The organism is Paenibacillus sp. 1-8 (assembly GCF_056316205.1).
This window is the reverse complement of sequence record NZ_CM149995.1, coordinates 2,993,554-3,108,896: the sequence shown is the minus strand read 5'-3', so window position 1 is coordinate 3,108,896 and position 115,343 is coordinate 2,993,554. Positions and strand designations below refer to the sequence as shown.

The window sequence follows — 115,343 nt, the reverse complement described above, 5'->3', positions numbered from 1 at the left end:
AAGGCATTCGGACGACAAAGGCAGCCTATGCGATCTCGCAAAAGCTGGGCGTTCAGATGCCTATTACCGAAGTGCTGTACGGGGTACTGTTTGAAGGGCGTGATGTCCGTAAGGCCGTCGAGGCGCTCATGGGTCGCGACCCGAAAACCGAAATGGAAGTCATGCCCTTGCAAACATGGGAACAATGGCATTCGTAAGGGCTTAGCTGCACATATAAAACTTACAAAAGGCTGTCTCGCAAGTAGATTTTATCTACGGTGGAGACAGCTTTTTTCAGTTAGGCGTATGGCATGTCTTTTGTAAGCTTAATCACCTTTGGTCTCCATCATTCATACACTGAGTTGAGTAATGGCGGAGGAGGGGAGAATGTGAATAAAAACTTTCCGAAAGATGCGTTGAAGGCCATTAACAAAAAAGGTGGCAAAAACATATCTGAAAATGCGGTGAAAAAGCTGGCAGGCACCGTGAAGGCGGACACGCTTCAAAGTGAAGCGCAGTTGCGTCAACTGATAAAGCAGGTATCTGCGATGGCCAACATTCCGGTATCGGAAGATACAGTAAGGGATATTGTCGGTGCCGTCAAAAAGAGCGGAATGAATCCTTCCAATATGGAAGCGTTGATGAAGATGATGATGAAAAAATAAAAATTACAGTCGTTTACCGGCTGGTTGTATTCTCCGTGAACCGGACAGGTTCACGGTTTTTTTATTATTCCAGCAGATTCTCGGCTGTTCTCTTATGCATAAAATGTCGAACTGCCATACGTAACATGTTATAATGGTGCCCAACAGGAAACGGGATGATGGACTGAAAGGGAGGAAACAATGTGAAGGAGGCTATATCTTCGCTGCGATTGAACAAGCTGCCTCACGAGCTGACAGCTGCGCTGAGCAGCTTGGCGGACAGTTGGGCGTCTATTGCTGTTCCGTGGATGCTGGGAGGAAGCTGTTCGCTGCTTGTGCAGGAGGTTGAGCTGGATCGACTGCCCCGAGATATTGATATTTACGCAGATATTCACGCAGCGAAGCAGCTCCATGCGAAAGCACCGGGTGTATTGATCGACCGACAACAGGTAGATCGTAGTGGTTCGTACGTTTCATTGCTGAGCCATTATGAACTGGAGGGATTTCCAGTTGAGCTTGTGGGTGGTTTCGAGGTGCTGTGTGATGGAGCTTTATATCGATTGGAGGTCGAACGGTTGCTGTGGTCGGCTGGAATCCGGCTTGATCTGGGGCGCTCTTCACTGCGTCTGATGCCACTCAGTCATGAGTTGTTATTTAATCTATTACGAAATCGATCCGACCGATATGAGGCGATAGCGGACGCCATGAAGCGGGATCCGCAGCGACATATAGTGGTGCTGAATCAACTGCTGATCAGCAACATTTGGACAGATGACCAACTGGCTAAGCTGCAAGAGCTTTTGCCTTGGCCCGAGTTGCATTACAGAAGCTGAAAGGCTGTAATTGGCGGGTTTGTGGTTGCTACAAGAATGGAGGACCGTTCATGGATGTGCAGATTACGTTTAAGCCGTCCGGCAGGCGCGTACAGGTCGGTCAAGGCACGACATTGCTCCAGGCCGCACGTAAAGCGAACGTGTATATTCCAACCCGTTGTGATGGAAAAGCGGCCTGTCTCATGTGCAAGGTGAATATTTCACAGGAATGGGCTGTACACGCAGGCCAGCCAAGTGATGCAGAGCGCCGCAAGCTGGGACCTCTGCTGGATGAAGGCATCCGCTTGTCCTGTCAGGCTCGCGCCCAGAGTGATGTTGAGGTGACGATACCGGAGGATAGGCTCAAGGCGGCTGTTCGGCGACAGCTTGAGCGTCAGGCGCAGGAAGACGAACTATGGTGAAGCTTAAACCTAAAGCCTAAACTCAAAGAATAAGAAACAAAGGATGTTATCCGACGACTATGAAGCTTATATCCCCAAGTGAACCCTCAAAAAAGTGTTCTCAAAATGGGTATGAGTTGCATAGAGAGTCAGAGAAACATCCTTTTTTTATTATAAATCTAGCGTCGAAGTCATGGGGAAACCCCGCTACGCATATATTAGGTGAGTGGACCCAAACGTAAAATATCGTTTTGCAGTAATCGCTGTGACGAACTCTATTTTTTTCAAAAACCTGAACATATTTTACGGAGGGGATACATATGATGGTATCAGTCCAAATGCATGTACGAGTTTACGCCGTTTCGCCGATTCCATCAGTCTCCTGAATCTCGGCGGCGGACGACTTCCGGGCATTTTAAAGGCTGTTCTGCCGCATCTGGGATCAAGCAGTTGGTTGAACACGAAGCGGATGCTCTTTAAGCATTTTTCCTTCGGAGACTTTTGAGGAGGGGATTTCATTGGAGAAAGTGGACATTTTTAAAGACATTGCCGAACGCACCGGAGGAGATATTTATCTTGGGGTCGTCGGCGCAGTCCGAACAGGTAAATCAACGTTTATCAAGCGGTTTATGGAGACAATTGTTCTGCCGAACATTACAAGTGAGGCGGACCGTGCCCGCGCCGTAGATGAGCTGCCACAAAGTGCGGCAGGGAAAACGATCATGACGACGGAGCCTAAATTCGTACCGAATAATGCTGTCCAGATCAAAGTAACGGAAGGACTGGATGTGAATGTCCGTCTGGTCGACTGTGTAGGATACGCAGTAGAGGGTGCGAAGGGGTACGAGGATGAAAATGGCCCGCGGATGATCTCCACGCCATGGTTTGAAGAACCGATTCCGTTTCAGGAAGCGGCGGAGATTGGCACGCGCAAGGTCATTCAGGAGCATTCGACGCTCGGTGTTGTCGTCACGACAGACGGCACGATTGCGGAAATCCCGCGTAGCTCTTATGTAGAGTCGGAAGAGCGAGTCATTGAGGAGTTGAAAGAAGTAGGCAAGCCGTTTGTGCTGGTCATCAATTCCACGCATCCGCGCAGTGATGAAACACTCCAGCTTCGCAGTGAGCTGGCTGCCAAGTACGATATACCAGTCATGACACTCAGCGCGGCGACTATGACGGAAGATGATGTTACAGGCGTACTTCGTGAAGTATTGTATGAATTTCCGGTGCATGAGGTGAATGTGAACCTGCCGAGCTGGGTCATGGTTCTGAACGAAGAGCACTGGCTGCGTAGCAATTATGAAAATTCCGTTCGCGATACGGTTAAAGATATTCGACGCCTGCGTGATGTAGATCGAGTGGTTGGCCAGTTTATGGAATATGAATTCATCGACAGGGCCGGATTGAGCGGGATGAATATGGGGCAGGGTGTAGCTGAAATTGATCTGTATGCTCCCGATGAGCTGTATGACCAGATTTTGGTCGAAGTCGTCGGGGTAGAGATTCGCGGCAAGGATCATTTGCTGCAAATGATGCAGGATTTTGCCCATGCCAAACGGGAGTACGACCGCTTTGCCGAGGCGCTGGAAATGGTCAAGACAACGGGATATGGCATTGCCGCGCCGTCGTTGTCCGAGATGGCACTAGACGATCCGCAGTTGATTCGTCAGGGTACAAGGTTTGGTGTGCGGCTCAAGGCAACAGCACCTTCCATACACATGATCCGTGTCGATGTGGAATCGGAATTTGCTCCGATTATCGGAACAGAGAAGCAAAGTGAGGAGCTTATGCGCTATCTGATGCAGGATTTTGAAAATGACCCGATCAAAATTTGGGAGTCGGACATTTTCGGACGCTCGCTGCATTCCATTGTGCGTGAAGGCATTCAGGGCAAGATTGCAATGATGCCGGACAACGCACGCTACAAACTTCAGGAAACGCTGGGCCGCATTATTAACGAAGGCTCAGGTGGTCTGATTGCCATCATCCTTTAAGCGAAAGTAAATGAAAATCGTGTAAGAAACAATAACGCAGAGAGCTATCCGCTCTTTGCGTTATTTTGATATGCAATTGTTGCATTTTGTCATATGAGATCGGAAAATATTTTTATATTCATAAAACCTATTTACATACTTGGTTTAACGCGATATATTAAGTATCAAATTTGAATCATTTTGTTGAATGAACGAGGGGGAAACGAAACATGAATACCCAAAAAAACAAGAAGCTAGGACTAGGATCTATGATGCTGCTGGTGCTGGTTTTGCTGGTCACTGCATGTGGTGCGCCGAAAACAGAGAGCGGTGCTCAAGGGACAAGCAGTACAGGATCGAACACAACAGATGCCAAAACAGACAGCTTAAATTTAAAAGGCAAACGGGTTGCATTAATTATGGAGTTTAACACAGGCACGTTCTCTCAGCAGTATGTTCAGGGCGTGGAAGAGGAAGTTAAGAAATTTGGAGGCACGTTGACCAAGTTTGTAGCAGACAACGACAAGGCAAAAATGGCCTCCCTGCTTGATAGCGCGATTAACCAGCAGTTTGATGTCATATTGACGGATCATGGTGATGCGTTACTGGAAACAGGGTTGAAAAAAGCGGTTTCCCGCAATATCCCGGTTATCGTCTTCGATGCTGCGGTCAACGTTCCAGGGGCTGTCGTGCTTTCACAGGACGACCAAAGCATGGCCGAGCTGACGCTGGAGCAAATGAAAAAGGATATCGGTGGCAAAGGTAACATTGTAAAAGTGTGGGTTGCCGGATTTGCACCGATGGAGCGCCGTCAAGTTGCTTACGATAAGTTTTTGAAAGCCAACCCGGACATTAAAGAAATTGCAACTTTTGGCTCAGCTCAGAATCCAGCTTTGGACACCCAAGCCAAAATGGAGGCTGTGTTGAAACAATATCCTAAGGGTGAAATTACAGCGGTCTGGACTGCTTGGGATGAATTTGCTAAAGGGGCAGCACGCGCCATCCAGCAAGCTGGACGCACGGAAATTAAAGTCTACGGCATTGATATGAGTGACGAGGATCTGCAAATGATTCAGGACCCGAAAAATCCTTGGGTAGCTTCGGCGGCTGTAGATCCGACAGATATCGGACGTGTACAAGTGCGCTATGCATATCAGAAGCTGCACGGGGACAACCCGGAGGAGCAAGTGGTATTGAAGGCGGTATATGTGCAGCGCGAAGCATTGCCGGATAAGCAAATTTCCACATCCGAGCTGTCTCAATATGTAAAGGGATGGGGCCAAAGCGAGCAAGGCTACAAGGATTGGATGAAAGAATATGAAACGGCCAAATAAATTTTAGGATAAAGCACAAGGCGCGCTTCGGCGCGCTTTTATCATAAGCAGGCGTGAGGGAGGTACCATGAGTTCACAAGTGTATACACTGGAAATGAAGAAAATCAGCAAACAGTTTGCTGGTGTGGATGCGCTACGGTCCGTGGATTTTACGGTGCATGGCGGCGAAATTCACGCTCTGCTGGGCGCAAACGGAGCAGGTAAAAGTACACTAATGAAAATTTTATCCGGCGCGTATCGTTCCGATCAGGGGAGCATTGTTGCAGGAGGCAAGGAACTGAGCATTGGTTCGCCGTGGGAGGCGAAGAGAGCGGGAATTCACTGTGTCTATCAGGAAATTGATTCAGCGCTTGTGCCGCAGCTGAGCGTTGCGGAGAACATTGTCCTGGATGATTTGTCTGCACCTGAAGGACGCTGGTGGGTTGCGCCGGGTTCCATGCGCAAACGTGCGCGCGAGGCGTTGGAACGGCTGGAGGCCGATATTGACGTAAGGCAATACGTATCTGAGTTGACGTTGGCGGAAAAGCAGCTTGTGCTTATTGCACGTATTTTGACACAGCAAGCGAATACGATCATCTTCGATGAGCCTACAGCGCCACTCAGTGAAGAAGAAACGCGGCGTTTATTCCGTACGATTCATACGCTCAAGGCAGAGGGCATTGCATGTATTCTTATCACCCACCGATTGCCAGAGGTCATTGAACACAGCAACCGTGTTACGGTGATGCGTGATGGAGAGCGAGTGTTCACCGGTACATCCTCCGATTTGAATGTAGGCGACATCGTTACGCATATGCTTGGTAAAACATTTGAGGAGGAATTTCCGAAAACGGATGCTTCTATCGGTGAAACGGTGCTGGAAGCCATAGGGCTTTACAAGGGATTACGAGTTCACGGTGTCGATTTGGAGGTCAGACGCGGGGAAATCTTGTCTATCGTAGGTTTGGTCGGTGCGGGTAAAACGGAGCTCTCCCGGCTTCTTACAGGCGCGGATAAGCCCGATAAGGGGAAACTGGTCTTCAAAGGTCGTTCCATTCGTCTGAGAGAGCCTGCGGACGCGATCGTTCAGGGGATTGTGTCCATACCTGAGGAACGGCGCAAGCAAGGTGTATTCATCGAAGAGACGGTAGAACGAAACCTTAGTCTTCCGCTATTGGGCAAGTTGAGTGTACTTGGTTTTATCAGTCGTCGCAAAGAACGTACGAACGGTAGCGAAGTCGTTGCTTCCCTTGGCATTAAGACGCCATCTCTGCGCCAGAACGTTAAATATTTGAGTGGCGGGAATCAGCAAAAGGTTGCGATAGGTAAATGGCTGCATTCCGGGGCAGAAGTGCTTGTTTTTGACGAGCCGACCAAGGGTGTGGATATCGGGGCGAAGAGTGATATTTTCCGTATCATTGGTGAATTGGCTGCTCAGGGAAAAGCGGTCATCTATTTAACCTGTGAATTTGCTGAGGGTATCGGCATTGGTGATCGAATTGCAGTGATGTATGACGGGAAAATAATAAAGGAATTTGCGCGGGGCGAAGTGGAGCAGGAACAGCTTCTGTTGTATGCCAGCGGCGGTGAAGAGGTGCATTCATGAAAGAAAAATGGTTAAACGTCTCCTTTCGTTATGGGGCTGTAGTCGTAATTATGGGTGTGTTGGCGTTTTTTTCAGCCACATTGCCCTATTTCTGGACGTATGATAATTTGATGGACATTCTTGGCTCTATTGCGATTGTGACTTTTGTCGCAATTGGTGTGACATTGTCTCTCATCGTGGACGGTTTTGATCTTTCGGTCGGTGCTACGGTGTCTCTAACGACCGTCGTTTCGGCTTCGCTGATGGTCTGGTATGAGCAGCCTGTTGCGGTGGTTATTATCGTATCTTTGTTGATTGGAGCGGCTGTCGGGCTTCTGAATTCGTGGCTAATCATCAAGCTTCATATTCCGGATATGCTGGCCACCCTTGCGATTATGTACATTATAGATGGCACTCATGAAACTTATGCTCAGGGTTATACCATTTATAATCATATGCAGTTTCCTGATGGTAGCAAGGCACCAGGGGAAATATCTCCTGCTTTTCTTATTCTGGGACAAGGGAAATGGCTGGGTATCCCGATTTCGGTTATTTTTCTGCTGTTAGCGGTAGCGGCGGTGCATATTTTCTTAACCTACACGAAGCATGGGCGTCAAATGTATGTGACTGGAGGGAATAAGGAAGCAGCAAGATTATCGGGTATACGCGTGAATAAGGTTCAAATGCTTGCTTATGTTGCTTCCGGTGTATTTGCAGCCATTGCCGGGATTTTGTATGCTTCTCGTGTAGGTTCTGGTCAAATTGGTGCTGGCTCTCCTTTGCTTATGGAGGCGGTAGCGGCGGTTTTTGTCGGTTTTTCGGTCTTTGGAGCGGGTAAACCGAATGTCATGGGTACGTTTATCGGGGCGGTTCTGATCGGGGTATTGGTGAACGGCCTGACTATGATGAATGTGCCGTATTTTACCCATAAAATCGTTAAAGGAGTTGTGCTGGTGCTCGCGCTGGCCGTCACTTTTTATGTGCTAAACCGTCGCCGTACTTGAAATTGTCTGTGGACTGTATTACTATAAACCTTGTTCCACGCAAGAAGGGTGCCATAAAACGCCAGTTTCGGCGATATTGTCTCTATATTGCGGAGGTTAGGTATATTCTATGTATATTTAACGGCGAAACGGAAACAGATGATAACATTATGGAAGGCATATGCCGCCCGGGTTATTTTATACAGGCGACTTCATATCGGTTCTACAACACCGATAACCTTAATGCTGGACTACACTTGAATTGGGAGGTGAATATTATGAATAAAACGGATTTGATCAATCAGGTTTCCGAAAGCACTGAATTGTCCAAAAAGGACGTAACTAAAGCCATTGACGCTGTATTCGAAGCGATCTCCGGAGCGCTGCAAAGCGGAGACAAGGTACAACTGGTAGGTTTCGGGAACTTTGAGGTTCGTGAACGTTCTGCACGTAAAGGACGTAACCCGCAAACAGGAGAAGAAATCGAAATTCCTGCGAGCAAAATTCCGGCATTTAAACCGGGTAAAGCGCTCAAGGACGGAATTAAATAAGATTTCTTACATATTCCCATTGCGCTGAAAAGACCGTGAATTTGATTCACGGCCTTTTCTTTTTGTCCTGCTATTCCGTAGCAGATGCAATGCGAGACGAAGAAGGGGAAGCGGTTTTGTCGTTCCGTGAGGCATAGGCGATCAGCACCAGCGGTTCACCCGTCAGCTCGGCAAATTCATGCTCCAGCTGCTGAAGCTGCTCTACTTGGGCAGGGCTCAGATTAGCGGGACGATAGTTTTTCATCAGATTCGCTCCTTTCGTTATCGGGGGCTGCACGGATAGTATGGCTCGGGACGCGGTAATTGTTGCAGTTAGTGTCCGAAGCATGTAGTTGACAAAACAAGCTCGAATCTCCATCATAAAAAGTATAGCTTCGGCTCTCAGGGGGGAAATGGATATGGAAGATAATGTGACGGGTAGCAGTGAGTACGTTGTGATTAAAGCAAAAAGCAACGGATGTCAGGTTTTTGGTCTGACAAGAGGCCAGGATACACGCCTGCATCATTCAGAAAAATTGGACAAGGGTGAGGTGCTGATCGTTCAATTTACCGATCATACCTCTGCTATTAAAATTCGCGGCAAGGCCGTTGTGATGACCAAACACGGAGTCGTGGATACGGAGGATTAAAATGCAGGCATAGCCTGCTTTTTTTTGTTGTACAATGAGAGTGAGGACCTTTACCGTAGCAAACCCATAACAGGGTAGGGGTCAGGGGAGGCTCTGATGAAACCTTGGATTGTGCTAGGTGGCTCAATTCTTATAACCACTGCTGCTGCTGTACTGCTTCCATCCTTACAGGCGTTGGATTCTGGAACCGCAGCTGTTCGTGAGACACAGGCGACGATATCGTCGCAGCAGCGGGTGCTGCTGACCGATGACAATCTGGTGGACACGCTGAAGGAGCTTCCTTTGACGACACCGATTGCCAGCGTAAGCTGGGAACGTTCAGTCCTGACTCTGGATGTAAAGCTATCCAAGGAAGAAACCGCCCCGCTTGAAATCTATCAAAATATGGCGGAGATTGCCGCATTTAGTTTTTATGGAACGACGAATGTAAGGCAATTACTACTTCGGGTAGTAACGCAGGACGAATGGTCAGGAGAACGGCATCTGCTGCTGGCATCTGACATACGCCGGAACGAGTGGACGAGTGAAGCGCTGGATCAGTTGAGAAGCCGGGAAGGTGCGGACTTGCCGGAGGAACTGAAAGTCCGCTTCCGTATTACGGTAACTCCAATGTGGCAAAGCAGGTTTAATGGTGTATATACAGATTAGGTGTTTCTGTCATTGGACCTACACTACTTTAGTCGCGAATCATTTTAAATTGTGATATAATATAAGGCATTGCAATTATTTGAGTACACCAGAAAGTCATGGCTCGGAGGCTTAGGATGAAACCGTATCGCGTACCCCAATTAGCAAGGAAATATGTGGAATACGACATGATTCAACAACATACGGAAATGCCGGCTTTTCCTGACAGCCGTACCCGCCTGTTGTTTATGTTTTTGAACCGGAATGCGCAGGAGTTACATACAAGCGAGGATGAACTATACGCGCTGGTCACCTCACTCGTGCAGATGGGGCTGGATACACATGATATGATTGATACTTTATCCGGCATACGGAGTCCGGAGGAAATGCGTTCCAGACAGCTTAAAGTGTTGGCCGGGGACTATTTTAGCAGCCGCTTTTATCAGTTGCTCGCATTGGCAGGTCGCATTACAGCCATTTCGAAGCTGAGTGATGCGGTGTGTGAAGTGAATGCCGGTAAAATGAGCCTGTATTGGGAGATGAAGCATTTTCGTCTGAATGCGGCACAGTATTTAACTCATATGGTTCGTTTTAAAAAGGAGCTTTTTCTATCCTTTACTTCACTTGTGGCAGAACAGGATCGGGAAGCTTGGGAGCAGCTTCTCAACGAATTTGCCCTCTGTGATACGCTGGCAGAGGAATGGGACAAGCGTGCAGAACCGGACAAATCCCGTTTCGGATATATGTTCTGGCATGTTTACGGTAAAGGTGACCAGCACGAACGGGAGCTGCTCTCAGAGAATAGTCCAGACGCGGATGCATGGCGCAAGCTTGTTCTGAAGTACAAGGCCGAGGACGCTGTACTGGACAAGCTCCGAACGGCTGCTACACACATCCGGCAGATCCTGTCAGATGATCAAAATACGGGGATTGAGGAATTCGAACGCATGCTGGGGCCTTTCCTGAAGCTGCTGAATAGTCCACACCCGGTTGTGAGGGAAGGTTAGGTGAACGTTATGGGATCAAGCGACACCAAGCCGAAAGAGCAATTCGTTCACGGCGTGTTTGAAAGCATCGCAGGTAAATACGACTTGATGAACGATATACTGAGCTTTCGCAGACATAAGGCTTGGCGTAAATTTACGATGAAAAAAATGAATATGCACCATGGGGATACGGCAATCGACCTATGCTGTGGTACATGTGACTGGACGCTCGCGATGGCGCGTGCAAGTGAAAGTGGTCACATCGTAGGACTGGATTTTAGCCAGAACATGCTGAATGTAGGCGAGCGCAAGATTGCATCGGAAGCCCGTGAAAAGCAAATCACGCTTGTTCAGGGTAACGCGATGGAACTCCCTTTTGAAGACAATTTTTTTGACTGCGCAACGATTGGCTTTGGTCTGCGTAATGTGCCTGATCTGCGCCGCGTTTTAGAGGAAATGCAGCGTGTCGTCAAACCGGGCGGGCAGGTCGTATGTCTGGAGTTGTCCAAGCCTACATGGCAGCCGTTCAAGGGGATTTACTATTCATACTTTAAACACATCTTGCCCATGCTCGGCAAATTGTTCGCCAAACGTTATGAGCAATACAAATGGCTCCCTGATTCGTTGGCGCTTTTTCCGGGAAGGGATGAGCTGGCTGGCATCTTCCGTGAAGTCGGACTAAAGGATGTACAGGCTCATTCTCTCACTGGAGGCATTGCGGCATTGCATATTGGAATCAAGGAGAGTCAGCATGTTTAAGAAAATTGCTATTTTTTTGGAAATGATTAAAATTGAACATACGTTATTTGCGCTCCCATTTGCATTTATGGGGGCTGTATTAGGGTCAGTTATCGTGACAGGCACGCTTCCTTCATGGTCACAGATCGGATGGATCTTGCTGGCTATGGTCGGCGCACGTAGCGCTGCTTTTGGCTTCAATCGCATGATTGACCGTGTAATTGACGGGAAAAATCCGCGTACGGCAGGGCGTGCCATCCCGGCGGGGCTGCTCAAGTCGAGCGAAGTTGTGATTTTCATCATCGTCAGTTTGGTACTGTTGTTCTGGGCATCGTTCAAGTTAAGTCCGCTGGCGTTCAAGCTGTTCCCGCTGGCCTTTTTTATGCTTATTTTTTACTCTTATACCAAGCGTTTTACTTGGCTTTGTCATATCGTACTCGGTCTGACAATCGGATTGGCGCCGTTGGGCGCGTGGGTTGCCGTGACGGGACAAATCGATTTAATCGCTATCGTATTATATCTCACGATTGCATTTTGGACGGCTGGTTTTGACATTATATATGCTTGTCAGGATATTGATTTTGATCAGAACGAGGGCGTTTATTCCATTCCTGCCCGCTTTGGTGTGTCGGGTGCCCTTAATATCGCTCGGGTATTCCATGTCATTACGGCGATCGGATTTATTGTGCTGTTCTTTATTACAGATTTAAGCTGGTGGTATCTGGCGGGCATGATTATTTCGTACATTATCTTATTCTATGAGCACTATATCGTATCTCCGAAGGACCTGAGTCGTTTGCAGACGGCGTTCTTTACGATGAACGGTGTACTAAGCATTGTCGTATTTGCTTTTACACTGATTGATTTGGTGGTGCGTCAATACTTATGAATCATAATCAGGTGAGCAACCATCAAGGCAAACGAATCGTTATTGGCATTACAGGCGCGAGCGGAAGCATTTATGGAGTACGGCTGGTAGAAACACTGCTGGATTTGCAGTACACAGTTCACCTGATTGTTTCCAACGCCGGCTGGCGGGTACTGAAAGAGGAATTAGGCTGGAACGTAACTGACCGGGAGGGGGCTCTGAATGACAAATTCGGGGGCCGTCCCGGTTCTCTTGTATACCATCCGTTCACGGATATTGGTGCTTCGATTGCGAGCGGCTCCTATCTGGTGGACGCGATGGTTATCATGCCCTGCTCGATGGGAACGTTGTCCGCAGTGGCGCACGGCTCGTCCGATAATCTCATGGCGCGAGCAGCAGACGTGATGATGAAGGAAGGCCGTCCGCTCATTCTGGTGCCTCGTGAGACGCCGCTACATGCCATTCATTTGGAAAATATGCTTAAGCTTGCAAGGCTCGGGGTCAAAATGATTCCGGCTATGCCGGCTTTTTACTTTCATCCTAAGACGCTGGATGATATCGTACTGTTCCTCGTAGGCAAAGTTTTGGACAGCTTGCGTATCGAACATCAACTGTTTACGAGATGGGGGGATTCCGATGCCGATACCGGACACCAAGACGATCACAATCGGAAAAATTAAATATACAAACGCTTGGCCCATTTTTCATTATTTTAATCCTTCACAGCTTCTCTATCCGGCGGAACTGGTTTCTAAAGTCCCGGCTGAATTGAACCGAAGTATGCTGAAAGGAGATTTGGATATCAGCGCGATGTCCTCCTTTGCTTATGCATCCGGTGCCGAGGATATGCTGCTGTTGCCGGATCTGTCTGTCAGTGCAGACGGTCCTGTGAAATCCATTTTGCTGTTTTCACGCAAGCCGCTGGATGAAATCAAAAACGGAACGATTGCGTTGACGAATACGTCTGCTACATCCGTGAATTTGTTAAAAATTTTAATGGAGAAGGCGTGGGCAGGCCAACCTTCCTATTTCGACTGCGAGCCGGATCTGGATTTGATGCTGGGGCAGGCGGATGCAGGGCTGCTAATTGGAGATCACGCGATCAAGGCATCCTGGCGGCGTGATGGCCTGTACGTTACCGATCTCGGAGAAGAGTGGAAACGCTGGACAGGGTACAGCATGACCTTTGCCGTATGGGCAGTGCGCCGTCCTTTTGCTACACAGAATCCTGATGCGGTGGCTGGAGTAGCAGATGCCTTTCGTGTCAGCAAGCAGCGCAGCCTGTCTGATCTGACGTCTGTTATTTCTGAAGCCTGCAAGGAAATTGGGGGCCTGCGGGATTATTGGGAGCGCTACTTTACTAATCTGTGTTATGATTTTGGAGAGAAGGAACAAAAGGGCTTAGAGCTTTATTTTCAGTATGCACATGAACTGGGGCTGCTTGACCGACGAGTGAAGCCGCTTCTCTGGAGTGACAATACGCTGACACGGGTGAAAGAATGAAACGATTGGATTTGTTCGGTTTATTAAAGAAGGATATGAACTTCATAGAAGAAGAGCTATACCGCAGCATCGACAGCACGGAGCCGTTGATTAATGATACGTCGCTTCATTTGCTCAAGGCGGGAGGCAAGCGTTTGCGGCCGGTCTTTGTGCTGCTGGGAGGCAAATTTGGGGAATACGATCTGGACAAGCTCAAACGCATAGCAGTACCGCTGGAACTGATTCATTCTGCTTCCCTCGTTCATGACGATGTGATTGACGATGCGGAGATGAGGCGCGGCAAGCCAACCGTGAAGTCCAAATGGGACAATCGGGTGGCCATGTACACCGGAGACTACATATATGCACGTGCGCTTTCGATAGTTGCAGGACTGCCGAATCCGGACATTCACCGGGTATTGTCCAAGGCGCTGGTGCAAATGTCCATCGGTGAAATGGAACAAATCCGCGATTTTTTTAATGTCGATCAGAGTGTACGTAATTATTTGCTTCGCATACGTCGTAAAACGGCATTGTTGATTGCGGTCAGTTGCCAGTTGGGAGCTATGGCTTCGGGTGCGCGGGAAAGAGTGAATTCCCTGTTGTATACTTATGGCTACAATGTGGGGATGGCTTTTCAAATTCAGGATGATTTGCTGGATCTGTGTGGCACGGAAAAAAAGATTGGCAAACCGCCGGGCAGTGATATGAGACAGGGAAACATTACGCTTCCGGTCATTTATGCACTTGGACAGCCTGAGCTGCGCGACGATCTATTGGCTGAAATCAGTCGTATTCAGGCCGGGGACGGGCAGGGAGATGCACGCAAAGCGGTGGATATAATTAAAAAAAGTGAAGGAATCGCTAAAGCGGAAATTCTCGCCGACCGATATATTAAAAAAGCGCTACACGCGCTGGACTTACTACCAGATGTCAAAACGAAAAAGACGCTGCGCGATATTGCTTATTTTGTGACCCGCCGCTCCTACTAAAGTTGTGTTTTGGGTTTGCTATGACAAAATACTTTAATCGTTTCCAAGCTTTCTGTTACAATACAGTTTAGTACTGTATAAATACATTAGATTGGATTGGGAGTGAGCCGATGGATCGTACGTTTTTGATGGTTAAACCGGATGGAGTACAACGTGGACTAATTGGACGTATTATTAGTCGTTTGGAGGACAAAGGCTTCAAAATGACGGCTGGCAAACTTGTGCAGGTATCTAGAGAACAGGCGGAACGGCATTATGCGGAGCATGTGGGCAAGCCTTTTTTTGAAGAGCTTGTAGGCTTTATCACTTCTGGCCCTGTATTCGCCATGGTTTGGGAAGGGGATAACATCGTTACCCTGTCTCGCCTGTTGATTGGTAAAACACAAGTGACAGAGGCTCTTCCGGGCACGATCCGGGGAGACTTTGCTGCACATACACCGTTTAACCTCATTCACGGTTCAGATTCACCGGAGAGCGCGGAACGCGAGATTGCAAATTTTTTCACGCCGGAGGAATCGGTTCGGTACGAAAAAAGTGTGGCGACCTGGGTGTAAGGATAATCTCGTATGAAGAAGGATGGTAGCATGACGGATATGGAACTGGGTCAGACGGACCCCGATTACACAGCGTTTATCCGCAAAATCAAGGACAGCACAGGTATTGATCTTGCACAATACAAGGAAGCACAGATGAAAAGGCGGTTAACGACGCTTCGCAACAAAAACGGGTTTGCCAGTTTTGTTTCTTTTTATGATGCCATGATGAAAGAAAAGCCCCTGTTCTATGAATTTCTGGATCGGATGACGATCAATGTTTCAGAGTTTTGGCGTAATCCCAATCGGTGGGAAGTGCTGCGGGATACGATTTTGCCACAGCTGCTTGCAGGCAAGCAGAAGCTCAAGCTGTGGAGTGCGGCCTGCTCGACTGGTGAGGAGCCGTACAGCTTGGCTATGGTGCTGGACGGCAAGGGAATTTTGGGGAATTGCTCCATTACGGCTTCTGACATTGATGACGGCGCACTGGCTAAGGCCAAGGAAGGCAGATATTTGGAGCGTTCGCTCAAGGATGTGCCTGAGCAGGTAGCCAGCAAGTATTTCAAGCCGGATGGTGCAATGTATCGGATTGATGATCGTTTGAAGCAGGCTGTGAAATTTCAAAAGCAAAATTTGCTGCTGGATCGGTTTGAGGACGGCTATGATCTCATTATCTGCCGTAATGTCATGATTTATTTTACGGAAGAGGCCAAGGATAAGCTGTACCAGAAGTTTGCAGCTAGTCTTCGTCCTGGCGGTGTGCTGTTTGTCGGCAGTACAGAGCAAATTTTTACTCCAAACCAATATGGTCTGGAATCGACGGAAACCTTTTTTTATCGTAAAAAAGCATAAGCCCGTACATACAGCCCATTGTTCGTAGCTCGTTGAGTTCTAACAATGGATACGTTGGCTATTGGCTTATCAGGAGCGCACGTCCTTTGGCTTTGATCAAAGGGCGTGTTTTTTGTTTATCTGCACTCTCGTGGCTTTTCTTGTCAAAGAAAGGTGCGTATACTATAATGAAGCACAGTTAAAGATTTTAGCGATGCACAGTTTAACAGTTTAAAGGGGGAACGTGTCATGAGTTTACGTTACTTAACCGCGGGGGAAACGCATGGTCCCCAGCTTACTGCGATTGTAGAGGGCATGCCGAGCAATTTAAAATTGGATTTTGAAGAATTGAATTTTCAGCTGCACCGTCGTCAGAAAGGGTATGGACGGGGTCGGCGTATGCAGATTGAAAAGGATACGGCTAACATTGCCGGAGGCGTTCGTCACGGGTATACCACAGGTGCGCCGATTGCCCTGATTGTGGAAAACAACGATTGGAAGCATTGGCAGAACATTATGAATATTGAGCCCATCGAAGGCAGTGACGAGGAAAAGCGCCGGGTTCACCGTCCGCGTCCGGGTCATGCAGATCTGAACGGCGGATTGAAATACAATCTGAAGGATCTGCGCAACGTGCTGGAACGCTCCAGTGCCCGTGAAACGGCGATTCGTGTCGCATGCGGCGGTTTGGCCCGTCAATTGCTGGCAGAGTTCGGAATCAAGGTGGCTGGGCAGGTTATCCGCATTGGAGAAATCGAGGCTCCATACCGCGAGTTGCCGATTGACGAGCTGATTGCTGTGACAGAAGCCTCTTCGGTGAGAGTGACCGATCTGGAAACGGAAAAGAAAATGGAAGCCTACATTGACCTGATCAAGCAAGAAGGCGATTCGGTTGGTGGCGTAGTGGAATGTATCGTGGAAGGTGTTCCGATCGGTCTGGGCAGTCATGTTCAGTATGATCGGAAGCTGGATGCACGCATTGCCCAAGGAGTCATGTCCATTAATGCGTTCAAAGGCGTGGAAATCGGTATCGGCTTTGAAGCTGGAGAACTGCGTGGTTCGCAGGTGCATGATGAGATTTTACATGATGATGAACGTGGATATCACCGCCGTACCAATCGTTTGGGCGGTTTCGAGGGTGGCATGACCAACGGAATGCCTGTCGTGGTTCGTGGCGTGATGAAGCCGATCCCGACGCTGTATAAGCCGCTGCAAAGCGTGGATATTGATACGAAGGAAGCGTTCACCGCTCAGGTTGAGCGTTCGGATGCATGTGCCGTACCAGCGGCAAGTGTGGTTATGGAGCATGTTGTAGCCTGGGAGATTGCCAAGGCTTTGCTTGAAAAATTCGGCGGGGATTCCATTGAAGAGATCCGTGCGAACATTGCATCCTACGAAGAACAACTGGGACGGTATTAAGATGAGTACGCTGACGGTACAACTTGGGGAACGTTCCTATCCCATTCATATCGAACGTGGACTGTTGCATCGGGCAGGAGCGTTGTTGAGCGAACGAGGAATTGCGCAAAAAAGTCCATTGTTGATTGTCTCTGATGAAAATGTAGCAGCTTTTTATTTGGCGACACTGGAGAGCAACCTTCAGGCAGCAGGGTACAAGACGGTTTCCATCGTCGTCAAGCCGGGTGAAAAGTCCAAATCGCTTACTGTGTATGAGCAGGTGATTACAGCAGCTATCGAGGGCGGTTTGGATCGCAATTCAGCCGTTATCGCACTTGGCGGTGGCGTAGTGGGTGATCTGGCCGGATTTGTGGCGGCTTCTTTTATGAGAGGTGTCAAATTCGTACAGATTCCAACTACGATTCTTGCGCATGACAGCAGCGTGGGCGGCAAGGTCGGCATCAATCATCCTTTGGCTAAAAATATGATTGGAGCCTTCCATCAGCCGGAATTGGTATTGTATGACGTGGATACGTTGTCTACATTACCTCCGCGCGAGGTATCCGCCGGGCTTGCTGAAATGATCAAGCATGGCTTGATCTGGGATGCTGATTTTGCCCACTGGTGCCGCGATCATGCGGTTGACTTGCTGGCTTTGGATGCGGCAGCTCTGGAGTACGGTCTGGAAAAGGGATGCTCCGTGAAAGCCGAAGTGGTGTCGCGCGATGAACGTGAAAACGATTTGCGTGCTATTCTAAACCTCGGTCACACCATTGGTCATGCAATAGAGGCGATTGCGGGGTATGGTGAGTTTTTACACGGGGAAGCGATTTCTATTGGTATGGTCGGCTCTGCACTTCTGGGTGTGAAGCTGGGGGCAGATCCTTCTTTGGTAACAGAAACGAGGGATATGCTGACTTCGCTTCGTCTACCGACTTCTCTTCCCGCTCATCTCGAAACGGATCGTCTGCTGGATGCGATGATGCATGACAAAAAGTTTAAGGAAGGCAGTATTACTTTTGTCGTCCCACGCAGCATCGGGCTCGTGGAGGTAGTGAAGGATATTTCCGTCTCTTACATCCGACAAGTAATTGAACAGCTAAAAGAGGAGGCGTAACGATGTACAATCGTGGAATTCGTGGGGCGACGACCGTAGCGAACAATGAAGAAAACGAAATTTTGGAAGCCACATGCCTACTGTTGGAGGAAATTGTGTCCCACAATGAAGTGCAGCCGGAGGATATTAGCAACGTATGGATTACGGTGACCCACGATCTGAATGCTACTTTCCCGGCGAAGGCGATCCGCCAGCTAGACGGCTGGGATATGGTTCCGCTTATGTGTTCGTTGGAAATTCCCGTAGAGGGCAGCTTGCCAAAATGCATCCGTTTGATGGTACAGGTGAATACCGTTAAAACACAGCGGGAAATCAAACATGTATATTTGAACGGAGCGCAGACGCTAAGACCGGATTTGGCTTCCCAAGAGAAGTAATCGCCCATTTTTAAAGTTGATGGTTGCCAAAGTAACATCGTATGAGATATAGTGTGTGTAGCAGAGTTGAGTAGAGTTAGCCAGAGACAGAGTTGAGATGAGAAGAGTGCAGTTGAGCCAATTCCATATAAAGATTACAGAGACCAGCGGTAGCGGGTAAGCCTTTGTCCACGGAGAATGTTTCTGGGGGAAGTGCTTATTTGAAGTAACCCAGGTTATACAAAGGGATGAGTCTATACTTTGTATATTTGCTGTAGTCATTTTGATATGGTAGCATTCTTATAATTTCAATAACTGACAGCCTCTACCTTCCGGGTGGAGGCTTTTTTATATTCTCTTCTTTGGGTTCTGCGCCAATTTGGAAAGGAAGTGATCTCATGTTAACGCCGCATGTGGAGCAGGTGATAACGATGGCGAATGAATTTAACCTGATTCCTGTGTACAAAAAAGTGCTGGCCGATATGGAGACGCCGATTCGGATTTTCCGTCGGTATGCTGAGCGGGATCGGGCCTTTCTGCTGGAGAGTGTAGAGGGAGGCGAGCAATGGGCGCGACATTCATTTATCGGGACCGACCCGTTCCTGATGGTTTCCGGCAAAAAAGGCCGTTTGATTCTGGAACAGCATGGTAAGCGACAAATATTAAACGACAAGCCGCTTGAAGCGCTCAAGGCGTTGCTTCGCAAGTATCGTAGCCCGAAGTTGAAAGAAATGCCTCCATTTACAGGCGGGGCCATCGGATTTTTTGGATATGATCTGCTGCAATACTATGAAAAGCTGCCAGAGCATTCAGTAGATGATTTGAATATGGATGATATTCGTTTTATGTTCTGCGATCAGGTTATTGTCTTTGATCATGTAAAACAGCAGATTTTGCTGGTCGGCAATGTTCATGTAGGCGAAGGCTTCCGCGATGAGGACATTCGCGCTGCTTATGCCGAGGTGGAACGCAAGCTGGAGGCAACGGCGCAGTACCTGCGTAAGCAGACACCGCCAGAGACATTGGGAGCAGCCTCGATTCCTGATGATGTGGAACTGGGTGAGATTCAATCGAATGTGACGAAGGAGCAGTTTATTTCAAACGTGGAGCAGGCGAAGGAATATATTCGCTCCGGTGATATTTTTCAGGTCGTGCTGTCCCAGCGCTTTCACATTGATACAGATGCCTCTCCTTTACAAGTATACCGCGTGCTGCGCACGATGAACCCGTCTCCGTATATGTATTATTTGAAAATGGATGACGAGATCATCGTGGGCACTTCGCCGGAGGCGCTCGTCAAGGTGGAAAATGGTCAGGTGGAGACCCGTCCTATTGCCGGAACGAGGCCGCGTGGCGCGACGGAAACAGAAGATATAGCGCTCGCTGAAGAGCTGCTAAAGGATGAAAAAGAACGTGCCGAGCATCTGATGCTGGTCGATTTGGGAAGAAATGATCTGGGACGTGTATCTCAGTTCGGTACGGTCAAATGCGATACGTTTATGGAAATTGAACGCTATTCCCACGTGATGCACATTGTATCCAATGTATCGGGTAAGCTGCGCGAAGATAAAGATTTCTTCGATGCGTTCCTGTCCTGCCTGCCAGCGGGGACGGTATCGGGGGCTCCAAAGCTGCGGGCGATGGAGATTATTGCCGAGCTGGAGCGGGAAGCGCGTGGTCCGTATGCAGGAGCCATCGGATATTTGGGCTTCTCGGGAAATATGGATACTTGCATTACGATTCGTACGATTGTGTTTAAAAAGAACCGGGCCTATGTTCAAGCGGGTGCAGGGATTGTGTGGGACTCGGTTCCGGAAAGCGAGTATCAGGAGACGGTGAACAAGGCCAAAGCGATGCTGAAAGCGATCCGCACGGCTGAAGCGATGTTCCCGGCGACGGTACAGCCCTACAACAGCGTCATCAACCAGGATTATTTGTACACTCCGTAACATACAAAAATCTGATTTTGAGGAGGAGACGACGATGGAACGACATGACATTATGCAAGTGGGGTTAAGCCGGGTCATTGAGGGACAGCATCTTTCACGTACGGAGGCCCGCAGCGTGATGGAGCAGATTATGATGGGGAGTGCCACGCAGGCGCAAATTGGTGGGCTGCTGACGGCTCTGCGCATCAAGGGGGAGACGGTGGATGAAATCACCGGATTTGCCGAAGCTATGCGCAGCTATGCCAGCCCGGTGCAAATCGGAGAAGGTGATACCCATTTGCTGGACACATGTGGAACCGGAGGTTCGGGTATTCACAAGTTTAATATTTCCACGATATCCGCTATTATTGCGGCTTCGGTATCTGTACGGGTAGCGAAGCATGGCAATCGCTCTGCAAGCGGACGTGCCGGGAGCGCCGATGTGCTGGAGGCCCTAGGGGTTAATATCCATTTGACGAGTGATCAGGCGCGGTCATGTCTGGATCGTATCGGCATCTGCTTTTTATTTGCGCAGTTGTACCATCCGTCTATGAAGCATGCTGCCGCTCCACGCCGGGAGCTTGGAGTACGAACGGTGTTTAACATGCTCGGGCCCTTGACGAATCCGGCAGGTGCGGATCGGCAGTTGTTGGGCATTTATGACGCGGGAAAAACGGAAGTTATCGCTGAGGTGCTGAATCGACTCGGCTCCAAGCGGGCCATGGTCGTCAGCAGTCTCGACGGATTGGATGAAATCAGCATTTCGGCACCGACACGGGTATCTGAGCTGAAGGACGGTCAGGTTCATACGTTTGAACTTAACCCGTCGGATCTGGGTTTGCAGACGCACCGTCTCGATGAAGTGCTGGGTGGAGACGCGCAGGTTAACGCCGACATTATAGGTCGGATTTTGAACGGGGAACGCGGAGCTTATCGGGATGTCGTGTTAGCGAATGCCGGCGCGTGCATCTATGTATCGGGCGCAGTAGCTACCTTGACGGACGGAGTAGCACGGGCGGCGGAAGCTATTGACTCGGGGCTGGCCCTGTCCAAGCTGGATCAATTAATACAGGCAACGGGGGAATATCAATATGTATCTTGATCGAATTGTAGTGACGAAGCGACAAGAAGTGGAGCAGCTTAAGGAGCATTTTCAAATCAGTGAAGCCGAACGATTGGTTGCCGATTTACCCGCGACAAGAGGATTCGAGGATGCTATAGCTGTGCGCCGCAACCGTCCACTTGGACTGATTGCCGAAGTGAAGAAGGCTTCCCCCTCCAAAGGGTTGATCCGCCCGGATTTTCATCCGGTGGATATTGCACGGGCATATGAGGAAGCTGGAGCTGATTGCATTTCTGTCCTGACGGATGTGACGTATTTTCAGGGAAGTCCTGAATATTTGCACCAAATTCGTGAACAGGTAAAGATTCCGTTGCTGCGCAAGGATTTTATCATTGATGAACGGCAAATTTATGAAGCTCGTCTGCTGGGAGCGGATGCGGTACTGTTGATTGCGGCTATACTGGAGCCACGTGTTTTGGGGTCATTTTTACAGATTGCCAAGAACCTGGGGCTGGACGCATTGGTAGAGGTGCATGACAGTGAGGAGCTTAAAGCTGTACTGGATCTGGGAACAGCAACCTTGATTGGCGTGAACAACCGAAATCTGCGGACATTTGAGACCCGCCTCCAGACGACAGAGGAGCTGATCGCACTGATTCCTAAAGGAGTTACGTTTATTAGCGAAAGCGGCATTGCCGGGCCCGAAGATGTAAAGTATTTACATTCGGTAGGCGCACACGGCATCCTGGTTGGAGAGCATCTGATGCGCAAGGATGATGTAGGACAGGCTGTAGCCGATTTGATGGACGGGGTTAAAGCATGAACAAAACGGGCGTAAAAATTTGTGGACTTCAAAGCGTTGAAGTGCTAAAATCTATGGTAAACTTACCGGTCGATTATATAGGTTTTGTGTTTGCCGACAGCAAGCGCCGGATTGACGGCGCACAGGCTGGAGAGCTGCTTCGCGTATTGGATGAATGGACCCCAGGCAGCAGACCGCGCAGCGTGGGCGTATTTGTGAACCCTGATGATACACTGTTAAATGATGTCATGGAGAAAGCACCATTAGATGTCATTCAACTGCACGGGCAGGAGAGTCCGCAGCGCTGCCGGGAGATCAGGGAGCATTTTGGCGTACAGGTATTCAAGGCATGGTCTGTGGATAGTAAAGGGCAGACGGTGAAGGGCGAGACAGAACGCCCGACGGACGAATTGGATGCCTATGTCGGGACGATTGACGCTTTACTGCTGGATACATATGATCCCTTGTATGGTGGCGGCTCCGGCAAAACGTTTGCGTGGGATCGGATTCCTGCTTATCAGGCTTGGACCCAACAACATGGAATTCCTATGTTTGTAGCCGGCGGGCTGACTGCCGATAATGCGGAAAAGCTGGTTACCGAGTATCATCCCGAAGGGCTGGATGTGTCCAGCGGTGTAGAGACGGATGGAGTCAAGGACATTGCAAAAATCACAGCATTCGTAGAAAGGGTGAAGCAGGCATGACACAATTACCTGATAACAACGGACGTTTTGGAACATTTGGCGGACGTTTTGTACCGGAAACGTTGATGAACGCACTGATTGAATTGGAGGAATCCTACCGGAAGTATGCGGATGATCCTGATTTTAACGCTGAGCTGAACGGACTGCTGAAGGATTATTCGGGCCGGGAAACGCCGCTCTATTATGCGGAGCGTCTGAGTCAGCATTTGGGCAAGGCTAAAATTTACTTGAAACGCGAAGATCTGAACCATACCGGAGCCCACAAAATTAATAATGCGCTGGCGCAGGGACTGCTGGCGAGGCGTATGGGCAAGCAGAAGGTCATTGCTGAAACAGGCGCAGGCCAGCATGGTGTTGCGACGGCGACTGTCGCGGCATTGCTCGGACTGGAGTGTAAGGTGTTCATGGGAGAAGAGGATACCGTACGCCAGCAGCTAAATGTATTCCGTATGCAACTATTAGGTTCAGAGGTCATTCCGGTTACATCGGGCACACGTACACTCAAGGATGCCGGGAATGAAGCTTTGCGGTATTGGGTGAGCCATGTCCATGATACGTTCTATATTTTGGGCTCGGCGGTCGGACCACATCCGTATCCAATGATGGTGCGCAACTTCCAGCGTGTCATTGGCGACGAAACCCGCCGTCAAATTCTCGAAAAAGAAGGCAGACTTCCAGATGTCGTGGTAGCGGCGATCGGTGGCGGAAGTAATGCCATCGGTATGTTCTATCCTTTTATCGAGGATCACGAGGTTGCTTTGCTTGGCGTGGAGGCGGCTGGAAAAGGCGTGGAAACGGAATTTCATGCAGCAACGATGAGCAAGGGAACGCAAGGTGTCTTCCAAGGCTCGATGAGCTATCTGCTTCAGGATGAATACGGACAGGTACAGCCTGCGCATTCCATCTCGGCGGGATTGGACTATCCCGGGGTTGGGCCGGAGCATTCGTATTTGAAGGATATTAAGCGGGCCAAGTATGTTCCAATTACCGATCAGGAAGCGCTGGATGCTCTCCAATTGTTATGCCGCACGGAAGGGATTCTTCCGGCATTGGAGTCGGCACATGCAGTAGCGCAGGTCGCTAAACTGGCACCTACCTTGACGGCGGATGATATTATTGTTATCTGTTTGTCGGGTCGCGGTGACAAAGATGTGGACTCCATTATTAAGCATTTGGGAGGAAATCCGTCATGAATTTAATTGATCAGGTGTTTGGACGCCTCAAAAATGAAGGCAAAACGGCATTAATTCCTTTCCTGACGGTAGGCGATCCGGATGTGGACACGACGGTAGAAATCATTCGACAGCTGGAGTCGGCCGGAGCCGATATATTGGAGCTGGGCGTGCCATATTCGGACCCGCTGGCTGACGGACCTGTCATTCAGCGTGCGTCTGAGCGTGCGTTGAAACGGCAAATCTCGATCCGCACATGTATGGAGACGGCTTCTTTGGCCCGGGCGGCGGGATCAAGCCTGCCTTTTATTTTGTTCACGTATTATAATCCTGTGTTGCAGATGGGCATGGATGCTTTCTTTGCAGGCTTGCAGAAGCATGGTATTAGTGGCCTGATTATTCCCGATCTTCCGCTTGAGGAAGCAGAAGAGCTGGGAGGACGGGCGGCAGAGGTTGGTGTGCATCTGATTCCGTTGGTGGCTCCAACTTCTGAACAGCGGATTGAACGAATTGTCCGTCAAGCACGCGGATTTGTGTACTGTGTATCCTCTCTTGGGGTAACAGGGGAAAGAGCTTCCTTTTTTGAGGGTATAGAGGGCTTTATCGCGCAGGTTAAACGACATACGGATATTCCGGTAGCGGTTGGGTTCGGTATCTCTACTAGGGAGCAGGTAATTCGTTTTTCGGACATTTGCGATGGAGTTGTCGTGGGAAGTGCCATTGTGCGTCAGGTGGAGGAAGCAATCCCGCTGCTGGACGATTCTGCGCGCAGAGAAGAAGGACTTTTGCAAATTCGCAATTTTGTGGCACAATTAAAGCAGTAACTGGCGTCAATATAGAAAGCAGCAAATTTAGTTTTGAATGGATTAGAGGAGGTAGGAGCATGCGACCTAAACCGCATATTGTACATTTGCCGGTATATCAGCCTGGTAAACCGATTGAAGATGTGAAGCGCGAGCTGGGACTTGATGAAGTGATTAAGCTCGCCTCGAATGAAAATCCGTACGGCAGCTCTCCCAAAGTATTGCAAGCCATTCAGGAGGAATTTGCGAACATTAGTGTATATCCTGACGGCAGCGCGGTAGCTTTAACACAGGCACTGGTTAAACATACGGGCTTGAAAGAGGATCAGTTTATTTATGGCTGTGGCTCTGACGAGATTATTGCGTTGACTACGCGTGCTTTTCTTCTTCCCGGGGAAGAAAGTATCATGGCCGATCAGACCTTCTCTGTGTACAAGAGTAATGTGGAGATTGAGGGAGCGGTTGCTGTTGAGGTGCCTTTGCGTGACGGGGTGCATGATCTGGAGGCTATGTTGTCTCAGATTAACGACCGTACGAAAATAATCTGGATCTGTAATCCGAACAACCCGACAGGCACGATTGTACCTGAAGCAGAGCTGATCGCATTTTTGGATCGAGTGCCAAAGGATGTTTTGGTCGTACTGGATGAGGCGTATTTCGAGTTTGTGACAGACAGCACGTATCCAGACGGTATTCGTTTGTTACCGGCCTATGAAAATCTGCTTGTATTACGCACCTTCTCCAAAATCTATGGCCTAGCATCGCTTCGCATCGGATACGGAATGGGGACTGCGGCAACGATCCGCATGATTAATCAGGTTCGTGAGCCGTTCAATACTTCGCGGGTAGCACAGGCTGCAGCGATTGCGGCGTTGGAAGATCAGGATTTTGTGCAGGAATGCCGTGACCGCAACGCAGAGGGCAGAGCCTATTTGCAAAATGAGTTGAAGCGCCTTGGACTGGAATCTTTTCCGGCACATGGAAACTTTATTATGCTGAATGTACGTCGCCCGTCGGGTGAGGTATTTCAGGAGTTGCTTCAAAAAGGCGTAATTATTCGCGCTGGTCATTACAAATATCCGACATACATTAGGGTGTCGGTTGGATCACAGCCGCAAAATGAGTGGTTTATCCGTGCGCTGGAACAGGTCCTGGGGGCGGAAGCGGCGAAAGCGCGTCTATAATTTCCGCAGATGGGATTTGATAATTGATGAAGATTGCCATTTTCGGCGTGGGACTGATCGGTGGGTCCCTTGCGCTTTGTTTTAAAGGGAAGCCAGGCATTACCGTTGTCGGTCATGCTCATCTTCCCAAACTGATGGAGCCGATGTTGAGCCGTGGTGTCGTGGACACCGTGACTCTTTCGGTTGAAGAGGCGGCAGAGGACGCCGATTTTATTTTTTTATGCGTACCTGTCGGCTTACTGGAGCATTACTTGGAGTTGTTAAGCAGGCTGCCGCTTAAAGAGGGTTGCATTATTACTGATGTAGGCAGCACAAAATCGTCGATTGCTAAAAAAGCGTCAGAAATCTCTTTACGTAATGCTTATTTTATCGGTGGCCATCCGATGGCCGGCTCGGAGCGTTCCGGTGTGAAGGCTGCTTCCGCATTGTTGTTTGAGAATGCCTACTATGTACTTTCCCCGGCAGAGGGTGTGCCTGAGGAAGCATACAGTTCACTGGAGCGTCTGTTGAAATATACAGGAGCTCAGGTTGTGCGTGTCCAGCCTGATATGCACGATGACATTGTCGGGGCGATCAGCCATCTTCCGCATATTATTGCAGCGGCGCTGGTGAATCAGGTGCGCAAGCACAATGACGAAAATCCGTTGTACCGTACGCTTGCTGCCGGCGGCTTCCGCGATATTACGCGAATTGCTTCCAGTGATCCGATTGTATGGCGGGATATTTTGCTGAGCAATCGTGATGTTTTGCTAGGTCTGCTGGAAGAGTGGAACGGGCAGATTGAGCGTTTTACCCATTTACTGAGAATACAAGACGGAGAGGGAATTGCTGACGAGTTTTTGATGGCGGGGCATTTCCGCAGTGAGCTACCGGAACGCCGCAAAGGTGTCATCGTCTCAACGTTTGATCTGTATATTGATGTACCGGATACCCCGGGGATTATCGGCCGAATTGCAACAGAGCTGGGGGACAACAGCATTAACCTGAGCAATATGCAAATCATCGAAAGCCGGGAGGATGTTCCCGGTATTATGCGACTTTCCTTCCGCCAGGAACGGGACTGGGAGCGCGCCAAGGCACTGCTCGATTCAATGAGCTATAAAGTGGTGGTATAAAGGGGAAAGTGTGATTGTTGGTTAAGCAGGTTGAGACGCTTCGCTACTGACCGCCTTAAATGCCCCACACTTTCTGGGAGTGAAAGTAACAGGAAAGATTTAAAACGGGCGTGAGATCCTCTTCGCCCGTTTTTTTGTTATTTTATGGCCTGAGAGCCCAGTTGAGGTGATATAACTGGGTAAGTATATTTTCTTTGTTATATAAGCTAAATTCGAAAATTTTATATAAAAAACGGAGTAGGCGGGATGGTGCTGGACACCAGTGATGGGAAGCACCATCCGACTGCGCAGTTGGCGCCTTACGAAACTTTCCAGTTCAGTTTAGTATATGAGTTCAAAAAAAAGACCACCCGGGTAAAGCCCCGGGTGGTAGCTGCTCTTATGGAGTAGCTGAGTAGGATAGGAGTGGAGAGAAACCATACTGTACTTTTATTATATGTATACGTTTTCATTTTGTCAATGTTTTTTTAAAGCGTTTTCTTTTGGGTAATTATTCTTTACCAGCGTATTCAAAAGGGATGGACTTAAAGTTATGTCACTTTAACTTGAAAAAACTTAAAATTGGTCGGAAATTCCGTATATCGGAAACAGCTGCTAGCGTTATGTAGCCTATGATGGAAATCATGGGGATTTTGGACTTTTTTACTGACGACTATTTTGTGGTACAATGGGTAAGTCCATTTTGGATGTTGAGAAATGTTGGGGATAGCACCGTTATTGTTGGCACTACATAGGGTAAGAAAAAAACAAATGTTCCATGATGCTGTTTCATCCATTTGCGCAGAGTGCGCAACTTTTTTTGGCCTGTTCGGTATATATAGACAGAATCGAATGGGAGAACAGCACATGTATGGGCGAGGAGGGTCTCACTCGGATGATGACAGATTCCCAGATGATTCAGGAAATCAAACAAGGTAATGTTGAGGTTTATTCAGAATTAATGAGGCGGCACCAACGTAAAATTTTAGCTTTTGTTTACCATATGCTGAAAAGTTCGAACCTGGAAATGATCGCTGAGGACTTATGCTCGGAGACGTTTTACAAAGCGTACCGGAGCCTGCACTCTTTTCGCGAGGTAGATGCATCGTTCTCCACATGGTTATATACGATTGCACGTAATACGGTGCTGAGCGAGCTTCGCAAGCATCGTAGCGGTCAGGTTCCATTGGAGGAGAGCGGTTATGTGCCGGTTGCTCCATTGGATGTGATTCCAGAGCAGGCCGTCCTTCGCGGCGAGAAGGTAGAGATGGTTCGTGAAGCGATCAACAGATTGCCAGAGAAGCAGCGGTCTGCGCTGATTTTGCGCGAATACGAGCAATTGGATTATCAGGAGATTGCTACGATTTTGGGGCAGACGGTCAGTGCGGTGAAATCGTTGCTTTTCCGGGCCAGAACCAGTGTGAAGACGCAGTTGGAGCCTTATTTTTTTGAGCCTCTCTATGAGGAAAACGAAGGGATGAGCAGCCAATGAAATCCAGGGACACTGAGGATTTGTTCGCTACAGGCAAAAATGTATCGAAACAAGACTCGGAGCGCAGACGAGCCAAAAGCTCGTCTGCCGGATGGGAGCATGGTTCGGAAGAAAATGAGTGGAATTTGTCAAAAGAAAGTCGATCCGCTATTCGCGATATTTCCTTTGAGATAACAGATGAGCAGGCAGAAGCTATGAATCGCAGGGTCATGGATCGAATTTATGAAGAGTCACCGTGGCTTGTTCCCGGCGAGCATCGGCGTGCGCGTGTGAACCCGGCAGCCCGTAAGTATATGTCCGTATGGATCGCCGGCTTTTTGGCGGTATTTTTGTGTAGCTTTTTGTTTTTGAACTGGAATGGAAGCTCCTCTCAAGAAAATCCTCCTCAAGCGGCACTTGTCATGGATACAGGTATTTTACCGACAGGCTTGCTGGAAACTACAAGTACATCTCCACAATATCAATACCACATTAAAGATATGAATAGTGGCATTATGGACCCGCTGGTTGCAAGCATTGTTCCTACTTACCCGCAATATTGGATGTTGTTGTCTGTGTTGGCACTTGCGCTTGCCTTATTTTCTTTGGGCTGGATTCATCGTGCGAGACGGGTTAGAAATTAGCAGCACGGCTGGGCTCCAATACGGATTCATAACAATGCCTGAATAACTAAATAGCGGAGGAAACAACACGATGCTTATTGGCTTGATCAGACATGGATTAACGGATTGGAATGCGGTGGGTAAAATCCAGGGCCACAGTGATATTCCGTTGAATGAGGAAGGGCGCCGGCAGGCACGCTTGCTGGCAGAACGATTAAAGGATGAGCCCTATCATTGGGATGGTCTTATTACAAGCAGCCTTTCCAGAGCGAAGGAGACGGGGGAGATTATTGCTTCTGTTCTTCACCTTCCTATACTTGAGCCGGATGATCGGCTGAGAGAACGCGCTTATGGTCAGGTCGAGGGCATGACGCAGGTCGAGCGTGAGAAGAAGTGGGGGAGCGACTGGCATCTGCTGGATCTGGGACAGGAGAGCGATGAAGCTCTTCAACTTCGAGGGTTGGCTTTTATGGAGGCCATTTGGTCGGAAAATCGGGACAAGAACCTGCTGGTCGTTTCTCATGGCGGTTTTTTGGCTAATTTGTATAAGGCTTTGTATCAGGAAAAGTTTACGGAACGAATTGGTAATCTGTCACTGAGTGTTCTCCAGCGTGAGGATACGGATTGGACGCCGCTGTTGTATAATTGCACCAGACATTTACAGGAAAAAAGCGATTGTAACTCAAAAGGTTGACGAAAGACCACGAATTTCTACTCAGCGTAGAAGCCGTGGTCTTTTATTTTTTAATTATAGCTTTGTAAAAAAGAGGTTTAGAGTCTGAACATTCCGTCAAAGCTGTGGGTACAACAGGTAAGAATCAATTCCGGATGACAGTCCAGTGACGAGGCGATGGAACGATGAATCTGGCGGATATGCTGACATTTGCGGATATTGTGCATTTGAACAGAATTGCGGTGTATTACGAATGTGACTGTAAGCCCAATTCCAAACATGAGCTGATCCAGGGCATTTTGACAAAGCTCGGCAGCAGCAGTTTTTTTGAGATGCAAGTCAGGGAGCTAAAGCTGTCAGAGGTAAGGTTTTTGAACACACTGCTATTCGATGACCGGCCTTATTTCAGTATGGAGGAATTGATTGCGGTTGCCAAACAATCTGCCGAGGAGGATGGGGATTCCGATGAGCGACCGCGGGACATCGTGGCCCGTTTACGCAACAGTGGCTGGCTATTCAACGGTTCGACGCATAATACGAGGTATTTGTATCAAATTCCGTTGGACATGAAGGAGCGTTTCCGTCGTGTCATGGTGCAAGACTTGCAAAACGGAATGATCCGGGTAAGTGAGCCAACGTCGTACCGGGATGAAGGACATCTTTTGGCGGAGGATTTACGACTTTTCCTTCAGTATATGGAGCAGCATGAAGTTCCGCTTAACCCCGAGGGGGCTTGGTATCGTCGCAATCAGCAGCAACTAATGGAGCATTTGCACATTGCGGAGCCACTTCTGGGTAAAGGAGGCTGGCGTTTCGGATATGGTTCCTCCTTTAAGTTTTATCCCGACCGAATGGCACTGCTGTATGATTATGCACGTCACTCCAGGTTTATTGAGGAAAAGGGGGATCGAGTTGTGCTGACGGCAAAGGGGGAGGCACACAGGGAGTACGCGATCGAGGATGAGATGATACAGCTATTCAGGTTTTGGTTAAGATTGTATAAGGGAGCCGTTCCCAATCTACTTTCTCTGGTCTACTGGATAGGAGAATGTGCCAGGCCCTGGACGTCCTCGGAGTCGCTTTTTGTACATATCGGCCCGCTGATCAGACCGTTCTACTATGATACGCCCCGTTCGGTTTTTGATCAGAGAATTATACGAATGATGCTGCACTTGGGTATGCTTCGTCTGGGTGAGCATTCGACGGGGCCATCTGTACAGATGACCGCCTGGGGCCTGAATCTGGCAGGGGAGTACCGCATTGGGAGGAACGACCCGGGTATGCGGCTCCATTGACAAGCAGCATACATGTTGATAGAATTCACCCAAAATGAGAGGGTGAAGTTGATGCTGATTCACTATAACGGGAACATGCCACAGCTCCATTCATCTGTCTATGTGGCAGAAGGAGCAAAAGTTGTCGGAAAGGTAACGATCGGCCAAGATTCCTCAGTTTGGTTCAATGCCGTACTGCGCGGGGATATGGCGCCTGTCATCATCGGTGAACGCTGCAATATCCAGGACGGAGTCGTGGGACATGTGAACACGGACCAGCCCCTGGTGCTGGCGGATGATATTTCGGTGGGACATGCTGCGATTATCCATGGCTGCATGGTAGGCAAAGGCACTTTAATCGGTATGGGGGCCATTGTACTCAACGGAGCTGAGCTTGGTGAATATGCTTTAATAGGAGCAGGGTCGGTCGTTACGGAAAATGCCAAAATACCACCCTATACTCTTTCTCTCGGTACACCTGCCAAAGTAGTGCGAGAATTGACAGACGCAGATTTGCAGCGGATGTCACGGACGGCACTCAACTATGTGGCGAAAGGAAAAGAATATAGGATCTCTTAAACTCATGTTGGAGGTGCATCCTATGGATAAAATGAAGGTTACTTATGAAGTAATGTTGGGCCTGTCTGCTGAAATGGTTTTGGACGAGGCATTACGTAAACACCGGAGTGAAAAGCTCTACAAGGATATTGATGAGGCGCTGGCCTCCGGGGATGAAGTAGCTTTTCGTCATCTTACGGATGAACTGAAAGCGATCAATTGAGCCGTTTCAGGAGATCTGATCCTGGGTAACAGACCCATTGGCAGTACAAGACCATAATCATCAAGCCTGACCGTAGCAGCGGCCAGGTTTTTTTGATACGCTTTTATATGATATAGTCTTTGTAGATGGAGCCTTTACGGGGCATCTATCGTATGAACGGAGGATGAGGACGTGTCGTTGTCTTATTTGTGGAGCCGGTCGTTCTTGACGAGCCGGCCTTTTTTGTGGCTGCTGTTCTGGTGTAACCTGGTCGGAACCGTGTATGGGTACATATGGTATGGAGGGCAATTGGAATATACGCTAAACTATTACCCGATATGGCAGATTGTATTTGTGCCTGATAGTCCGACGGCCAGCCTGTTTTTTACGATTTCTGTATTATTCCTGCTTTACCCTCCGCGCCTGAAGGGCTTGAAGGTCATTCGCCAGCTGATGGAGGCGTTAGCTGTGGTTACGAGTGTAAAATACGGCATCTGGGCCTCAGCTATTATTTTTTGGGGTGTCGCGCAGGGCGGGCATATGATATGGCAGGATTGGATGCTGGTAGCATCTCATACGGCAATGGCAGTCGAAGCCTTGCTGTTCGTTCGTTTTTTCACCTGCAAATGGGCGGGCCTGTGCGTAGCAGCTTTGTGGACACTGCTAAATGATACGGTCGATTATACATTTGGCATATATCCGTATCTTCCGAGGTCGCTAACGGATGATGTACCACAAGTGCGTACTTTTACCTATATGCTGACCCTTTTCAGTATCGCAGCTTCATGGCTTGCCATGTACGTGCGCAATCGAGTGGCATTATTTAATTGAGATGCAGCTTAAGTTTACTAAAAGTAGAATTAAAAAATCCACTTGAATTAACCAGCTAAGTCATTCCGGATGAAGTCAATGAATAAGCAGCCAAACCGGGCCTGGGAATGAAGAAACAGGAATGGAGAAATAGGGATGAATATTGTTATAAATCAAAAAGAATATATTTAAAAAAGGCATTCGTGATGATCAAAAAATAAGAAAAAACTTTAATCAATTGACAAAACAAAGTTTCGGTTTTGATTTTGAAGTTTGGTACCAATTGGGATGTTGGGGTGATCAATATATCCCCTATGTGCTTTTAGATGGGGACTGTGTTGTCGCCAATGTATCTGTAAGTCTGATGAATTTTGATTTGTTAGGTGAAAATAGAAAGTATATCCAAATCGGAACCGTAATGACGCATACTAACTATAGGAATCAAGGTTTCAGTCGTTTTTTATTAGAATGTGTGTTACAAGATTGGTATGACAATGGTGATGCTATGTATTTGTTTGCGAATGATAGTGTAAAGGAGTTTTATCCTAAATTTGGATTTGTTCCAGCGCAAGAATATCAATTTAATCGGAAGGCATCCATGAACAACCGGGACATTAAAGTCGAAAAGTTGAACATGGAAGAGATGTCGGATATAAAGCTATTGAAAAGTAAAAGCGCTGACTTAAATCCATACTCATTTTTTTCTATGAAAAGCAGTGAGTGGTTGGTTTTATTCTATGGCACCTCATTTTATAAAGATAATTTTATATATATTCCTCAATATGACACGATTGTTGTTGCGGATTTTAAAGGGGATACGATGAATTGTTACGATATTTATGGAGCGGGCGAGATCCCTATGGATATGATTCTGTCAGCAGTAATGAGACAAGATACGAAAAAGGTTGTTTTTGGTTTTACTCCAAGAGAACAGGACGGCTGCGAAATTTCACTGTTGGAACAGGAAGATACCACGCTATTTTATAAGACTAAAAATCAAAACATATGTAAACAAAATAAACTGATGTTTCCTATTTTGTCCAGGGCATAAACTGGCTTCAAACGTTTCGACCAAAAGCCGAGTTCTAGCCCCCGTAGCCTTGCCATACAGTAAGGTGAGGAGGGATGTCCCATGGATTGGAGTCAGGCGTTTCGTGGTGTCCTGCGTGTTGTTTCGGGAGTTGTGTTATCTATGGTTTTGTTGCTTTCCGTATGTTTCCCTCCGGGCATTGCGGAAGCGCGGGATCAGCCCAAGTCCACCAGTAATGCAAAGGAAATAGAGGAGCTAGATCGTGCGGCTGCGGTATTGTACCGGGATGTAATGGATGGAAATATTGAAAAAGCGCGCGCGGATGTAGCGGAGGTAAGCCGATGGTTCAGCACGGGTCAGGTACAGGCTGCACTGTCTGTGGAGGCTATTCATGCTTTGTCCGGCAGTATTCTTGAGGTACAGCAAGCTACACAATCCGTGCAAGCATCGCCGGATGAATGGGTGAAGGCCGCTGCCAATTTGCGACTTGCGGCAGATGCGATAGCGCATCCCCGCCAGCCATTATGGCAGCAGTATTACAAAATTTTAAAAGAAGATGTTAGCGGCTTAAATAGCCAGTTTGCTAAAGGAAATATGAAGGGTTTCGCCGCCGGAGCAGCAGTGCTGGAGGATCATTACGAGACGATCCGAACGGCGGCGCTGATCAGCGGCAAAACAACCGAGGTTGTTCGAACGGATTCATGGATTTCTTACGTTAAGGGATTGGGGAACCAGCAAAATGCGGATGCTTCAGCGATTAGAGGGGCACTGGATCAGGGAAACCCGACATTCAATGCCTTGTTTGGACGTGAAAAAGATGCTACCGCACTGGCTCCATTCATCCCGCATGAAAGCGAGCGCCGAGCAGAACTGGCAATCGGCTTGACGATCCTGCTGACCCTGGCTTATGTGGGTTACCGTAAGTATCGATCCGGTTTCTCTGGTTAAGGCTAAATGCTGCCACTTGCCCGGATTTCCGGGCTATTCCTCTTTGAAGCCCTCCCCGTGTACATCATGCACATCCTGAATGATGATGAACGCTCGTGGATCAACCGATTTCACTATTTGATGCAAACGCCGTATTTCCTGACGGGATACGACACAGTAAGCAACATGCTTGGTCTGCTTGGAAAATGCACCCATAGCCGGAATAATAGTAACACCGCGATCCATATCCCGTGTAATGATATCCGCAATATCCATCGTATGATCACTGATAATCATAAAGGCTCTGGCGGAGTAGGCCCCTTCCTGTATAAAATCAATGATCTTCGATGCGATAAACACAGCGACCAGCGTATACAGGATTTTTTCCTTAGGTATGTACAGCAGCGATGCACCGATGATGACGATATCGATCACCAGCAAAATCCTTCCCATACTCCAGCCAAACTTCCGGTTCAAAATACGAGCGATAATATCCGACCCGCCGGTGGTACCGCCAAACCGGAATACGATGCCTAGCCCGGCCCCGAGCGTAACCCCGGCATATAATGAAGAAAGTATAAAATCGTGCTCGGTCTGAAACGTGCCCATCCACCCGAGGTGAATCATTTTTTCAAACAACCACAGAAAAAAAGTGAGCGCCCCGATGCCAACCCCGCTATAAATAATTTGCTTGCCGCCAAGCATCTTCCATCCGATTAAAAATAGAGGAATGTTCAGGAGCAATGTGGAAAGGGATGGGGAAATCGAGAAAGCATAGTTCAGCAGCAGGGTGATACCTGTGATGCCGCCTTCCATCAGCTTGCTGGGTATAATGAAATAAAGCAGGCCGAATGCATAAATAGCAGTGCCGAGCACAATGGGTAAAATGATTTTAAGCTGTTCAATAGACCTCGATGTTTTCATATAATCCCTCACAATGGCAAATTGGGATGAACGATTGGATATTGATTTTGGAGCAGATCATAGATCCTTATGTTTAGTATACCTTTTTACGGTAGCTTTAAAAGACAGACCATTACAAGATGTGAGTAATTTCACATTAAAAAAATATTTGTTTTCAAATGTGCTTTACGATAACATATGAATAAACCTGCACATTAGAGGAGATTGTGTTTCATGGAAAAATCGCTTGATGAAATTCAACGTGAGGTAGACCAATATATTTCCCAATTCAAAGAAGGATATTTCAGCCCGCTGGCAATGCTGGCCCGGATGTCCGAGGAAGTCGGGGAGCTGGCCAGAGAAGTCAATCATTCCTTTGGCGAGAAACCGAAAAAAACGGATGAGGCCGACAATTCGATTGAGCTGGAGCTGGGAGACATTTTGTTCATCACGGTCTGCTTTGCAAACTCGCTGGGTATTAATTTGACTGATGCTCATGATAAGGTCATGCGTAAATTTAACACACGTGACGCGAATCGCTGGACCAAAAAGGACACCGATTAGGCGTTTTGTACATATGCTGTACCAAACCGGTTACCCGGAGGTGCGGTGTCATGAAGGCGGAGGAATACGTTCAGAAAGCTTATCAGTGTATTTTACAGAACGATTTTGAGCAGGCCGTGGAATGGTTCGAAAAAGCGATTTCCGCTCAGCCTGATCATGCGGAGCATTATTTCCGCTGTTCGGTCACCTATGCCCGTAGCGGGCGGATAGAGCAGGCGCTTGCTTATGCGGGCGATGCGGTTCGTCTGGCCCCGCAGCAGGATGAGTATCTGCTGCATTTGCATACGTTGGAGGCCAGACAGCAGACGGAGAAAGCCAGAAAGATGCTGGATGTCGATAAAGCTACGCCACAGGTGCGCAGAGATGCAATCCTGCTACTGGAACGGGCAATTGTCCTTGATCCGCTATGTGGTGACGCTTTTATGCTGCTCGCATTGGTTTATGCTGAAATGAATGAATATAAGCTGGCTGTGCAGGCTGCTCGTGAGGCGGCCGCTTTGTTTCCTCACAATGAACAGCTTGCCAATCTCATGAAGAAGTTATGCCAGCAAATGAATGAACAGATCTAGCACGAATTGATGCGTAAGGGGTTGTAAGATATGCCAGAGCAAATAAAAGTGGCTGTCGTTGGAGCAGCCGGGCGTATGGGCCGTGAGGTTGTCAAAATGGTTCTCCAGGATGAAGAACTCCGGCTGGTAGCCGCAGTAAACAGAACGCACGCCGGCAGTGATGCCGGCCTTCTCGTTGGACTTCCAGAAGCGGGCGTTGCTATTGTGGAGGATGTGGAGCAGGCTTTGCTGGATAGTCGTCCGGATGTGATGGTCGATTTTACAGGTCCTCGTTTTGCGTACGCACATACAGTGCTTGCCATCAAACTTGGCATTCGTCCAGTTATTGGGACAACAGGATTTACACCGGAACAGATTGACGAACTGGACAAGCAGTGCCGGGAACAGCAAATGGGCGGTCTGATTGCGCCTAACTTTTCAATAGGAGTTATTTTGATGATGCGGTTTGCAGCTCAGGCTGCTAAATACTTCCCTCATCTGGAGATTATCGAATATCATGGCGACCAGAAATTGGACGCGCCATCGGGAACGGCAATTAAGACCGCAGAACTCATCGCTGAGCAGCGACAGGAGCTGCGTCAAGGGAACCCGGAGGAGGAAGAAACGCTCGAAGGATCACGCGGCGGCTACTACCAAGGGTTCCGTATCCACAGTGTCCGTCTTCCTGGTGTATTCGCACAGCAGGAAGTTATTTTCGGAGGATTTGGACAATCCCTCAAAATTCGTCAGGACTCCTACGAACGGGCAGGCTACATGCCCGGCGTCAAAATCGGCATTCAAAAGGTAATGGAGCAAACTGGACTTGTATACGGTTTTGAGCATTACATTGATTAAGAATAACGCGAATGAATTGACGAACGGAATATAGAATGAGGCAGGGGGAATTTCGAATGTTCAAGATTGCATTTATAGCGCATGACCGCAAAAAAGATGAAATGGTTAACTTTATAACCGCGTATGAGCATGTTTTTACAGGACATCAATTGTATTCAACAGGTACAACGGGTCTGCGCATTATGGAGCAAACGAAGCTTCAAATTCACCGCTTTATGTCAGGACCGCTCGGAGGTGACCAGCAGATCGGGGCCATGGTTGCGCAAAATGATATGGATCTGATTATCTTCCTGCGTGATCCGCTAATGGCACAGCCGCATGAGCCTGATATTAGTGCACTGCTGCGTCTGTGTGACGTGCAGGGTATTCCTTTGGCGACCAATGTTGCGACTGCTGAAATATTGGTCAAGGCGCTGGATCGGGGCGATTTTGCTTGGCGTGAGCTGGTACATAAATATAAACCAGGCATTGATCAGCAGGGTGATATAAAATGACACTGGACATATTGATTTTTGGAGCTCATGCCGATGATGCTGAGATTGGGATGGGAGGCACGATTGCCAAGCATACTGCCGCTGGTTTAAAGGTGGGCGTATGTGATTTGACGCGTGCTGAAATGTCATCCAATGGTGATGTAGATACCCGCATGGCAGAAGCCGAAGATGCTTCAAAAGTGCTGGGCCTTGCTGCACGGACGAATTTGGGACTGCCTGATCGGGGTTTGTATATAACACCGGAGAATGTAGCCGCAGTGACCGCAGAAATTCGGCGTCATGCGCCGAAAGTCGTATTTGCTCCCTACTGGGAGGATCGGCACCCGGATCATGTCATGTGCAGCAAGCTGGTGGAGGAAGCGGTGTTTAACGCCAAGCTACGTCGATTTATGCCGGAACAGCCTGCGGTGCTAGTGGAGCAGTTATATTTTTATTTCATTAACGATATCGGCAGAACGGATCTGATTGTGGACATTACGGAGCATGTTGAAGCCAAGGAGCAGGCATTACTAAGCTATGCTTCCCAATTTCAGGCTGCACCGGGTAAAGACACGGTACCCACGCCATTAAACCAGGGGTATGCTGAGCGTGTAAAAGCCCGTGATTCGTTGTTGGGTCAGCGCAAGCTGATTTCGTATGCAGAGGGCTTTGCGTCCAAAACGCCTCATCTGGTTAAGCTATTCACATAAGGGATATAAAAATCCTGACACATAAACGATAAACTAAATCCGTTCGTGTAACGATTATAGATGCGTACTGTATTTGGTATGTCACCAACATTGAAAAGTCATCACCGGTAAACGGAAGGGGGCAGCTTAACTTGAATGACAAATTGAAAATCGGAATTACCTGTTATCCGTCGTTGGGCGGTTCCGGCGTAGTGGCTACAGAGCTGGGCAAGCTGCTTGCCGAAAAAGGACATGAGGTCCATTTTATCGCCAACAGCATTCCATTTAGATTAGGCGGGGAATTCCAAAAAAATATTTTTTATCATGAGGTTGAGGTTAACGACTATTACGTGTTCAGATATCCGCCTTATGATCTGTCGCTGGCGACCAAAATGGCTCAGGTCGCACAAATGAAAAATTTGGATGTACTCCATGTTCACTATGCCGTACCGCATGCGGTATGTGCTTATTTGGCCAAAGAAATGGTGGGCGACCATCTCAAAGTGGTAACCACGCTTCACGGCACGGACATTACGGTGTTGGCGCAGGATGAATCGTTGAAGGATCTAATCCGGCTGGCGATCAACAAAAGTGACGCGGTAACAGCGGTTTCGAAGGATTTGATTCGGGAGACGATAGATGTGCTCGAGATTACAAACCCTATTGATTTGACCTACAATTTTGTGGATAAACGAGTGTATTATCCGCGGGATGCAACTGCGCTGCGGAGAGATTTTGCCCAGCCTAATGAAAAGATTATGATGCACATTTCAAACTTCCGTCCGGTCAAAAGAGTGGGAGACGTGCTGGATATATTTGAAAGAGTGCAACGAAAAGTACCTGCAAAGCTGCTGCTGGTTGGGGAAGGACCAGACCTTCCAAAAATTCGCTGCAAAATCGAAAGCTTGGGCTTGCAGGATAAGGTATTCTTTTTGGGCAAGCAGGATCAGATTGCTGAAGTGATTTCCATGGCGGATGTGCTACTGCTTCCATCGGAAAAAGAAAGCTTTGGACTGGTTGCACTGGAAGCGATGGCTTGTGGAGTACCAACGGTTGGTTCCGAGGCAGGAGGAGTGCCTGAACTGGTTGTTCACGGGAGTACAGGTTATCTTGCTGAAATCGGCAATACCGAGGCGATGGCGGAATATGCGGTGCAGCTGTTATCGGACGAAGCGTTGGCAGAGCGTTTTCGTGAAGCCTGTCTGGTGCGGGCTCGTACCGTATTCTGTGATACGCTGATTACCCGTCAATATGAAGAAATATATTACCGTGTGTTGGGACGCGAGGTGCCGGATCTTAAACCGATCAGCGTTTAAGAAGGCGGACTCGCGTCCGTTTTTTTATGATAAGTCATTTGTATAATAAGTCTTTTGAAAACTTTATAAGCAAAGGGGGAAACCCTGTGAAAATAAACACTTGGCAATATGCCGACCTAGAAATGGCTATTCATGGAAAAAAAGTTATCCATACACTAACCACAGCTGGCTACGAGGCTTACTGGGTCGGCGGTTGTGTGCGGGATGAACTATTAGGACGCTCTATTCATGATATGGATATGACCACATCGGCTGAACCGGAACAGGTCATAGCACTGTTCCCCCATGTCATTCCGACTGGAATTCAGCATGGGACGGTTACGGTGATGCAGGGTGGGCATCCGTTCGAGGTGACCACTTTTCGAACAGAGAGCGGTTATACCGATCATCGCCGTCCGATAGAAGTCTCTTTCGTGAAGGATATCCGCGAAGATCTGATGCGGCGGGATTTCACGATGAACGCGATTGCAATGGATGAACATGGGAAAAGGGTGGACCCGTTCGGAGGGGAAGCCGATTTACGCGCCGCTATTGTTCGTTGTGTGGGACGAGCCGAGGAACGATTTGAGGAGGATGGGCTGCGTATGCTACGTTGCATTCGTTTTGCCTCCGTATTCCGGTTCCGTATAGCCTATAACACATGGAAAGGCATGATCCGTCGTAAAGAGGGACTTCGTTACATTGCGATGGAACGTGTGCGTGTTGAGCTGGAAAAGATGCTGGCCGGGCCGGACCCTTTGCGTGGACTGGAAATGCTGTATCGAAGCGGCTTGCTCTCGTGTACGAAGGTTCCGGTTCCCTGGGAACAATGCGAAGCACAGGCGCTCAGTGGAATGGTACAACTGCCGGAAGAACTGCGGTGGGGGTTACTGTTGCTGTCTTGCAGACTCACCTCAGAGGCAGCGGACGAGTTGTTAAGAGCATGGACTTTCTCCAACGCTGTACGCTTACGGTTGGTGCATCTGTTGGAATGGGAGCGCGAGTTAACGGACAGTGCTGTGTCGATAGCAGACAGTTCCACTTTGGTGGCGGGTGAAGGAACCAACGATGAGGCGCTACGCCGTAGCTGGATTCGACTGTTAATTAAATGGGGACGGGACACCTCGTCTGACTGGCTACAGCTTTATAAGTCATTGCCTGCTTCGTTTCGTGGATTACCCCTACGAGCAGAAGAGCATGTAGCGAAAATGGCTGAGCTGGCAGAGGCGTGGACTAAGGAAGCCGCAGTTGTTCATATCAAAGATTTAAATATTACTGGAAATGAACTGGTTCAGGCGATGAATCGACCGGGTGGTCCTTGGCTGGGTCAGACGATGGGACGACTTTTGCTGGCTACCGCCTGCGGAGATATTCCAAATGAATTAGAAGCATTGCTTCAAGAAGCGAAACGGGTGATGAGTAGTGAATAATCATGAAAGACTGTTAGGCATACTGGACGAAGATACATCAGATTATGTATCCGGAGAGGAAATCAGCCGTCGTCTTTCGGTCAGCCGTACAGCCGTATGGAAGCAGATTAACAAGCTGCGTGAGCTGGGCTACAACATTGAAGCTTCCTCGCGTAGGGGTTACCGGATTGTGTCCCGACCCGATCGGCTGGAAGTCTCCAAACTGGCATATATGCTAAATACCCAATCGTTTGGACAACGTATCGTTGTGCTGGACTCGACGGTCTCTACCCAGCAGGATGCAATGCGTCTGGCAGAAGAGGGTGCGCCGCAGGGGACGGTAGTGCTGGCGGAGGAACAGACGGCAGGCCGGGGACGCTTGGGCCGAAAGTGGTTTTCACCTCGGGGCAAAGGCATCTGGATGAGCATTGTATTGCGTCCGAACCAGCCCTTGGCCTTTACTCCGCAGTTGACGCTGCTTACAGGCGTAGCGGTATGCAGAGCCATTCGTCGGTTGACGGGTGTGGAAGCTGGCATCAAGTGGCCGAATGATCTGCTTGTTCATGGTCGCAAAGTGTGCGGTATTCTGCTGGAATCTGCAACAGAGGATCAGCGGGTCCGTTACTGTATTGCAGGTATCGGCATTGATGTTAATTTAAATACAGAGGATTACCCGGAAGAGCTATCAAGGTTGGGGACATCCCTGAAAATAGAGGCTGGTCGCGAAATCGATCGTACTGCAATGATTGCCGCCGTGCTGGAAGAGATGGAGCAGCTAGGTGCGTTATATGCGGATGAGGGCTTTCAGCCAGTCGCGATGCTGTGGGAGGCGCTATCCGTGACAATGAATCGCTTCGTGCGGGCACATACGGGACAAGGGAAAGCGGTAGAAGGTACTGCCGTCGGTTTGGACCCTTCCGGTGCGCTAGTGGTTGAAACGGAGCAGGGAGAGCGAATACAGGTCGTTTCCGGTGATGTACAATTGCAGGGGTAGCCTTAGCTAAGCATAGCGAATATAATTGTTCTTTGTTCTATGCAAAACTTCACGTGAAAAAGCTGATGTTTTTTGTTATACTGTGCAGGAGGCGGCATCGGACGGTCCGAGCTGCACTCCGGGGCATATGCTCCAACACTGCAAGCAAGTTAGACCATCATAACTTCATTTGAAGGTTACGTTGGATTCTGCTCTGAGCCGAACAGGACCGAGACAGAAGGGGCGATCTCAAAATGAGTGTCTTTTTTGGCTGTTCGGACCTTTTGATGACGCAATTGTACAGGCGTTCATAAAAGGTTATTTTTTGTGCCAAAAAAAGATGGAAGGGAGCCATTTACCATGGCAGTAAAGCAAGCACTGAACATTGTGAAAATGAAAAAAATGAAGCAGGAGGGCATTCCGCTCAGTATGCTGACCGCCTATGATTATCCATCGGCTAAAATAGCTGAGGAGGCGGGAATCGATATGATTCTGGTTGGTGATTCGCTGGGCAACGTCGTTCTCGGCTATGATTCGACCATTCCCGTAACACTGGATGATATCGTGTATCATTCCCGAGCGGTAGCGAGAGGCGCGGAGCATACATTTATTGTAGCGGACATGCCGTTTATGACATATCACGGCAGCGTATCGGAAAGCCTTCAGGGCATCCGCCGTCTGATGCAGGAAGGACATGCGCATGCTGTCAAATTGGAGGGCGGCGCAGAAATTGCCGACGTCGTAAAAGCGACTGTTCAGGCGGGTGTACCCGTGCTGGGTCATATCGGCCTTACACCGCAGTCGGTCAATCAGCTTGGCGGCTACCGCGTTCAAGGCAAGGACGAAGCGGACGCACGGCGGCTGATGGCAGATGCCAAGGCGCTGGAGCAGGCGGGTGCCTTTGGCATCGTGCTGGAGCTGGTGACCGAGGAAGTAGCAGCGGCAATTTCCAAAGAACTGTCCATTCCGACCATTGGTATTGGCGCAGGACGCGGATGTGACGGTCAGGTGCTTGTTTATCACGATCTGATTCAATATGCATCGCCTTATTACAGCAAACGTTTTGTCAAAACCTATGCCGATGTCGGCGGCTTGATCCGCAGTAGCATTGAGCAGTATGTGAGCGATGTGAAGGGGAGAGCCTTCCCGGCTGCTGAGCATGTGTTCAGCGCCGACGACAGCGTTATAGAGGCTCTCTACGGCCACAAGAAAGGTCAGGAAAAGGCGCAGGTGCAAGAACAAGAGAAACAAGAGGAACAAGCTAAGGAAAAGGTGGAATCCCGGTCATGATTATCGTAAGAGAAGTGGCTCAGCTGCGGCAGGCCATTGCTGAACGCCGACAGCTCGGTGCAGACGGAGCAAAAGTGGAACAAGGTTCCGCTGCTATACGGCCACATACAGTCGGCTTTGTGCCGACGATGGGGTATTTACATGAAGGCCATGCGAGCTTGATGCACAAGGCGCGTGTTATGGCAGATACGGTGGTACTCAGCATTTTTGTAAATCCGATTCAATTCGGGCCTAACGAAGATCTCGACAGCTACCCCCGCGATGAAGCGCGTGATTTGGAGGTGGCGCGGCGCGAAGGCGTGGATATCGTATTTTTGCCAACTGTAGCAGAAATGTATCCACAGCCAACCCGTACGAAAATACGCGTATCCGCTTTGACGGATCGGTTATGTGGTGCTTCCCGTCCAGGGCATTTTGATGGTGTGACCACCGTTGTTGCCAAGCTTTTTAATATGGTAGGGCCTGATCTGGCCTTCTTCGGCATGAAGGACGCACAGCAAGTAGCGGTGCTCCAGCAGATGGTGACCGACCTCAATATGAACGTGACCATCGTCCCTTGTCCTATCGTCAGAGAGGCCGACGGTTTGGCCCTCAGCTCGCGTAATGTGTATTTGAGCGCGGAACAGCGGGAGCAGGCGTTGGTGCTGTCAAAGTCACTGCGCAAGGTGCGTGAAGTGAGCGAAGATGATGTGCAGAACACGTTTACGATCCGTCAGTTATACCAAATGGTGGAGACTACGATTACTTCCTCACCATTAGCTGACATTGACTACATTGAAATCTTAACCTTTCCAAGTCTGGAGCCCCTTCTTCCCGAGCAGCGACTAAGTGATGTCGAAGAAGACATCATTGTAGCGCTGGCTGTAAAGTTTGGGAACACTCGACTGATTGATAATATGAGAATACAGAAGACGGAGGTGCTTTCCCATGTTTAGAACGATGATGAAATCCAAAATACACCGGGCAACGGTTACCGAAGCCAACCTTAACTATGTGGGCAGTATTACTATTGATGAGGATCTGATGGAGACTTCCGATCTACTGGAGAATGAAAAGGTTCAAATTGTGAACAATAACAATGGAGCCCGGCTGGAAACTTACGTTATCCCTGGACCGCGTGGTAGCGGCGTGATTTGTCTCAACGGCGCAGCAGCGCGTTTGGTGCAGCCTGGTGATACAGTCATTATTATTTCCTACGCTTCCATGTCGAATGAAGAGGCCAAAACATACAAACCGACCGTTGTATTCGTCGATGAACATAATAAACCCGCCCAAACGGCGAACAAGGAAGTACACGCTACGATCATGTAATGAATGGGAGTGCGGATGAAACCCGTCCTTTAAGCGAAAAATGTGAGTGTATTAATCCATCTTTCGTAAGGGCGGGATGCACATGTTCCAGCATGTATTCGCAGAAATGAACAGCATGTTAGATGATATCGTGAAGCATTACCCATCAGCCCAGGGCTCCCGCAGGCAGGAGTTGCTACAGCACTGGAGTTTGCTGCGGAGAATGAGTGACGGAATTATGGATGAATGGCTGGCTTTTGAGGAAAAAATGGTTCGCCTGCGTGCTGCAGGTTTTTCCGCGGAGTCTGGTATGTCTGACGCTGAGCTACCTGAAAAGGAGCTGCCAGCTTTTACTCGGGGTCAAGGGTATTATCGACTGCTCATGTATCCTGAGGCCATCCGCCAATTTGAACAGGTGCTACAGCATTTTCCGAACAGTTGGCAAAGCCAGATGTATATGGGGATGGCGTTTTTCCAACTGGAGGACACAGCGGAGGCTGTACGCCATTTTCAGAAGGTACTGCACCTAACAGACCAGCCCGGGCTGAAGGCGGTCATTTATAATGCGCTGGGCTGTCTTATGGCGAAGCAGGCTGATGTAGAGGAGGCGCAAAAATGTTTTGCTCTCGCGCATCAGTTCGATCCTGCTTTGCCCGAGCCGTTGCACAATATGGAAGCCTGTTTGTCCGGTGTCGGAATGCTTCGGTACGACAGCTCCATGATGACATGGCTATAGTTGTCAGACACCGAGCGAGACGATGCATACCCACCTCCCCAGGCGGCGTGTGCATCGTCTTTTTTGGCTGTCTTAATTTCCAAACAGGCGATCTTCTGCTATGCTGTTATACAGAGTTATTATTTTTGTATGTGTCAAAAGAAAGGATTAAGCCCGAATGAAATTTGCGGTATTGGATTTTGAAACGACAGGCACCCAGTCCGCGGATGACATCATTCAAGTCGGACTTGCAATTATAGATCATGATAACAGCATTTCCCGTGTTTATGGTTCTTATGTGAACCCTGGCAGATCCATTCCGCCTTTTATTACCGGGTTGACCGGGATTACAGACGATGACGTCAAGGATGCTCCTGCGCTCGAAGAGATGATGATGGAGCTTGTGCCTATGCTGGACGATGTCGTGCTGGTCGGTCATAATGTGGCGTTTGATTTTAATTTTTTGCAAAACGCTTTGGACCGGTGCGGATACTTGCCGTTTACCGGCAGAATTTTGGATACGATGGATTTTCTGAAAATCATGTTTCCATCGCTATCTTCCTATCAGTTGGGTTTTGTTTCTTCTGAATTTGGGCTGGCACATGACCGACCTCATCAAGCAGACAGCGACGCGTTGGCTACGGCTGAGGTGTTTTTAAAATGTTTGGATGAGCTTCACGCGCTGCCTTTGATTACGATACAGCGGCTCAGTGATTTGTTCGCAGAGGAAGACAGTGACCTCGGATGGTTTTTGGACGGGGTGCGTGAAGACAAAGAGCATGATCCTATTCAGGATTTGGAGGGTCATCAGTTTTTTCGTCAGCTTGCACTGAAGGTGGAGGATTGGACGGAGCTAAATGTCCCTCGCAGAGAGGACGACCCCAATCCGCTGGCAGGTATTTCCTTTGAGGAATACATGGATGATGTGCGAGACAATTTACGTTCATCCTTGAGCCAATATGAGGAGCGCGAAGCGCAGACGCAAATGATTGAGGGCGTGAATCAGGCGCTGAGTGAAGACAAGCACCTGTTGATCGAGGCGGGTACGGGGACAGGCAAGTCCCTCGGTTATTTGCTTCCTTCGCTGTATCACAGTGTGAAAAATGGACAGCGAGTTATGGTAAGTACGCATACGATCAACCTGCAGGAGCAATTACGCGAGCGTGATATTCCGATGCTGATCAAGGTGATCCCGTTCCCGTTCCGGGCTGCCATTTTTAAGGGCCGGGGACATTATTTGTGTCTGCGTAAGTTTGAACATAAAATAAACAGAAGAGACTTCGCAACGCCGAAGGAAGATTTAATTACAGCCGCCCAGATGATCGTCTGGCTGACGTTGACGGAAACCGGCGATGATGAAGAACTCAATCTGAGCAATCGTGGCGGAGATTTTTGGGAAACGGTGGGCAGTGATTCCGAGTCCTGTCTTGGTCGTTCTTGTCCATGGTTCCGCAAATGCTTTTATCATCGTGCGCGCCATGAGGCGGGAATAGCCGATGTGGTCATTACGAATCATTCCAAGCTATTCACGGACGTAAAAGCAAGTCATCAGCTATTGCCGAGCTATGAGCATCTGGTCATTGATGAAGCACATCATCTGGAGGAAGTCGCTGGTAAGCACCTGGGCATGCATATGAAATATTTCACACTCGTGCATACGCTGACCCGGTTGTTCAAGGACAGCAAGAACGGACAATTGCCTTCGCTGCGTCAGCAGTTGGCAAAGTCGGGGCATGAGAAATCGACGGAATGGGCCTCTACCATCGACCAGTTGTATCCGCTCGTGCTGGAAATCAAGGAGACTTGGGATTTGCTGAGCGACAAGCTGTTTGGCATGCTGCCGGAGCGAAGTGATGCGACACCGGGTGAAACGGGGCAATTTTCTTCCCGTCTCAAGCCATCGGCCAAGCCTGCCAAGTGGGATCAGGCGGCTGCGCTGGAAAATCAGCTTTATGTAACGATGAGCGAAATTTTGCGCAAGGGCGACAAGCTGATGCTCGATGTGAAGGAAGAACATGACGATTATGCGGCTGACAGCCTCATTACGGATATTACGGGGCTGCTCAAGGATTTGGCAGGCATTAGGGAAAGCTTGCGCTTTTTTATGCGGCTGGATGATGAAACGACCGTATACTGGCTTGAAGCGAGCGGGCAATTCCGCAGCAAGTCGCTGCAATTTTATGCGGTGCCCGTCGATGTGAGCCGTCAGCTGAAAGAAATGTTTTTTGACAAAAAAAGAAGCATTATTCTGACGTCTGCTACCTTGTCGGTGGATAAGTCGTTTCAGTACATGACCGATCAGCTCGGCTTGCAGGAGGCCGCAGATCAAGGGCGGCTGATGACTACGCAGCTCCCGTCACCCTTTAACTACAGGGATCAGGTGTTGCTAGTCATTCCAAGGGATTTCCCGAGCGTGAAGGGCAGTGTAGGAGATGAGCATTTTGTAAATATGCTCGTCAGCTCGCTAGGCGCGACTGCTCAAGCGACGCGGGGGAGAATGCTCGTTCTCTTTACTTCCTACCGCATGCTCCGGCAGGTGTATGAGCCGCTTAAGGAGGCGTTGTCTTCCAGCGACATCACCGTGCTGGGGCAGGGCGTGGACAGTGGGAGCCGCAGCAAGCTGACCCGACGTTTTCAGGAGGCCAAAGCTTCCGTGTTGCTGGGAACCAGCAGCTTCTGGGAAGGCGTCGATATTCCGGGCAAAGCGCTGACGTGTCTGGCCATCGTGCGCTTGCCGTTCCAACCGCCCAATCACCCGCTGCTGGAGGCTAAAAGTGAGTTGCTCCAGCAGCAGAAGAAAAATCCTTTTATGAAGCTGTCTGTTCCACAGGCTGTCATTCGCTTCAAACAGGGATTTGGACGTTTGGTACGTACAGCGAGCGACCACGGGGTCGTTATCGTTTACGATACGCGTGTGATCGAATCCTATTACGGGAAGCACTTTTTGTACTCGTTACCGGGACCAAAAATGGAGCATATGCCGACGGAGCAAATGGTGCCCCGCATCGCCGAATGGCTCCAATCCGCCCCGGAGACAGAGGCATAACGGACGGACATCTAAACGTGTCCGTTACAATTAGGGGGAGCAAGTATGAAATCAGAAAAAATTTCAGAGGCTGTTGTACGGAGGTTACCCGTATATTTACGTTATCTGAATGCACTGCACAAACGGGAGGTGGCTACGGTATCTTCCCAGGAGCTGGGACAAAGACTGGATCTGAATCCTGCTCAAATTCGTAAGGATCTTGCGTATTTTGGAGATTTTGGCCGTAAGGGTGTCGGCTATGATGTTACTTATCTTATCGAGAAAATACGCCATATACTGAAAATCGACCAGCAAATTAACGTGGTATTGGTCGGAGCAGGTAATCTGGGGCAAGCCCTTTCGAATTATAATGCTTATTTAAAAGACAATATGAAAATTGTAGCGGTATTTGATGCTGTTCCAGATAAAGTTGGAACCAGGATCAATACGCTGGTCGTACAGCCGATGGATGAACTGGAGGTGACAGTGAAGGAACAAAACATTCGGATCGGGATTATTACCGTACCGGATTTTGAAGCACAGCATGTGGCTGACAGGCTCATTGAGAGCGGGATTGGAGCGATTTTGAACTTTGCACCCACGACTCTCAAGACACCGGCAAACATTCGGGTACATGCCACAGATTTTACAACGGATTTGTTAAGCCTCGCTTATTATTTAGAGAACGGAAAGGAAGATACACAACATGACAGCGAATAAATGGATGATTAAAAACGGCTCCTTTGCCGTGAACAGACCGGAAGCCGGGGTAATCCACGGCTATATGATCGTGGAGGATAGCCGCATCACCTACATTGGCGAGACTTTGCCAGCGGGTGAGGAAGAGACGAACGCGATTGACGGTAACGGGCTGCTGTTTTTACCTGGCCTGATGAATACACATGGTCATGCGGGGATGTCACTGCTACGTGGGTATGGGGACGATCTGGCTCTCCAAGTATGGCTACAGGAAAAAATGTGGCCGATGGAAGCCAAGTTTACGTCTACGGATGTGTACTGGGGTACGTCCTTGTCCGTGCTGGAAATGCTGAAAGGGGGTACAACGACCTTTTTGGACATGTACGTTGATATGGACGAGGTGGCTCGTGTAGCTGAAGAGTCCGGTATCCGTGCCAGTCTGATGCGTGGAGTGATTGGACTATGTTCGGAGGAAGAGCAGCGGATTAAGCTCGCTGAGGCTGTGAACTTTGCGCGTAACTGGCATGGCAAAGCAGACGGTCGCATTACGACCATGCTGGCTCCGCATGCGCCATATACGTGCATGCCTGCGCTTATCGAAAAATTCGTACAGGCAGCGCACGATCTGGATTTACCGTTGCATACGCATATGTCCGAAACGATTGCCGAAGTAGAGAAAAACGTACGCGATTACGGCTTGCGTCCAGTTGCACATTTGGATAAGCTCGGCTTTTTCTCCCGTCCTTCACTTGTTGCCCATGGCGTTTATTTGAATGACGAAGAAATAGCTTTGCTGGCTGAACGTGGTGTAGCGGTTTCGCATAATCCGGGCAGCAACTTGAAGCTCGCAAGTGGTGTGGCAAGAGTGCCTGACCTGCTGCGTGCAGGCGTTACTGTCTCTCTCGGAACAGATGGCCCCGCCAGTAACAATAACCTGGATATGTTTGAGGAAATGCGTCTGGCTGCACTCATTCACAAGGGAGTATCTGGCGACGCAACCGCAGTTTCTGCGGGTGAGGCGTTGCGTCTGGCAACGGAGTACGGAGCGAAGTCGATTGGCTTGAAAGAGGTAGGAGTGCTGGCAGCAGGCAACAAGGCAGACTTTATCGCGCTCGATCTGAATCAGGCGCATTTCCTGCCGCGTACGGATCTTATTTCCCATGCTGTATACTCTGCAAGCGCCAAAGACGTGGCTCATGTATGGGTAGACGGTCGTCAGGTTGTGAAAAACGGTGAGTGCCTGACTATGGATGAGGAACGTATCAAGTATGAGGCTCAAGCCGCCTTTGAAGGGCTGCTGTCGCGCTAATTCAGGTGTCACATCCCCTTAGAGAGGAAGCACAGGTTTGAAAAATAAGAAAAAATGGATAGCGGTGGCCGTTCTGGCCGTCATACTGATCCTGGTCAGCATTTTCTGGTATTATTCCTATGTTACTCAAGACCAGGTGACTGAGAGAAATGCCGCTATCGTAAAGGCCAAGCAATCGGGTGGACTCGTCAGCACGACGAAGACGTGGAAGTCTGTGTGGGATCAGGTAGATTGGGTAGTTCAAGGGGAAAATGCTCAGAACGAAAATATTATGGTGTGGGTCCCTTTTCAAAAAGTGGAGGGCCAACCGAATGTACCTGTCACAGATAATAGTGGTGTTCATACCGAGCTACTGAAAAACGGAGTCGACGAGCAAAAAATGACGGCGATGATTCAGCAGCAGCTTCCGGGTGCAGATATTGTGAGTCTTCAGCCGAGTGTGTTTAACGGTCAATATGTGTGGCAGCTGTTTTATGATGACGGCAGTCATCATTACTATACCTTTTATCGCTTCTCGGATGGGGGATCGGTGGGGATAAAGTATACTTTGCCCAATTACTAGAGTGATGTGAGGAGTGGCTGATGGTGGTTTGGGAGTGTTGGAGCATTAGAGCGCTGCGTGGTCCATTTAATCTTACGATCGCTCCGCTTCTTCAGATTCAAATGGCCCACTCCGCTGGCTGACCGCCATGGAGCCACTCCAAACACCATCTTTTTATCAAATGACTGTATTCCTGAAACGAATGTGCAGTTCGGATTGAATGTGAGACTAAACAGACGCAAATACGATTATTTTCGTATTTACGTCTGTTTATTTTTTTGTTTGAGTAGTGTTTATCATAGATGTACATAAAAACGGAGTAGGCGGAATGGTGCTGGTACAAGCGGTAGTGTTCGCCTTAAAAGCTTTCCGTAGGAAAGCTCGCTTCGGAAGCATCACCTCCCCGGATTTCTACCCATGTGTGCTCATTCAAGAAATCCGGGGGCAAAAGCGATGGGAAGCACCATCCGCCTGCGCAGTGGCTCTGCATGTATCTTTCAAGCTCAACTTATATCACTTGAATTTCCCTTAAACAGGTTAAATATGAAGTCTATTACATAGATCATAATAATTTTTTCCTTAAAATGGTTTAATTATAGGTGCAGACTAACGTAACCCATAATTTTGTGGCTATGTTATCATGACTACTTGTACAAAAAGGAGATTCATGGACATGGGAAAAGTGGATGGAAAAGTTGCATTAGTAACGGGTGGAGGTCAAGGGATTGGACGGGCTATTGCTTTACGCCTGAGCCAAGACGGCTTCGCAGTGGCGGTTGTAGATTTAAATGAAGAAACGGCGCAAAGTGTTGCTGGTGAGATTACAAAGGCAGGAGGGCGCTCGCTTGCCCTTAAAGTCGATGTTTCCAACCGGGATCAGGTTTTTACCGCTGTAAAGGAAGCATCTGAGAAGCTCGGTGGCTTTGATGTCATTGTAAATAATGCGGGGATTGCTCCCGCCAAGCTATTGGAGGATGTTACGCTGGCTGATTTTGACAAGCTGTTTCATATCAATGTGACCAGTGTACTTTGGGGCATTCAGGCAGTAGCCGCCAAGTTCAAGGAACTGGGCCATGGTGGTAAAATCATCAATGCCTCTTCTCAGGCAGGCCATGTTGGTAATGCCAATTTGGGCATTTACTCCGCTACCAAATTTGCAGTTCGTGCCCTAACACAAACCGCCGCTCAGGAATATGCCCAATATGGTATTACAGCAAACGCCTACTGTCCTGGCATTGTACAAACGCCAATGTGGAGCGGCATTGATAAAGAAATTACGGCATCCAAAGGCGAAGCTACAGGCGATGCAACCAAGGAATTCGGCAGCAAAATTGCCCTTGGCCGTCTGTCTACACCAGAAGACGTATCCGCCTTCGTTTCCTTCCTGGCAGGCCCCGATTCCGATTACATGACAGGACAATCCCCTCTGATCGACGGCGGGATGATGTTCCTTTAAAGCTTTAAAGGTTGTACTATGAGGTAATAATCAATCCTCTATATACAGTGTAAGGTTAGCTTACAGTATGAGATCTAATTGCTATACGAAAATCTTTGTTTACGCCTAAAAAAACTAAATAACAAAACAAAAAAGACGTAAATACGATAAATTTCGTATTTACGTCTTTTTTCACTGCCACTCCGCGAAGCTTGGCTGAAAGCCAGCTAAGCATCTTTACCTACCCAACTTCCCTCCTAAGGCAAATTCATCTTTATGGCTGTGCAGTAGCGGAGTGGAGGATTTGAATCTGAAGAAGCGATAGCGTTCGCCTTTGCCGCCGGATTTTCCCCATAAGAATCTGATCGAAAAAAATCCGGCGGCAACAGCGATCGTAAGATCAAATCATTCATGGAGCGTCTCCCACCACCATAACCAAAGATTTTGCCCACTCACAACTCCCCCACACATTGCCTTCGATATTAGATATACGTTATGATATACTATATTTTATAAGTGATAGACAAAAATGATAGAAAAAGACTTGCGGATCACTGTAGATCATGCAGTCAGGTTTTTGTTGACATTCGTCCCGTGTTTCTTCTGGGTTTCACATTTTGAGAGGAGGATGTTATTTGAAATTGCGTGCAGTTCCTATCGTTGTTGCGGCGGTTCTGGCAGCATCGCTGTTGTTTGGAGGATGGTTCATTTACCGTCAGGTTACAATGCAAAGTCCTCTGGAAAAAATGGTATCTCAATATCCCGGCGTGACAAGCGCTCAAATAGATATTAAACCGGATCAGGTTGTATTGAATCTGGATCTCAAACCGCAGGCAGATGTGGCCGGATTGGTCAATGTAGTTAAGCAAAAAGGACAGTTCATCATCGGTAGCCGTACTATTAAGCTTGACATTGCAGATCATTCCAATCCAGCGTTGAACCAGTGGTGGTCTGAGGCGATGTTTCCGGTAGCGGAAGCGATGGAAAATAAAAAATACACCCAAATTTCATCTACTGTTGAGCAGATGAAAAAGAAAAAATCCGGTATCGAGGCCGATACCGATATGGATTCTAACAACGTCTATATCCGACTCAGTGAAGGTAAAGCGACCAAGTTTATCGTTTTGCCACGTCAATCTCAGCAAATGGGGGTATGGCCTAATGCCTAGATGGATCAAAGAAGCACTAATCGGCATTGTGCCGGTGACCATTATATTTCTTGTTTTTATCGGGGTGAATATCATTCCCCTTCTGATTGCTGGCGTGATGCTCAGCGGCTTGCTGATGCTCATGCATGCGCGTGGCGGCTTGGCAGTAGGGGCCGGGCAGGAGCGCAAGCGTAAAAAAAATGGCCCGGACAAGTTGACTTTTGAGGAAATCGGCGGGCAAGAAAGCGCGAAGCAGGAGCTGCGCGAAGCGCTGGATTTTTTGAATCGACATGATGAAATTTCCAAGTTCGGCATTCGTCCATTAAAAGGTGTTTTGCTCACAGGCCCTCCGGGAACAGGAAAAACGCTGATGGCGAAGGCAGCGGCACACTATACCAATTCCGTATTTGTTGCCGCCTCAGGTAGTGAATTTGTTGAAATGTACGTGGGTGTTGGTGCAGGTCGTGTCCGTGAGCTGTTTCGGGAGGCCCGCACTCGTGCAGCCAAGGAAAAGAAGGAAAATGCGATTGTTTTTATTGACGAGATCGACGTTATTGGCGGTAAGCGTGAGGGTGGACAGCAGCGTGAATATGATCAGACTTTGAATCAGTTGCTGACAGAAATGGATGGCATTTATTCGGCAGATACCCCGCGGATTTTGATCATTGCGGCAACAAACCGTAAAGAAATGCTGGACAGCGCCTTAACGCGTCCAGGGCGTTTTGACCGTCATATTCAAGTGGATTTGCCTGATAAGAAGGGCCGTCTTCATATTCTTAAAATTCATGCCAAAAACAAACCGATTCAGGAAGATGCGAATCTGGACAAAATCGCTGAGGAATCTTACGGGTTTTCCGGTGCACAGTTGGAGAGCGTCATGAATGAAGCGGCAATCTATGCGATGAGACAGGAACAGGAAATGATTGCGCAAAAGCATCTGTCGATGGCGATTGACAAGGTGATGATGGGTGAGAAAACGGATCGTGAATCAACGCTGGAAGAGAAAAAACGTGTAGCGATTCATGAACTGGGACATGCTATTATGGCTGAAATCGTTCGTCCGGGCAGTGTCAGCCAGGTAGCGCTCAGCCCGCGTGGGAAAGCGCTCGGCTATGTGCGGCACAATCCACAGCAAGAGCATTATTTGTATACCAAGCAGTTCCTGGAGGAGCAGATCATGATCTCGCTCGCAGGGGCTACGGCGGAAGAAATGTACTATGGCGGTCGCAGTACAGGCTCTAGTAACGATTTTGAGCAGGCGCTGAACATTGTTCATACGATGATGACTTCCGGTTTGACTTCACTCGGCATTATTAATATGGAAATGGTAACAAAAGAAGAGCTCATGCGCGAAAATGGTGAGATTATGGACGACCTGCATAGCCGTACTTTGGAGTTGCTCGAAAAGCATCGTCCAGTGTTCGACAACTCTCTTGACATCCTCATGAAGGAAGAAACCCTGTCTGGGGATCAATTTAGATGTCAATTTAGTGAAAATGCTTTATTACCAGCATAATTTTTTATGCTGGTTATTTTTTTTTACTTTTAGTCCGTGCTAAGATATTATTATCTATTGGGACATAAACATGTATTTTTCGACAAAGAAGGATACAATATATGAGAGTGACCAGGAAAGGGTGGAGTAAAGAACCATGCAATTTAAAAAAATCGGCGTCATCGGCGGCGGCACCATGGGACAGGGTATTTCTGAAATGCTCGCGTCCAAAGGAATTGATGTGCTGCTGGTAGAGCAGACACCAGAGAAACTAGACTACGCCTACAATATGATTGAAACGAGTCTGGACAAACAACTGGAAAAATGGGCGATCACACAAGCGGAGAAAAAACTGATTTTATCCCGCATCCAGAAAGTTTCCCATTTGGCTGAGCTCGGCAGCTGTGACATGGTCATTGAGACCATTACAGAAAATCTGGACGAGAAGAAAGCTGTTTTCCAAGAACTGGACTATGTGTGTCCAAACAACATTATTCTTGCAAGTAATACATCCACGCTGAGCCTGACAGAGCTTGCCAGCTCGACCAAGTATCCTGAGCGTGTTATTGGTATGCACTTTATCTATCCAGTATCCCGCATTGACCTTGTGGAAATTATTCGTGGCTTGAAAACTTCAGACGATACGTTTGAAAACACAAAAATATTTGTTGAAGAAGTAGTGGAGAAGAAAGGGGTTATGATTTATGAATCCCCAGGCTTCGTAACAAGCCGTATCATCTGCCTGCTAATCAATGAAGCAGCTCACGTTCTTCAAGAGGGTGTCGCTTCTGCTGAAGATATCGACGATGCTATGCGAATCGGCTACAGCTTCCAAAACGGTCCTTTGGAAATGGCTGACCGCTTTGGTCTGGATTCCGTTTTGGCTGCTCTGGAGCGCATGTTCCGTGAATTCGGCGAATTGAAATATCGTCCGTCCATCGTCCTGAAGAAAATGGTGCGTGCAGGTAATCTGGGCGTGAAATCGGGCGAAGGCTTCTTTAAGTACGACAAGGATGGTGACCGGGTATGAAAATTCTCGTAATTAATGCAGGGAGTTCTTCCCTGAAATACCAGCTGTATGATATGACGGACGAATCCGTTCTGGCAAAAGGATTGGTCGAGCGCATTGGTATGGATTCATCCATCTTGACGCATAAGCCAACCAACAAAGAAGAATACACTGAGGTTAGCGAAATTCTGGAGCATACTACAGCGATCCGTAAAGTGCTGAATGCACTCACAGATGCGGAACATGGTGTAATCTCCAGCACTAACGAAATTCAGGCTGTGGGACACCGCGTTGTTCATGGAGGCGAAATCTTCAAACAGTCAGCGGTTGTAACGCCTGAAGCGAAGAGTGAAATCCGCCGCTTGTTCGACCTTGCGCCATTGCATAACCCGGCTTCCATGATGGGTATTAAAGCGGCTGAATTGAATATGCCGGATGTACCGCAGGTTGTTGTATTTGATACCTCATTCCATCAAACGATGCCTGAAAAAGCTTATATGTACGCCATTCCAAGAGTGTTGTACAATAAGTACAAGGTTCGTCGCTACGGCGCACACGGTACTTCCCATGATTATGTAAGCAAAGAAGCTGCCAAATTCATAGGTCGTCCTTTGGAAGAGTTGAAAATCATCACTTGTCACATCGGTAACGGCGGTAGTGTAACAGCGGTTCAAGGCGGTTTGTCCGTAGATACTTCCATGGGTATGACTCCACTGGAAGGACTTATGATGGGGACACGCAGCGGTGATTTGGACCCGGCAATCGTGCCTTATGTGATGAACAAAGAAGAATTGACGGTCAATGAAGTCAACTCCATGCTGAACAAGCACAGTGGACTTTTGGCTATTTCCGGTATCAGCAGTGATATGCGTGAAATCACGGAAGGTATGGAAAAAGGCGAAGCTAATTCTACATTGGCATTTGAAATGTATGAATACCGTCTGCGCAAATACATTGGTTCGTATACCGCGGCAATGAACGGAGTAGACGTGATCGTATTCACGGCAGGTGTAGGCGAAAACTCCGTCGTTCTGCGTAAGAGAGTGTTGGAGCAACTGACATTCCTCGGTATCGAGCTGGATGAATCGTTGAACGCTATTCGTTCTGGCGAGCCTCGCCGGATTACAACAGCAAATTCGAAGGTTGATGTATTGATCGTTCCGACGAACGAAGAGCTGGTTATTGCCCGCGACACGTTCCGTCTGGTTCAGTAGTTCGACCCGAAGTTTAAACTTTATGCATACGGAGCTATCACTTAAATAGGTTCCGTATGCACCAAACAGCGAGAGCAAACAGCCTGACCCAGGGGGAAGGGCTGTTTGATTTTCGGTTAAGAGGAGAGACGGTCATGACGAATAAAAGTACGATTGCCCTAGTGGGCCGCCATGTAGGGGAAACGGTTACAATCGGCGCTTGGGTCAATAATAAACGATCTAGCGGTAAAATCCAGTTCCTTCAACTGCGCGATGGTACCGGATATATTCAAGGGGTTATCGTGAAAAGCGAGGTGTCCGAGGACATTTGGAATGATGCCAAATCCTTGACCCAAGAGAGCTCCCTGTATGTTACCGGAGTTGTGCGCGAAGAACCGCGTAGCCAATCCGGTTTTGAATTGACGGTAACGGGCATTGAAATCATTCATTTGACAGAAAACTACCCGATCACGCCTAAAGAACACGGTGTAGATTTCCTGATGGATCACCGTCACCTGTGGTTGCGTTCTGCTAAGCAACGCGCGGTTCTGATCGTACGGGCGGAAATTATCCGTGCCGTACAGGAATTTTTTAATGGCAATGGCTTCACAAAGGTGGACCCGCCGATTTTGACTCCTTCTTCCGCAGAAGGCACAACTGAGCTGTTCCATATCAAATATTTTGATGAGGATGCTTATTTGACACAAAGCGGACAGTTGTATATGGAAGCGGCTGCCATGGCGCTTGGCAAAGTATACTCGTTTGGTCCAACGTTCCGTGCGGAAAAGTCCAAAACACGTCGTCACCTCATTGAGTTCTGGATGATCGAGCCGGAGATGGCTTTTGTAGATCATGAGGAATCTTTGCGCGTACAGGAGCAGTTTGTGGGTCATATCGTACAATCAGTGCTGAAAAATTGTGCAAAAGAGCTTGAAACGATCGGACGCGATGTTTCGAAGCTGGAGCAAATTCAGGGAGAATTCCCGCGCATTACGTATGATGAGGCGATTGCTTTCCTTCAAGGTGAAGGATTCGATATCCCTTGGGGCGAGGACTTTGGCGCTCCGCATGAAACGGCTATTGCTGAGAGATATAACAAGCCAGTGTTCATTACACATTGGCCGACTCACATTAAGGCATTTTATATGAAGCCTGATCCAACTCGTCCAGAGGTTGTACTGTGCGCCGATATGATCGCTCCTGAAGGCTACGGCGAAATTATCGGCGGTTCCCAACGGATTGATGATCCGGCCTTGATGGAGGAGCGTTTTAACGAGCATAACCTGGCGCGTGAAGCTTATCAATGGTATATGGATCTGCGCACCTACGGCACCGTTCCGCATTCCGGCTTTGGACTGGGACTGGAGCGTACGGTAGCATGGATTTGTGGACTCGATCATGTACGTGAAACGATTCCGTTCCCACGTATGCTGTATCGTCTGTATCCGTAACCAATGACAGGATCATTCGACAAGACATCAGCGGCAGAGTGGGCGGAGGGAGTAGCCTTTGCTATGGAAGCCGGAATGGTCCAGATTCCCTATGCCCTGCTCAAGCATTACCAGACGCTTCGGCTGACGGATGGCGAAATGCTTCTGCTTATGCAGTTGCTTGCCTTTAAACAAGCCGAACGCAATGAATTTCCAACCTGGGAGCAATTGCAGGCCCGTATCGGATGTACAGCGAACGAAATTGCACTCCATTTCAGCAAGCTGATGAAGGAAGGTTTTCTGCGAATTGATACTGTGGAGGACCGCAACTCGTCCGTTCAATTCGAACGCTACAATCTAACGGGGATGTACCGTAAGTTGGCGGAATGTATGATACCCGAGCGCACGGAGCACAACGATGACGATGATATTTTGTTTGCTGGGAAACCGGATGTGCTAAATGGTATATCGGAATCTTCACCTTCAGAGGAACGGAATTTGTTTACGATTTTCGAGAAGGAATTCGGCCGACCGTTGTCACCGATGGAATACGAGACGATCACCAGTTGGGTGGATCAGGATCGTTATCCCGAGGAGCTGATTTTGCTCGCTTTGAAGGAAGCGGTGTTTGCAGGGAAGGTACATTTCCGGTATATTGACCGCATTTTGCTGGAGTGGAGCCGCAACCGTGTCCGTAATGCACAAGATGCAAAGGAATACGCTCAGCGTTTCCGTGGCGGCGGACGCAGCTAAAGCGATAGACCGAGGTTTTCAGGCAGCAGAAAGATTTATATGCTTGGTTAAAGTAACTAAAAGCTAAACGTATGTAAGTAAAATATTCTAGCATACAGCAGCTTTAGCGATAAAGGACACGCCACTCCAACAGGAGGGTGTGTCCTTTTTTAGTACGCCCAGCATGGGCGTCATCTCTAGGGTGAAAGTCCTGAACGGGGGCTGGCGAGCGCCTACCGTTAGCCAAGGGCAAGGGTGTCCACCGTGAGGTGGAATCTGAAGGAAGCTGGAGGCAAAAGCACGGGCCAAGGTACACGAACTGGATTTGAGGCTGTGTCAGTCGGATGAGTCACCTAAACATGACGAAATCCAAAGCCGCCAAGGACTGACGCGGTATACTCCAGTGGTCGCGGGCAGAAAGATGGCGTTCTTATCTGGGGAGACCTGTCAGATAAGCAAGGAAAAAAAACTTGTAACCGTAGCCGAGAGGCTACGCTGAACGGACAGGAGTCAGCAGAAGCCATAGTACGTAAGCTGTTGCAACAACTTACGGAAGGGCTGAACCGAAAGGAGAGAGGAAACCGATGCGTTCGCATGAAGAGCAAAGACAGCCGAATATCTCGCAAGAGAGCTGCCAGCAAAGAGAAGCGGTGAAGCCGTCAGGGTATGCTGGAGCGCTGAGTTCTTCGTCGGCACAAGTCGCCCTATCCTCTCGCGAAGACCAGAACAACTTGCTGGAACGAATGCTCGAAGGAGATAACCTCAGGCTCGCATACAAACGAGTGGTGCAAAACGGAGGAGCGCCTGGTGTGGACGGTGTAACGGTAGCCAATCTACAAGTTTACCTGAATACGCACTGGGCAAGGGTGAAAACTGAACTTCTGACGGGAACGTACAGGCCTGCGCCAGTCAAACGGGTGGAAATTCCCAAACCCGGAGGCGGTGTACGGCTTTTAGGCATCCCGACCGTAATGGACCGATTTCTCCAGCAGGCGCTTTTACAAGGGATGAACCCGATCTTTGACGCGCAATTTTCCTGGTATAGCTACGGCTTTCGCCCGGGGAAAAGTGCACATGACGCGGTGAAACAAGCGCAAAGATATATCCAAAGTGGACTTCGCTGGGTCGTGGATCTAGATCTGGAAAAGTTCTTTGACCAGATGAATCATGACATGTTGATGGGAAGGGTGGCGCGGAAAGTGACGGACAAAAGAGTGTTGATGCTGATTCGTGCCTATCTGAACGCCGGAGTCATGGTGGACGGAAAGCTGGAGCGTAGCCGGGAAGGAACGCCACAAGGCGGCCCGCTTAGTCCGCTATTGGCCAACATTCTACTGGACGATTTGGATAAAGAATTGACGGAACGTGGCCTGCGGTTTGTGCGCTATGCGGACGACTGCAATATCTTTGTGGCGAGTAAGCGAGCAGGCGAACGTGTGATGGAATCGGTAAGTCGGTTTGTAGAAGGAAAGCTAAAGCTAAAAGTGAATGGGGAAAAGAGCGCGGTAGCCAGACCCTGGCACCGGAAGTTCTTAGGGTTCAGTTTCCTGAGTCAGAAGCAGGCGACGATTCGAATAGCACCAAAGAGCCTCAACGCATGTAAAGAGAGGATTCGAGAGCTGACAAATCGAACATGGTCCATTTCCATGGAAGAACGGATTCGCCGATTGAACCGCTATCTGTTGGGTTGGCTCGGTTATTTCCGTCTAGCTTCGGTGAAGACGCACCTCCAAAAACTGGACCAGTGGATTCGGAGAAGACTACGAATGTGCCTGTGGAAGCAATGGAAACGAGTACGCACACGAATCCGTGAACTCCGGGCACTTGGGGTTCCAGAGTGGGCATGTTTCAAGATGGCTAACTCGAGGCGAGGCGCATGGGAAATGTCCCGGAATACCAATAATGCCCTTCCTACTTCCTATTGGAAAGAGAAAGGGCTGAAAAGTTTGCTTTCACGTTATCTGGAGCTTGGTTAACCTTTTGGAACCGCCGTATGCGGACCCGCATGTACGGTGGTGTGAGAGGACGGGGGTTTACCGCCCCCTCCTACTCGATAATATTTTTTTCGGAATATGCAGGGGGAGGAAATTCTCCGGCGTCTATAGTATTGGGAAGGGGGAGAGCGTCATTGATATAGAGAGAATCATTGAACGAATACGGTCTGGCGACCGGCAGGCGTTCCGTGAAATGGTAGAGCTGTACAGCAAGCATGTGTATCATGTGGCCTATTCGGTACTGCATGATAGCAAAGAAGCGGAAGATGCCGCGCAGGAAGCGTTCGTTCAGGTGCATAAGTCTCTCCCCCAGTACCGGAACGAAGGCTTTAAAACGTGGCTGACCCGAATTGCGCTCCACAAGGCGCTGGATATCAAGCGCAAACAGGACAGACGGCCCGCAGAGCTTATAGATGTGACAGAAACCCTCGTACAGCTCCCTTCCCGGGATGAGGATGTGCTGGTCCGTCTGATCCGCGAGGAACGAAATGTGGAACTATCGCAAAAAATTGCCCAACTGCCCCAGCAGCATCGGGATATTATCCAGGCCTATTATATGCAGGGCAAAACATATGACCAAATTGCGGAAGAGATGCAGTTAGCCTTAAAAACGGTGGAGTCCAGACTCTACCGGGCACGGCAGTGGATTCGAAATCACTGGAAGGAGGAGGAATGGCAATGACTGACCAACATGATAAACCGTGGACTGAAGGGCATATGAATGACTGGCACGCCTATATTACAGGAGCTTGCACGACAGAGGAATCTGAACGACTGGAAAAGCTTCTGCTGGAAGATGAACAGGTGCTGGTTTTATATCTTGCCGCACTGGAGCAGTTAGAATCGACATTGGACGATTGTTCTGCCTGGATGGATATGGAGCACTTCACAGATCAGGTAATGGCTGCTCTTCCCGATATGGAAGCAGAAGCGAGTCAAGTGATTTTCAAAAAACGTCGTTGGTTTGAAAAGCCTGTGTTTCACTACGTTGTTGCAGCAAGCCTGACGTTGATCTTGCTGTCCAGTGGTGCTTTTGACAAAATGATGCCGCAAACCAGTGGTAAACCGGTTCCTCCGAAAGAACGCGTCTCTTACAGTGAAGAGGTCATGCGGGCTACGACAAGCTGGCTGGACAAATTAAAGCCCTAAAATAAATTAAAGTGGCAGAAAAAAGGTTTAATTCAAACCTCCAGATGAGATTTTATCAAAATCCCAAGATTAGAAAGGAAGTGTAGCGGTGCCTTATACGGAACGAAGCAAGCTCCTGGCATTTCTGTTGAACATTATTCCCGGTGTGGGACACTATTACTGGACCAGAAAAGCCAATGCGTTTGTATACACCATTTTGTTTTTCGGATGTCTGGCGGGAGGATTATTTTTTTCGGTGGTTTCAAGCGACGAAATGCCTTTATTGGCCAGTATGTTTGTTGCCGCTCTTTTTTGGGGACTCAGTATGCTGCATATCATTATTAGCTTGTTGCGTTATGATCCTCGTGCAGTCGCTGCTCCATATCCCCCTCATGCAGGCCCCAATCCATATGGCTTTTACTCTCAAAGTAGGCCTTATGGAGATGCAGGTTTAACGGGAGAGGTACCGAAGGGTGCAACAGACGCAGATACGGATGCACCGAGAGCAGAGATGGGTTATGGTGCAGGCTATAACTATTATGAACAAGGACACTACGGTGTGGCAGGATCGCCTGCTTTTCAAAAAGGATCGGACAATGAACGTTTTTTCACCATATTGCTGTCGTTCATCCCAGGACTGGGACACTTTCATTTGAGGCTGATGCAGCGTGGTTTGTCTTTCCTGATGTCCTTCTTTGGCTTTGGAGCGATTCTCGTTTTTATTACCAGCATTACAAACGAATCCGGATTTTTGGCGTTTGCGGGCGTGCTGCCGATTATTTGGCTGTATTGTATGTTTGATGCAGTGCAGCATGTACATCGTAAACAAGCGGGAGAAATTCTTCAGGATCGGACCTTGTTTGAAGAACTGGAGCATGGAAGAGTCGAGGGGCGGCGTAGCAAAATGCTGGCTACCATTCTATCGGTATTTCCCGGGGCGGGACATATGTATATCGGTCTGCAAAAACGTGGTCTTCAGCTGATGCTTCTGTTCTTAGGCGGCATTTACGTGCTGGATGTGCTGCATTTGTCCCTCTTTTTGTTCCTGATTCCGGTGGTCTGGTTTTACAGCTTTTTTGATGCATTGCAGCAAGTAAGTCGTTATGGACGGGAACCGTTGATTGACAAGCCTGTGATCGGTATGTTTGCACAATATCACCGTTGGGTAGGCTTGGGGTTGCTATTGCTGGGCGCCTATTACATCTTGATCAACGTACTTGTTCCCACTCTGGATCGTCTGTTTCCGAACAGAGAGATTTATAATTTGGTTGACATGTATCTACGGACGATCATCGTATCCTTATTGTTGATTGGCGGTGGTATTTGGATGATGATCGGTAATTCCAAATCTAAACGGGTAAAGGAGAAACAATAGGATGGATACTGAGTTTTCAAAGAGTGAGGCTCCCTTTAAGGGAGTCCATCATCCTCATAGCGATAAAGGAGGCTCCACAGGCATATTCGGTACATCATCCAACAAAAGCAGCTCCTCCAAAACACCAAACGCCCCGGCAGGGGTATGGAAGGTCGGGAGACTGTCGATGGGACTTTTTCTGGTCTTGTTGGGAGGGGTAACGTTTGCCTCCAAGTTTTGGGGAGCGGGCATATTGGATCAGGCATTGACGTGGTGGCCTGTCGTTTTTGTTCTGCTGGGACTCGAAATTTTAATGTATACGGCGTGGAAAGGGACACGTGAGCGCATTCGTTATGATCTGTTCAGTATGTTTATTACGGCGGTCCTGGTTTTTTGCTGCATCGGATTTGCTGTGGTCAGTTCACTGGGACTTACTTCGCAAGTCAGGGATATGATGAGCTCGGTTCAGGAAACAAGGGTCCTTCCTGATTGGCATGAAAAACTGCCTGTCGGAGTGACCAAGGTGATCGTGCAGGGGGAAAATCCCTATGCGGTCAAAATTGACGCAACCACCTCACCGGAGGTGCATGTGTTCGGAAGTTATGTCTATACAGGCAACGAGGATGATTTAAAAGAACAGGAGCTGTATCAGACAAAGCATATCGGAGATACGCTGTATGTGCTACTGAGCCAAATCCCGACACGTTTTATGCAACCCCAGCATCAGCTCGACGTTACGATTGCTGTACCCGAGGGGATTACGGTTACCGTGCGCGATAGTCAGGGAAATGTAATTGAAAAATAGAGAGACTCTTCGGCTCCGGCTTTACATCCTGCGTCATTCACGCGATACTAGAAGGAGAAGCTTCAATAGAAACCCAAAGTGCTTGTGAGCTGCTCATTTAGTGAGTGAGAACCTGCGGGTGGACATGGGTATGCTGAATCTGAATGTAAATGCGAATGTGACCAGGAAAGAGGGAGAAACCATGATACCATTAAATCCTGATACGCTTACCGGGCGTGAAAATTATAAGCTGTTAAGCGGAAGCATTATTCCAAGGCCAGTCGCCTTTGTGACGACACTGAGCAATGAAGGGGTGCTGAATGGTGCGCCGTTCAGTTATTTTTCCATCGTAGCTTCCGAGCCGCCGCTGCTGTCTGTGTCCGTGCAACGTGTCGATGGGGTGTCCAAGGATACAGCACGTAATGCGATGGAGCAAAAAGCCTTTGTCGTTCATATTACGGATGAGGACAATGTGGGCGCGGTGAATGTGACGGCTTCCCGTCTGTCGCCGGAGGAAAGTGAAATCACACTAGCCGGACTTACGCCGATAAAAAGTACAAAAATCGCGGTTCCTGGCGTGGTTGAAGCGAAAATACGCATGGAATGTGTCCTGGAGCAGGCGATACCGCTGGGGGGCACAGAGGGCGCACCTGCCTGCGATCTGCTGATCGGGCGCGTGGTGCAGTATCATTTGTCCGAGGAAGCGTATCAAAATACATACATAATCGCCAAGGAGCTGCGTCCGGTGAGTCGTTTGGCCGGCAATGATTATGCAAAGCTGGGAGAGCAATTCAGGCTGGAGCGTCCCCAATAGGGGGCGTTGCTTTTTACAGCATAAAGGGTTACGATTATAAAAAAATAGCACGGGAGCCTGCGGAAGCAAGCTGAGAGTACGACTATTCTGTCGTAGACCGTATGAACCTGTTGGATAATGCCAGCGCAGGGACCTTAGTGTAGGAACACTCTGCTTTTGCATAGTGTTTTTTTGTTGTTTCATACACTTGAGCATGTGCATGCTGAAAACCATATCTCTCGGCTGGAAAGAAGCGCAGGCTCCTGTCATCAAAGGAGCAGGGTTCGTTTGATATTGAAATTCATTTTACTTTATACCCAAAATCAGATTCAGGATGAGTGGCAGAATTGGAAGCGGCAAGGTGTTGTCAGGGGGCTACAGCTATGACCCATACGGTGCACAAAGCATTGACCATTGCAGGCTCGGACAGCGGAGGGGGCGCGGGCATACAGGCTGATTTAAAAACCTTTCAGGAGTTGGGCGTGTACGGCATGTCTGCCCTGACGGGAGTTACTGCTCAAAATACACGTGGTGTACAAGCTGTTCATCCTGTCCCTGTTGCCATGGTGGAAGCTCAATTACAGTCCATAGGTACAGATTTACCACCTGATGCCGTTAAAACGGGTATGCTCGTGAGTGCTGAGGTCATTCGTCAGGTGGCCGCGCAAATTCGCCAGTTTCGGTGGCCTAATGTTGTCGTAGACCCGGTAATGATCGCCAAAGGCGGAGCTTCTCTACTTCATGACGAGGCAGTGGAAACGCTAAAATCGTATTTGTTACCGTTGGCGAAGGTAGTCACCCCAAACTTTCCGGAAGCGGAAGCGTTGACAGGCTTAACCCTCTCCAGTCGTGAGGATGCGAAGGAAGCCGCTCGAATGCTGGCTGATTTGGGGACCAGCTACGTGATCATCAAGGGAGGGCACAGCACGGAAGCGGAACGGTCCGTGGATTTGTTGTTCGACGGGCGCGATTTTACCGAACTGGATGGGGCAAGAATTCATACCCCGCATACCCATGGAACGGGCTGTACCTTTTCGGCGGCGCTGGCGGCTGGATTGGCGGCAGGACGAAGTGTACCCGAGGCGGTGCAGACGGCCAAGGCTTTTATACAGGCGGCGATTGAGCAGGGCTTGGGTATCGGCAGTGGGCATGGACCGACGAACCATTGGGCATGGAATGCACGCTGGACAGGAGAAGGAGCGTCTGTATGGAGCAGGGCAATGAGGGAGGAACAAAGCGATGCCAAGAGTTGATATAGGGCGTATGCGGGAGCATCTGCGTCTTTATTTGGTCATGGGGAGTATGAATTGCGGCCGTGATCCGCTGATAGTTTTGGAGGAAGCGTTGCAGGGAGGTGTGAGCCTTTTTCAATTGCGTGAAAAGGGTGCAGGCTGTCTGACGGGAAGTCGCTTGCACGAGTTTGCTCAAGCCGCCCGGAGGCTGTGTCATCAGTATGACGTTCCATTTCTCGTCAATGATGATGTCGAGCTTGCCTTGGCTGTGGATGCAGATGGCGTCCATCTCGGACAAGATGACGAGCCGGCAGACCGCGTTCGCTCCCGAATGGGCGACAAAATCATCGGCGTATCGGTACACCGCCTAACAGAAGCGGAGCAGGCGGTACGCGCTGGCGCTGATTATGCGGGCGTAGGACCGATGTTCCCGACTCGTTCCAAGCCGGATGCACATCCTGTGCAGGGACCGGAGCTGGTCCGCAGGCTGCGTGCAGGTGGTGCTAGCCTTCCGCTGGTAGGCATTGGTGGTATTACAGCGGACAACGCTGCCAGCGTCCTACAGGCTGGAGCGGACGGCATAGCGGTCATTTCAGCCATCTCATGGGCAGAAGCCCCCTGTGAGGCTGCACAAAGCCTGAGGAGCATCCTTTCTCGCAGCGTGCTATAATTACATGAAATGATCAGAGTTTATTTAAAAGCAGTGCAAAATAATATGCCGGGATTGTGATAGGATATGGTTGTCTGCGACGGCTACCATGCGGGCGTGCTTTTTAATGAGTTACAGCTACGGGCGAATACTTGTGAGTAATGGTTACCAAGTAAATAACTAGAGACTCTATCCCGCTTATATAATCAGGTTGATTCCATAATGATAGAAAGGCAGTCCGGGACTTTATATACACGTCCAAGGCTGCCTTTTCATTTAAAAAAAGAGAACGCTCCCCCGCTTTCGCTTAGGCTACGTTCTCTGTGTTCACTTTGCACTTTCTAATTAAAGCAGGCTCAAGTATATAAGCTGAACTCGAAAAATGAACATCAAAACGAAGTAGGTGGAATGGTGCTGTACAAGCGAAGTGGTCGCTTTTGTCCCCGGATCTCTACCTTTATCATAGGTTTTATTTAAGAAATCCGGGGGCGGTGGCGATGGGAAGCACCATCCGACTGCGCAGTAGCACAATAGGTAACTTTTGAGTTCAACTTATATATCAAGTTGCTCTTCAAACTAAAGTCTCAGCAGCAGGGAGCGGTACGTCGTTTCAAACAAAAATTCAAACGCCTCCAGATGCTTTTTAGCTTCAAACACATCACGCCCCCACGCATAAATGCCGTGGTTGCGCAGCAAGATCCCCGGCACCTGATCATTCAGCACACCCGGCACCAGTTTGGCAATCGCAGCAATATCTGCGTAATTCGGCAGCACGGGAATGTCAATCGCAGCATTTTCCTCCCAAATGTTTAAAGCCTTAATGAGTTCAATGCCTTGTACAGGTACAGAGCCACGTTCCCCGTAATATTCGGAAATGAGATTGTTAAAAACAGTATGCACATGGAAAACGGCTCCGCAGCCTGTGAGGCGGTAAATTTCGCAATGAATCAGCGTTTCGGCGCTCGGCTTGAGGTTTGTAGCTTCTACCGCTTTTCCGTGCTGGTCCACGAACAGAAAATCCTCCGGTGTCCGCTTGGTTTTATCCTTGCCGCTGGCAGTAACTGCAAAATAAAATTGTTCAGGATGAAAATCCCTGATCCGTATCGACAAATTGCCGCTCGTGCCGGGGAACCAGTTGCGAGATGCGAATAGCTCCTTGACATCAGCGAGTTCTTCCAGTGCGCGGTGTTTTTCTTCCAACGTAATGTCTGCCAAGCTATAGCTCATTTACAGCACCCCTTGCTCCTGCTTTTGCTTTAAATCCTTAATAATGTCGTCAAATGTTTCAAAGGGCACGTGTGGTACGCCTAGCTCCTGGCACTTTAAAGTCAGGTGCGAGCGGGAGTACACGAGGTCGACAATTTTGGCTCCTTCAAAATCCGTCAGGCTGTCCCCGATCAAGATTCGTTCGTACTGTTCGGCAGGGTATTGGCGAATCACGGTTGTTTTGCACATACCGCAGTCGTTCGTACACGGTTCCTGACATGTATGCGGCCACGTAATCTCAATATGATTCCCCGAGAAATTGGCACCATTGCAGTAAACGTGATCCTGTGGAATGTCGAAAGGCTCCAACAGAGGATCAATAAAGAAATCAATACCGCCGCTGGTGACAAAAAATTCAATATCCTGTTCCCGTACATAGTCCAAAAAACGGGCAAAGCCCTCGCGTATACCAGCTTGTCCAAGTACATAAGAGATAATTTCATCTTTTTGCGCCGAGGGCATCAGAGCGAACATGGCACCAACGCCTTCACGAATAGACGTGTGTCCGTTCACGATATCATGCATGATGGCCTCACAGCCCGCAGGCTGAAAATGCTTCATAATGGCGACAATATTGTCGCTGTTCGTAATTGTCCCGTCAAAATCGCAAAAAATGACAGGTTTCTTCGCTGTACTCATCGTTCTCCTCCCCACGTGTCGAGCGCGGATTGCAGCTCGGGGTGCGTGCGGGCGTATTCCGGCAGCGGCACAGCCAGACGCACGGCTTCAATCGCCTGCACAAAGGCGCGCCCACCTGCTTCGGTGCCGAGCGGATGGCCGTGAATACCGCCCCCGGCGTTCACGACAACATCTGTACCGAAATCACGCACAATTAACGGCACCAGTCCGGGGTGAATCCCTGCGGATGGCACAGGCATGCTGGCCTTCAGCGGCAGCTCAGGGGTTATCAGCTCATCGCGGATCGCCATGTTTTCCTCACGCGGCATCGTAACCGAGCCGTAAGGAGAAGGGAAGAGCACGAGGTCGGCCCCTGCCAGTCGCATGAGCTGACCGAGCAGCACCGACGCCGAAATACCATAATGCGGCGAAGGATAAGCAGCACCCGCCAACGATGGGTGGGCTGCAATCGGCACCGAGATAGCGGGATCGCTGCTCAGTTCATGCAGCACATCGTAGCCGTAGGCCAGCACGTTGAACAGCAGGGCATTTGCGCCTGCGTCGATGGCCTTGAGGGCTTGCGCTTTGAGCTGTGAGGTTGGTCCAGTTAAATTAGCGGCGTACAGCAGCTTTTTACCGGTTTCACGCTCAGCGGCTTCGGCGGCTCTGATGCAGACTTCGACGCGTTTTTCAATCGGCGTCAGCGTATTTTCAAATAAAATCTCGTCGTCCTTGATCAGATCGACGCCGCCCAGGGCTTGTCGGGTAAACTGCTCGCGCAGCTCGTCCAGATTAAGGCCAATCACCGATTTGAAAATGCTCATAAGCAGTGGACGGTCATACACGCCGAGCTGCTCACGCAAGCCACTGATGCCGAACTTCGGCCCCGGAAAAGCGGAACGGAATGCTTCCGAGAAGCCCAGCTTCGTCAGCTTGATACGGCCGTCCATCGAAATTTTGCCGAAGACCGTCACCAGCAGTGCGGGAATGTCCCGGCTGAAATTGACATCCGGGTAAGCGATGGTCAGGTCGGCATACCGTTCACCGGGACCTCCATCGTGAACGTCCACGGATTGAACCGAGCCGAGATGCTTTTGCATTGCGTCCCGCTTGGCTTGCGGAAGCTCGGTCCAACTACCCACCGTCATGCCGATGGCAATGGTTTGGGCCTTTTTGTTAAAATCGGCTTTGTCATCGTATACCCGGTAGGTCGCTAAGCAATAGCTCATTCAATTCCCTCCTTTAGTACAGCTCCCATTTCACGGGATCGTTCAGCACAACGCTGTACCGCCGCAATTACCGTTTCGTAGAAATCGCCTTTGTCCAGTGTATCCAACGCCGCTACCGTGGAGCCGTTGGGTGACATGATTTTGTGGCGCAGGGCAGAAGGCTCCTCCCCGGTTTGTTGTACCATGCGTGCCGCTCCAAGTGCGGTTTGCACCGTCAGTTCGTGCGCTTGCTCAGGAGTCAAGCCACCACGGATTCCCCCGGCAATCATGGCTTCCATCAAGTAGTAGACATAGGCAGGACCGCTTCCGGAAATCCCGGTCAAAACATCCATTTTCTCTTCTTCTATAACCGTCACCGTACCCACAGATTCGAATATTGTAAGCACGTTTTTACGCTGGTCTTCGCTAATCTCCTTGGAAAAGCTGATGCCTGTGGCTCCCAATCCAATCGAGCTGGATGTGTTCGGCATCGTCCGGGCGATGGGCTGCTTGCGACCGAGCAACGTTTGCATCGTACGAATGGACAGTCCGGCGATCACCGAAATGATCAGCTGTCCATCGGACAGGAGCGGGCCGAGCTGTCCAAGGGCTTGTGCAGCATCCTTGGGCTTCATGGCAAGCACAATCACTGGAGAACGGCGCAGCAGCTCAATTTTGGCGGTATCCTCAGTTTGGAACAACACCCCATATTGCTGTTGAAGTTCCTCCAGGCGAGCCTGATTGCTACGGTTGATGACGGTAATACCACCACGTTTGACAACGGAACGGGCCATCATCCCGCGAATAATAGCCTCTGCCATCGAGCCTGCTCCGTAAAACGTAATTTGCTCTTGAATTAAAGCCTTTGTTTGTGACTCACACATGGTTTCATAACCTCCAAGGATACGGATTGATAAATAATATTATTCCCTGATTTGTCCAGTACCGTACACACGATATTTGGTTGAAGTCAGCGCAGGCAGTCCCATTGGACCGCGGGCATGTAATTTTTGCGTACTGATCCCGATCTCGGCACCAAATCCAAACTCAAAGCCATCCGTGAAGCGGGTGGAGGCATTGTGATACACGGCTGCCGCGTCCACTTCTTGCATAAAACGTTCGGCATGAGCTTCATCTGCGGTCACAATACACTCCGAGTGCATTGTACCGTAACGGGCAATATGCTCCAGCGCTTCGTCCAAATTGTCTACTACCTTGACGTTCATAATGTAATCATTATACTCAGTGCCATAATCCTCTTCCGTGGCTGGAATAGCCCAGGGAGCCAGTTTCCGTGTCCGTGCGCAGCCACGCAGCTCGACCCCGGCTTCACGGAAGCGTTCTGCCAAACTCGTCAAATGTGCCTGTGCATAATCCGAGTGAACGAGCAGGGTTTCCATGGAGTTACATACGGACGGTCTTTGTACCTTGGCGTTCAGCGTAATGGCCTCAGCCATTTGTGTATCCGCCGTAGCGTCCAAAAAGGTATGGCATACGCCAGCTCCGGTTTCAATGACAGGCACAGTAGAATTCTGAACAACATTTTGAATAAGCGAGCGCCCGCCGCGTGGAATGATCACATCCAGCAAACCGTTCAGCGTGAGCATTTCATTGACAGAGGCGCGGTCTGAATCTTCAATGAGCTGAAGCGCATCGCGCGGTACAGCAGTTGTGTCCAACGCCTGTTGGAGAACTTCAATGATTTTGCGGTTGGAAAATAGGGCCGCCGAGCCACCGCGCAGCACAACCGAATTTCCTGTTTTCAGACACAGGCCCGCAGCATCTACCGTCACATTAGGACGCGCTTCATAGATGATGCCGATGACACCCAGCGGCACACGTATTTTCTCAATACGAAGGCCGTTTGGACGTTCGATATGCTCGAGCGTGTCACCGACCGGATCAGGCAGCTCCACAATTTGGCGTAAGCCTTCGGCGATGGACCCGATTCGGTCCTCGGTCAGCTTGAGGCGGTCGAGCAGCGATTCCGACGTTCCTAGTTCCCGTCCACGCTCCAAGTCGTTTTTGTTCGCTGCAATCAGCTCTTCCGTATGATTTACCAGTGCTTCAGCCATGGCGAGCAGCGCTTCGTTTTTTTGTGCTGTCGTCAGTCGGTTCATGACCCCGGCGCTTTTTTTGGCCAGAGTTGCTTTGGCGCGTACTTCACTAAACTGGCTTTCATCTGTTGTGGCTGTGTTCGTCGTTAATTCACTCATGTTACGGCCTCCCCGTATTTATAATGTAATCCATTCATCCCTGTGAATCACCTCAAGGCGGTGAATGGGACCGATCTTGCCCACAACCTCGCCGCTTGGTAATCCTTGTACGCTTCGAAGCTGCCCATCGTCATAATTGACGATGCCGCGCCCCAGCACCTTATTTTCCGGCCCCAGCACCTCAACGACATCTCCGGCATGAAAGCTGCCTTCCACGCGCCGTACGCCAACGGGAAGCAGGCTATGACCGCCATTCACCAGCGCTTCCTCAGCTCCCTGGTCTACATGCACCGTACCGAGCGGCGTCGACATGAAGCCGAGCCATTGTTTTTTCATCGGGAGGGAAGAGAGGTGGGTGTCAAAATAAGTCCCCGACCCATGTCCCTCCACGGCTGCATCCAAATCGCCGTCTGCGTTGACGCGTCCTACAAACACAGGCACACCGCCGCGTGTGGCGACTTTGGCAGCTTCGATCTTGGATCGCATACCGCCAGTCCCTACGGCTGACCCGGAACCTCCAGCCAATGCATAAATTTCCTCGGTAATCTCGTCGATGCGTTCAAAACGTACGGCGTTCGGATGCTTGCGCGGGTCTGCCGTATATACGCCATCGGTGTCCGTAATGATAATCAGATGCTGCGCTTTGACCAGATTGGCGACCAGCGCAGACAGCATATCGTTATCACCAAATTTCAATTCGTCAATGGATACAGTATCATTTTCGTTAAAGACCGGAATGACCTGCTGGCGCAGCAGTTCTTCCACAGTCATTCCGGCATTGTTCATTCGTTTGCGGCTCAAAAAGTCACTGCGTGTCAGCAGGATTTGCGCGATCACTAGGTCAAAATCTTTAAAAGCCTGCTCATAGGCCTGCATGAGAAGAGCTTGGCCAACAGCCGCTGCCGCCTGCTTTTCATGCAACAGTTTGGGCCGAAAGGGGTACCCAATCTCCCGAAATCCGGCGGCTACTGCGCCTGATGTAACCAGCAGCACTTCATGGCCTTTTGCACGAAGCAAGCTGATTTCCCGGGCAAAATAAGCGATGGCTTCCCGATTCAAGCCACCTTCCACTCCAGTTAGAGAGCTACTTCCGATTTTAATGACGATTCGTGTTGACAAGACGTCCACTTCCTTAATTTGTACTCTTTTTGATATACAAAAAAACTTTCATCCTTTATATGCAAAGGACGAAAGTTTGTGCTTCCGCGGTACCACCTTCATTGATGATTCATGATCATCCCACTTGAACCTGTTAACGGCAGGAACCGCCTGACTACGCAGGGCGCTCGGGGATAGGAGTTGGGAGAGGGTCCAGGTAAATTCTTGCAGCCTATCGGAATTTACTCTCTGAACAGGACGGGTCTCTCTTAGTAGTCCCTTCAACGCGCTAAATGATATTGGTAACAGAATACCATGAAAAGGTCTGGTTTGGCAAAGAGGTTGTAGCTGGAAAATACGGCTTAACCAAACAGGCTCAGCTTGCCAATTCGTTCAACCGCCTCGGTCAGTCGAGCTTCCGAGCTTAGCAGCCCCGCCCGCACATATCCTTCGCCGCCGTTACCGAAGCCGATCCCCGGAGCTACAGCTACCTTGGCTTCCCGCAACAGCAGATCGGCAAAGGAAGCCGAAGTATAGCCCTGCGGCACAGGCAACCAGCTAAAAAAGGAGCCGCTTGGGCGCGTCGCCTTCCAGCCTATTAGCCCAAGTGCATCATAAAAAGCGTTACGGCGCGATTTATAGCGTGCAACCAGCTCGCCCACGCAGTCCTGCGAGGACGTCAGAGCGGTCGCCGCCGCTGCCTGAATACCGCCAAACAGGCTTACATACATATGATCCTGTAGCAGATTAATCATCGAGATAATTTCGGCATTGCCGAGCGCGAAACCGACGCGCCAGCCCGCCATATTGTACGTTTTGGACAGGGTATAAAACTCAATCCCTATGTCCTTGGCCCCCTTGGCTTGAAGGAAGCTCACTGGACGTTCGCTGTCAAAGCCAATAGCACCATAGGCAAAATCGCTGGCAACCACAATACCATTCCGTTTCGCAAATTCAACCGTGTCCTCATAGAAGGAAAGAGGTGCAGTGGCTGAGGTCGGATTATTCGGATAATTGAGGAACATCAGCTTGGCTCGGCGGCGGTTTTCCTCGGAAATAGCCTCATAATCGGGCAGAAAACGGTTCTCTTCCTTTAAAGGGAGAAAGGACATTTCCGCTTTAGCCAAGGCTACGCCAGACCAGTAATCCGGGTAGCCGGGATCAGGCACGAGACACACATCGCCGGGATTGAGTAAAACTTGCGGTAGCTGCACCAAGCCTGTTTTTCCGCCAAACAGGATGGCGACCTCAGTTTCCGGGTCGAGTGTCACACCGTAATCCTCCTGATAGCGATGTACAACGGCTTCCTTGAGAAAGCTGTAACCGCGAAAAGGCGAATATTTATGATACAGCGGGTTATCCGCTGATTCTTGCAAAGCTTTTACAATATGAGGTGGGGTAGGTGTATCCGGGTTCCCTTGTCCAAGATTAATGACATCATGCCCTGCCGCAATTTCACGGTTTACATTTTGTACGAGTGTGGCAAAAAATTGAGTTGGTAACTGTTTCATCACATCAGCGGAGGGGATGGAAAAATTACTCATCATTTCACACGACCTTTTGGAATGGTTTGAGGATTAATTTATCATGATTTAACCAAGTTGTATAGAGGGGATTGGTCTTATGCGGTTGCGTGGCCGAGTCTGATCGGGCTATGATGGGAGAAAATGCCGGACAAGTGAGCATCGGAAGCTCCGGTTCACAAGGAGGATGAACGATTTTGACGTATCAAGAAGCTCAGCCGTTCAGTGTTGCACTCATACAAGCTCATATTGAGCTGGGGAATCCCCCGGAAAACCGCAGTCATATTCGTACGTTAATGGAACAAGCGGTGACAGCCGAGCTAAAGCCGGACCTGATTGTACTGCCAGAAATGTGGAACACGGGGTATGCGCTGGACCGCATTCATGAGCTGGCGGATCAGGAAGGAATGGAAACCCGCGAATGGATATCGGCATTCGCTTCTACTCATCAGGTGAATGTGGTAGCCGGATCTATCGCGGAGAAGAAAAGCGACGGTCATGTGTACAATACGATGCTCGTTTTTGACCGATCCGGTGCAGAGGTTGCTTCGTATTCCAAGATTCATTTGTTCCGGCTTATGGATGAAGAAAAATATTTGCAGCCTGGCGAGGAAAAGGTTTTATTCACGCTGGATGGAGGGATTCAGGCGGGTGCGTCGATCTGCTACGATATTCGTTTTCCCGAGCTAGCCCGCAGTCTGGCCCTGTCTGGCGCAAATGTGCTTGTCGTACCTGCGGAATGGCCACATCCCCGGCTTCATCACTGGCGTACGTTGCTGACTGCACGGGCCATTGAAAATCAAATGTACGTCATCGCCTGTAACCGGGTAGGACGCAGTGGAGATACGGATTTCTTCGGGCACTCTCTCATTATTGATCCGTGGGGAGAAATCATTGCCGAGGGCGGAGAGCAGGAGGATATCATCACAGGAACAATTGAGTCAGCCTTGGTGCAGGACGTGCGTGGGCGTATTCCAGTATTCGAGGACCGTCGTCCTTCTCTGTATGACCGTTAAATAAATATTACTATTCCTGTTTCAGATACAGCCCAAAGGTGTATTATAATAGTATCCCGACACCAGGAGGTTGATAACGATGGATAACCAAAGTAGATCCGAACTGGCAAATAGGGATGGCCTGTCACGGCCGAGAGGCTTAAATAGACAGGTTGTCGGCAATAATCACGAAATGGGCTATGATCAGGATAAAAGTCCACCAGATTCAGGGCGACCCTGATCACGATAAGGCGAGGACAGGCACTTTGGGATCACACAGCACATTGGAACTGAGGTAGGACAATCTTGGGAAACCAGGGCATGAGACCTTATGGAAAGAAGTGATGCGGGATGGATAAAGTGGAGTTTCCGAGCAAGGTTAAGGTAATCAGGCGAGGCTGACATGGAATTCAAGGGAACATGAAATAAGGTTCGTTGAAACCAGGTGGAGCAGCATAGCAACATTGTAATCGAACCTAATGGAACTGAACATTAAATGTGTAATGTATAGGGGTGTAGCCCCGGGACCGTCTTCTTCTCTGGCTTTGGCCGTGGAGGAAGACGGTCTTTTTACGTGAGAACTACTTTTGGGAAAGCTGTTTGACCGTTTCGCGGAAGGTTTCAATAAAAGCCTCGGCGGCTTTGGATAAATAACGTCCATTCCGATATGCAATGGCTAGTGTACGGCTTGGCGTCGGTTCAGCCAGGGGCAGTAATGCCGGAACAAACTCGCTGCTCGCGGCCCGGGCGATAAAACGAGGCACGAGTGTCACCCCCATCCCTGTCGCTACGAGCGATTGGAGGGTTTCCATATTGGTGCTTTCAAACACCACATTTGGCTCAAAGCCCGCTTGATGGCACAAGTCCATCGTCAGCTTTCGGAAGCCTTGCCCTTTTTTCAGGACGACAAACGGTTCGTCTTTCAGCTCTTCCAGATGCACTGGCTGTGGCTGGTCACCGTTTTTGCGCAGAGCCAGCGGGTGACCCGGGGGAACAGCGAGATCAATCCATTCTTCACCGATAGGCACATAGGAAAGTGTCGGCTCTACTAACGGGAGAGAAAGCAGGCTGAGATCGGTATCGCCGCTGGCTGTTTTTTTCTCCAGATTCATGGATGAATCCTCGACCAGAACAATTTCAATGTCCGGATGAGCTTTTTTAAATACAGGCAACACATGTGGCAGCAAATGGGAACCCGTGATAGGCATACTGCCGACGACGACCTTCCCCTTGCGCAGCTGAGAAATATCGTCCATTTCCTGCCGGAGCTGCTCGACTGCATCGACGATCTTTTTCGCTTGTTCCACAAAGCTTGCTCCTGCATGCGTTAATTCCACCGCACTTGTATTGCGTTGAAATAACAGGACCCCTAGCTCTTTCTCCAGCTTGGACAATTGCTGGCTCAGGGAAGGCTGAGCAATGTGCAGTTTTTCTGCTGCACGTGAGAAGTTTTTTTCCGCTGCAATTTGCAGGGTGTATTGAAGCTGTCTGAATTCCATCGAATTTCGGACTCCTTTTATCATCGTATCTTATAAGATTTACCTATTACATCATAGAGTGATTATACAATATTTCAATCAAAATCCCAATCCGAATTAACTCCATGTGTCACAATTTTTATATAGATGAAGCGTTTTTTCGTAAATAGAATCTTTTCTGACGGGCGATGGGGAGGATGCAAGCTGGAAAATCCCTATGCTGGTCATACCCCTGTCAAGTAGACAGATGAAAAAAGCTAAGCTGCCAGCGCGCATCGATATTCAATCGGTGCGCGTTGCTTCAGTTTGGCTTGAAAGCGCTGGTAGTTGTAATAGTACATGTATTCTTCCACCGCTTGCCGAATCTCCGCTTCTGAATTACACTGTTTGAGGTACAGCTTCTCTGTCTTGAGATGCGAAAAGAAGGATTCGATGCATGCGTTATCCAGGCAGCCACAGGGTAGCTTGTAAAGCTTTCATTTCCCCCAACGTCTCATTTTGCTAGAGCAGACACAACCCGATCCACGGTCTGGCATATTTAGCTAGCGGATCTGGGAGAGAATTATGGGTTTTTGTTGGTTTTAGGCAACACTTCGACTGTGATTTCAGCCCATTTGACAGAGCCGTACGGTGAACTACCTCCCACGAATACATCTGGACTTAGAATATTGACCAAATAAGTACCAGGTTTTCGAATAACGATAGAACCGCTAAAGGATTTATCCTGTTTGAGCGGGATAACGGTCTTTTTTTCAACTTCAACAAAATTGCCGTTCTGAAATGCTGCCACTCCAAAAGAAACTTCATTACTTTCGAGATACGTAGCTGTCACGACTCCAGCAATTGCTATTGGATCTCCAGCCTTTACATGGAAGTATCCCTGAGTCGGTTTGGTAAAGCGGATGTCTTGCTCGTTACCGGCATGGTTGTATCTGATAGGAACGGAGGACGGGTTTAATACTTTGCGATGGACCATTATCTTAGCAGATCCTTTATCATTGGTGTGAATTTCTAATGGATTTGGGCCGGGGCGAAGTTCTACTGAATATTCAATCCGCTGAAATGTTCTTCCATTCATTATAATCGGCTTTCCAATGTTTTTTTCTTTTCCCTTTAACGTGCTAATGCTACCTCCAATGGAGCTTGTCATGCCACCGTCTCCTGTATTTACCAAAAGATAAGCATGTCCAAACTCTTTTTGCACTAATGCGCTGAAAGTGATATTTTCTTTATCCGTTGTATACGTTGGGTGAAGCACTTTGACTACTTTATCGTTCCAGGCCCAGTGCATGACTCCATTACTCCATGTATAGTTTATTCCCATCTTAGACAGGAGTGACACCGGAATATACAATTGGCCGTTTTTTATAAACGTTTTAGGGATTGACTCATCCAGCGCTGTCACTGTTCCGTCGAAGTAACTTCTGTAAATCTTTGATTGGTTAGGCATTAATCGTAATGAGGAAAAAGGTACCGAATTCTCAGCGTCAAAATCCGCCCACGTGCTGCCTGTCTTTGCATCCCGCTTGATGGTTGCCAAGTGAGCTGTCTCCAGCCATCTGAACGGGAAATACAAATGATTATTTTTCTTCAGCAGGGGAGTGGCCTTTATGGAGACGGAATCCAGCGATAAGGAAGATTTGTTCAATCCGGCAGTCAATTGATGCGGTACCAGATAGAACACAGCCGCATCCTCTGCTACAATGGGAAGATTGGAAATTGAATTCTCCGCATAACTCAGGGCTGTTGGAAGTATGCCAGAAATAAGAAGACAGGAAGATACGAGTAGAGCAACAATAATTCGTCTCATGGAATAAACACCCGATTTCATTTTTTTATCATATATACCATAAAAACTTAAAAAAAGTTGTGAAAGACACGATCTGTCATTCTTACCCACCAGCTTTTTGGAAAAATATTCGTTCTTTCAAAGGGGACCCTAAAAGCAGCCGCAAACAATTCTATGAACATTAATTTTAGATATTTCACAGGCCCCAGGGTTCTGGATTATCTAGGGAATTGTCTGGCTTGCTTTACTGCTCTAATAAGTTCCTCGTTTCGAGGATCAGCTTTATAATTGTTCACCACCACTGCATGAATTACTGCTGGCACCCAACCCATACAGCACAAAATGACATTTAAAAATGCCTGCCAAGGCTTTCCGCATAGAATGATAGCTAATGGGGGAAGAAAAATAGAAAAGAAGTACTTCATAATAACACTCCTAATTTATATTTAAGATAACAATCAATAATTTTATAAAAAGTATATATGACCTGGCAAATATTTTCTATTAATATTCACAAAATAGTCCAATCGGATTATACTTAACGCAACGGATACGGAAGCACCATTGTGTAATCCGAAAGCATCGGTGACACCCTACTGGCTTAAGCTGGTGGGGTGTTTTAAGTATTCTATAATTAAAATTCATTAATAGCTCTATAACATTATAAAAATATGTTAAAATTTTAAGTGTAAAAAAGAACATAATTGTATAATAATTCAATTTGTATTATTATTGTAAATATTGGTTGGCCAACCATACTTACTAAAAATAAAACATAGAGGTGCTAACTTGAAAAGAATAGCTAAGTATTTTGCCGCAATTTTATCCGTTATTTTATTATTTAATATTATTGGCTTGACTGCAACTTCAGCTGAAGAACTCAATCATCAGTCTGAAGAAGTTACTGAAGAATATGACAGACAATTGGATAAAGTATATGAAGAATACAAGGAAAAGCAATCTGGCGTTCAATCCGAATTTGACCAAAATCGCATTACTCCGTTTGCTGCTCAACCAGCATCAATTGGTCATATAATTAGGTTTACAATACAACAACTTTTCAAAAGAGGTAGTTCTGTTGCTGTTCAAACCACAACAAGAAATGTTATTACAAACTTAACTAAACATGCCATTGAGGAAGCTATAAAAGACGGAATTACTACCCTTATGATCGACAACCTGCTTGAAGGTAAAGCGTCCGGTATGCGAGCAGTTGAAAAATATGTTGATATCCAAACAGGAGCTCGTGTTGTTTATGACCCTAATAATAAAGTAATAGCCATTTTGGATAATAGTGCGAATGATGTAATTACAATTTATAGCGATAACGGTAAGGACACTATTAATTATCGAGTAAATGTGAAAAAGCGTTGGTTTAAATCTATGTGGAATTTTAAATAAAGAGGAGAGAACAATGGCTATTCTTAAAGACAAAAATGAAGAAGGGACATGTGTTGAATTTACATTCAAATATCATATCCCTGGAGAACGTGAAGGGTGTCAGCTCAACTTTAAATACTTTAAAACGAATAAAAAGATATACGATTTGGATTTTGGGTGGACAAATATCACTCTTAAGAATTATATTGAAGCCACATCGCAATTTCCCGTAGAAAGTTTAAATGGATTGTACTCATCATTCGAGAAAGATCTTTATGAGTTAAGCTGGGAAGAGCTTGACTCTGGTACACTATACAAGCTGAATTTTTACGGTTCCCAACAAGACTTCTGTCTTTTTGCTACTAAAGAAGCAATAAGACAGTTCGGCGTCGATTTGCAGGCGGATTGGGATCAGGCTCCATTGCATTAAACTTAAAATTAAGGCTCTGCTAGGTAACTGGCGAGTCTTTTTTGTCGCTGGAGGAATTACCACATCATTCACCGAATGAATGACTGAGGTGATCAGCATGAACCATACATATAAAGTGTTAAAGTGGGATATTCAAACTGTTTTCAGTTGCATTAAGCCAGGTAAGAGTATATGTGGTCCAGTCGTTGGGTGAGGGGTTGATAGATACTGTAGACTACGGCAGTGCAGTGGAAAAGATTACACCAGACCGTTCCAGAATGCGGCGTGTAGTGGTCAGTTCATGCGTGGCATCGCCAACAATCAGTTGTTTGACCATAAATTTATCTCCTCCCTTATAGTTTAGAATACTATACATTCTGTTAAAGTGGAGAGATCATCCATTTTATTACCCTGATGTTCTAAATCAATCTTCTGTCAATGTGCTTTACATAAAACTTATATCTATTTTATACTAAGGATATAACAAACATTATTTTGAGCGGTGTCATGCGACTTATCTGCTATTATGTTCAAAAACATACACTTTTCCTAAGTGCAAATCTGTATTTTACAGAATTCTTTTGCATTTAGGGAAAGTGTTTTTTGTTTTTTGTTTTTTGATGGATTGTAATATGAAGTGCGACACCTGCTGGAATGCGGTAAATATGTATTTTTTGCGGCAGATGCTGGAGTTGACATTCAGAAAATGGGATTTTTTGTGAAGCTAGTCACGTTCTATTCCCACCGATGTTGCTAGAATAATACATGTACGGTACAAGCTGCTGACAACGTGGAGTCCAGAGGGACAAGGGAAGAAGGGATGAGTCACGGACGAATTATTACTGCGTCTGGCTGACGGCAAGGAATGGACGCATACGGAAATGACGGAGCTGCTGGCACGTCTGGAGGAAGAACCGACGGTGCGGGCACAGTTACGAAAATTGGCAGCTCGCATCAAAATGGAGCGTTACGGCAAAGGTGTTTTTTTACGTGGATTAATTGAGTTCTCCAGCATATGTCGCCAGGACTGCATGTATTGTGGGCTACGTGCCTCGAATAAACAGGCGGCTCGCTATCGTTTGCGACCGGAAGAAATTTTGGCCTGTTGCGCGGAGGGGTATGAGCTGGGATATCGGACCTTTGTACTGCAAAGCGGCGAAGATTACTGGTTCACGGCAGCACGGCTGGCGAAGCTGATTCGGGAGATCAAAAGCCGTTTTACCGATGTGGCGGTTACATTGTCTATTGGTGAACGGGATGATGAAACCTATGAGCTACTATACAAGGCGGGGGCGGACCGCTTTTTGCTACGGCATGAGACAGCTTCACCGCATTTGTACGCCAAGCTGCATCCGACGATGACGATAGAAAGCAGGCGCAGTCGACTGCTCGCGTTGCAGCGAATCGGATTTCAGATCGGGGCTGGATGTATGGTGGGGTTGCCCGGACAAACGAACAGTGATTTGGCAGACGATTTGGTCTATTTGCACAGTCTATCGCCGGATATGATCGGGATTGGTCCGTTTTTACCGCATAGCAACACGCCGCTCCGGGATGCCGGTCAGGGAAGCATGGAAAAGGCACTGGATATCGTTTCGTTGTCCCGGTTGGTCGTCCCAGACGCGCTAATTCCAGCATCCACGGCGATGGGAACGATTCATCCCCAAGGCCGGGAGAAGGCGCTTCAGGCAGGAGCGAATGTAGTTATGCCCAATTTGTCACCACTCGCGGTGAGGCCGAAGTATGCCATTTATGAAAATAAAATATGTTTGGGCGATGAATCTGCCCAATGCAGACATTGTCTGGAGCTGCGTATCCGTGGAGCAGGGTTTGAAGTCGATATGGGGCGTGGCGATAGTCTGAGGGTACAACGACAGCTTATGAGTCAATAGAAGAAACAGTAGTTAACCATAAGGATTTTGCGAAATCCTCACCATAATAAGGGAGATGGATCTACGTGAGTGAAGTACGGGAGAAAGTGTCGGCGGATTTCATTAATGAGGCAGAGATTATGGCAGCGGTGGAGCAGGGAAAGCAGGAAGCAACAGATCGCAACCGTATTTTAGACATTTTGGAGAAGGGAAGAGCTTGCCGGGGGTTGAGTGCAACTGAAGCGGCGGCTCTTTTGCATGTGGATGATCCTGAACTGCTGGAGGAAATGTTTAGATCCTCACGGGCGGTGAAAGAGCAGATTTACGGCAATCGGATTGTGCTGTTTGCCCCTCTATATGTAAGTAATCACTGTGTCAATAACTGCGAATATTGCGGCTATAAGCATACCAATGACAGCTTTACCCGCAGCCGTTTGACGCCGGAGGAACTGGTCAAGGAGGTCAGAGTGCTTCAGGAGTTGGGGCATAAGCGCCTCGTACTGGAAGCGGGGGAAGATCCGCTCAATTGTCCGATTGATTATATCGTCGATTGTCTGCGTCAGATTTATGAGGTTAAAGTGGACAATGGCAGCATACGCCGAATCAACGTCAATATTGCTTCCACAACCGAAGAGGACTATCGGAAGCTGGCAGAGGTAGGAATTGGTACGTATATTTTGTTTCAGGAAACATATCATCGTGAGACTTATAGCAAGTTCCATTTGCAAGGTCCAAAACGTAATTATGATTGGCATGCAACGGCTATGGATCGGGCCATGAGCGCAGGTATAGATGATGTGGGTATCGGTGTGTTATATGGTCTGTACGATTTTCGCTATGAGACTGTGGCGATGCTGAAACATGCTGAACACTTGGAAGAAGTCTTTGGCTGTGGTCCTCACACGGTTTCGGTTCCGCGGTTACGTCCAGCTGAAAATGTGGATCTGGAGCGCTATCCGTATTTGGTCGACGACGAGGATTTTATGAAAATTGTGTCCGTTCTCCGACTGGCTGTACCTTATGCAGGTATGATTTTGTCTACACGTGAAGAACCGGAATACAGAGACCGTGTTATTGGTCTGGGTGTGTCACAAATTAGTGCAGGTTCAGCTACGGGTGTAGGGGCATATGCAAAACAGGATACGGAAGATAAACCTCAGTTCGAGGTCGGGGATCATCGTTCGCCGATGGAAATCATTAAAAGTCTGTGTCGTGGAGGATATATGCCAAGCTATTGCACAGCCTGCTATCGCGAAGGAAGAACCGGAGATCGGTTCATGGAGCTTGCTAAATCAGGGCAGATTCACAATGTATGCCAGCCGAATTCGCTGCTGACTTTTCAGGAGTTCCTGTTGGATTATGGAGATGAAGAGGCACGTGAGCTGGGAGCTGAAGCCCTGCGTGATAATTTGGAGCGTATCCCGCATGAGTCGGCACGCCGTTTGACACTTGATAAGCTGGAACGCTTGGAAGCGGGTGAGCGGGATTTGTATTTTTAGAATATCGATCTTCTCTTTGGAATTGGGCAAATAAAAAGCAGCCGCGTGAGAGTCAGCGCGGCTGCTTTTGCGTGTATGGGGTGGAATTTGTTGCTTCAATGATTCATCTCATTCAGGAATGGCTGCCAGCACCAACGGCTTGCTCCCATGCCAGCATAGCGGATGGGAAGCATTCGATGGCACGGGGGAAGACTCCCTGAACATAGGCGATGAAAATACCATAGTTCACTATGGGTACCCCGGCGGCTTCCGTTTCTGCCATCCGGTGAAGCATGGTACGTCGATTGAGCATACATGCCCCGCAGTGAATAACCAGCGCATATTCGCTCAGATCGGCAGGAAAGCTGGAACCGGATGCGTGCTCGATGATGAGACGTTTACCTATCGTTTGACGGAGCCAACGAGGGATTTTCACACGACCGATATCGTCAGACTGACATTGGTGCGTGCAGGCTTCAGCAATGAGTACGCGGTCACCATCCTTGAGACGGTCAATGGCTCTTGCACCTCGTACGAGTTCGTCAAGGTCACCTTTATGACGGGCGAACAGGATGGAAAAGGAAGTCAGGGGCACATCCTTGGGAGTGTCTGCTGCTACCTTCATAAAAGCCTGTGAATCGGTAATGACCAAGCGAGGCTTGCGTCCCAATTGCTCCAGCGTTAGTCGTAGCTCATGCTCTTTGGTCACTACGGCGATGGCGTCGCTCTCCAACGTATCACGGATCGTCTGCTGCTGTGGCAGAATCAGTCGGCCTTTGGGCGCAGCTTTATCGATCGGAACGACCAGCACGACAAAATCGCCGGGTGACAGCAGGTCACCAACGATACGGAAACGATCCTCATTTTGGGGAAGGGCATCAATGATGGCCTTTTTCAGTTCCGCGTCTCCCCATAGCTTAGAGGCACTGAAAGGAATGAGGGGTAAATCCAGTTCAGCCTTTAGGGTTGCGGTCATTTCCTCTGCCTCTACCAAGATGTCCGTCTTGTTTAATACACCAATGACGGGAATCTTCTTGGCATGCAGCTTTTCGAGTAGCCCATGTTCAAATGCGCTAACCCCAACAGTAGCATCGATGATTAGCAGCGCCAGATCCGTGCTATTTAATATTTCTAGCGTTTTGTTGCGGCGCAGCGCTCCGATCTCACCCTCATCGTCCAGTCCGGCGGTATCCACCAGAACAATGGGGCCAGCAGGGAGCAGCTCCATCGGCTTGAAAACCGGGTCCGTGGTCGTTCCTCCTACGGGAGATACCACGGCGGCGGGCTGGCCGGTCAGGGTGTTCAAAATGCTGGATTTGCCAGCGTTGCGGCGACCGAGCAGGGCGATGTGCGGTCGGTTGCTACGGGGGGTATCATTCATTCCCAAAGTGAATTCCTTCTTCCTGCCCTGGAATTCCGGGCTTAGTTACTGTATAGGGATGACACAATTGCTCAATGCGCGAGCGTGTCAGCAGACCGCGTTCTTCGGCAATATCCTCCGGTGCGCGGCCCTGGGCAATGGCTGCTGAAGCGATGGAGGCAGCTTCATCATAGCCAAGCTCCGCGACCAGCGCAGAAGCCATCACAGCGGAGTTACGCAGGTTAGCTGAACAGCGTTCCTCGCTTACGATCAGACCGCGCACACATCGTTCCTCGAACAGCCGAACCGCGCCGTCCAGAATATGTAGCGATTCCAGCAGCGATTCGGCAATCAGCGGCAGGAACGCGTTCAGCTCTAGCTGCCCGGAGGCAGCCGCCATCGTAATCGCTGCATCTTCGGCTATCACGCGCAACGCCGTTAGCCCGGCCAGCTCAGCCATCACCGGGTTAATCTTGCCGGGCATAATGGATGATCCGGCCTGAACTGGAGGCAGAGTGAACTCGCCAATACCGCCGAGAGGACCGGAGGCCAGCAGGCGAAAATCGCCTGATATTTTGAACAGGTTCACAGCGGCGGCTTTGAGCAGACCGGATACCTCCACAAAGACATCCATATTCTGAATCGGGTCCATCGGGTGGTCACTTCGGGATAGCCCAAAGCCAGTCTCGTCCGCCAGCTTCTCGACCATCCGATAGCTGTAAGCGCGGGGCGCATTCATGCCTGTGCCAATCGCCGTACCGCCAATAGGGATTTCCCGCAGCCGTTCCTCGGCTTTGTATAGGCGCCAGCGGTCACGTGCCACGGCCTTTGCGTAAGCGCCAAAGCCTTGCCCCGCCATCATGGGCAGGGCATCCATTAGCTGTGTGCGACCTAGCTTGAGCAGATCGGCATATTCCGTTTCTTTGTGCTGTAAAGACTCCTGTAACGAAGCCATCGCGTCACATAAAGGACGAAGCAGTCGAATGGCCGCAATTCGTAATGCTGTCGGATAAACATCATTCGTGGACTGACAGCAGTTCACATCATCCAGCGGATGTACTAGCTCGTACTGTCCGGGTTTTCCACCAAGCCGCATAATCGCCAAATTAGCAATGACCTCATTGACGTTCATGTTGGTGCTGGTGCCTGCACCGCCTTGCAGGGCATCGACTGTGAACATATCCAGATGCCGTCCGGCGAGCAATTCATCGCAGGCGTCTATCATTGCAGCTGCCCGGTGGGGAGGGAGCCGTTTCTGCTCACAGTTCACTTGAGCGGCTGCCTTTTTTACCAGCACGAGAGCGTGAATCAGCTTCCGGTTCACGGGTCTGCCGCTGACCGCAAAGTTGTTCATCGCACGTGCGGTATGAATGCCGTAATAGGCGTTGGCGGGAATCTCCATTTCCCCTAGCGCATCCCGCTCGGTCCGCGTATCCTTTTGCAGAGGAAGGGCTTCAGTCATGTCAGAGACCTGTTGCCGGAATGCGCGTCATATGCAGTAACTGGCGTGCGCTCGCAGCTCGCTTTTCCTCAACACGAGCCTGAATCAGATCCGGCTCAACCAGCTTGAGGGCACGTGTTGGGCATTTTCCAATGCAGGCGGGACCACCCTCTATGCCTTCACACAGATCACATTTGCTGGCAATCATTCGTTCCTTGGGCTGCAAACGCCCTGACACATTGGTGTACAGTCCATCCTGAACTACAGGCCGCCCGTCCCGATATTCGGGTACCATGGTAATGGCACCGTAAGGGCAGGCGATCATACAGGTTTTACAACCGATACAGCTCTCACTGTTAATGAGAATACAGCCGTCCGCGTTCGTAATGGAGCCGTTCGGACAAGCGTTGGCGCAGGGGGCATCCTCACAGTGACGGCATTGGACAGGGGCAGTGACCCCAATGGATTTAATAACCTTCAGACGTGGGTGAAAATGAAATTCGTCATCTGGCGAGATAAAAGGGTTACCTGCTGAATGTGCGATGACACATGCGATTTCACAGGTACGACAACCGATACACTGATCGGGATCAGCTAAAACAAAACGGTTCATACAACTCGACTCCTCTCTAACTAACGACAAAATACAATGGATACAGGATGAACACGGACAAGACTCAGTAGCCTCTTATTAAGCATGGAGAGGCAGGATTCCGCCATGGTTCACCCTTTTAACTTAACGTGCTAATGAATGGAGTTACCTGTATTCTCTTTAGCGGGAGCATCACAGCTACGGCTTTGCTTGCCTGGTCCGCGCTTTTGGAAGGTTGTGTGCAGCAGATGATGCGATACATGACCAAGCGGCTCACCTAAAAATTCATCGTACAGCTTAATAATGTGAGGATTTTCATGCGATTTTCGCACCTGAAGCCCCGCATCATGTCCATAAATAGAGGATTTTCGTGCACGGTAAGCTTCAATCCGGTGTTTTTCCAGCATGAGCTTGGGTTGACCGCCACCGCTAATACATCCGGCAGGACAGCCCATCACCTCAATAAAATGATAATCACATTCGCCTGCCTGCACACGATCCAGCAGCCCGTAGGCATGTTGTAGCCCCGCGACGACCGCTACCTTAAGTTGTAGCTCGCCCACCTGAACCTCAGCAACTCGAATGCCTTCCTCACCGCGTACAAAATCCAGTTGGAGTTTCGGTAGCTTTTCATTCGTCAGCAGCTCGTAGCCTGTACGGATGGCGGCTTCCATAACGCCTCCGGTTACACCAAAAATGGACCCTGCTCCTGAATAACGTCCTAGCGGTGAATCGAATTCTTCATCTGGCAGATTCATAAAATCAATGCCGCTTTTCTTGATCCAGTATGCCAGTTCACGCGTTGTCAGTACCTCATCCACGTCACGGTAGCCGTCGGATTCCATTTCAGGACGATCACATTCGAATTGCTTGCAGGTACAAGGCATGATCGCGACGCTATAAATGTTCGCAGGTTCCACCTCGTCCAGTTGTGCACCATAGGTTTTGACCAGCGAGCCTAGCATTTGCATAGGTGATTTGCAACTGGATAGATGGTCCAACAGATCGGGATATTCAATTTCGGCAAACCGAACCCATGCCGGACAGCAGGAGGTAAACATCGGTAGCGGCCCACCTTCGGTTACACGACGAATCAGCTCGGTGCCTTCCTCCATAATGGTGACATCAGCTCCAAAGTTGGTGTCATATACCCGGTCAAAGCCCAGACGTCGCAGAGCTGCGGCCATTTTACCTGGTGTGAGCGTGCCAAATGGCATACCAAATTCCTCCGCGATTGAAACGCGAATGGCTGGAGCACATTGGACGATCCGAAACTGTCCCGGTTTCGTCATCATGTCGGTTACCTTATTCAGGCTACCGCTATAATAGGCAGCGAATAGCGGTTCTCCGATGTCAGCAGGCATATCGCGCTCACGCATACGCTCCTGTCGTCTGCTTGCGGCTTCCTGTGGAGATGAATCTGCCCAATCGGATGCGTATACGCTGCATATTTGTACACACTGGCCACAGATCACGCAACGGTCTGCATTCACGGTTTGCGGCTCTCCGGGCTGTCCTTCTATGGCATCTACCGGACAAACCCCTGCACAGCGTCTACACCCGGTACACATACTGGGGTCAATATGAATAATGGGTTTGGTGCAATCTGTCGTCTCCATACAAGGAGCCGAAGAGGCATTGTTAGTTGTTATGGACATCTTATTTCTACCTTTCTGCGGCTGATTTTGGCCTTACAGGCGAGGGAAGAAGACTTCCCGCCGACGCTCGGGAAGCGGATCGGACTCGACTATAGCCAGCCGTAGTACATCGTTTGGACAGGCTTCTATACAGGCAGGCTGTCCTCCGTTTGTGTCTGCGCACAGGTCGCATTTGCCTGCTGCGGTCCGGGGGAGAGCCTTGTGAGCGGCACGGTCGGTCAAGCCGGGCTGCGTCATGACTCGTCCTTCCCGGTAAACGGTAGATACCTCAATGGCCCCGAAGGGACAGGCCAATACACAAGAGGTACAGCCGATGCACAGCTCCTCATCAATCATGACCACACCGTTCTCCTGTCGAATGGCCTGAACCGGACAGGCATGTGCGCAGGGCGCATTTTCACAATGCCGGCATTGAATTGGCACATATGTGCTTCCGCTACGCACCACATACACCTTGGGCACTACCGGCACGTTGACAGTACCAATAGAAGCGCCCACGTTGTTACTCTGTCCGTGGACGGCGAAGCAGGCCAGCTCGCACGCTTTGCAGCCGATGCAGTGTCCGGCATCTGCGACCACAAAGGAAGAAGCGACAGCGTTTGTTCTACTGGCTGCTCCCATTCTACTCGTCAAAGCTGACCGGGTATTTGCCGAACTGTGCAGTATGTTCCGCGTGCCGCTCATCTCGTCACCTTATCGGCTAAAACGGCTTCCTGGACGTTCATCTGTTTACGAATCCGTTGGTACGATTCATGTACATCACGTTCGGCCTGCGCTTGGTCGACGATCCGTTCCAGCCGGATGGCGCAGTATTTTAATTCCGGTGTTTTGGACACCGGATCAAGAAAATCGGCGGTCAGCTCGTTACATGCTCCAACCCACCAGTGATAGGTCATGTAGGTCGCACCTTGTAGCACACGGTCAGTGATTTGTGCCCGTGCCATAATGCGTCCCCGCCGGGAGGATATGGCGACAATTTCGCCATCCAGAATGTTCAGATCTGCTCCGTCTTCCGGGCTAATCTGAATAAAGCCAGGCTCATCAGACAATTGGCGTAGCGCACGGCAATTGCCAGTCATGGTACGCACGGAGTAATGGCCTACCTCACGAACCGTAGATAAGACAAGCGGGAATTTCTCATCCGGCTGTTCTTGCGGTGGACGCCATTCGCAGGCGAATAGTCGGCCTTTGCCACTAGGTGTAGTAAATTGATTCCCTTTGTACAAATACGGTGTACCTGGGTGATCCTCTGTAGGGCAGGGCCACTGTACGCCGCCTTGTTCCTCCATTTTTTGGTAGCTTGCACCGGCGAATAACGGGCAAAGGCTTCGCATTTCATCCCAAATTTCCTCTGTGTTTGCATAGGACATAGGGTAGCCCATTGCGGTAGCAACCTCGCTAATAATGGCCCAGTCCGGCTTTACGTCACCTTGCGGCTCGACCGCTTTGCGAATGCGCTGAAAGCCGCGGTCTGCCGAGGAATACACACCATCATGCTCGCCCCAGGAGGTAGAAGGGAGGATGACATCGGCGTGCAGCGCCGTTTTATTCATGAAAATATCCTGCACCACGACAAATTCCAATTGGTCTAGCGCTTCACGTAACTCGGCGGCATTCGGATCACTTTGTACAGGGTCCTCGCCGAAAATATAATAAGCTTTCAGTTTGTTCTCCTTCAGGATGAGGTGTGGCACCTCTGTAAGGGGATATCCTTTTTTACGCGGCAGCTCAACACCGTATGCTTTTTCAAACTTTTTGCGAACCGCGCTATCCGTTACATCCTGATAACCAGGATATACATTTGGCAATGCGCCCATGTCGCAGGAGCCCTGGACATTGTTTTGCCCCCGCACAGGCCCAATCCCCACATTCGGCTTGCCCAGATTTCCGGTCAACAGTGCAAGAGAAGCGAGTCCCTTTACCACGTCAACGGCCTGTGAAAATTGACATACACCCATTCCATACAGAATTGTAGCGGTAGGGGCCTTTGCATATTCCCTTATAGCTGCTCGAATGTCAGCCGCCTTGACCCCCGTAATGCCTTCTGCATATTCGGGCGTATATTTTTTAATGCTTTCTACGTATTCGGCAAAGCCTTCTGTATTTGCTTCCACATATCGTTTGTCGTACAGTCCCTCATGTACAAGCACATGACCAAAAGCATTCACCAAAGCCATGTTCGAACCGCCTTTTAGAGGTAGCCACATATCTGAAATGCGTCCAGTTTCAGTCATGCGCGGGTCGCATACAATAATTTTGGCACCTCTTTGTTTAGCAGCTACAATGCGTCTTGCGACGATCGGATGTGTTTCGGGTGCATTATATCCAAACACGAAAAGGAGATCCGAATGTTCAATTTCAGGAATAGAGTTCGACATGGCCCCATCCCCGAGTGAGTATGTCAAACCAGCCACAGAAGGGCCATGGCATACACGAGCGCAATGGTCAATATTGTTCGTGCCAATGACCGCCCGCATGAACTTTTGCATGACATAATTCGCTTCGTTTCCCGGACCGCGTGCAGAGCCCGTTCCCATAATGGAGTCAGGTCCGTATTTTTCCTTAATTGCTGACAGCCGTTCGGCAGTATATTGAATGGCTTCCTCCCACTCCACTTCCTCCATGACTCCATTTTTGCGAATCAGGGGCTTACGCAAGCGTGCAGTCAGAATTTGCGGGTCATTCAGAAAATCCCATCCATAGTGTCCTTTCAGACACAGTGTTCCTTCGTTTGTACGACCACCAGCCGGCTCTGCGCCAATTACCTGCCCCTCGTCCACCAGCAAATGAAGCTGACAACCGCTTCCACAGTAGGGACATACGGTTAATACCTTGTCTGCCATGTGTGCAGCACCTCTTTTTATATGAAATAGATGAAACTCGTAACATAAAAAAAGCCAATACAAAAATGCCGCTTTACGCTGCATCCTGTACTGGCTTATCCGCGAGCGAGGAGACAAACTCCTTCCCGCTAATCCAACCGGTGTATGTGTTGTAGTTCAAGAGTAATGATAATATGTCCGTCTCCATGGACGGAGGGGCAGACCTCCCAGGTGTAAGTGAAGGGACTGCCGAGTGTTTTTTCCGCTTCGCTCATAAACTCCTTTTCCAGATAAGGACGAAGAACGCTCCAATATTCCCTGACCTTGTCCTCGGCCCCTTCATGAACGAGAATTTCAGACAGGTTGGACAAGGTGCCTCGAATTTCTACCGTAATCCGGAGCGGCGACTCCAGTGAGACCTTGACGTTGTCCGGTCCTTTTCCCCGGTAATGCTTGACAATACAGACGGCCAGCTTTCTGATGCGCTCACGGTATTCCCATTCGGTATTCAACATCTGGACAACTCCGCTTCGAATCAAAATAAAAGCGTGCTTGCCGCACATGCCAGACAGCCTGTGTAGCTGATTTGCGGCAGAACGCACCCGTCCCGCCCAAGATGGTCTGCCTAGCACGGCGTATCACCCTTCTATGGTAAAACAGGTTGACCCGGAAAGATGTGAAATTCATTACACTGAGCCAGAATTTTACATAGTTTAGATTGGAGGTAGGTGTGCTGGGAATTTAGTGGAACCTCACTGTTATAGTAGGTCATTCTCAGTCCTTATAGTTTATAAAGTATATCAACTCTAATAAGCTTACTTCACCAGGCTGAGCGTTTCCTTTTTATTCTTGATATATTTGATCAATCTTATCGGGTACTAAGGTAAATGAGAAAGAAATCATGCACTGACTTTTTGTTGGTGTTTTCGTACGAGAAAAATTGAACATCTACACTACCTCTTTCATAGCATGTAGCAGTTGATAAAGAGAGGTGGCTACTGATGGAAATACCAATAACAGGTTTTGTTGTACATTCCGGTGATTCCAACTCCAACCATTCGCACAAGCTTTTCATTACTTCGTGGGACGGAAGACCAGTTAATGTTCACGTACATCCTTTTAAAGGGAATACTTCATTTGATGTTGGGCACTACCACCATTACGCTGGAGTAACAGAGCCGGTTCCAAGTGGCGTTCCGCATGTTCATCATTATTATGCAGAAACATCATTTAACGAGCAACATAAGCACATCATTAGAGGAACAACAGGACCAGCAATTCAATTGGCAGGTGGTGGGCATTACCACCATTTTGAAGGGTATACAACGGTAAACGGTAGAATCCCTCACGCCCATAGGTACGGTGGAAATACTGGAGATGAGGAAGGATACCGGCAGCAATCCATTTGAAAAATTCATCCAATTGTATGATCCAAACTTTATGTTATTAAGAGAAACGAATTATAGTAACGGTAACATGGACATGGTGACTCAACTTGTTCAGCAATCTATCGAAGGAGAACGAAATGACGAGTTGTTTTATGAATACCTGATACGCGGGTTACTTATAATCGGCTTTACGCTAAAAACAAATAAAATGAATCCAAATGGATGAGCTGCTAAAGCTTGTCCTTTCTTATCACTCTCTACCGATACGCTGCAATAATTCAGTCTGAAGCAGGCGGATGCCAAAGATGAGACATCGTTACCAACCTCACCCCCTCCTCATAACATTCCAAGCGTGCTTATAGGTTAAGACTATCACTTATTCTAAAAAAATATTTCAATTACCTTTGTCATACAGTTAGTGCGGTATGAACATTATGTGTCATGTTTTTGATAAGTTGAACTCAATGAGCTTCATAAGCTATTTGGCGATAGCCACTATATTCGCTTCTCTTTTGGCGTATACTTGGTGGATTCCTGTCATAATAGTTTTTCCTAGATCGGCTAGTTAACTAATTTTTTTAATTTCATATGGCATTCGCCCTTTCAAAGCTCCTCTGCGGACATATTATGGGAGAGGAAAGGGGATGATTATGAAAATGATCAAGAAAAGTTTATGTGACCGTTTGGCCAAAATCGTCGGAGGCACTGGTATGGTGGTGAATGGGGTATGTGTGGTGCAGCGTCTGCGGAATAACCTCAATTTAAGAATTTTGGGACGCCGAAGTAAATCACCTTTGACCATACCATTCTTGCTTTCTTTTGAATCCAAAGACAGCAAAGGGAGAACTTTAAATTTGGGAGAAACAGTAATCCTGGAGAGTGAGATTAATCCTTTTGTATCGCAGCTCCGCAAACATGGGATCATTGTTACTGCTATTCACAACCACTGGTTATTCCAGAATGTGTGCTTCAAATATATTCACTGGGAAAAAGTAGGGGACCCTGCCACGTTTGCACGAAACAGTACTGAGGCGGCTAAAAAAGTGGGTATTCTTTAATTACCGCAAGAGAAGAGGGGAATTCGGCCGCTTCTCTCTTGTCTTTCTATATATTTGGCTTCAGTTCGCTTATATCGTTAAACTCCCTCGAAATGATTGTACAGAACATGTGTTCGTTTTATAATCTGTACATAATACACTAGGAGGCAAACGTGATGGGAAAGAAACTTGAGGGTAACGGAATATGGGAAAGTTCAAGGATTATCATTCCAGAGCATAAAAAGGGTTATTTGCGTCTAATGAAAGAGCAGTAGCATCGAGTCAAGCCAGAACTGGACGAGCAGGAAACGTGCTTGATTGAGAGAGCGCTAATTGACTCCTGCAACTTGCGCCAGCCTGTCACGCTGGTCGTTTTTAACCCGTTTGATGATGAGAAGCTGCGTGGTATTGTAACGATAATCAACACTGCTAGACGCGAAGTGAAGCTGTCTCGCGGCGAAGATGATTATAGCTGGATTAAGCTGGAGGATATTATATCTGCAAGTACATAAAAGGTCCCCAGGTAACCGGAGCTTTCTTACGTCCTTTATCAAGTTGAAAATATGTTTACTATTTAATATTTTTCGTATATATTAATATTTGGAAATTTGTTTTTTCATAAATTTTTCCTATAGAGCTAGATTAAATTAACAGAGGAGATTACTTCAATGAGCATTTCATTAAGAATAGAACGTAAATCCGGTGGTGAGCCAATCGAGTTTGTAAAAGGTGAGATCACTGGCTTTACTTATAAGAATAATAGTTCCATAAACCTTTCGCTAAGTCTCTAAACTTGGCTCATTCGCTACATATTCGAAGCAAAATTCCGCTTCATTCGCTTCCTCCAGTTATAGTCAATGCGGATAATTCCAACATGGTGTATACATGGGCAAACACAGAATATAAACCTGATAGTAAGGATTACTATCGCAAATGTAATATCCAAATCGTTAGAAATGAAAACACAATCCGAGATATTACGTTTACACACGCTTATGTAGATAAGTATCAAGAACAGATTGATACCAGCAAAGAGATCCTTGAGTTTGAACTTGTTTTAAAACAAAAAGAAGATCAATTGGGAAAAATTCAATACAGTCCTCAGTTAGAACCTAAGGAAACAAGAGAAAAGGATCAGTCTGATGTCTCGCAAAAAGTACTGGAAGGTGCATATAGTAAGAATATGTTAGCGTATGCAGGAAATAATACTTTTCCGTTTGAAAATCCTATGGTAGAACTAGAAAAGACTTGGGTGCGAGGCGTAGAGAAGGTAAAAGATTCGACAGATACTGTAATACATTATCCTGATCGTAAAGCATTTACATTGGTAGCTGTTCCTATAGCTCGAAAGAAGTACGGGGACATCACAGCCAATTTACTTCAACATTCACTTGATTACAAACCAGGACATTTACACTTTAACGAGTGGTCGTATGAGGCGCAGCAAATTAAAAAATCTAAAGAACATAATATGTATGTAATTGATAAAGCAGTACAAAAAGCTAACGACAAGAAAGTTAAAAGTTTTTCAAGTTATGGGTCTATTGCAATTGAAAGTGACAGAGATTTGTATAATGCTTTTCACAAAATGAAGTACAAAATAGATGGAACATATGTAAACGGGCAATGGAAAATTACTACAATATATTATGATATATATAATTTCGAGTATAATTTTAAACAAATGTTTACTGGGGACAATAAACTCGGTTGGGCTGCGGCCAATCTAACAAATTTAATGGAATCATGGGGAACGCTCAATGAGTATACATCTTATGTTACAGTAACTGATACAAGAAAAGCTTGGAAGTGAGGTGTGAGTTGCAGATGAAGCGTAGATACATCTTTATCTTAATCTCTCTACTAGTTTTAACTACAACTTTAATTTTCCTAGCGAATTCTGGAGACGATACGATACACAAGTACCCTTATGGCAAAGATACGTTAGAGTTTTTTGGAGATGGGACTTTTCAGATTTACAGGGGAGGAGGATCGGGTGAGCCTCCAATACTATACACTCATCAAATTGAAGCTCCGAATTCAGTGATTGATAACGTTCTGTCTTATAAAATAGAAAAAAATATTGTACATGTGGTTGGTGAAAATAGCTTCATTAAATTGGATTCAAGTACCAACACGTACGAGCAAAAGAAACGGATTTCCGACTTTACTTCCAAAGATAGAGAGATATTTAATAAATTAGTGGAAAAATAGAAGCTATCATAAGCAAATGTGGTAGCAAGGGAGCTTTAACTTGTTCGATGCAAAGCAAACCTAACAAATTTAATGGAATCATGGGGAACACTAAATGAGTATACGTCTCATGTAACAGTAACTGATACAAGAAAAGCTTGGAAGTGAGGAATAAATCGCAGATGAAGTGTAGATACATCATTATCTTGATTGCTATACTAGTTACAACTACTACTCTAATTTTCCTGGTGAATTCTGGGGATAATACGATATATAAATACCCATCAGGCAAAGATACCGTAGAATATTTTGGTGACGGGACTTTTCAAATTTTTAGAGGGGGGCCGGACGACCCTTTAATACTTTATAATCATCTTGCTGATCCAACGGAAAATACTGTTGATAATATTGTGTCATATAAGATAAAAAAAAATATCGTATATGTGGTTGGTGAAAAAAGCTTCATTAAATTGGATTCAAGTACCAACACGTACGAGCAAAAGAAACGGATTTCCGACTTTACTTCCAAAGATAGAGAGATATTTAATAAATTAATGGAAAAATAGAAGCTATCATAAGCAAATGTGGTAGCAAGGGAGCTTTAACTTGTTCACAAAGGCTTAAGTTAACATGCGGTTTAGTTGAGTATGAAGAACTATATCAAAAGTATATACAAGCAAAAATGCTGACTCTTGATATTAAAGATTTACCTGATAAATTTTGTCGACTTCATAATTTTGAGCGATTACGTTTTAAAGATGGCACAGAGGTTGATTTCGTGATTGATACAGGCACAGACAGGGTATACAGACCGATATATTGATGTCAGGCTTAGTCTGCTGACACGAGACAGGTCTATTGTCATTGCAAAAAGTAAACCCATATATACCAACGTTTAGCCCATATTGCTTTAGCCAGCCTTATAGGCCAAGACTATCACTTCTATAGATATCATATCTTAGACCAATCAGACATCCCGTGGTATATTGTTGACATCCAAGAGAAAGCCGTACAGCCTTCTCTACACTAGGTTCGAAAAACACAGGGGTGAATTATGATGAGCAAAAAGACCATGTTCGAGAAAATTTGGGATAACCATGTCATCTATCAGGAAGAGGGAAAGCCGAGTATTTTGTACATTGACCTTCACTTGGTACATGAGGTAACCTCGCCACAGGCGTTTGAGGGGCTTCGTCTGAGCGGACGCAAGGTGCGTCGTCCAGAGCTTACGTTTGCGACAATGGATCATAACGTGCCGACAAAGGATCGCTACAATATTACGGACCCGATTTCCAAGCAGCAGATTGATACGTTGACTCAAAATTGTCGTGATTTCGGTGTCACACTGTATGATCTGGATACGATTGATCAAGGTGTCGTTCACGTTATGGGGCCGGAGCTTGGTCTGACTCATCCGGGTAAAACCATTGTTTGTGGTGACAGCCACACCTCCACTCATGGCGCGTTCGGAGCGCTCGCTTTTGGTATCGGAACCAGCGAAGTAGAGCACGTCATGGCAACGCAATGTCTCCAGCAAACAAAAGCAAAAACAATGGAAGTTCGCTTTGTGGGCCGCCGCAAGCCGGGTGTGACAGCAAAGGATATGATTTTGGGTGTCATCGCCAAATACGGCACGGATTTCGCTACCGGTTATGTTATTGAGTATACAGGGGAATCCATCCGCGAATTGAGCATGGAAGAGCGCATGACCGTGTGCAATATGTCCATTGAAGGCGGAGCCAGAGCCGGTATGATTGCACCGGACGAAACAACCTTCAACTACTTGCGTGGACGTGAACATGTAGCGCAAGGAGCTGCTTTCGAGCAGGCGGTTGCCGAGTGGAAAGAACTCGTAACAGATGAAGGCGCTGAGTTTGACGTTGTGCTGGAATTTGATGTGGATTCTCTTATTCCGCAAGTAACCTGGGGTACTAGCCCGGGCATGGGTACAAATATTTCCGCTACTGTACCGATTCCGGCAGAATTGCCAACAGAGAATGAACGCAAAGCTGCTGAAAAAGCACTTGAATATATGGATCTGAAGCCAGGCACACCGATCATAGATATTGCTATTGATTATGTATTTATTGGCTCGTGTACCAACGGGCGGATTGAAGATTTGCGCGCTGCGGCCGAGGTAGCCAAGGGCTACCAGGTATCCGACAGGGTAACGGCAATCGTCGTACCCGGCTCAGGACGTGTGAAAATTCAGGCCGAGCAAGAAGGATTGGACGTCATTTTCAAGGATGCAGGCTTTGAGTGGCGTGAAGCGGGATGCAGTATGTGTCTTGCAATGAATCCGGACGTGCTTCAACCGGGACAGCGCTGTGCGTCGACCTCCAACCGTAACTTTGAAGGACGTCAGGGACGCGGAGGACGGACTCACCTCGTATCTCCTGCGATGGCGGCCGCTGCGGCGATTCATGGACATTTTGTCGATGTACGTGACTGGAAGTTCAAGCAGGAAGCAGTAGTCCAATAGGATACGGAGGAGGAATTTACAATGGAAGCATTCACAACTTTAAAAGGGATTGTAGCACCGGTGGATCGGGTGAACGTAGATACAGATGCTATTATCCCCAAGCAGTTTTTGAAACGAATCGAGCGCACAGGGTTTGGACAGTTTCTGTTTTACGAGTGGCGCTTTGATGAAGCGGGAAATATAAATCCTGAATTTGAACCGAACAAGCCTCGCTATGCAGGGGCATCTGTTCTGATCTCCCGTGCCAACTTTGGCTGTGGCTCCTCACGTGAGCATGCGCCGTGGGCGATCATGGATTACGGATTCCGTTGCGTAATCGCACCGTCTTATGCGGATATCTTCTATAATAACTGTTTTAAAAATGGTATTTTGCCGATCAAGCTGTCTGAGGAGCAGGTAGAGGATTTGTTCCAGCGCACGGCAAAGAATGATAACTACCAATTGAACGTAGACCTGGACGCAAAAACAGTTACCGACGATTATGGTCTGCATATTGATTTTGATCTGGATGAGCATCGCCGTCAATTTTTGCTGCAAGGTCTGGATGACATTGGCCTGACGCTCCAGCATGAGTCGGAAATTCTGGCTTATGAACAGAAGCGTGCTGCGAAGCAAGGCGCATAATTCCAGCTCTGTATGAGTTTGTAGCATTAAAATGAACTGGCTTGTTGGACAGAAAGCCCGTATTGGCAACTCTTTTGCCTGCGGGCTTTTGTCATGTCATAAGATAAATTGGTAAATAAGGGGTTGACGGTTCGACTCAGCATGGTATGGTAAATGTAAAATGGTTGAAGGACTATGGCTATGCAGTAGCACAAAAAATACATATCAAAGTTAGGGGAATGAGGATGAAGAAATATGGTTGGTTGATACTGGTGGCTATTCTAATTGGAGCGTGGCCGTCCGCCTCTCATGTGAATGCGGCTGGAGCAGATTTGTTTTTAGATGGAAAGAGGATAGAGGCGCCCGCAGATGCCAAGCCTGAAATGGTCAATGGAAAAGTGATGGTTCCGCTGCGAGTCGTTGGTGAACAGCTTGGATACCAATTTAAATGGGAGCCGCAAGCCTATAAAATCTCAATCCAAAAAAATAGCACAGATATGTCCATGTATGTGGGTCGTACGTCGGCTGACGTAAATGGAAAAACGGTTAATTTGGATGCACCTCCTGTACTGCGTGGTAACTCCACCATGGTTCCACTGCGTTTTGTCGGGGAGCAAATGGGGCTGAAGGTGGATTGGAATAATAAAAATAAATCCGTAAATCTCAGTCAGAAAGTGACAGCCCAGCAGACAGAAAAACAGCCTCAATCCCAAAAATCGTCACCAACGCAGGTGAAAAACACAAGCACACCAAAATCGTCTACGTCAACGACGACAATTACCAATCTCACTGGATCAGACAAGCTTTCACAGGATGTACTCGCATCATCCAAGCAGCAGGATACAGAACAGCTAAAAGCAAATACGCTACTGGTGCAAAACATTACCTTTCAAGATGAAGCATTACAGATTTCATTGAACAGAGATGTAACGCCCAAAGTGACCAAGATGACGGGACCTGACCGCATAATTGTAGATATGGCAGAAGCGGCGCTGACGTCGGAGCTTTCTCAGCAGTTTCCGGTTCGTAGCGATGGATTACGAGTGCTGACGAATATTGACAGCAGGGATGTGCAGGAAGTCAGGTTTGCCCCCGCCGATGGACAAAAGGGCGGCGTCCGTATTGTAATTGCTTTAAACCAGGTACGTGATTACGAGCTTTCAACTAACAGCACAGGTGAAATCACACTTCAGTTGCGTGAACGCAATGTTGATCAGGCTGTGACGCCAACCAATAGCGGCGGACGGAAAATTGTCGTCATTGATCCAGGGCATGGTGGCAAGGACCCTGGAGCAGAAAGTATCACTGGAAGACACGAGAAGGAGTTTACACTGGCTGTAGGGTTAAAGGTCAAGCAGCTTTTGCAAAATGATCCTGACATTCAGGTAGTCATGACCCGCGATGGAGATACGTATCCTACGCTGGATGAACGCCCCCAGCTTGCAAACGAACAGCAGGCAAGCGTGTTTGTTTCGATCCATGGAAACAGTATGCTAGCCTCCAATAAAGGAAAAGCCAACGGTTCTGAAACCTACTATGCACGTCAGGAAAGTCTGGGACTGGCAACAACGATGCATAAGCATCTTGTAGCAGCTACCGGATTTAAGGATAACGGGATTAAGGTGGCGAAGCATATCGTGACAAGAAAAGCCCAAATGCCAGCCGTGCTGCTGGAATGCGGCTACCTTAGTAATCTGTCTGATGAAGCGGCCATGTTCTCGGAAGAAACACAGGAAAGGATTGCGGAAGGGATTGTTGATGGTTTAAAGGAATATCTCGGTACTGCGATTGGCAATGACACGAGTGATTCTATCAACCCATAATTTTGAGAATTTTAAATTAGATCGTATAAAACTCACCAAAAAGCTGCTTTTCATCCCTAGCTATGTTTAGGGAGAAAGCAGCTTTTTTTTGTAATCCGATCAATGACTTTAGCCGCAAAACGAATGAACTATATTTTTAGTCAAAATTCGACAAAAATAGTTCTTTGGCACGTATATTTCTGTTATGATGGAATATATTCGCAACTTTTGGTGTGGAATAACGTCTAAAAGGTTGTCTGATATTACATAAGCGCGTATATCAGGTCGCCGCACCGGAGCATGTGGCAAAAAAATTATGAATGGAAGGGTGACGAATGAAGAAATTTGGTTTTTTGTTGTTATTATTTGTCTTCATGTGGGCGGTTCCGGGTTATGGACATGCGGCTTCGAGTGGAACACAAATCTATCTCGACGATCAACAGTTAAGTGTCCCGAGCGGTGCTAAGGCACAAGTAATTAGTGGAAATACAATGGTTCCGCTACGCGTAATTTCTGAAAATTTAGGTTATGACGTGACATGGAAGCAGCAGGCGCGAACCATAACGATTGAGAAGGACAGTACCTCGATCCGAATGATAATCGGAAGCAAGACGGCGACTGTCAATGGAAGCGACATTAGTCTGGATGCTTCGCCTCTGCTGCGTTCCAATTATGCCCTTGTACCGCTTCGCTTTATCGGCGAGCAAATGGGACTGGACGTAAAATGGGACAGTAGCTCCAAGTCCGTAAAATTATATACCCGCATTAGCGGGTCGGGAAACGGGGAATTTACTCCTCCTAAATCCGGGAATAGCAGCACAGATACTGGAAGTGTAACTGTACCAACGAATAATGCCAGTTCAGGTGTAATGCAGATACAGGGAATCAGTTTCAGTCAAAACCGCTTAACCATTACAACGACGGGTGCAGTGAAGCCAAAAGCATTTACAATGACAACCCCTGATCGGGTGGTTGTGGATTTACCGGCTACTGCGTTTGCTGACAGCTTTGGGGATCAGCAAAAACTGGACAGCAACTTGAATGGTTCACTGGATATTCAGGATGAAGCGGATGTATCCGGTATCCGCTATGCTTTATTCCAAAAGGAACCTTCAACGGTTCGCGTTGTGATTGATCTGAAGCATGCCATGAATTACACCGCATACAATGACGGCTCGAATCGTGTAATCGTCGATCTGGCATCGAAGGATTCAGTTAATACAACACCTGATTCTACTTTACCAGATGGCTCACAGCCGGATGATACACAGAACTCACCAGTTAACAGCAATGGCAAGAAAGTCGTTGTTATTGATGCCGGTCATGGAGCGAAGGATTCCGGAGCCGTTGGGATTTCGAGAAAAAATTACGAAAAGACCTTCAACTTGGCTATGGCTCTGAAAGTAGAAAGCATTTTGAAGCAGAACCCTAAACTTGAGGTTGTGTTGACACGCAGCGATGATACGTTTTTGGAGCTTAAACAGCGCGTAAAAGTGGCTGAAAATCTCAATGCCAACGTATTCGTGTCCATTCATGCCAACAGCAGCGGCAGCACGGCTTCCAACGGTACAGAGACGTATTACCAGCGTAGTGCAAGCAAAGCGTTCGCCAACGTCATGCATAAGTACTTTGCTCCAGCGACAGGTTTGACAGACCGGGGCATTCGTTATGGCAATTTCCATGTCATTCGGGAAACGACGATGCCTGCTGTTTTGCTTGAGGTAGGATATCTCAGTAATGCGAAAGAGGAAGCCACACTGTTTGATGAAGATTTCCAAAACCGGGTAGCTCAAGGGATTGCAGACGGCATCACAGAGTATCTTGGTGTAAAATAAATCTTCAACAAATCGCTTGCCAACGTCAAGCAAGGAGGGGGACATAGTATGAACAAGAAAATCGTAATCGCAGGTCTGCTGGCACTGTTTGCTATTGCAGGTGCAGGCTGCGCTTCCAAGCAGACAGACGCTCCTGCGGCTCCAACTCAGGAAACGAAAACGTCTGCGGCGCAAAATAGCACGCCAGAACAAACGGCCCCTGATGCATCGACTCAGACTGCTGAAAATAACGGAGCGAGTCAGACACCTGCATCCTCGTCAACCGAGCCTGCAAGCACCAAGACGAATACGGAAAAAACAGGAGACCGCCAATCTCAGCAGATTACGGTGTACTACACCGATACACAAGAGACAGGCTTGAAGGAACAGAAAAAGGAAATTACCTACCCAAGCGAGCTGGAAAAATTCCAAAAGACGTTTGAAGCTCTGCAAAAAAGTGGGGATTCTGCTTTGATACCGTTATGGTCCGACAAAATTTCCGTGCACAAGATCAAATTGGACAATGGAGCTTTGACGTTTGATATTTCCCTGCCGGACGAGGCCCGTCTGGGTGCGGGCGGCGAGGAATTGGCTATCGACGCTTTGAAGAAAACGATGTTCCAGTTCAAGGAAGTCAAAACGCTGGATTTGCTCGTAGATGGTCAATCCCTGGAATCCTTAATGGGACATGTAGACCTGGAGCATCCGATGAACCGTTAACAGATCAGACTGTATGAAAATTTCTTGGGAATTACACACTTTTTACGTGCAATCTGTGACAGTTAATGATAATATAGGAGTGTATTTCTCGCCTATGCAGGCAGTCATGCACAAATAGTATTCGTTTCTTTCCGGATGATTATTTAGAGTGACCGTCTTGATGCGGGCTATCCCGTATCAAGACGTTTTTTTTGGTAGGAGGTAGGATTCCGTGAATGCAGCAACCGCACGTCATATATTGGACACCATCGGTACAATGTTTCCGGATGCCCATTGTGAGCTGAACCATGATAATGCTTTTGAATTAACGATTGCTGTGTTATTGTCCGCTCAATGCTCCGATCAGATGGTGAATAAAGTAACGGCAGACCTGTTTCAAAAATACAAGACACCCGAGGATTATTTGGCTGTTCCCATAGAAGAGCTGGAGCAGGATATCCGCAGAATCGGCTTGTACCGGAACAAGGCTAAGCATATTCATAACCTGTGCCGTATATTGATAGACCAGTACGGGGGAGAAATACCGTCTGAGCATGATGAGTTGGTCAAGCTTCCCGGTGTTGGGCGCAAGACGGCTAATGTCGTTGTGTCCACCGCTTTTAATGTACCTGCCATTGCGGTAGATACGCATGTAGAGCGTGTTTCCAAACGACTCGGCTTTGCGGGATGGGACGATTCAGTGCTAGAGGTGGAAAAAAAGCTGATGAAAAGGGTGCCTAGGGACGAATGGTCCTTGACCCATCACAGAATCATTTTTTTCGGTCGCTATCACTGCAAAGCGCAAAATCCTCAATGTCAGGTATGTCCGTTGCTCGATGTATGCAGGGAAGGCAAGAAACGTATGAAAACGTCCCGGATCAGGAAAGATAAGGAACGTAGAGCTTAAAGACCCGACAGAGATTACGAGGGTTTAACCATTTAAGTGTAGAAAAGGATGAAGAGTATGAAATGCATTTCGGTATATACAGACAATTTTGAGGCTTTTTCCGATATTTTTGAGCAAATCGTAACATCGGAGTTTGCTGAAAATGAAGAACGCGAGCTTGAAGGAATTACGGTTAGCCATTCTGGTGATGTACCCGAGCATTATCTGGAGCGTATGTCTCAGAAGCCGGAAGTAGTCGTAATGAAGGACAAATCCCGCGGAATTACGATTTTGCAGCATGGTCAAGTCTTTGAAATTTTGCTGCCAGTGCTTGAGGCGGCAACCAATTAAGTTCAATTAGCGGGCATGCTTGCATGTTCCGCCGTAGGCGGCTCGGCTGGTCTAACCAGCCTGAGGGCGCATGGCGTGCACAGTCCTTGAAGTCTATCATGGACGATTCCACATATCTCAATATGAAATGTTCAATTACATCTTCTGAGGAGTTATTCTTAATGAGCATTTATGATTACTCAGCCGTTGCAATGAACGGCAAGGAAATCGCCCTTAGTGATTTTAGAGATAAAGTCGTGTTGATTGTAAATACGGCCAGCCAATGCGGGTTTACATTCCAATATCAGGATTTGCAGCGTCTGTATGATCACTATAAGGATAGAGGTTTGGTAATTCTCGGCTTTCCGTGCAATCAGTTTGCCGATCAGGAGCCAGATTCCAATGACAGCGTGCATACATTTTGTACCTTGAATTATGGGGTCGCATTCCCGATGTTCCAAAAGGTGGATGTACGTGATAAGCAGGCTCACCCGTTGTTTACATATCTTGCTTCGTCGTTGCCCTTTGAGGGCTTTGATGAAACGCATTCGGTTGCCAAAATACTTATTCCTTTAATTCACGAGCGTCATCCTGAATACTTGGCGGGAGATTCGATCAAATGGAATTTTACGAAATTCCTGATTGATCGGAACGGGAAAGTGGTCAAACGCTTTGAAGCGACGACTGATCCTCTGGATATGGAAGAGGATATTGAAGCTTTATTATAATGACCGTTTTGGACAGAATGAAACGAACTATTTTTATGATTGATGAAAAGGCGGTTTCCCCAAAGTCGTGCATTTGAGGGTAACGCCTTTTTTTTACAACTTTTTAATTGTGATGATTCTCACAGCGACTTAGGAATGCTACAATAAAGCTATTTGAGGCTTCTAAGAGACAAGGAGTGGAACTGTAGCTTATGATGCAAACGATTACAGGAGATACCGGGGAAGAATGGAATACGATAGAACGGCTGCGGGATTTTTTGCGCACAGCCGGGGATGGGGAAGGAGCAAAAGCTGTAGCTGAATTGCTGGAAAAGGCGGAAGCAGAGGAACTGACCATTGCATTTTGTGGACATTTTTCGGCTGGGAAGTCGAGTTTAATCAACAGTTTGTGCGGCAAAACAGTGCTGCCGTCCGGGCCGATTCCTACGAGTGCTAATGTGGTATCCATCCGTTACGGACGTTCGAGAGCGCTCATTCATCCGGCCAAAACATTAGAAAACCAGGAGCCGGAGGTACTGGAAACCTCTCTGTTCGAGCTGGCTGAATATTGTAAAAATGGCGGAGCTTATGAATCGGTTCAGGTATGGGAGGATATCCCGATGTTGGCTGGCGGAGGGGTATTGATGGATACGCCTGGTGTTGACTCTACGGACCACGGTCATGCGCTTGCGACACATTCAGCTTTACACTGGGCGGATATTGTTTTTTATGTGATGGATTATAACCATGTCCAATCGGAAAATAATTTGTCCTTTGCCAAAAGCCTGTCAGATTGGGGCAAGCCGTTATATTTGATTATTAACCAAATAGATAAGCATCGAGAGCGAGAGCTTTCATTTACACGTTATCGTAGTGAGGTGGAAGCCAGCTTTCATGCATGGCAGGTTAATTACACGGATATACTGTTCACTTCCTTGAAAGAGCAAAACCATCCTTGGAACCAATGGAAAGGGCTGCCATTGCTGATTAAAGCACTGCTGGAGCGAAAAACAGAGCTATTGTTGTACAGTTTGGTTTCCTCAATGCGCCATTTGGCGGATCAACATGTGGAAGCTGTACAGGCTGCTGCGGAAGAGGAACTGAACACGTTGCTGGAAGAGGCAGGCGGGGAGGAAGCCATTTCGCGTCTGGATACGGAACTGGAAATCTTGCAGCAAGAGGACGAACACTGGCAAATGCTGCCGGAGCAGGAGCATAAACGGCTGCGGCAAGAGCTGGATCATGTACTGGAGCATGCCCATTTGACACCTGCGGAGCTGCGTGAGGCGGCGGGCGAATATCTGGAGAGCCGCAGGCCGGGCTTCAAGACCGGGTTGTGGTTCGCCGGAGGAAAGACGGAGCGAGAGAAGGAGGTGCGTTTGGAACGACTGACTGGTATGTTGGCTGATCAGGTAGAGGGGCAGTTGCTCCCCCACGTTCGAGAGCTGCTGCGTTCCTGGGGGGACGGGCATGGTTTGTGGTCGGCTGCGCTGGAGCAGGAGCTGGAGAAAATTCGTCCTGTGACGGATCGGAGACTGATTGAGCAGACGGTGAAAGAAGCAGCGTTGTCGCCAGAGTATACGCTGAACTATTGCAAGGATTTGCGCAGCACCGTCACGGCAGATTGCCGCCGCAAGACGCTGGCGCTGGCAGACCGCCTGCTGGCACAGTTGGCTGCGCAGGCCGAAGCTCGCCGCGCGGCTCTCGCATCCGCGCGCACCGAGCTGCTGGCGCAGGCGGACGCGGCAGGCCGTTACCGCGCCCGCCTAAGCGCCTCGGCTGCGCACGCCACCGCGCTGCGCAGTCTGCTGCCGCAAGCTGCTGTGCCCGGTGCGTTGCCTCGCGCGGCAACGCCTGCGCCTGCGGCGGAAACCGCCGCTACGGCCTCGGCGGTTTCCGCCGCGTCAGCGGGCGCTGCGCGTACCGCAGCCGCTGGCGCAGGGGCCGCATCGACGCAGCCGCTGGCGGGCACGGCGGTAGCACAGCCCACCGCCGGAGGCCGCCGCACGCGGCTGGATGCAGCAGCGTCCCGGTTGGAGGCCGCCGCTGCATTAGTGAGTCCGTACCCTGCCATGCAGGCGGTGGTACGGGATTTACACGCCCGCGCCGCTGCGCTGGAGGGCGGGAGGTTCACGCTGGCGCTGTTCGGAGCGTTCAGCGCCGGGAAGTCCAGCTTCGCCAATGCTTTGCTGGGCGAAGCGGTGTTGCCCGTATCGCCGCATCCGACGACAGCGGCGATTAACCGGATTATGGTGCCCGCAAGCCAGGAGCGCCATGCCACAGCCGACGTCCAAATGAAATCGTTGGACGTTTTGCGTGAAGACCTTAAATACTCGTTCCGTCTGCTAGGACTGGGAGAACCGGGTGTGGAGGGATGGCTGGATGCCGTACATGCGTTGTCGCCGGAAGGTATTCACCCTGCCGGACGGCCCCATTACAGCTTTTTGAAGGCCGCCGCAGCCGGGTGGACAGAAGCTGAAAGCTTGCTGGGCCAGCAGCTTCAAGTAAATCTGGAGCAATATCGGGACTTTGTTGCCTCCGAGCATAAGTCATGCTTTGTAGAGCATATTGACCTTTATTATGACTGCCCTTTGACCCGTCAGGGGATCGTGTTGGTGGATACGCCCGGAGCGGATTCAGTAAATGCGCGCCACACAGGCGTAACCTTCAATTATATGAAGCATGCGGACGCTCTTGTATTTGTCACCTACTATAATCATGCGTTTACCCAGGGAGATCGTCAATTTTTGAACCAATTGGGCCGTGTGAAAGAGACGTTGGCACTGGATCAGACCTTTTTTATCGTCAATGCAGCGGATCTCGCTTCGTCCGAAGATGAGCTACTATCCGTGACCAAACATGTGCAAGAGCAACTGCAAGCAAACGGGATTCGTAAGCCGCGTATTTATCCGCTGTCAAGTATGCTGGCGCTGGAAGCAGCCGAGCAGGGAGAGGCTTCGCTGCGTGCGGCTTCACGTTTTGATGCGTTTGAAAATGATTTTTCAGCATTCGCAGCCGAAGAACTGGCCGGATTGTCCATTGCGTCCGCCATGCAGGAGCTGGCGCGGCTGCGGAGCCGATTAGAGCAACACGCCGTCGATGCCAGGTATAGCGTGGAGGAACGCGAAGGGCGGTTGGAGCGATTAACCTATATCCGCGAAGAACTGGAGCAAACCCTCTTGAGTCTGTCTGACAGCAGCGGTGCAGCCGTGCTGTCTGGGGAAACCGATGAACTGCTGTTTCACGTACGCCAACGGCTTGCTTATCGGACTGGAGAGTTTATGGCGGAGGCGTTTCATCCGTCTGTCCTGCGGGAAGGCGTGGGCGATCTTCGCTCAGCCTTTGCATCCTGTGGCCGTGAACTAATGCGCCTGATCGAACTGGAGCTGTCACAGGAATTGCTGGCAACCACGCTCAGGCTGGAAAAAACGGGACAAGGCTTGGTACGCAAGGCCGTACAACGGTGCGTAGAGGATATGAACCATCAACTGGAAGGACTGGATTGCACGGTTCCTGAACCCCGAGAGTGGGCTGTTCCCGAACTGATTGAAAATTCCTTGCAGGAGTCCATCCATTGGAAGGAATATTGGAACAGCTTTAAAAATCCAAAGCTATTTTTTGAAGGAGCGGGTCGCGCGGGTCTGCAAACCAAGCTGGAGCCGGTGCTGCGCGAGCGAATTGGGGAAGCTGTAGAGCAACAGCGAGAACAACTATCCTCTTTTTACATTACGCTGGTGCAGGAGGAACAAACGTGGCAGACGGCTCTGCTTCGGGAGCAGATGCTGGAGACGATTCGTGGTATGGAGCATGCACTTACGGGTGGTGAGCAGCCACAGGTTTGGGAAGAGCTTGCTAGTCGGATCGCCGCCTTGGAGAAGGAAGAATCTCTGAGATAAAGTATATAAATATGCACACAAGCATAGCTTTCATCAGGACACCGGGTTGCGGGACAACCCGGTGTTTTACGCATACTCCAAAAAGAAAGCAATGTTGAGCAATCAGCCATATTCAATGATAAGAAAGCGATTTAATTTGCCTAATCACCCGTCAATTGCGAACCTGCCTGAAAACGGCCTCTTATCCTCTTTGCCGCCTTGGAATGCGAATGGTAAACTTCACTAAGCCATATAACAACGTCGTGCAACTAATGGAGGGACTTGACATGGATGTGCTCAGGCAATTGCAGGGCTTTTTTCGTGAGAGGAGACATTATCTGTTTCTTTCCATTCTATGCCTTGCGATAGCGACGGCCCTGGGACTGGTGTATCCAAACCTGCTCCAACGGCTAATTGATAACGCTATCATCCCCGGTGACTTCGGGAAAGTCCCGGCACTGGCTCTAACTGTGCTGGGCGTAGTGATCGTCAAAGGCTTTATGCAATTTTTACACGGATTTTTTGGTGGACGACTGGGTAACTATCTGGCCTACCGACTCCGCAATGCTTGTTATGAAAAGCTGCAATTTTTGTCCTTCAGATATTATGACACTGCCAAAACTGGCGATCTCATGTCCCGTTTGACGGGTGATCTGGAGGCGATTCGCAACTTTATCGGGTTTGGTTTTGCCCAACTCCTCAATGTCGTACTGATGGTCGTATTCGGATCTATGATGATGCTGTACATCAACTGGCAGCTCACTCTCTTTACGATGATCAGCATGCCTCTGCTGCTCTTCGTCACGTTTAAGTTCGAATCCCGAATTCACCCCACCTTTCAGGAAATGCGGCTTGCACTAAGCGCCTTGACGACAGCGGTGCAGGAAAATATAACAGGTGTGCGCACCGTCAAATCTTTTGCCCGCGAATCATATGAGGTTGAAAAATTTTCAGTGCGAAATGAGCAGTACAAAAGTAATCAAATTCAAGCTGCTTCCCTGTGGAGTCGTTTCTTCCCCGCCATGGAGCTGATTGCTTCTGTCAGTGTGGTTCTCCTGCTGGGCATGGGGGGCTATCTGGTTATTGAAAAATCGCTGACTCTGGGTCAGCTTGTCGCTTTTTTTAGCTTAATTTGGTACATTATCGGTCCCATCTGGAACATTGGCTTTCATATCAATAACTATACGCAGTCCAAAGCTTCAGGTGAACGGGTCTTGGAGCTTCTGAATCAACCAGTGGATGTTACTGATGAAGCTGATGCGCTGATGCTTGATGCTGATGAGGTAGAGGGCCATGTTACATTTGAACATGTCACCTTTGCTTACGGGAATAAGCTACCCGCTGTGGTTGACATCAACCTGGATGCGCCCCCGGGATCGGTTATCGGTATTTTGGGCGGAACGGGATCAGGTAAATCCACTATTATTCAACTGCTCATGCGAGCTTATAATGTGAACGCAGGCAGTATCAAGCTGGATGGAACGGATATACGACATTTAAAAATCCGTGATTTACGTGCTCAAATTTCTTCTGTGTTTCAGGAAACGTTCCTGTTCTCATCATCCATTCGTAACAACATCGCCTATGGACTAAGCCATGTCAGCATGGATGACATTATACGTGTATCCAAGCTGGCTCAGGCACATGAATTTATTACCGAGCTGCCATTGGGTTATGACACTGTCGTCGGTGAACGGGGACTGGGGCTGTCCGGTGGGCAAAAACAACGGATTGCCATCGCACGGGCCTTACTCAAAAATCCGAAAATTCTGGTGCTTGATGATGCGACCAGCGCGGTCGATATGGAGACGGAGCATGAAATCCAGACTGGTTTTCAGGAGGTTATGCGGGGACGGACGACCTTTATTATTGCTCACCGTATTTCTTCACTTCGTCATGCTAATGAAATTGTAGTGCTGGAGGAAGGGCGAATAGTTCAGCGAGGAACGCATGAACAGCTCATTGCGACCCCAGGTCCATATCAGGATGTGTATCATATTCAATACGCCGACTACATAGCCCAAGCTCCTGACGGTGTATCCGAAAGGCAGGTGAGACCATGAATGTACCCGCTGAAAAAGCCAAACCGCTTCAAAAACCAATGAATGAGCGATTTGTGTACCAGGATGATGATATCATCGACAAACCGTTTAACTGGTCGGAATTCAAACGGTTGCTCGCATACATGAAGCCTTATGCCCGGCAGATCCTACCGATCCTTCTGGTCATGATGATTCTCGGTACCATCACCAAGCTGACCGTTCCCTATCTGATCAGTCTGGCCATTGACAAGGCGATTGCTCCCACATGGCCTGCACTGCCGAGTGTAAAATTACTGCTGCTTATAACCGGAGCTGTGCTGTTGCTATATTTAATTCAATGGGCAGCCAGTACGTACCGCATTAAATTCACCAATATTATCGGTCAACGTGTCATTTACGATCTGCGTGAGGATCTGTTTAAGCATATTCAGAAGCTTTCCTTTAACTTCTTTGATAAAAGACCGGCTGGCTCTGTCTTGGTGCGTGTTACGAATGACATCAACTCACTTCAGGATCTATTTACGAATGGTGCGGTGAATGTCCTGATTGACTGCGTACAGCTCACTGGGATCATTGTCATTTTGCTACTGATTAACTGGAAACTTGGTCTGGCAGTGATTGTGACTGTTCCAATCATGTTTTTGATCTCTACCAAGCTGCGTGTGCGCATCCGTCGTGCCTGGCAGGAAGTACGTATGAAGAATTCCCGTATCAACTCCCATCTGAATGAGTCCATTCAGGGTATCCGTGTGACACAGGCGTACACGCAGGAGCAGGAAAACATGGCTTATTTCGATAACATGAACAGCTCCAGCAAGCGGTCTTGGGATAAAGCTTCCGCCATGAATCAGGTTTTTGGACCGCTCATTGATATTACCGGAGGCTTGGGCACGCTTGTGCTGTTCTGGTTCGGGGCGCATCTGATTCAGACGGATCAACTTACGGTAGGTCTGCTAGTTGCGTTTGCCAATTATGTGGGGAACTTTTGGGACCCGATTAATCGACTGGGACAAATGTACAACCAGTTGCTGGTTGCGATGGCTTCGTCGGAAAGAATTTTTGAGTTTATGGATGAACAGCCGAATATTGCGAATAAGCCGGGAGCCAAAGACCTGCCGTCCATTCGCGGCGATATTCATTTTGAAGAAGTTGTATTTGAATATGAAAAGGGACGTCAGGCGCTTAAAGGCATTAATCTTTCTGTCGAGGCGGGTCAATCCATTGCGCTTGTCGGGCATACCGGATCTGGTAAAAGCACCATCATTAATCTGCTCAGTCGGTTTTATGACATTACATCAGGGCGGCTCACGATTGACGGCCATGATGTGCGTGATGTAACGGTGGAGAGCTTGCGTAGTCAAATTAGCATCGTACTTCAGGATACGTTTATTTTTTCAGGTACGATTCGCGATAATATTCGATTCGGTCGTCTGGATGCAACGGATGAGGAAATTGAAGCGGCTGCGAAGGCAGTTAATGCTCATGAATTCATCGTTCATTTGCCGGGCGGCTATGAAACGGAGGTCGAGGAGCGGGGCGGTATGCTGTCCATGGGCCAGCGCCAACTGTTATCCTTTGCCCGCGCATTGCTCGCTAATCCGCGAATTCTTATTTTGGATGAAGCCACAGCGAGTATAGATACAGAAACAGAGCTGAAAATTCAGGAGGCTCTTCAGGTGCTGCTGGATGGCAGAACCTCCTTCATGGTTGCTCACCGTTTGTCCACGATCCGGAATGCCGATCATATCGTCGTGCTGGATCATGGGCAGATCCAAGAAAGTGGGAATCATGAACAATTGATGAAAAAACATGGAATTTATCGGGGGCTGGTGGAAGCACAGTTCAGATTTTTGTAAAAAAAAGATCAAAAAATCGCGTTTTTTGTAAATTTAAATGCGGAGCGCTATTGCAATCTTGGAGCTAAACCCTGAAAATAAAGATGAAAAGAGATCAGAGCAATTTCGTCAGAGGGGGAAGAGTTCAAGATGTGGGGTGCTCCTTTTTCTGCCGGGGCTAAAAAGATGCTGCTGCTGGGTAGCGGCGAATTGGGAAAAGAAGTCATTATTGAAGCTCAGCGGCTTGGCGTGGAATGCATTGCTGTAGACCGTTATGAACTGGCCCCAGCAATGCAGGTTGCCCATCGTTCTCATTGTTTGGATATACAGGATGCTGAGGCGTTGAAGGCACTGATTCGCAAGGAAAAGCCCGAC

At 48.4% G+C, this 115,343-nt stretch carries 113 protein-coding genes and 2 pseudogenes (2 of these 115 only partly in view); 95 read left to right on the top strand and 20 right to left on the bottom strand.

The features are described 5' to 3' along the window. The 10 genes from AC0WRU_RS14030 to AC0WRU_RS13985 form a co-directional block, all read left to right on the top strand. A protein-coding gene (locus AC0WRU_RS14030; RefSeq protein ID WP_476125224.1) for an NAD(P)H-dependent glycerol-3-phosphate dehydrogenase crosses the window boundary here: on the top strand, positions 1-197 show its end. 844 nt of this gene lie to the left of the window's left edge; only the last 197 of its 1,041 coding nucleotides appear in the window; its start codon lies off the left edge, out of view; its stop codon occupies positions 195-197. 171 nt (positions 198-368) lie between these two features. After that, a complete protein-coding gene (locus AC0WRU_RS14025; protein ID WP_013310741.1) occupies positions 369-644 on the top strand; it encodes a stage VI sporulation protein F in 276 nt (91 codons plus the stop codon). Between the two features lie 182 nt (positions 645-826). Then, entirely contained in the window at positions 827-1,456 is a 630-nt protein-coding gene (locus AC0WRU_RS14020) for a hypothetical protein (protein ID WP_476125222.1), read from the top strand. A 50-nt stretch (positions 1,457-1,506) separates the two neighbouring features. Further along, a complete protein-coding gene (locus tag AC0WRU_RS14015) occupies positions 1,507-1,857 on the top strand; it encodes a 2Fe-2S iron-sulfur cluster-binding protein (protein ID WP_476125220.1) in 351 nt (116 codons plus the stop codon). Positions 1,858-2,101: 244 nt separating this feature from the next. Then, positions 2,102-2,341, top strand: coding sequence for a hypothetical protein (locus AC0WRU_RS14010; RefSeq protein WP_162472144.1), 240 nt, complete (start codon positions 2,102-2,104; stop codon positions 2,339-2,341). Between the two features lie 13 nt (positions 2,342-2,354). Continuing rightward, positions 2,355-3,833, top strand: coding sequence for a stage IV sporulation protein A (gene spoIVA / locus AC0WRU_RS14005; protein WP_023989182.1), 1,479 nt, complete (start codon positions 2,355-2,357; stop codon positions 3,831-3,833). A 209-nt stretch (positions 3,834-4,042) separates the two neighbouring features. After that, complete coding sequence (locus AC0WRU_RS14000) at positions 4,043-5,146, top strand: sugar ABC transporter substrate-binding protein (RefSeq protein ID WP_476125217.1); 1,104 nt, start codon at positions 4,043-4,045, stop codon at positions 5,144-5,146. A 67-nt stretch (positions 5,147-5,213) separates the two neighbouring features. Further along, positions 5,214-6,731 carry a sugar ABC transporter ATP-binding protein gene (locus tag AC0WRU_RS13995; protein ID WP_476125215.1) on the top strand — a complete coding sequence of 506 codons (1,518 nt, stop codon included), beginning with the start codon at positions 5,214-5,216 and terminating at the stop codon, positions 6,729-6,731. Then, positions 6,728-7,714: an ABC transporter permease gene (locus AC0WRU_RS13990; RefSeq protein WP_025682248.1), complete on the top strand. Its 987-nt coding sequence runs from the start codon at positions 6,728-6,730 to the stop codon at positions 7,712-7,714. The genes AC0WRU_RS13995 and AC0WRU_RS13990 overlap by 4 nt, the downstream gene beginning before the upstream one ends. Positions 7,715-7,971: 257 nt before the next feature. Beyond that, entirely contained in the window at positions 7,972-8,244 is a 273-nt protein-coding gene (locus AC0WRU_RS13985; protein ID WP_013310732.1) for an HU family DNA-binding protein, read from the top strand. Positions 8,245-8,314: 70 nt separating this feature from the next. Here the strand turns inward: AC0WRU_RS13985 and AC0WRU_RS13980 are convergent, their stop codons facing one another. Beyond that, complete coding sequence (locus AC0WRU_RS13980) at positions 8,315-8,488, bottom strand: hypothetical protein (protein ID WP_476125212.1); 174 nt, start codon at positions 8,486-8,488, stop codon at positions 8,315-8,317. 154 nt (positions 8,489-8,642) lie between these two features. Between AC0WRU_RS13980 and mtrB the strand changes: the two genes are divergently transcribed. The 30 genes from mtrB (at position 8,643) to AC0WRU_RS13830 (ending at position 35,140) form a co-directional block, all read left to right on the top strand. Next, on the top strand, positions 8,643-8,873 hold the full coding sequence (gene mtrB / locus AC0WRU_RS13975) for a trp RNA-binding attenuation protein MtrB (protein WP_013310730.1): 231 nt from the start codon (positions 8,643-8,645) through the stop codon (positions 8,871-8,873). A 96-nt stretch (positions 8,874-8,969) separates the two neighbouring features. Beyond that, a complete protein-coding gene (locus AC0WRU_RS13970) occupies positions 8,970-9,521 on the top strand; it encodes a hypothetical protein (RefSeq protein ID WP_025682246.1) in 552 nt (183 codons plus the stop codon). 116 nt (positions 9,522-9,637) lie between these two features. Next, positions 9,638-10,507, top strand: coding sequence for a heptaprenyl diphosphate synthase component 1 (locus AC0WRU_RS13965; protein ID WP_476125210.1), 870 nt, complete (start codon positions 9,638-9,640; stop codon positions 10,505-10,507). 9 nt (positions 10,508-10,516) lie between these two features. Then, entirely contained in the window at positions 10,517-11,245 is a 729-nt protein-coding gene (locus tag AC0WRU_RS13960; protein WP_025682244.1) for a demethylmenaquinone methyltransferase, read from the top strand. Further along, the gene (locus tag AC0WRU_RS13955; RefSeq protein ID WP_025682243.1) at positions 11,238-12,113 is read left to right on the top strand and encodes a UbiA-like polyprenyltransferase; all 876 of its coding nucleotides are present in this window, start codon (positions 11,238-11,240) and stop codon (positions 12,111-12,113) included. Before AC0WRU_RS13960 ends, AC0WRU_RS13955 begins: the two co-directional genes overlap by 8 nt. Continuing rightward, the gene (locus tag AC0WRU_RS13950) at positions 12,110-12,772 is read left to right on the top strand and encodes a UbiX family flavin prenyltransferase (RefSeq protein WP_476125207.1); all 663 of its coding nucleotides are present in this window, start codon (positions 12,110-12,112) and stop codon (positions 12,770-12,772) included. Before AC0WRU_RS13955 ends, AC0WRU_RS13950 begins: the two co-directional genes overlap by 4 nt. Further along, complete coding sequence (locus tag AC0WRU_RS13945; protein ID WP_476125205.1) at positions 12,729-13,595, top strand: menaquinone biosynthetic enzyme MqnA/MqnD family protein; 867 nt, start codon at positions 12,729-12,731, stop codon at positions 13,593-13,595. The genes AC0WRU_RS13950 and AC0WRU_RS13945 overlap by 44 nt, the downstream gene beginning before the upstream one ends. Next, positions 13,592-14,566, top strand: a complete 975-nt coding sequence (locus tag AC0WRU_RS13940) for a polyprenyl synthetase family protein (RefSeq protein ID WP_025682240.1) — start codon at positions 13,592-13,594, stop codon at positions 14,564-14,566. The genes AC0WRU_RS13945 and AC0WRU_RS13940 overlap by 4 nt, the downstream gene beginning before the upstream one ends. A 110-nt stretch (positions 14,567-14,676) precedes the next feature. Continuing rightward, complete coding sequence (gene ndk, locus AC0WRU_RS13935; RefSeq protein WP_025682239.1) at positions 14,677-15,120, top strand: nucleoside-diphosphate kinase; 444 nt, start codon at positions 14,677-14,679, stop codon at positions 15,118-15,120. A 30-nt stretch (positions 15,121-15,150) separates the two neighbouring features. After that, positions 15,151-15,951 (top strand): CheR family methyltransferase, encoded by an 801-nt coding sequence (locus AC0WRU_RS13930; RefSeq protein WP_476128649.1) that lies wholly within the window; start codon positions 15,151-15,153, stop codon positions 15,949-15,951. 228 nt (positions 15,952-16,179) lie between these two features. Next, complete coding sequence (gene aroC, locus AC0WRU_RS13925; protein ID WP_476125202.1) at positions 16,180-17,349, top strand: chorismate synthase; 1,170 nt, start codon at positions 16,180-16,182, stop codon at positions 17,347-17,349. A gap of 1 nt (position 17,350) precedes the next feature. Next, positions 17,351-18,445 (top strand): 3-dehydroquinate synthase, encoded by a 1,095-nt coding sequence (aroB, locus tag AC0WRU_RS13920; protein ID WP_476125200.1) that lies wholly within the window; start codon positions 17,351-17,353, stop codon positions 18,443-18,445. A gap of 2 nt (positions 18,446-18,447) precedes the next feature. After that, a complete protein-coding gene (gene aroH, locus AC0WRU_RS13915) occupies positions 18,448-18,822 on the top strand; it encodes a chorismate mutase (RefSeq protein ID WP_476125198.1) in 375 nt (124 codons plus the stop codon). A gap of 377 nt (positions 18,823-19,199) precedes the next feature. Beyond that, positions 19,200-20,750, top strand: coding sequence for an anthranilate synthase component I (gene trpE / locus AC0WRU_RS13910; RefSeq protein ID WP_476125196.1), 1,551 nt, complete (start codon positions 19,200-19,202; stop codon positions 20,748-20,750). A gap of 34 nt (positions 20,751-20,784) precedes the next feature. Beyond that, positions 20,785-21,831, top strand: a complete 1,047-nt coding sequence (gene trpD / locus AC0WRU_RS13905) for an anthranilate phosphoribosyltransferase (protein ID WP_476125194.1) — start codon at positions 20,785-20,787, stop codon at positions 21,829-21,831. Further along, positions 21,821-22,615, top strand: coding sequence for an indole-3-glycerol phosphate synthase TrpC (trpC, locus tag AC0WRU_RS13900; protein ID WP_476125192.1), 795 nt, complete (start codon positions 21,821-21,823; stop codon positions 22,613-22,615). The genes trpD and trpC overlap by 11 nt, the downstream gene beginning before the upstream one ends. Next, a complete protein-coding gene (locus tag AC0WRU_RS13895) occupies positions 22,612-23,298 on the top strand; it encodes a phosphoribosylanthranilate isomerase (RefSeq protein ID WP_476125190.1) in 687 nt (228 codons plus the stop codon). The genes trpC and AC0WRU_RS13895 overlap by 4 nt, the downstream gene beginning before the upstream one ends. Next, the gene (gene trpB / locus AC0WRU_RS13890; RefSeq protein ID WP_476125188.1) at positions 23,295-24,491 is read left to right on the top strand and encodes a tryptophan synthase subunit beta; all 1,197 of its coding nucleotides are present in this window, start codon (positions 23,295-23,297) and stop codon (positions 24,489-24,491) included. Before AC0WRU_RS13895 ends, trpB begins: the two co-directional genes overlap by 4 nt. Beyond that, positions 24,488-25,294 carry a tryptophan synthase subunit alpha gene (gene trpA / locus AC0WRU_RS13885; RefSeq protein WP_025682229.1) on the top strand — a complete coding sequence of 269 codons (807 nt, stop codon included), beginning with the start codon at positions 24,488-24,490 and terminating at the stop codon, positions 25,292-25,294. The genes trpB and trpA overlap by 4 nt, the downstream gene beginning before the upstream one ends. A gap of 59 nt (positions 25,295-25,353) precedes the next feature. Beyond that, positions 25,354-26,457, top strand: coding sequence for a histidinol-phosphate transaminase (hisC, locus tag AC0WRU_RS13880; protein ID WP_476125186.1), 1,104 nt, complete (start codon positions 25,354-25,356; stop codon positions 26,455-26,457). Between the two features lie 26 nt (positions 26,458-26,483). After that, entirely contained in the window at positions 26,484-27,572 is a 1,089-nt protein-coding gene (locus AC0WRU_RS13875) for a prephenate dehydrogenase (protein ID WP_431088272.1), read from the top strand. Between the two features lie 874 nt (positions 27,573-28,446). After that, entirely contained in the window at positions 28,447-29,043 is a 597-nt protein-coding gene (locus tag AC0WRU_RS13870) for an RNA polymerase sigma factor (RefSeq protein WP_014282079.1), read from the top strand. Further along, the gene (locus AC0WRU_RS13865) at positions 29,040-29,666 is read left to right on the top strand and encodes an anti-sigma factor (RefSeq protein ID WP_476125183.1); all 627 of its coding nucleotides are present in this window, start codon (positions 29,040-29,042) and stop codon (positions 29,664-29,666) included. The genes AC0WRU_RS13870 and AC0WRU_RS13865 overlap by 4 nt, the downstream gene beginning before the upstream one ends. Before the next feature lie 70 nt (positions 29,667-29,736). After that, positions 29,737-30,339 carry a histidine phosphatase family protein gene (locus AC0WRU_RS13860; RefSeq protein ID WP_476125181.1) on the top strand — a complete coding sequence of 201 codons (603 nt, stop codon included), beginning with the start codon at positions 29,737-29,739 and terminating at the stop codon, positions 30,337-30,339. A gap of 164 nt (positions 30,340-30,503) precedes the next feature. Continuing rightward, positions 30,504-31,613 (top strand): hypothetical protein, encoded by a 1,110-nt coding sequence (locus tag AC0WRU_RS13855; protein WP_476125179.1) that lies wholly within the window; start codon positions 30,504-30,506, stop codon positions 31,611-31,613. A 51-nt stretch (positions 31,614-31,664) separates the two neighbouring features. Next, a complete protein-coding gene (locus tag AC0WRU_RS13850) occupies positions 31,665-32,171 on the top strand; it encodes a gamma carbonic anhydrase family protein (RefSeq protein ID WP_476125177.1) in 507 nt (168 codons plus the stop codon). A gap of 22 nt (positions 32,172-32,193) precedes the next feature. Further along, positions 32,194-32,373, top strand: coding sequence for an IDEAL domain-containing protein (locus AC0WRU_RS13845; protein WP_025682222.1), 180 nt, complete (start codon positions 32,194-32,196; stop codon positions 32,371-32,373). A gap of 171 nt (positions 32,374-32,544) precedes the next feature. Next, positions 32,545-33,183, top strand: coding sequence for a DUF1405 domain-containing protein (locus AC0WRU_RS13840; protein WP_476125175.1), 639 nt, complete (start codon positions 32,545-32,547; stop codon positions 33,181-33,183). A gap of 217 nt (positions 33,184-33,400) precedes the next feature. Then, entirely contained in the window at positions 33,401-34,213 is an 813-nt protein-coding gene (locus tag AC0WRU_RS13835; protein ID WP_476125171.1) for a GNAT family N-acetyltransferase, read from the top strand. A gap of 81 nt (positions 34,214-34,294) precedes the next feature. Then, entirely contained in the window at positions 34,295-35,140 is an 846-nt protein-coding gene (locus tag AC0WRU_RS13830; protein WP_476125169.1) for a sporulation protein YpjB, read from the top strand. A gap of 33 nt (positions 35,141-35,173) precedes the next feature. Here AC0WRU_RS13830 and AC0WRU_RS13825 read toward each other — a convergent pair whose 3' ends face one another. After that, a complete protein-coding gene (locus AC0WRU_RS13825) occupies positions 35,174-36,043 on the bottom strand; it encodes a YitT family protein (RefSeq protein WP_025685881.1) in 870 nt (289 codons plus the stop codon). Positions 36,044-36,256: 213 nt separating this feature from the next. On the opposite strand from AC0WRU_RS13825, the gene AC0WRU_RS13820 reads away from it, so the two are divergent. The 31 genes from AC0WRU_RS13820 (at position 36,257) to thiE (ending at position 68,094) form a co-directional block, all read left to right on the top strand. Further along, positions 36,257-36,586, top strand: a complete 330-nt coding sequence (locus AC0WRU_RS13820; RefSeq protein WP_025685880.1) for a nucleotide pyrophosphohydrolase — start codon at positions 36,257-36,259, stop codon at positions 36,584-36,586. 50 nt (positions 36,587-36,636) lie between these two features. Then, on the top strand, positions 36,637-37,155 hold the full coding sequence (locus AC0WRU_RS13815) for a tetratricopeptide repeat protein (RefSeq protein ID WP_476125166.1): 519 nt from the start codon (positions 36,637-36,639) through the stop codon (positions 37,153-37,155). A 30-nt stretch (positions 37,156-37,185) separates the two neighbouring features. Next, a complete protein-coding gene (gene dapB, locus AC0WRU_RS13810) occupies positions 37,186-37,989 on the top strand; it encodes a 4-hydroxy-tetrahydrodipicolinate reductase (RefSeq protein WP_476125164.1) in 804 nt (267 codons plus the stop codon). A gap of 56 nt (positions 37,990-38,045) precedes the next feature. Beyond that, the gene (gene mgsA, locus AC0WRU_RS13805; protein WP_025685877.1) at positions 38,046-38,483 is read left to right on the top strand and encodes a methylglyoxal synthase; all 438 of its coding nucleotides are present in this window, start codon (positions 38,046-38,048) and stop codon (positions 38,481-38,483) included. Continuing rightward, positions 38,480-39,172 carry a bacillithiol biosynthesis deacetylase BshB1 gene (gene bshB1, locus AC0WRU_RS13800; RefSeq protein ID WP_476125162.1) on the top strand — a complete coding sequence of 231 codons (693 nt, stop codon included), beginning with the start codon at positions 38,480-38,482 and terminating at the stop codon, positions 39,170-39,172. The genes mgsA and bshB1 overlap by 4 nt, the downstream gene beginning before the upstream one ends. Before the next feature lie 131 nt (positions 39,173-39,303). After that, entirely contained in the window at positions 39,304-40,467 is a 1,164-nt protein-coding gene (gene bshA / locus AC0WRU_RS13795) for an N-acetyl-alpha-D-glucosaminyl L-malate synthase BshA (RefSeq protein ID WP_476125160.1), read from the top strand. An 86-nt stretch (positions 40,468-40,553) separates the two neighbouring features. Then, entirely contained in the window at positions 40,554-41,876 is a 1,323-nt protein-coding gene (locus AC0WRU_RS13790; protein WP_476125158.1) for a CCA tRNA nucleotidyltransferase, read from the top strand. Beyond that, positions 41,869-42,849, top strand: a complete 981-nt coding sequence (locus AC0WRU_RS13785) for a biotin--[acetyl-CoA-carboxylase] ligase (protein WP_476125156.1) — start codon at positions 41,869-41,871, stop codon at positions 42,847-42,849. Before AC0WRU_RS13790 ends, AC0WRU_RS13785 begins: the two co-directional genes overlap by 8 nt. Positions 42,850-43,188: 339 nt before the next feature. After that, positions 43,189-44,118, top strand: a complete 930-nt coding sequence (gene panB / locus AC0WRU_RS13780; protein WP_476125154.1) for a 3-methyl-2-oxobutanoate hydroxymethyltransferase — start codon at positions 43,189-43,191, stop codon at positions 44,116-44,118. Then, complete coding sequence (panC, locus tag AC0WRU_RS13775) at positions 44,115-45,053, top strand: pantoate--beta-alanine ligase (protein ID WP_476125152.1); 939 nt, start codon at positions 44,115-44,117, stop codon at positions 45,051-45,053. The genes panB and panC overlap by 4 nt, the downstream gene beginning before the upstream one ends. After that, the gene (gene panD, locus AC0WRU_RS13770) at positions 45,046-45,429 is read left to right on the top strand and encodes an aspartate 1-decarboxylase (protein WP_007430795.1); all 384 of its coding nucleotides are present in this window, start codon (positions 45,046-45,048) and stop codon (positions 45,427-45,429) included. Before panC ends, panD begins: the two co-directional genes overlap by 8 nt. An 82-nt stretch (positions 45,430-45,511) precedes the next feature. Beyond that, entirely contained in the window at positions 45,512-46,144 is a 633-nt protein-coding gene (locus tag AC0WRU_RS13765; protein ID WP_476125150.1) for a tetratricopeptide repeat protein, read from the top strand. A gap of 157 nt (positions 46,145-46,301) precedes the next feature. Then, positions 46,302-49,169: an ATP-dependent DNA helicase DinG gene (gene dinG, locus AC0WRU_RS13760; protein WP_476125148.1), complete on the top strand. Its 2,868-nt coding sequence runs from the start codon at positions 46,302-46,304 to the stop codon at positions 49,167-49,169. Positions 49,170-49,214: 45 nt separating this feature from the next. After that, positions 49,215-49,868, top strand: coding sequence for a redox-sensing transcriptional repressor Rex (locus tag AC0WRU_RS13755; RefSeq protein WP_025685868.1), 654 nt, complete (start codon positions 49,215-49,217; stop codon positions 49,866-49,868). Then, positions 49,855-51,156: an amidohydrolase gene (locus tag AC0WRU_RS13750; RefSeq protein ID WP_476125146.1), complete on the top strand. Its 1,302-nt coding sequence runs from the start codon at positions 49,855-49,857 to the stop codon at positions 51,154-51,156. The genes AC0WRU_RS13755 and AC0WRU_RS13750 overlap by 14 nt, the downstream gene beginning before the upstream one ends. Before the next feature lie 37 nt (positions 51,157-51,193). After that, a complete protein-coding gene (locus AC0WRU_RS13745; protein ID WP_476125144.1) occupies positions 51,194-51,718 on the top strand; it encodes a cell wall elongation regulator TseB-like domain-containing protein in 525 nt (174 codons plus the stop codon). A gap of 652 nt (positions 51,719-52,370) precedes the next feature. Further along, positions 52,371-53,153 (top strand): (S)-acetoin forming diacetyl reductase, encoded by a 783-nt coding sequence (locus AC0WRU_RS13740; protein WP_476125142.1) that lies wholly within the window; start codon positions 52,371-52,373, stop codon positions 53,151-53,153. A 614-nt stretch (positions 53,154-53,767) separates the two neighbouring features. Beyond that, positions 53,768-54,301: a hypothetical protein gene (locus AC0WRU_RS13735; protein ID WP_476125140.1), complete on the top strand. Its 534-nt coding sequence runs from the start codon at positions 53,768-53,770 to the stop codon at positions 54,299-54,301. Next, positions 54,294-55,796 (top strand): AAA family ATPase, encoded by a 1,503-nt coding sequence (locus AC0WRU_RS13730; protein WP_476125139.1) that lies wholly within the window; start codon positions 54,294-54,296, stop codon positions 55,794-55,796. The genes AC0WRU_RS13735 and AC0WRU_RS13730 overlap by 8 nt, the downstream gene beginning before the upstream one ends. Before the next feature lie 136 nt (positions 55,797-55,932). Further along, positions 55,933-56,805 (top strand): 3-hydroxyacyl-CoA dehydrogenase family protein, encoded by an 873-nt coding sequence (locus AC0WRU_RS13725; RefSeq protein ID WP_025683007.1) that lies wholly within the window; start codon positions 55,933-55,935, stop codon positions 56,803-56,805. Continuing rightward, on the top strand, positions 56,802-57,998 hold the full coding sequence (locus tag AC0WRU_RS13720; RefSeq protein ID WP_476125136.1) for an acetate/propionate family kinase: 1,197 nt from the start codon (positions 56,802-56,804) through the stop codon (positions 57,996-57,998). The genes AC0WRU_RS13725 and AC0WRU_RS13720 overlap by 4 nt, the downstream gene beginning before the upstream one ends. Positions 57,999-58,132: 134 nt before the next feature. Next, positions 58,133-59,428 (top strand): asparagine--tRNA ligase, encoded by a 1,296-nt coding sequence (gene asnS, locus AC0WRU_RS13715; protein ID WP_014282049.1) that lies wholly within the window; start codon positions 58,133-58,135, stop codon positions 59,426-59,428. Between the two features lie 3 nt (positions 59,429-59,431). Further along, positions 59,432-60,160, top strand: coding sequence for a DnaD domain protein (locus tag AC0WRU_RS13710; RefSeq protein ID WP_476125134.1), 729 nt, complete (start codon positions 59,432-59,434; stop codon positions 60,158-60,160). A gap of 563 nt (positions 60,161-60,723) precedes the next feature. Continuing rightward, positions 60,724-62,115, top strand: coding sequence for a group II intron reverse transcriptase/maturase (gene ltrA, locus AC0WRU_RS13705; RefSeq protein ID WP_476125132.1), 1,392 nt, complete (start codon positions 60,724-60,726; stop codon positions 62,113-62,115). A gap of 211 nt (positions 62,116-62,326) precedes the next feature. After that, on the top strand, positions 62,327-62,815 hold the full coding sequence (locus tag AC0WRU_RS13700) for an RNA polymerase sigma factor (protein ID WP_476125130.1): 489 nt from the start codon (positions 62,327-62,329) through the stop codon (positions 62,813-62,815). After that, positions 62,812-63,282 carry a hypothetical protein gene (locus AC0WRU_RS13695; RefSeq protein WP_476125128.1) on the top strand — a complete coding sequence of 157 codons (471 nt, stop codon included), beginning with the start codon at positions 62,812-62,814 and terminating at the stop codon, positions 63,280-63,282. The genes AC0WRU_RS13700 and AC0WRU_RS13695 overlap by 4 nt, the downstream gene beginning before the upstream one ends. A gap of 88 nt (positions 63,283-63,370) precedes the next feature. After that, positions 63,371-64,636, top strand: a complete 1,266-nt coding sequence (locus AC0WRU_RS13690; RefSeq protein ID WP_476125126.1) for a multi-tm2 domain protein — start codon at positions 63,371-63,373, stop codon at positions 64,634-64,636. Position 64,637: 1 nt separating this feature from the next. Beyond that, complete coding sequence (locus tag AC0WRU_RS13685; RefSeq protein WP_476125125.1) at positions 64,638-65,420, top strand: hypothetical protein; 783 nt, start codon at positions 64,638-64,640, stop codon at positions 65,418-65,420. Positions 65,421-65,601: 181 nt separating this feature from the next. Further along, positions 65,602-66,213, top strand: coding sequence for a flavin reductase family protein (locus AC0WRU_RS13680; protein WP_476128648.1), 612 nt, complete (start codon positions 65,602-65,604; stop codon positions 66,211-66,213). A gap of 362 nt (positions 66,214-66,575) precedes the next feature. Then, on the top strand, positions 66,576-67,445 hold the full coding sequence (thiD, locus tag AC0WRU_RS13675; protein WP_476125123.1) for a bifunctional hydroxymethylpyrimidine kinase/phosphomethylpyrimidine kinase: 870 nt from the start codon (positions 66,576-66,578) through the stop codon (positions 67,443-67,445). Continuing rightward, on the top strand, positions 67,432-68,094 hold the full coding sequence (gene thiE / locus AC0WRU_RS13670; RefSeq protein WP_476125121.1) for a thiamine phosphate synthase: 663 nt from the start codon (positions 67,432-67,434) through the stop codon (positions 68,092-68,094). Before thiD ends, thiE begins: the two co-directional genes overlap by 14 nt. A gap of 555 nt (positions 68,095-68,649) precedes the next feature. Here the strand turns inward: thiE and AC0WRU_RS13665 are convergent. From AC0WRU_RS13665 to AC0WRU_RS13635, 7 genes are all read right to left on the bottom strand, one after another. Continuing rightward, positions 68,650-69,300, bottom strand: coding sequence for a methylthioribulose 1-phosphate dehydratase (locus AC0WRU_RS13665; protein ID WP_476125119.1), 651 nt, complete (start codon positions 69,298-69,300; stop codon positions 68,650-68,652). After that, positions 69,301-69,978 carry a 2-hydroxy-3-keto-5-methylthiopentenyl-1-phosphate phosphatase gene (locus tag AC0WRU_RS13660; protein WP_476125117.1) on the bottom strand — a complete coding sequence of 226 codons (678 nt, stop codon included), beginning with the start codon at positions 69,976-69,978 and terminating at the stop codon, positions 69,301-69,303. It abuts the gene before it with no gap. After that, entirely contained in the window at positions 69,975-71,186 is a 1,212-nt protein-coding gene (locus AC0WRU_RS13655; RefSeq protein WP_476125115.1) for a 2,3-diketo-5-methylthiopentyl-1-phosphate enolase, read from the bottom strand. The genes AC0WRU_RS13660 and AC0WRU_RS13655 overlap by 4 nt, the downstream gene beginning before the upstream one ends. Continuing rightward, positions 71,183-72,049 (bottom strand): pyrroline-5-carboxylate reductase, encoded by an 867-nt coding sequence (proC, locus tag AC0WRU_RS13650; RefSeq protein ID WP_476125113.1) that lies wholly within the window; start codon positions 72,047-72,049, stop codon positions 71,183-71,185. The genes AC0WRU_RS13655 and proC overlap by 4 nt, the downstream gene beginning before the upstream one ends. A gap of 39 nt (positions 72,050-72,088) precedes the next feature. Continuing rightward, positions 72,089-73,381: a glutamate-5-semialdehyde dehydrogenase gene (locus AC0WRU_RS13645; RefSeq protein ID WP_476125111.1), complete on the bottom strand. Its 1,293-nt coding sequence runs from the start codon at positions 73,379-73,381 to the stop codon at positions 72,089-72,091. An 18-nt stretch (positions 73,382-73,399) separates the two neighbouring features. Then, positions 73,400-74,500 (bottom strand): glutamate 5-kinase, encoded by a 1,101-nt coding sequence (gene proB, locus AC0WRU_RS13640; protein WP_476125109.1) that lies wholly within the window; start codon positions 74,498-74,500, stop codon positions 73,400-73,402. Positions 74,501-74,841: 341 nt separating this feature from the next. Then, positions 74,842-76,023, bottom strand: a complete 1,182-nt coding sequence (locus tag AC0WRU_RS13635; protein WP_476128647.1) for an aminotransferase class I/II-fold pyridoxal phosphate-dependent enzyme — start codon at positions 76,021-76,023, stop codon at positions 74,842-74,844. A gap of 176 nt (positions 76,024-76,199) precedes the next feature. On the opposite strand from AC0WRU_RS13635, the gene AC0WRU_RS13630 reads away from it, so the two are divergent. Continuing rightward, positions 76,200-77,018, top strand: coding sequence for a carbon-nitrogen family hydrolase (locus AC0WRU_RS13630; protein ID WP_476125107.1), 819 nt, complete (start codon positions 76,200-76,202; stop codon positions 77,016-77,018). A 79-nt stretch (positions 77,019-77,097) separates the two neighbouring features. Then, the gene (locus AC0WRU_RS13625) at positions 77,098-77,238 is read left to right on the top strand and encodes a hypothetical protein (RefSeq protein WP_162833909.1); all 141 of its coding nucleotides are present in this window, start codon (positions 77,098-77,100) and stop codon (positions 77,236-77,238) included. A gap of 340 nt (positions 77,239-77,578) precedes the next feature. Here AC0WRU_RS13625 and AC0WRU_RS13620 read toward each other — a convergent pair whose 3' ends face one another. The 4 genes and pseudogenes from AC0WRU_RS13620 to AC0WRU_RS13605 form a co-directional block, all read right to left on the bottom strand. Next, complete coding sequence (locus AC0WRU_RS13620; RefSeq protein ID WP_025682989.1) at positions 77,579-78,496, bottom strand: LysR family transcriptional regulator; 918 nt, start codon at positions 78,494-78,496, stop codon at positions 77,579-77,581. Positions 78,497-78,732: 236 nt separating this feature from the next. Beyond that, positions 78,733-78,927: pseudogene (locus tag AC0WRU_RS13615) on the bottom strand (IS3 family transposase); the annotation flags it as partial. Positions 78,928-79,037: 110 nt separating this feature from the next. After that, positions 79,038-80,285, bottom strand: a complete 1,248-nt coding sequence (locus AC0WRU_RS13610; protein ID WP_476125105.1) for a hypothetical protein — start codon at positions 80,283-80,285, stop codon at positions 79,038-79,040. A 197-nt stretch (positions 80,286-80,482) separates the two neighbouring features. Further along, a complete protein-coding gene (locus AC0WRU_RS13605; RefSeq protein ID WP_476125103.1) occupies positions 80,483-80,689 on the bottom strand; it encodes a YqaE/Pmp3 family membrane protein in 207 nt (68 codons plus the stop codon). Positions 80,690-81,053: 364 nt separating this feature from the next. On the opposite strand from AC0WRU_RS13605, the gene AC0WRU_RS13600 reads away from it, so the two are divergent. The 4 genes from AC0WRU_RS13600 to hydG all read left to right on the top strand — a co-directional run bounded on the left by AC0WRU_RS13600 (position 81,054) and on the right by hydG (position 85,423). Continuing rightward, positions 81,054-81,665: a DUF4258 domain-containing protein gene (locus tag AC0WRU_RS13600; RefSeq protein ID WP_476125101.1), complete on the top strand. Its 612-nt coding sequence runs from the start codon at positions 81,054-81,056 to the stop codon at positions 81,663-81,665. Positions 81,666-81,678: 13 nt separating this feature from the next. Then, positions 81,679-82,074: a hypothetical protein gene (locus AC0WRU_RS13595; protein WP_476125099.1), complete on the top strand. Its 396-nt coding sequence runs from the start codon at positions 81,679-81,681 to the stop codon at positions 82,072-82,074. An 827-nt stretch (positions 82,075-82,901) separates the two neighbouring features. After that, a complete protein-coding gene (gene hydE / locus AC0WRU_RS13590) occupies positions 82,902-83,945 on the top strand; it encodes a [FeFe] hydrogenase H-cluster radical SAM maturase HydE (RefSeq protein WP_476128646.1) in 1,044 nt (347 codons plus the stop codon). A gap of 65 nt (positions 83,946-84,010) precedes the next feature. After that, entirely contained in the window at positions 84,011-85,423 is a 1,413-nt protein-coding gene (hydG, locus tag AC0WRU_RS13585; protein WP_476125097.1) for a [FeFe] hydrogenase H-cluster radical SAM maturase HydG, read from the top strand. A gap of 112 nt (positions 85,424-85,535) precedes the next feature. Here hydG and hydF read toward each other — a convergent pair whose 3' ends face one another. The 7 genes from hydF to AC0WRU_RS13550 form a co-directional block, all read right to left on the bottom strand. Next, positions 85,536-86,789 carry a [FeFe] hydrogenase H-cluster maturation GTPase HydF gene (gene hydF, locus AC0WRU_RS13580; RefSeq protein ID WP_476125095.1) on the bottom strand — a complete coding sequence of 418 codons (1,254 nt, stop codon included), beginning with the start codon at positions 86,787-86,789 and terminating at the stop codon, positions 85,536-85,538. After that, positions 86,776-88,224, bottom strand: a complete 1,449-nt coding sequence (locus tag AC0WRU_RS13575; protein ID WP_476125093.1) for an aspartate ammonia-lyase — start codon at positions 88,222-88,224, stop codon at positions 86,776-86,778. The genes hydF and AC0WRU_RS13575 overlap by 14 nt, the downstream gene beginning before the upstream one ends. A gap of 1 nt (position 88,225) precedes the next feature. Next, complete coding sequence (locus tag AC0WRU_RS13570) at positions 88,226-88,816, bottom strand: 4Fe-4S dicluster domain-containing protein (RefSeq protein ID WP_476125091.1); 591 nt, start codon at positions 88,814-88,816, stop codon at positions 88,226-88,228. 131 nt (positions 88,817-88,947) lie between these two features. Continuing rightward, positions 88,948-90,453 (bottom strand): [FeFe] hydrogenase, group A, encoded by a 1,506-nt coding sequence (locus AC0WRU_RS13565; RefSeq protein ID WP_476125089.1) that lies wholly within the window; start codon positions 90,451-90,453, stop codon positions 88,948-88,950. 33 nt (positions 90,454-90,486) lie between these two features. Continuing rightward, positions 90,487-91,137, bottom strand: a complete 651-nt coding sequence (locus AC0WRU_RS13560) for a 4Fe-4S dicluster domain-containing protein (RefSeq protein ID WP_476125087.1) — start codon at positions 91,135-91,137, stop codon at positions 90,487-90,489. Beyond that, positions 91,134-93,296, bottom strand: a complete 2,163-nt coding sequence (fdhF, locus tag AC0WRU_RS13555) for a formate dehydrogenase subunit alpha (protein ID WP_476125085.1) — start codon at positions 93,294-93,296, stop codon at positions 91,134-91,136. The genes AC0WRU_RS13560 and fdhF overlap by 4 nt, the downstream gene beginning before the upstream one ends. Positions 93,297-93,424: 128 nt before the next feature. Next, a complete protein-coding gene (locus AC0WRU_RS13550) occupies positions 93,425-93,907 on the bottom strand; it encodes a DUF2294 domain-containing protein (protein WP_262384588.1) in 483 nt (160 codons plus the stop codon). Positions 93,908-94,276: 369 nt separating this feature from the next. Between AC0WRU_RS13550 and AC0WRU_RS13545 the strand changes: the two genes are divergently transcribed. The 18 genes and pseudogenes from AC0WRU_RS13545 to purT form a co-directional block, all read left to right on the top strand. Next, positions 94,277-94,684, top strand: a complete 408-nt coding sequence (locus AC0WRU_RS13545) for a YmaF family protein (protein WP_476125083.1) — start codon at positions 94,277-94,279, stop codon at positions 94,682-94,684. A gap of 623 nt (positions 94,685-95,307) precedes the next feature. After that, a complete protein-coding gene (locus tag AC0WRU_RS13540; protein ID WP_476125082.1) occupies positions 95,308-95,721 on the top strand; it encodes a DUF1259 domain-containing protein in 414 nt (137 codons plus the stop codon). 155 nt (positions 95,722-95,876) lie between these two features. Beyond that, positions 95,877-96,212 (top strand): annotated as a pseudogene (locus AC0WRU_RS13535) (YolD-like family protein). A 362-nt stretch (positions 96,213-96,574) separates the two neighbouring features. Beyond that, positions 96,575-97,513 carry a hypothetical protein gene (locus AC0WRU_RS13530; protein WP_476125080.1) on the top strand — a complete coding sequence of 313 codons (939 nt, stop codon included), beginning with the start codon at positions 96,575-96,577 and terminating at the stop codon, positions 97,511-97,513. A 14-nt stretch (positions 97,514-97,527) separates the two neighbouring features. After that, a complete protein-coding gene (locus tag AC0WRU_RS13525) occupies positions 97,528-97,914 on the top strand; it encodes a hypothetical protein (RefSeq protein WP_476125078.1) in 387 nt (128 codons plus the stop codon). A gap of 161 nt (positions 97,915-98,075) precedes the next feature. Further along, a complete protein-coding gene (locus AC0WRU_RS13520; RefSeq protein WP_476125076.1) occupies positions 98,076-98,459 on the top strand; it encodes a hypothetical protein in 384 nt (127 codons plus the stop codon). Positions 98,460-98,950: 491 nt separating this feature from the next. After that, positions 98,951-100,375, top strand: a complete 1,425-nt coding sequence (gene leuC / locus AC0WRU_RS13515; protein WP_476128645.1) for a 3-isopropylmalate dehydratase large subunit — start codon at positions 98,951-98,953, stop codon at positions 100,373-100,375. A gap of 21 nt (positions 100,376-100,396) precedes the next feature. Then, complete coding sequence (gene leuD / locus AC0WRU_RS13510) at positions 100,397-100,999, top strand: 3-isopropylmalate dehydratase small subunit (protein ID WP_025683287.1); 603 nt, start codon at positions 100,397-100,399, stop codon at positions 100,997-100,999. Between the two features lie 224 nt (positions 101,000-101,223). After that, positions 101,224-102,801: an N-acetylmuramoyl-L-alanine amidase gene (locus AC0WRU_RS13505; RefSeq protein WP_476125074.1), complete on the top strand. Its 1,578-nt coding sequence runs from the start codon at positions 101,224-101,226 to the stop codon at positions 102,799-102,801. A gap of 314 nt (positions 102,802-103,115) precedes the next feature. Continuing rightward, positions 103,116-104,615 carry an N-acetylmuramoyl-L-alanine amidase gene (locus tag AC0WRU_RS13500; protein ID WP_476125072.1) on the top strand — a complete coding sequence of 500 codons (1,500 nt, stop codon included), beginning with the start codon at positions 103,116-103,118 and terminating at the stop codon, positions 104,613-104,615. Positions 104,616-104,663: 48 nt separating this feature from the next. Next, a complete protein-coding gene (locus tag AC0WRU_RS13495; protein ID WP_476125070.1) occupies positions 104,664-105,314 on the top strand; it encodes a GerMN domain-containing protein in 651 nt (216 codons plus the stop codon). A gap of 211 nt (positions 105,315-105,525) precedes the next feature. Then, positions 105,526-106,200 (top strand): endonuclease III, encoded by a 675-nt coding sequence (gene nth, locus AC0WRU_RS13490; protein ID WP_025683283.1) that lies wholly within the window; start codon positions 105,526-105,528, stop codon positions 106,198-106,200. A gap of 57 nt (positions 106,201-106,257) precedes the next feature. Beyond that, the gene (locus AC0WRU_RS13485; RefSeq protein ID WP_025683282.1) at positions 106,258-106,530 is read left to right on the top strand and encodes a hypothetical protein; all 273 of its coding nucleotides are present in this window, start codon (positions 106,258-106,260) and stop codon (positions 106,528-106,530) included. Between the two features lie 161 nt (positions 106,531-106,691). Next, positions 106,692-107,237: a glutathione peroxidase gene (locus AC0WRU_RS13480; protein ID WP_476125067.1), complete on the top strand. Its 546-nt coding sequence runs from the start codon at positions 106,692-106,694 to the stop codon at positions 107,235-107,237. A gap of 191 nt (positions 107,238-107,428) precedes the next feature. Continuing rightward, positions 107,429-111,112, top strand: a complete 3,684-nt coding sequence (locus AC0WRU_RS13475; RefSeq protein ID WP_476125065.1) for a dynamin family protein — start codon at positions 107,429-107,431, stop codon at positions 111,110-111,112. A 266-nt stretch (positions 111,113-111,378) separates the two neighbouring features. Beyond that, a complete protein-coding gene (locus AC0WRU_RS13470; RefSeq protein ID WP_476125063.1) occupies positions 111,379-113,154 on the top strand; it encodes an ABC transporter ATP-binding protein in 1,776 nt (591 codons plus the stop codon). Beyond that, a complete protein-coding gene (locus AC0WRU_RS13465) occupies positions 113,151-114,989 on the top strand; it encodes an ABC transporter ATP-binding protein (protein ID WP_025684783.1) in 1,839 nt (612 codons plus the stop codon). Before AC0WRU_RS13470 ends, AC0WRU_RS13465 begins: the two co-directional genes overlap by 4 nt. 129 nt (positions 114,990-115,118) lie before the next feature. Continuing rightward, a protein-coding gene (gene purT / locus AC0WRU_RS13460; protein ID WP_476125061.1) for a formate-dependent phosphoribosylglycinamide formyltransferase crosses the window boundary here: on the top strand, positions 115,119-115,343 show its beginning. 960 nt of this gene lie beyond the right edge of the window; only the first 225 of its 1,185 coding nucleotides appear in the window; its start codon is at positions 115,119-115,121; its stop codon lies beyond the right edge, outside the window.

Coding starts and splice junctions, on each gene's coding strand:
- AC0WRU_RS14015 (WP_476125220.1), top strand. CDS start 1,507: ATGGATGTGCAGATTACGTTTAAGCCGTCCGGCAGGCGCGTACAGGTC.
- AC0WRU_RS14000 (WP_476125217.1), top strand. CDS start 4,043: ATGAATACCCAAAAAAACAAGAAGCTAGGACTAGGATCTATGATGCTG.
- AC0WRU_RS13995 (WP_476125215.1), top strand. CDS start 5,214: ATGAGTTCACAAGTGTATACACTGGAAATGAAGAAAATCAGCAAACAG.
- AC0WRU_RS13990 (WP_025682248.1), top strand. CDS start 6,728: ATGAAAGAAAAATGGTTAAACGTCTCCTTTCGTTATGGGGCTGTAGTC.
- AC0WRU_RS13985 (WP_013310732.1), top strand. CDS start 7,972: ATGAATAAAACGGATTTGATCAATCAGGTTTCCGAAAGCACTGAATTG.
- AC0WRU_RS13980 (WP_476125212.1), bottom strand. CDS start 8,488: ATGAAAAACTATCGTCCCGCTAATCTGAGCCCTGCCCAAGTAGAGCAG.
- mtrB (WP_013310730.1), top strand. CDS start 8,643: ATGGAAGATAATGTGACGGGTAGCAGTGAGTACGTTGTGATTAAAGCA.
- AC0WRU_RS13970 (WP_025682246.1), top strand. CDS start 8,970: ATGAAACCTTGGATTGTGCTAGGTGGCTCAATTCTTATAACCACTGCT.
- AC0WRU_RS13965 (WP_476125210.1), top strand. CDS start 9,638: ATGAAACCGTATCGCGTACCCCAATTAGCAAGGAAATATGTGGAATAC.
- AC0WRU_RS13960 (WP_025682244.1), top strand. CDS start 10,517: ATGGGATCAAGCGACACCAAGCCGAAAGAGCAATTCGTTCACGGCGTG.
- AC0WRU_RS13955 (WP_025682243.1), top strand. CDS start 11,238: ATGTTTAAGAAAATTGCTATTTTTTTGGAAATGATTAAAATTGAACAT.
- AC0WRU_RS13950 (WP_476125207.1), top strand. CDS start 12,110: ATGAATCATAATCAGGTGAGCAACCATCAAGGCAAACGAATCGTTATT.
- AC0WRU_RS13945 (WP_476125205.1), top strand. CDS start 12,729: ATGCCGATACCGGACACCAAGACGATCACAATCGGAAAAATTAAATAT.
- AC0WRU_RS13940 (WP_025682240.1), top strand. CDS start 13,592: ATGAAACGATTGGATTTGTTCGGTTTATTAAAGAAGGATATGAACTTC.
- ndk (WP_025682239.1), top strand. CDS start 14,677: ATGGATCGTACGTTTTTGATGGTTAAACCGGATGGAGTACAACGTGGA.
- AC0WRU_RS13930 (WP_476128649.1), top strand. CDS start 15,151: ATGACGGATATGGAACTGGGTCAGACGGACCCCGATTACACAGCGTTT.
- aroC (WP_476125202.1), top strand. CDS start 16,180: ATGAGTTTACGTTACTTAACCGCGGGGGAAACGCATGGTCCCCAGCTT.
- aroB (WP_476125200.1), top strand. CDS start 17,351: ATGAGTACGCTGACGGTACAACTTGGGGAACGTTCCTATCCCATTCAT.
- aroH (WP_476125198.1), top strand. CDS start 18,448: ATGTACAATCGTGGAATTCGTGGGGCGACGACCGTAGCGAACAATGAA.
- trpE (WP_476125196.1), top strand. CDS start 19,200: ATGTTAACGCCGCATGTGGAGCAGGTGATAACGATGGCGAATGAATTT.
- trpD (WP_476125194.1), top strand. CDS start 20,785: ATGGAACGACATGACATTATGCAAGTGGGGTTAAGCCGGGTCATTGAG.
- trpC (WP_476125192.1), top strand. CDS start 21,821: ATGTATCTTGATCGAATTGTAGTGACGAAGCGACAAGAAGTGGAGCAG.
- AC0WRU_RS13895 (WP_476125190.1), top strand. CDS start 22,612: ATGAACAAAACGGGCGTAAAAATTTGTGGACTTCAAAGCGTTGAAGTG.
- trpB (WP_476125188.1), top strand. CDS start 23,295: ATGACACAATTACCTGATAACAACGGACGTTTTGGAACATTTGGCGGA.
- trpA (WP_025682229.1), top strand. CDS start 24,488: ATGAATTTAATTGATCAGGTGTTTGGACGCCTCAAAAATGAAGGCAAA.
- hisC (WP_476125186.1), top strand. CDS start 25,354: ATGCGACCTAAACCGCATATTGTACATTTGCCGGTATATCAGCCTGGT.
- AC0WRU_RS13875 (WP_431088272.1), top strand. CDS start 26,484: ATGAAGATTGCCATTTTCGGCGTGGGACTGATCGGTGGGTCCCTTGCG.
- AC0WRU_RS13870 (WP_014282079.1), top strand. CDS start 28,447: ATGATGACAGATTCCCAGATGATTCAGGAAATCAAACAAGGTAATGTT.
- AC0WRU_RS13865 (WP_476125183.1), top strand. CDS start 29,040: ATGAAATCCAGGGACACTGAGGATTTGTTCGCTACAGGCAAAAATGTA.
- AC0WRU_RS13860 (WP_476125181.1), top strand. CDS start 29,737: ATGCTTATTGGCTTGATCAGACATGGATTAACGGATTGGAATGCGGTG.
- AC0WRU_RS13855 (WP_476125179.1), top strand. CDS start 30,504: ATGAATCTGGCGGATATGCTGACATTTGCGGATATTGTGCATTTGAAC.
- AC0WRU_RS13850 (WP_476125177.1), top strand. CDS start 31,665: ATGCTGATTCACTATAACGGGAACATGCCACAGCTCCATTCATCTGTC.
- AC0WRU_RS13845 (WP_025682222.1), top strand. CDS start 32,194: ATGGATAAAATGAAGGTTACTTATGAAGTAATGTTGGGCCTGTCTGCT.
- AC0WRU_RS13830 (WP_476125169.1), top strand. CDS start 34,295: ATGGATTGGAGTCAGGCGTTTCGTGGTGTCCTGCGTGTTGTTTCGGGA.
- AC0WRU_RS13825 (WP_025685881.1), bottom strand. CDS start 36,043: ATGAAAACATCGAGGTCTATTGAACAGCTTAAAATCATTTTACCCATT.
- AC0WRU_RS13820 (WP_025685880.1), top strand. CDS start 36,257: ATGGAAAAATCGCTTGATGAAATTCAACGTGAGGTAGACCAATATATT.
- AC0WRU_RS13815 (WP_476125166.1), top strand. CDS start 36,637: ATGAAGGCGGAGGAATACGTTCAGAAAGCTTATCAGTGTATTTTACAG.
- dapB (WP_476125164.1), top strand. CDS start 37,186: ATGCCAGAGCAAATAAAAGTGGCTGTCGTTGGAGCAGCCGGGCGTATG.
- mgsA (WP_025685877.1), top strand. CDS start 38,046: ATGTTCAAGATTGCATTTATAGCGCATGACCGCAAAAAAGATGAAATG.
- bshB1 (WP_476125162.1), top strand. CDS start 38,480: ATGACACTGGACATATTGATTTTTGGAGCTCATGCCGATGATGCTGAG.
- panB (WP_476125154.1), top strand. CDS start 43,189: ATGGCAGTAAAGCAAGCACTGAACATTGTGAAAATGAAAAAAATGAAG.
- panC (WP_476125152.1), top strand. CDS start 44,115: ATGATTATCGTAAGAGAAGTGGCTCAGCTGCGGCAGGCCATTGCTGAA.
- panD (WP_007430795.1), top strand. CDS start 45,046: ATGTTTAGAACGATGATGAAATCCAAAATACACCGGGCAACGGTTACC.
- AC0WRU_RS13765 (WP_476125150.1), top strand. CDS start 45,512: ATGTTCCAGCATGTATTCGCAGAAATGAACAGCATGTTAGATGATATC.
- dinG (WP_476125148.1), top strand. CDS start 46,302: ATGAAATTTGCGGTATTGGATTTTGAAACGACAGGCACCCAGTCCGCG.
- AC0WRU_RS13755 (WP_025685868.1), top strand. CDS start 49,215: ATGAAATCAGAAAAAATTTCAGAGGCTGTTGTACGGAGGTTACCCGTA.
- AC0WRU_RS13750 (WP_476125146.1), top strand. CDS start 49,855: ATGACAGCGAATAAATGGATGATTAAAAACGGCTCCTTTGCCGTGAAC.
- AC0WRU_RS13740 (WP_476125142.1), top strand. CDS start 52,371: ATGGGAAAAGTGGATGGAAAAGTTGCATTAGTAACGGGTGGAGGTCAA.
- AC0WRU_RS13730 (WP_476125139.1), top strand. CDS start 54,294: ATGCCTAGATGGATCAAAGAAGCACTAATCGGCATTGTGCCGGTGACC.
- AC0WRU_RS13725 (WP_025683007.1), top strand. CDS start 55,933: ATGCAATTTAAAAAAATCGGCGTCATCGGCGGCGGCACCATGGGACAG.
- AC0WRU_RS13720 (WP_476125136.1), top strand. CDS start 56,802: ATGAAAATTCTCGTAATTAATGCAGGGAGTTCTTCCCTGAAATACCAG.
- asnS (WP_014282049.1), top strand. CDS start 58,133: ATGACGAATAAAAGTACGATTGCCCTAGTGGGCCGCCATGTAGGGGAA.
- AC0WRU_RS13710 (WP_476125134.1), top strand. CDS start 59,432: ATGACAGGATCATTCGACAAGACATCAGCGGCAGAGTGGGCGGAGGGA.
- ltrA (WP_476125132.1), top strand. CDS start 60,724: ATGCGTTCGCATGAAGAGCAAAGACAGCCGAATATCTCGCAAGAGAGC.
- AC0WRU_RS13700 (WP_476125130.1), top strand. CDS start 62,327: ATGGTAGAGCTGTACAGCAAGCATGTGTATCATGTGGCCTATTCGGTA.
- AC0WRU_RS13695 (WP_476125128.1), top strand. CDS start 62,812: ATGACTGACCAACATGATAAACCGTGGACTGAAGGGCATATGAATGAC.
- AC0WRU_RS13685 (WP_476125125.1), top strand. CDS start 64,638: ATGGATACTGAGTTTTCAAAGAGTGAGGCTCCCTTTAAGGGAGTCCAT.
- AC0WRU_RS13680 (WP_476128648.1), top strand. CDS start 65,602: ATGATACCATTAAATCCTGATACGCTTACCGGGCGTGAAAATTATAAG.
- thiD (WP_476125123.1), top strand. CDS start 66,576: ATGACCCATACGGTGCACAAAGCATTGACCATTGCAGGCTCGGACAGC.
- thiE (WP_476125121.1), top strand. CDS start 67,432: ATGCCAAGAGTTGATATAGGGCGTATGCGGGAGCATCTGCGTCTTTAT.
- AC0WRU_RS13665 (WP_476125119.1), bottom strand. CDS start 69,300: ATGAGCTATAGCTTGGCAGACATTACGTTGGAAGAAAAACACCGCGCA.
- AC0WRU_RS13660 (WP_476125117.1), bottom strand. CDS start 69,978: ATGAGTACAGCGAAGAAACCTGTCATTTTTTGCGATTTTGACGGGACA.
- AC0WRU_RS13655 (WP_476125115.1), bottom strand. CDS start 71,186: ATGAGCTATTGCTTAGCGACCTACCGGGTATACGATGACAAAGCCGAT.
- proC (WP_476125113.1), bottom strand. CDS start 72,049: ATGTGTGAGTCACAAACAAAGGCTTTAATTCAAGAGCAAATTACGTTT.
- AC0WRU_RS13645 (WP_476125111.1), bottom strand. CDS start 73,381: ATGAGTGAATTAACGACGAACACAGCCACAACAGATGAAAGCCAGTTT.
- AC0WRU_RS13635 (WP_476128647.1), bottom strand. CDS start 76,023: ATGAGTAATTTTTCCATCCCCTCCGCTGATGTGATGAAACAGTTACCA.
- AC0WRU_RS13625 (WP_162833909.1), top strand. CDS start 77,098: ATGGATAACCAAAGTAGATCCGAACTGGCAAATAGGGATGGCCTGTCA.
- AC0WRU_RS13620 (WP_025682989.1), bottom strand. CDS start 78,496: ATGGAATTCAGACAGCTTCAATACACCCTGCAAATTGCAGCGGAAAAA.
- AC0WRU_RS13610 (WP_476125105.1), bottom strand. CDS start 80,285: ATGAGACGAATTATTGTTGCTCTACTCGTATCTTCCTGTCTTCTTATT.
- AC0WRU_RS13605 (WP_476125103.1), bottom strand. CDS start 80,689: ATGAAGTACTTCTTTTCTATTTTTCTTCCCCCATTAGCTATCATTCTA.
- AC0WRU_RS13595 (WP_476125099.1), top strand. CDS start 81,679: ATGGCTATTCTTAAAGACAAAAATGAAGAAGGGACATGTGTTGAATTT.
- AC0WRU_RS13575 (WP_476125093.1), bottom strand. CDS start 88,224: ATGACTGAAGCCCTTCCTCTGCAAAAGGATACGCGGACCGAGCGGGAT.
- AC0WRU_RS13570 (WP_476125091.1), bottom strand. CDS start 88,816: ATGAACCGTTTTGTTTTAGCTGATCCCGATCAGTGTATCGGTTGTCGT.
- AC0WRU_RS13565 (WP_476125089.1), bottom strand. CDS start 90,453: ATGTCCATAACAACTAACAATGCCTCTTCGGCTCCTTGTATGGAGACG.
- AC0WRU_RS13560 (WP_476125087.1), bottom strand. CDS start 91,137: ATGAGCGGCACGCGGAACATACTGCACAGTTCGGCAAATACCCGGTCA.
- fdhF (WP_476125085.1), bottom strand. CDS start 93,296: ATGGCAGACAAGGTATTAACCGTATGTCCCTACTGTGGAAGCGGTTGT.
- AC0WRU_RS13545 (WP_476125083.1), top strand. CDS start 94,277: ATGGAAATACCAATAACAGGTTTTGTTGTACATTCCGGTGATTCCAAC.
- AC0WRU_RS13540 (WP_476125082.1), top strand. CDS start 95,308: ATGATTATGAAAATGATCAAGAAAAGTTTATGTGACCGTTTGGCCAAA.
- AC0WRU_RS13530 (WP_476125080.1), top strand. CDS start 96,575: ATGGTGTATACATGGGCAAACACAGAATATAAACCTGATAGTAAGGAT.
- AC0WRU_RS13525 (WP_476125078.1), top strand. CDS start 97,528: ATGAAGCGTAGATACATCTTTATCTTAATCTCTCTACTAGTTTTAACT.
- AC0WRU_RS13520 (WP_476125076.1), top strand. CDS start 98,076: ATGAAGTGTAGATACATCATTATCTTGATTGCTATACTAGTTACAACT.
- leuC (WP_476128645.1), top strand. CDS start 98,951: ATGAGCAAAAAGACCATGTTCGAGAAAATTTGGGATAACCATGTCATC.
- leuD (WP_025683287.1), top strand. CDS start 100,397: ATGGAAGCATTCACAACTTTAAAAGGGATTGTAGCACCGGTGGATCGG.
- AC0WRU_RS13505 (WP_476125074.1), top strand. CDS start 101,224: ATGAAGAAATATGGTTGGTTGATACTGGTGGCTATTCTAATTGGAGCG.
- AC0WRU_RS13500 (WP_476125072.1), top strand. CDS start 103,116: ATGAAGAAATTTGGTTTTTTGTTGTTATTATTTGTCTTCATGTGGGCG.
- AC0WRU_RS13495 (WP_476125070.1), top strand. CDS start 104,664: ATGAACAAGAAAATCGTAATCGCAGGTCTGCTGGCACTGTTTGCTATT.
- AC0WRU_RS13485 (WP_025683282.1), top strand. CDS start 106,258: ATGAAATGCATTTCGGTATATACAGACAATTTTGAGGCTTTTTCCGAT.
- AC0WRU_RS13480 (WP_476125067.1), top strand. CDS start 106,692: ATGAGCATTTATGATTACTCAGCCGTTGCAATGAACGGCAAGGAAATC.
- AC0WRU_RS13475 (WP_476125065.1), top strand. CDS start 107,429: ATGATGCAAACGATTACAGGAGATACCGGGGAAGAATGGAATACGATA.
- AC0WRU_RS13470 (WP_476125063.1), top strand. CDS start 111,379: ATGGATGTGCTCAGGCAATTGCAGGGCTTTTTTCGTGAGAGGAGACAT.
- AC0WRU_RS13465 (WP_025684783.1), top strand. CDS start 113,151: ATGAATGTACCCGCTGAAAAAGCCAAACCGCTTCAAAAACCAATGAAT.